At 58.7% G+C, this 90,573-nt stretch carries 81 protein-coding genes and 2 pseudogenes; 36 read left to right on the top strand and 47 right to left on the bottom strand.

Translation table 11 applies throughout. The features are described 5' to 3' along the window. The first annotated feature begins 241 nt into the window (after nt 1-241). The 3 genes from JQ553_RS31890 (at nt 242) to JQ553_RS31880 (ending at nt 4,954) form a co-directional block, all read left to right on the top strand. Nucleotides 242-541 carry a hypothetical protein gene (locus JQ553_RS31890; protein WP_212504035.1) on the top strand — a complete coding sequence of 100 codons (300 nt, stop codon included), beginning with the start codon at nt 242-244 and terminating at the stop codon, nt 539-541. A gap of 108 nt (nt 542-649) precedes the next feature. Continuing rightward, entirely contained in the window at nt 650-4,003 is a 3,354-nt protein-coding gene (locus tag JQ553_RS31885) for an AAA family ATPase (RefSeq protein WP_212504034.1), read from the top strand. Between the two features lie 432 nt (nt 4,004-4,435). Next, nucleotides 4,436-4,954 carry a hypothetical protein gene (locus tag JQ553_RS31880; protein WP_212504033.1) on the top strand — a complete coding sequence of 173 codons (519 nt, stop codon included), beginning with the start codon at nt 4,436-4,438 and terminating at the stop codon, nt 4,952-4,954. Nucleotides 4,955-5,110: 156 nt separating this feature from the next. Here the strand turns inward: JQ553_RS31880 and JQ553_RS31875 are convergent, their stop codons facing one another. After that, complete coding sequence (locus tag JQ553_RS31875; RefSeq protein ID WP_212504032.1) at nt 5,111-5,290, bottom strand: hypothetical protein; 180 nt, start codon at nt 5,288-5,290, stop codon at nt 5,111-5,113. Between the two features lie 329 nt (nt 5,291-5,619). On the opposite strand from JQ553_RS31875, the gene JQ553_RS31870 reads away from it, so the two are divergent. The 3 genes from JQ553_RS31870 (at nt 5,620) to JQ553_RS31860 (ending at nt 8,223) form a co-directional block, all read left to right on the top strand. Beyond that, entirely contained in the window at nt 5,620-6,417 is a 798-nt protein-coding gene (locus tag JQ553_RS31870; protein ID WP_212504031.1) for a transglycosylase SLT domain-containing protein, read from the top strand. A 407-nt stretch (nt 6,418-6,824) separates the two neighbouring features. Continuing rightward, complete coding sequence (locus JQ553_RS31865) at nt 6,825-7,184, top strand: hypothetical protein (protein WP_212504030.1); 360 nt, start codon at nt 6,825-6,827, stop codon at nt 7,182-7,184. Between the two features lie 250 nt (nt 7,185-7,434). Then, nucleotides 7,435-8,223, top strand: coding sequence for a DUF4239 domain-containing protein (locus JQ553_RS31860; RefSeq protein ID WP_212504029.1), 789 nt, complete (start codon nt 7,435-7,437; stop codon nt 8,221-8,223). 247 nt (nt 8,224-8,470) lie between these two features. Here the strand turns inward: JQ553_RS31860 and JQ553_RS31855 are convergent, their stop codons facing one another. After that, complete coding sequence (locus JQ553_RS31855) at nt 8,471-9,391, bottom strand: DMT family transporter (protein WP_312015219.1); 921 nt, start codon at nt 9,389-9,391, stop codon at nt 8,471-8,473. 497 nt (nt 9,392-9,888) lie between these two features. On the opposite strand from JQ553_RS31855, the gene JQ553_RS31850 reads away from it, so the two are divergent. From JQ553_RS31850 to JQ553_RS31840, 3 genes are read left to right on the top strand one after another with little or no spacing between them, the layout of a single operon-like run. Beyond that, nucleotides 9,889-10,698 carry a gluconate 2-dehydrogenase subunit 3 family protein gene (locus JQ553_RS31850; RefSeq protein ID WP_249144727.1) on the top strand — a complete coding sequence of 270 codons (810 nt, stop codon included), beginning with the start codon at nt 9,889-9,891 and terminating at the stop codon, nt 10,696-10,698. A 40-nt stretch (nt 10,699-10,738) separates the two neighbouring features. Continuing rightward, nucleotides 10,739-12,505 carry a GMC family oxidoreductase gene (locus JQ553_RS31845; RefSeq protein ID WP_212504027.1) on the top strand — a complete coding sequence of 589 codons (1,767 nt, stop codon included), beginning with the start codon at nt 10,739-10,741 and terminating at the stop codon, nt 12,503-12,505. Between the two features lie 25 nt (nt 12,506-12,530). Further along, on the top strand, nt 12,531-13,769 hold the full coding sequence (locus tag JQ553_RS31840; RefSeq protein WP_249144726.1) for a cytochrome c: 1,239 nt from the start codon (nt 12,531-12,533) through the stop codon (nt 13,767-13,769). 115 nt (nt 13,770-13,884) lie between these two features. Here JQ553_RS31840 and JQ553_RS31835 read toward each other — a convergent pair whose 3' ends face one another. Together JQ553_RS31835 and JQ553_RS31830 are read right to left on the bottom strand one after the other, a co-directional pair. Then, on the bottom strand, nt 13,885-17,022 hold the full coding sequence (locus JQ553_RS31835) for an AAA family ATPase (RefSeq protein ID WP_212504026.1): 3,138 nt from the start codon (nt 17,020-17,022) through the stop codon (nt 13,885-13,887). 400 nt (nt 17,023-17,422) lie between these two features. After that, nucleotides 17,423-18,622 carry an OpgC domain-containing protein gene (locus tag JQ553_RS31830; RefSeq protein WP_212504025.1) on the bottom strand — a complete coding sequence of 400 codons (1,200 nt, stop codon included), beginning with the start codon at nt 18,620-18,622 and terminating at the stop codon, nt 17,423-17,425. Nucleotides 18,623-19,751: 1,129 nt separating this feature from the next. Between JQ553_RS31830 and JQ553_RS35380 the strand changes: the two are divergent. After that, a pseudogene (locus tag JQ553_RS35380) lies at nt 19,752-19,865 on the top strand (PEPxxWA-CTERM sorting domain-containing protein); the annotation flags it as partial. A 243-nt stretch (nt 19,866-20,108) separates the two neighbouring features. On the opposite strand, the gene JQ553_RS31820 reads toward JQ553_RS35380, so the two are convergent. Beyond that, nucleotides 20,109-20,363, bottom strand: a complete 255-nt coding sequence (locus tag JQ553_RS31820; protein ID WP_212504023.1) for a hypothetical protein — start codon at nt 20,361-20,363, stop codon at nt 20,109-20,111. A gap of 50 nt (nt 20,364-20,413) precedes the next feature. After that, nucleotides 20,414-20,692, bottom strand: a complete 279-nt coding sequence (locus tag JQ553_RS31815) for a hypothetical protein (protein ID WP_212504022.1) — start codon at nt 20,690-20,692, stop codon at nt 20,414-20,416. Nucleotides 20,693-21,233: 541 nt separating this feature from the next. Between JQ553_RS31815 and JQ553_RS31810 the strand changes: the two genes are divergently transcribed. Then, nucleotides 21,234-23,774, top strand: coding sequence for an NfrA family protein (locus tag JQ553_RS31810; protein WP_212504021.1), 2,541 nt, complete (start codon nt 21,234-21,236; stop codon nt 23,772-23,774). A gap of 86 nt (nt 23,775-23,860) precedes the next feature. Here the strand turns inward: JQ553_RS31810 and JQ553_RS31805 are convergent, their stop codons facing one another. The 3 genes from JQ553_RS31805 to JQ553_RS31795 all read right to left on the bottom strand — a co-directional run bounded on the left by JQ553_RS31805 (nt 23,861) and on the right by JQ553_RS31795 (nt 26,151). Then, nucleotides 23,861-24,736 carry a PEP-CTERM sorting domain-containing protein gene (locus JQ553_RS31805; RefSeq protein ID WP_212504020.1) on the bottom strand — a complete coding sequence of 292 codons (876 nt, stop codon included), beginning with the start codon at nt 24,734-24,736 and terminating at the stop codon, nt 23,861-23,863. Between the two features lie 243 nt (nt 24,737-24,979). Beyond that, nucleotides 24,980-25,123, bottom strand: a complete 144-nt coding sequence (locus JQ553_RS31800; RefSeq protein WP_212504019.1) for a hypothetical protein — start codon at nt 25,121-25,123, stop codon at nt 24,980-24,982. A 332-nt stretch (nt 25,124-25,455) separates the two neighbouring features. After that, nucleotides 25,456-26,151, bottom strand: a complete 696-nt coding sequence (locus tag JQ553_RS31795; protein WP_212504040.1) for a choice-of-anchor K domain-containing protein — start codon at nt 26,149-26,151, stop codon at nt 25,456-25,458. A 389-nt stretch (nt 26,152-26,540) separates the two neighbouring features. Between JQ553_RS31795 and JQ553_RS31790 the strand changes: the two genes are divergently transcribed. Continuing rightward, nucleotides 26,541-26,852 (top strand): H-NS family nucleoid-associated regulatory protein, encoded by a 312-nt coding sequence (locus tag JQ553_RS31790; RefSeq protein ID WP_212504018.1) that lies wholly within the window; start codon nt 26,541-26,543, stop codon nt 26,850-26,852. Between the two features lie 107 nt (nt 26,853-26,959). Here JQ553_RS31790 and JQ553_RS31785 read toward each other — a convergent pair whose 3' ends face one another. Beyond that, complete coding sequence (locus JQ553_RS31785) at nt 26,960-27,595, bottom strand: DUF642 domain-containing protein (RefSeq protein ID WP_212504039.1); 636 nt, start codon at nt 27,593-27,595, stop codon at nt 26,960-26,962. A 267-nt stretch (nt 27,596-27,862) separates the two neighbouring features. Here JQ553_RS31785 and JQ553_RS31780 point away from each other — a divergent pair, with 267 nt between their 5' ends. After that, on the top strand, nt 27,863-28,069 hold the full coding sequence (locus JQ553_RS31780; protein WP_212504017.1) for a hypothetical protein: 207 nt from the start codon (nt 27,863-27,865) through the stop codon (nt 28,067-28,069). Between the two features lie 136 nt (nt 28,070-28,205). Here the strand turns inward: JQ553_RS31780 and JQ553_RS31775 are convergent, their stop codons facing one another. After that, entirely contained in the window at nt 28,206-28,886 is a 681-nt protein-coding gene (locus JQ553_RS31775; protein WP_212504016.1) for a PEP-CTERM sorting domain-containing protein, read from the bottom strand. A gap of 295 nt (nt 28,887-29,181) precedes the next feature. Here JQ553_RS31775 and JQ553_RS31770 point away from each other — a divergent pair, with 295 nt between their 5' ends. Then, the gene (locus tag JQ553_RS31770; RefSeq protein WP_212504015.1) at nt 29,182-29,484 is read left to right on the top strand and encodes a hypothetical protein; all 303 of its coding nucleotides are present in this window, start codon (nt 29,182-29,184) and stop codon (nt 29,482-29,484) included. An 85-nt stretch (nt 29,485-29,569) separates the two neighbouring features. On the opposite strand, the gene JQ553_RS31765 is transcribed toward JQ553_RS31770, so the two are convergent. After that, nucleotides 29,570-30,277: a PEPxxWA-CTERM sorting domain-containing protein gene (locus tag JQ553_RS31765; protein WP_212504014.1), complete on the bottom strand. Its 708-nt coding sequence runs from the start codon at nt 30,275-30,277 to the stop codon at nt 29,570-29,572. 360 nt (nt 30,278-30,637) lie between these two features. Between JQ553_RS31765 and JQ553_RS31760 the strand changes: the two genes are divergently transcribed. Continuing rightward, on the top strand, nt 30,638-31,288 hold the full coding sequence (locus JQ553_RS31760) for a PEP-CTERM sorting domain-containing protein (RefSeq protein ID WP_212504013.1): 651 nt from the start codon (nt 30,638-30,640) through the stop codon (nt 31,286-31,288). Between the two features lie 320 nt (nt 31,289-31,608). On the opposite strand, the pseudogene JQ553_RS35375 reads toward JQ553_RS31760, so the two are convergent. Next, nucleotides 31,609-31,731 (bottom strand): annotated as a pseudogene (locus JQ553_RS35375) (PEPxxWA-CTERM sorting domain-containing protein); the annotation flags it as partial. A gap of 1,128 nt (nt 31,732-32,859) precedes the next feature. After that, on the bottom strand, nt 32,860-34,062 hold the full coding sequence (locus JQ553_RS31750; protein WP_212504011.1) for a glycosyltransferase family 2 protein: 1,203 nt from the start codon (nt 34,060-34,062) through the stop codon (nt 32,860-32,862). Nucleotides 34,063-34,082: 20 nt separating this feature from the next. Between JQ553_RS31750 and JQ553_RS31745 the strand changes: the two genes are divergently transcribed. After that, nucleotides 34,083-34,286 (top strand): hypothetical protein, encoded by a 204-nt coding sequence (locus JQ553_RS31745; RefSeq protein ID WP_212504010.1) that lies wholly within the window; start codon nt 34,083-34,085, stop codon nt 34,284-34,286. Between the two features lie 12 nt (nt 34,287-34,298). Next, a complete protein-coding gene (locus JQ553_RS31740; RefSeq protein ID WP_249144725.1) occupies nt 34,299-35,522 on the top strand; it encodes a glycosyltransferase family 4 protein in 1,224 nt (407 codons plus the stop codon). Between the two features lie 51 nt (nt 35,523-35,573). Here JQ553_RS31740 and JQ553_RS35160 read toward each other — a convergent pair whose 3' ends face one another. From JQ553_RS35160 to JQ553_RS31720, 4 genes are all read right to left on the bottom strand, one after another. After that, on the bottom strand, nt 35,574-36,182 hold the full coding sequence (locus JQ553_RS35160; protein WP_212504009.1) for a PEP-CTERM sorting domain-containing protein: 609 nt from the start codon (nt 36,180-36,182) through the stop codon (nt 35,574-35,576). A 197-nt stretch (nt 36,183-36,379) separates the two neighbouring features. Then, nucleotides 36,380-37,294: an exosortase V gene (gene xrtV, locus JQ553_RS31730; protein ID WP_212504008.1), complete on the bottom strand. Its 915-nt coding sequence runs from the start codon at nt 37,292-37,294 to the stop codon at nt 36,380-36,382. Between the two features lie 61 nt (nt 37,295-37,355). After that, entirely contained in the window at nt 37,356-37,580 is a 225-nt protein-coding gene (locus tag JQ553_RS31725; RefSeq protein WP_212504007.1) for an XrtV sorting system accessory protein, read from the bottom strand. Between the two features lie 68 nt (nt 37,581-37,648). Continuing rightward, nucleotides 37,649-38,518 carry a hypothetical protein gene (locus JQ553_RS31720; protein ID WP_212504006.1) on the bottom strand — a complete coding sequence of 290 codons (870 nt, stop codon included), beginning with the start codon at nt 38,516-38,518 and terminating at the stop codon, nt 37,649-37,651. A 248-nt stretch (nt 38,519-38,766) separates the two neighbouring features. Here JQ553_RS31720 and epsI point away from each other — a divergent pair, with 248 nt between their 5' ends. Both epsI and JQ553_RS31710 read left to right on the top strand, forming a co-directional pair. After that, entirely contained in the window at nt 38,767-39,462 is a 696-nt protein-coding gene (epsI, locus tag JQ553_RS31715; RefSeq protein ID WP_212504005.1) for an exosortase-associated protein EpsI, V-type, read from the top strand. Nucleotides 39,463-39,673: 211 nt separating this feature from the next. After that, entirely contained in the window at nt 39,674-40,240 is a 567-nt protein-coding gene (locus tag JQ553_RS31710; RefSeq protein ID WP_212504037.1) for a serine protease, read from the top strand. Between the two features lie 6 nt (nt 40,241-40,246). On the opposite strand, the gene JQ553_RS31705 is transcribed toward JQ553_RS31710, so the two are convergent. Together JQ553_RS31705 and JQ553_RS31700 are read right to left on the bottom strand one after the other, a co-directional pair. Next, nucleotides 40,247-41,053, bottom strand: coding sequence for a CpsD/CapB family tyrosine-protein kinase (locus tag JQ553_RS31705; RefSeq protein WP_212504004.1), 807 nt, complete (start codon nt 41,051-41,053; stop codon nt 40,247-40,249). A gap of 17 nt (nt 41,054-41,070) precedes the next feature. Next, entirely contained in the window at nt 41,071-42,414 is a 1,344-nt protein-coding gene (locus JQ553_RS31700) for a sugar transporter (protein WP_249144724.1), read from the bottom strand. A gap of 251 nt (nt 42,415-42,665) precedes the next feature. Between JQ553_RS31700 and JQ553_RS31695 the strand changes: the two genes are divergently transcribed. The 3 genes from JQ553_RS31695 to JQ553_RS31685 all read left to right on the top strand — a co-directional run bounded on the left by JQ553_RS31695 (nt 42,666) and on the right by JQ553_RS31685 (nt 45,486). Next, on the top strand, nt 42,666-43,502 hold the full coding sequence (locus tag JQ553_RS31695; RefSeq protein ID WP_212504002.1) for an ExeA family protein: 837 nt from the start codon (nt 42,666-42,668) through the stop codon (nt 43,500-43,502). Nucleotides 43,503-43,638: 136 nt separating this feature from the next. Beyond that, nucleotides 43,639-44,211 (top strand): polysaccharide biosynthesis/export family protein, encoded by a 573-nt coding sequence (locus JQ553_RS31690; protein ID WP_249144723.1) that lies wholly within the window; start codon nt 43,639-43,641, stop codon nt 44,209-44,211. Between the two features lie 75 nt (nt 44,212-44,286). After that, nucleotides 44,287-45,486 (top strand): hypothetical protein, encoded by a 1,200-nt coding sequence (locus tag JQ553_RS31685; protein WP_212504000.1) that lies wholly within the window; start codon nt 44,287-44,289, stop codon nt 45,484-45,486. Between the two features lie 5 nt (nt 45,487-45,491). On the opposite strand, the gene JQ553_RS31680 is transcribed toward JQ553_RS31685, so the two are convergent. Together JQ553_RS31680 and JQ553_RS31675 are read right to left on the bottom strand one after the other, a co-directional pair. Next, on the bottom strand, nt 45,492-47,897 hold the full coding sequence (locus JQ553_RS31680) for a tetratricopeptide repeat protein (RefSeq protein WP_249144722.1): 2,406 nt from the start codon (nt 47,895-47,897) through the stop codon (nt 45,492-45,494). Between the two features lie 22 nt (nt 47,898-47,919). Beyond that, entirely contained in the window at nt 47,920-49,107 is a 1,188-nt protein-coding gene (locus tag JQ553_RS31675; protein ID WP_212503999.1) for a WecB/TagA/CpsF family glycosyltransferase, read from the bottom strand. A 332-nt stretch (nt 49,108-49,439) separates the two neighbouring features. Between JQ553_RS31675 and JQ553_RS31670 the strand changes: the two genes are divergently transcribed. The 4 genes from JQ553_RS31670 (at nt 49,440) to JQ553_RS31655 (ending at nt 52,901) form a co-directional block, all read left to right on the top strand. Beyond that, nucleotides 49,440-49,937 carry a serine acetyltransferase gene (locus JQ553_RS31670; RefSeq protein WP_212503998.1) on the top strand — a complete coding sequence of 166 codons (498 nt, stop codon included), beginning with the start codon at nt 49,440-49,442 and terminating at the stop codon, nt 49,935-49,937. Between the two features lie 130 nt (nt 49,938-50,067). After that, nucleotides 50,068-51,084, top strand: a complete 1,017-nt coding sequence (locus tag JQ553_RS31665; protein ID WP_212503997.1) for a glycosyltransferase family 2 protein — start codon at nt 50,068-50,070, stop codon at nt 51,082-51,084. 67 nt (nt 51,085-51,151) lie between these two features. Next, a complete protein-coding gene (locus JQ553_RS31660; protein ID WP_212503996.1) occupies nt 51,152-52,066 on the top strand; it encodes a class I SAM-dependent methyltransferase in 915 nt (304 codons plus the stop codon). Nucleotides 52,067-52,202: 136 nt separating this feature from the next. Further along, entirely contained in the window at nt 52,203-52,901 is a 699-nt protein-coding gene (locus tag JQ553_RS31655; RefSeq protein ID WP_212503995.1) for a glycosyltransferase family 25 protein, read from the top strand. A 98-nt stretch (nt 52,902-52,999) separates the two neighbouring features. Here the strand turns inward: JQ553_RS31655 and JQ553_RS31650 are convergent, their stop codons facing one another. The 7 genes from JQ553_RS31650 to gspG form a co-directional block, all read right to left on the bottom strand. Further along, complete coding sequence (locus tag JQ553_RS31650) at nt 53,000-53,899, bottom strand: hypothetical protein (protein WP_212503994.1); 900 nt, start codon at nt 53,897-53,899, stop codon at nt 53,000-53,002. Nucleotides 53,900-54,117: 218 nt separating this feature from the next. Continuing rightward, nucleotides 54,118-56,088, bottom strand: a complete 1,971-nt coding sequence (locus JQ553_RS31645) for a hypothetical protein (protein ID WP_212503993.1) — start codon at nt 56,086-56,088, stop codon at nt 54,118-54,120. 375 nt (nt 56,089-56,463) lie between these two features. Continuing rightward, entirely contained in the window at nt 56,464-57,870 is a 1,407-nt protein-coding gene (locus tag JQ553_RS31640; RefSeq protein ID WP_212503992.1) for an O-antigen ligase, read from the bottom strand. A 116-nt stretch (nt 57,871-57,986) separates the two neighbouring features. Further along, complete coding sequence (locus JQ553_RS31635; protein WP_212503991.1) at nt 57,987-59,315, bottom strand: glycosyltransferase family 4 protein; 1,329 nt, start codon at nt 59,313-59,315, stop codon at nt 57,987-57,989. Nucleotides 59,316-59,330: 15 nt separating this feature from the next. Beyond that, nucleotides 59,331-60,728: an oligosaccharide flippase family protein gene (locus JQ553_RS31630; RefSeq protein WP_283817306.1), complete on the bottom strand. Its 1,398-nt coding sequence runs from the start codon at nt 60,726-60,728 to the stop codon at nt 59,331-59,333. Nucleotides 60,729-60,942: 214 nt separating this feature from the next. After that, nucleotides 60,943-61,698: a class I SAM-dependent methyltransferase gene (locus JQ553_RS31625; RefSeq protein ID WP_212503989.1), complete on the bottom strand. Its 756-nt coding sequence runs from the start codon at nt 61,696-61,698 to the stop codon at nt 60,943-60,945. 192 nt (nt 61,699-61,890) lie between these two features. Then, a complete protein-coding gene (gene gspG, locus JQ553_RS31620) occupies nt 61,891-62,388 on the bottom strand; it encodes a type II secretion system major pseudopilin GspG (protein WP_212503988.1) in 498 nt (165 codons plus the stop codon). Between the two features lie 471 nt (nt 62,389-62,859). On the opposite strand from gspG, the gene JQ553_RS31615 reads away from it, so the two are divergent. Further along, nucleotides 62,860-63,834 (top strand): glycosyltransferase family 2 protein, encoded by a 975-nt coding sequence (locus JQ553_RS31615; RefSeq protein WP_212503987.1) that lies wholly within the window; start codon nt 62,860-62,862, stop codon nt 63,832-63,834. Nucleotides 63,835-64,173: 339 nt separating this feature from the next. Further along, entirely contained in the window at nt 64,174-64,338 is a 165-nt protein-coding gene (locus JQ553_RS31610) for a hypothetical protein (RefSeq protein ID WP_212503986.1), read from the top strand. Nucleotides 64,339-64,368: 30 nt separating this feature from the next. Here JQ553_RS31610 and JQ553_RS31605 read toward each other — a convergent pair whose 3' ends face one another. Then, entirely contained in the window at nt 64,369-64,668 is a 300-nt protein-coding gene (locus JQ553_RS31605) for a hypothetical protein (protein ID WP_212503985.1), read from the bottom strand. A gap of 246 nt (nt 64,669-64,914) precedes the next feature. Here JQ553_RS31605 and JQ553_RS31600 point away from each other — a divergent pair, with 246 nt between their 5' ends. Then, nucleotides 64,915-65,325, top strand: a complete 411-nt coding sequence (locus JQ553_RS31600) for a VanZ family protein (RefSeq protein ID WP_212503984.1) — start codon at nt 64,915-64,917, stop codon at nt 65,323-65,325. 14 nt (nt 65,326-65,339) lie between these two features. Here JQ553_RS31600 and JQ553_RS31595 read toward each other — a convergent pair whose 3' ends face one another. From JQ553_RS31595 to JQ553_RS31555, 9 genes are all read right to left on the bottom strand, one after another. Further along, on the bottom strand, nt 65,340-65,900 hold the full coding sequence (locus JQ553_RS31595) for an A24 family peptidase (RefSeq protein WP_212503983.1): 561 nt from the start codon (nt 65,898-65,900) through the stop codon (nt 65,340-65,342). Nucleotides 65,901-65,959: 59 nt separating this feature from the next. Further along, the gene (locus JQ553_RS31590; protein ID WP_212503982.1) at nt 65,960-66,577 is read right to left on the bottom strand and encodes a hypothetical protein; all 618 of its coding nucleotides are present in this window, start codon (nt 66,575-66,577) and stop codon (nt 65,960-65,962) included. Between the two features lie 43 nt (nt 66,578-66,620). Beyond that, a complete protein-coding gene (gene gspM / locus JQ553_RS31585) occupies nt 66,621-67,196 on the bottom strand; it encodes a type II secretion system protein GspM (RefSeq protein WP_212503981.1) in 576 nt (191 codons plus the stop codon). Further along, a complete protein-coding gene (locus JQ553_RS31580; protein ID WP_212503980.1) occupies nt 67,193-68,311 on the bottom strand; it encodes a PilN domain-containing protein in 1,119 nt (372 codons plus the stop codon). The genes gspM and JQ553_RS31580 overlap by 4 nt, the downstream gene beginning before the upstream one ends. An 89-nt stretch (nt 68,312-68,400) precedes the next feature. Beyond that, nucleotides 68,401-69,048, bottom strand: a complete 648-nt coding sequence (locus tag JQ553_RS31575; protein ID WP_212503979.1) for a prepilin-type N-terminal cleavage/methylation domain-containing protein — start codon at nt 69,046-69,048, stop codon at nt 68,401-68,403. Continuing rightward, entirely contained in the window at nt 69,045-69,503 is a 459-nt protein-coding gene (locus JQ553_RS31570) for a prepilin-type N-terminal cleavage/methylation domain-containing protein (protein WP_212503978.1), read from the bottom strand. The genes JQ553_RS31575 and JQ553_RS31570 overlap by 4 nt, the downstream gene beginning before the upstream one ends. Continuing rightward, nucleotides 69,500-69,940: a GspH/FimT family pseudopilin gene (locus JQ553_RS31565; protein WP_283817305.1), complete on the bottom strand. Its 441-nt coding sequence runs from the start codon at nt 69,938-69,940 to the stop codon at nt 69,500-69,502. The genes JQ553_RS31570 and JQ553_RS31565 overlap by 4 nt, the downstream gene beginning before the upstream one ends. Further along, nucleotides 69,937-71,199, bottom strand: a complete 1,263-nt coding sequence (locus JQ553_RS31560; protein WP_212503976.1) for a type II secretion system F family protein — start codon at nt 71,197-71,199, stop codon at nt 69,937-69,939. Before JQ553_RS31560 ends, JQ553_RS31565 begins: the two co-directional genes overlap by 4 nt. Before the next feature lie 13 nt (nt 71,200-71,212). Next, complete coding sequence (locus JQ553_RS31555; protein ID WP_212503975.1) at nt 71,213-72,997, bottom strand: GspE/PulE family protein; 1,785 nt, start codon at nt 72,995-72,997, stop codon at nt 71,213-71,215. Between the two features lie 141 nt (nt 72,998-73,138). Here JQ553_RS31555 and JQ553_RS31550 point away from each other — a divergent pair, with 141 nt between their 5' ends. Beyond that, nucleotides 73,139-74,065, top strand: coding sequence for a type II secretion system protein GspK (locus JQ553_RS31550; protein WP_212503974.1), 927 nt, complete (start codon nt 73,139-73,141; stop codon nt 74,063-74,065). 8 nt (nt 74,066-74,073) lie between these two features. Here the strand turns inward: JQ553_RS31550 and JQ553_RS31545 are convergent, their stop codons facing one another. The 4 genes from JQ553_RS31545 to JQ553_RS31530 form a co-directional block, all read right to left on the bottom strand. Beyond that, nucleotides 74,074-74,505 (bottom strand): hypothetical protein, encoded by a 432-nt coding sequence (locus tag JQ553_RS31545; protein WP_212503973.1) that lies wholly within the window; start codon nt 74,503-74,505, stop codon nt 74,074-74,076. After that, the gene (gspD, locus tag JQ553_RS31540; protein WP_212503972.1) at nt 74,502-76,619 is read right to left on the bottom strand and encodes a type II secretion system secretin GspD; all 2,118 of its coding nucleotides are present in this window, start codon (nt 76,617-76,619) and stop codon (nt 74,502-74,504) included. Before gspD ends, JQ553_RS31545 begins: the two co-directional genes overlap by 4 nt. A gap of 717 nt (nt 76,620-77,336) precedes the next feature. Continuing rightward, nucleotides 77,337-77,684, bottom strand: a complete 348-nt coding sequence (locus tag JQ553_RS31535; protein WP_212503971.1) for an H-NS family nucleoid-associated regulatory protein — start codon at nt 77,682-77,684, stop codon at nt 77,337-77,339. 433 nt (nt 77,685-78,117) lie between these two features. After that, nucleotides 78,118-79,581, bottom strand: coding sequence for an undecaprenyl-phosphate glucose phosphotransferase (locus JQ553_RS31530; protein ID WP_212503970.1), 1,464 nt, complete (start codon nt 79,579-79,581; stop codon nt 78,118-78,120). Between the two features lie 167 nt (nt 79,582-79,748). Between JQ553_RS31530 and JQ553_RS31525 the strand changes: the two genes are divergently transcribed. The 5 genes from JQ553_RS31525 (at nt 79,749) to JQ553_RS31505 (ending at nt 86,093) form a co-directional block, all read left to right on the top strand. After that, complete coding sequence (locus tag JQ553_RS31525; protein WP_212503969.1) at nt 79,749-80,015, top strand: hypothetical protein; 267 nt, start codon at nt 79,749-79,751, stop codon at nt 80,013-80,015. Between the two features lie 380 nt (nt 80,016-80,395). Next, on the top strand, nt 80,396-81,409 hold the full coding sequence (locus JQ553_RS35155; protein ID WP_212503968.1) for an adenylate/guanylate cyclase domain-containing protein: 1,014 nt from the start codon (nt 80,396-80,398) through the stop codon (nt 81,407-81,409). 418 nt (nt 81,410-81,827) lie between these two features. After that, nucleotides 81,828-82,487, top strand: coding sequence for a PEPxxWA-CTERM sorting domain-containing protein (locus JQ553_RS31515; RefSeq protein WP_212503967.1), 660 nt, complete (start codon nt 81,828-81,830; stop codon nt 82,485-82,487). Between the two features lie 903 nt (nt 82,488-83,390). After that, nucleotides 83,391-84,578, top strand: coding sequence for a non-hydrolyzing UDP-N-acetylglucosamine 2-epimerase (gene wecB / locus JQ553_RS31510; RefSeq protein ID WP_212503966.1), 1,188 nt, complete (start codon nt 83,391-83,393; stop codon nt 84,576-84,578). Nucleotides 84,579-84,581: 3 nt separating this feature from the next. Beyond that, nucleotides 84,582-86,093: a glycosyl transferase family protein gene (locus JQ553_RS31505; protein ID WP_212503965.1), complete on the top strand. Its 1,512-nt coding sequence runs from the start codon at nt 84,582-84,584 to the stop codon at nt 86,091-86,093. Between the two features lie 123 nt (nt 86,094-86,216). On the opposite strand, the gene JQ553_RS31500 is transcribed toward JQ553_RS31505, so the two are convergent. Further along, complete coding sequence (locus JQ553_RS31500) at nt 86,217-86,543, bottom strand: hypothetical protein (protein WP_212503964.1); 327 nt, start codon at nt 86,541-86,543, stop codon at nt 86,217-86,219. A gap of 226 nt (nt 86,544-86,769) precedes the next feature. Beyond that, nucleotides 86,770-87,645: an ABC transporter substrate-binding protein gene (locus JQ553_RS31495; protein ID WP_212503963.1), complete on the bottom strand. Its 876-nt coding sequence runs from the start codon at nt 87,643-87,645 to the stop codon at nt 86,770-86,772. 118 nt (nt 87,646-87,763) lie between these two features. On the opposite strand from JQ553_RS31495, the gene JQ553_RS31490 reads away from it, so the two are divergent. Next, nucleotides 87,764-88,696: a LysR family transcriptional regulator gene (locus JQ553_RS31490; protein ID WP_212503962.1), complete on the top strand. Its 933-nt coding sequence runs from the start codon at nt 87,764-87,766 to the stop codon at nt 88,694-88,696. A 115-nt stretch (nt 88,697-88,811) separates the two neighbouring features. Here JQ553_RS31490 and JQ553_RS31485 read toward each other — a convergent pair whose 3' ends face one another. Together JQ553_RS31485 and JQ553_RS31480 are read right to left on the bottom strand one after the other, a co-directional pair. Further along, nucleotides 88,812-89,813: a M23 family metallopeptidase gene (locus JQ553_RS31485; RefSeq protein WP_212503961.1), complete on the bottom strand. Its 1,002-nt coding sequence runs from the start codon at nt 89,811-89,813 to the stop codon at nt 88,812-88,814. A gap of 269 nt (nt 89,814-90,082) precedes the next feature. Next, a complete protein-coding gene (locus tag JQ553_RS31480; protein ID WP_212503960.1) occupies nt 90,083-90,277 on the bottom strand; it encodes a hypothetical protein in 195 nt (64 codons plus the stop codon). Nucleotides 90,278-90,573: the final 296 nt, after the last annotated feature.

Raw genomic sequence — 90,573 nt, 5'->3', positions numbered from 1 at the left:
CTTCAGCGCGACTGGACCCGGCATGAGACCTATGACGGGGCGCGAGCGATCGTGGAGGCTCACGGCGGCGGATACGGGATCGGCCTGGCCTATGCACGGGATATGATCAAGCCCGCGTAAGAAACGCGCCGATTATCCATCGGAGTTGTCCCTGCGTCCCGAGCGCTGGCGCGTGGGGCTGACTTCCTTGCGTGGAAATCGTACCGCGAATATTTCATCCTGAAAGCCAAGGAACTCTATGATGACCGATATCAATGCTAATGCTATCGACAGTAGTGCAGGTTCGCGGCTGCTGTTTTCATTGTTCATTGTGGTGCTGCTCTCGTTCGGTGCGTACGCCACTTTCGTCTCCGCTCCCGCGACGCGGGCTAACGTGAAAATCCAACTCGATCGCGAGATTGCGGCTGAAAACCTCGCATTCTGTGAAAGGTTCGGAATACGCGCTGACACCAGCGACTTTGGTGTTTGCAGCCAACAGCTAGCGATTGTTCGACAAAAGCAGGCCGACCGGGACACTGCCGCAGCTGCAGGTCTTCCCTAGCTGTGAGCTTCTCAGCTTGACCCAAACCGGTTATTTCAAAAAACCCTACCCTAGACAGGTTTCTTCCGTTGGGGGATCATGAGGCGCCAAGCGAACTGGGGCGCCATCATGGACGTCGGAGGTTGGCTGCGGAGCCTTGGCCTCGAACAATACGAGGCGGCATTCCGCGACAATAAGATCGACGACGGAGTCCTGCCGAGTTTAACGGCGGAGGACTTGAAGGATCTTGGCGTCGAATTTGTCGGGGATCGCCGTAGGTTGCTCGACGCCATCGCTGCTTTGCGCGTGGAAGCGAGCGCACTTACGCGTCTATCCGACGCTTGTCCTACAAGCGACGATGCCGCTATGGACGGCGCGGAGCGCCGCCAAGTCACGGTGATGTTCTCAGACCTTGTCGGGTCGACAGCACTCTCGTCCCGTATGGACCCTGAAGACCTGCGCGAGGTCATCTCGGCCTACCAGAACTGCGTCGCCAAAACCGTTCGGCGCCTGGGTGGGTTCGTGGCGAAGTACATGGGTGACGGAGTACTGGCGTATTTTGGTTACCCGCAAGCCCATGAAGATGACCCCGAACGGGCGGTACGCGCAGGGCTGGAGTTGATCGCGGCGTTGGCGGAGCTCGAGTCGCGCACACCGCTGCAAGCCCGTGTGGGCATAGCGACCGGACTGGTCGTTGTCGGCGATCTGATCGGATCGGGTGAAGCTCAGGAGCGCGGCATCGTCGGCGAGACGCCAAACCTCGCGGCACGCCTTCAAGGGATTGCAGAGCCGAACACCGTCGTGATCGCCGACGACACACGAAAGCTTCTCGGTTTTCTTTTCGAGTTGAAGGACGTCGGTCCGAGCAATCTCAAGGGTATCGCCGCGCCGGTCCGTGCCTGGACCGCGCTGCGGCCCAGTTCCGTTGAGAGCCGTTTTGATGCACTTCACGCCGGCCGTCTGACTGCTCTCATTGGGCGGGAAGAAGAAGCCGAATTGCTGGTTCGGCGATGGTCGAAGGCGAAGACTTCTGAAGGCCAGGTGGTACTAATCTCTGGTGAACCGGGCATCGGAAAATCGCGGCTCACGGCCGCGCTATTGGAAAGGGTCGCTAGCGAGCCGCACACGCGGTTGCGTTATTTCTGCTCGCCGCAGCACGCGGATAGCGCGTTTTACCCAATCATGAACCACATGGGGCGCGCCGCCGGTTTTGCTCACGACGACACGCCGAAAGCGAGGCTCGATAAGCTCGATACGCTGCTCTCCCGGACCTCGACCTCCCCCGAGGACGCAGCCCTTTTTGCCGAGATGCTGTCGCTCTCCAACGATGGGCGCTTCCCCCCGCTCGACATGAGCCCACAGCAGCGCCGGCAAAGAACGTTGGAATCGCTTATTTCACAAATAGAGGTTCTGACACATTCCCATCCGGTGCTGATGATCTTCGAGGATGTTCATTGGATCGACCCTACGAGCCTGGAAGTGCTCGATCGGGTGGTGCACCGGATTGCCACCCTTCCTGTACTGCTGATCGTGACGTTCCGGTCGGAGTTCGAGCCAGCCTGGATAGGACGTTCTCATGTCACGGCCGTTACGATGAATCGGTTGGGTCAGCGCGAAGTCGATGCCCTGATCGACCAGGTCGTCGGGAACAAGGCACTGCCGGCGAACATTCGGCAAGACATCATCGAGCGCACCGACGGCATCCCCCTGTTCGTAGAGGAGATGACAACCGCAGTTCTGGAGGCGGTCAACCAGGACGTGGCCGAGCACATTGTTGCGGCGGTTCCATCTCCGAACCTCGCGGTCCCGGCGAGCTTGCATGCGTCGCTGATGGCGCGGCTCGACCGACTAGGCCCTGCCAAAGAGGTAGCCCAGATCGGCGCGGCGATCGGGCGCGAGTTTTCGCACGCGCTACTAGCTGCGGTGGGCCGCAAGACGGAGACTGAGTTGGGATCGGCGCTTGACCGCCTCATTCGAGCGGGCTTGTTGTTCCGGCAGGGCTTGCCTCCGCTTGCGACATACCTGTTCAAGCATGCACTCGTGCAGGATGTCGCGTATGGGACATTGTTGCGTACCTCGCGGCAGCAGCTGCATGGGCGGATCGCGAACACCCTCGAAAAAGAGTTTCCTGAGGTGATTGAGGTGCAGCCTGAGCTCCTCGCCAGGCACTGCGCGCAAGCTGGATTGGACGAGCAAGCCAAGAAATACTGGCGCGCGGCCGGAGAGAAGGCAGTTCGGCGGGCGAGCAACCACGAAGCCATCAGGCATTTCCGTCAGGCTTTGACCCTGAACGAAAGACAACGCCCTGAGATCGACCGTTCACTTACCGAGCTTGCGATTCTATCTCAGCTCGGTCCAGCTCTATTGAGTGTTCATGGCTGGTCGGCTCCAGAGGTAGGCGTTGTCTTCGAACGCGCCGAACATTTAGCGCGAGAGCTTGAAAGCTCGGTCGATTTGGCGCCACCCTTATCTGGACTGTGGCTGTTTCATACGGCTCGCGGTCAGTTCACGAGGGCGGAGAAGATCACCAAAGAGTTGTTCCATATCGCACATACGCTTCAGGATCCGGACATCCAGCTCCAAGCACATCACTGTGCTTGGCCAATTTGTTGGTTTCGTGGGGCGCTCTCAGATGCAAAGGCGCATGCCGACGCAGGAATAGCCCTCTATGACGAAGGTCGACACGCTAAACACCGGTACCTATATCTCGGACACGATCCGGTGGTCTGTGCCTTGTCGATTAAGTCAATCTTGCAATGGCTTCTCGGTCATCCGATACAAGGCGAACAGTCGGAACGCGACGCAATTGCGTTGGCGCGGCGTTTGAAGCATGCGCCGTCACTAGCTCATGCGTTATGGTTTGTTTGCCAGGCGCAGGTTGCTCGCGGTGATGCTCCTGCCGTTGTGAACACCGCCAGCGAGTTGCTGGCGTTATCTGAAGAGCATGGTTTGCCGCAGACGCGCGCCACCGCTTTGGCTTACCTCGGATGGGCTATCGGTCAAACCGCCGACGTCAGTCGCGGCATCGGGCTTCTTGAGAATGGCTTCACGATGTACGATCGGCTGGGCCTGCGAAGCAATCTTTGCCTGATTATTTGCCTGTTGGCGGAAACCTACCTAGCAGCGGGTCGATACGAAGAGAGCTTGGAGCAGGCCAGATTGGCGATTGCCGCGTCTTCGGAGATTGGAGACCGTTGGTGTCTACCTCGGATTCATTTGATCCGCGGGCGGGTACTACAGACGACCCGGAAAATCGATGCTGCCGAGGACAGCCTGAGAATAGCAGTCGATGTGGCCGGGAGGCAATCCGCGAAAAGCGCGCAATTGCAGGCCGCCAATTTGTTGGCGCGACTTTGGCTCGACCAGGGAAAGGCGCAGCAGGCTCGGCAGATGCTTGCTCCGGTCTACAGCTGGTTCACGGAAGGGTTCGAGACACGCGATCTAAGGGACGCGAAAGCTCTACTCGACGAGTTGTCGGATTGAACGACTCCCGCTGCGCCTGGGTTCGAGCTTCCACCGACGATGCTTGCGCGCGTGGGGCGGCGGCGCCTCTGCTCGAACTCGATCCCACTTTTACAGTATCCTGGAGGATTGTTCGCGGCGGACAATCAAACTCGAAGCTGATGTTGAAGGGCCCTCGGAAAGCGGGGTGCCCGATTGAACCGCGGGCGGACATCGACAAATTAGAACCCCTTTTTGCCGCGGTGCATGAGCCAGCTAGCTAGTGGCCCATCCCCGCCGATCACCGACGTCAGCTTCGACGGCGAGTTTCGGAGCCGGTGCCAGGTCGGCAACCAATCCCCAAGGTCTGGCCCTGGCGACGGCATGTTTGGGAACTGTTGAACCCGGAGCGCGTTGATCCCTCCCCGCTGGTTGCACTGTCACAGACATCCAAGATGATTCATGGAGGCGACGATGCGAGCGATCATTGCGTTCGCCTGTCTTTTAACCCTCGAAAGCCCTGCATTCGCCCAACAGCCGCCTGAGGCTCAGACGATTGCCGTCGGTCCTTGGACGATAGCGACTACCTATAAGGCCGATCGGTTTGAGAACTGCACCATGACTCGATCCAGCGACGGTCTGGGTATCGTGTTCCTGCGCAACCAGGACGGCCTTTTGCTATCTCTCGATTCGGCAAAATGGAAGCTTGAACGGGGTAAAGCCTATTCCGTTCGCTTGGCTGCGGGTTCGCGCTCGGGCGACGCGAAGGCCTTGGCAGAATCGAAATCCGTCACAATCGCATTGGCCGACGCGGCGTTTAACGAACGACTGCGGATCGCCAACGTTCTTGAGGTCCGAGGCGAAGGGATGACGCTTCGCGTGCCGCTAGATGGAAGCGCGGCAGCGCTCGACCGGCTGGATGCGTGTTTCGATAAGAATCTTCGTCAGAGCCCGGAATCCAACCCGTTCGTCGCCCCCACCCGAAGGCCTTGAACTGCGGCGCTGGGTTATTTGGCTTGCATTTCTCCATTGATCGACGCCGGCGGACGCATCTCCGAAATGATGGAGTTGCGCACCGATCGGAAATCCGGTCCCATGAGGGCGAGCCCAGCGAATTCTCGAGCCCGCTTTAAGTCTTACTTGATTCGACTATCGCTGATGGCCGAGACCTATTCCCAACTGAAACGCCTTTGCGCGAAGCGCGCCAATGGTTCGCTTCAATTCTTTTGAAACCTTTGCGACAGGCGTGCGATCCCTCGAATGTTTCTTCAAGGCGCGTAGATCAGTTGCGGTCCATTCGCGACGAACAGGCTTTTTGCTTTTCTTCAAGTTCCACTCTCCTACTATGCAAAGGGCTTGTGGCTTACCAAAACCGCAGGGAGCCTCAAGCTATTTTTAATGGTGCAAAGTCCCAAGCTTCAGCCCGACCAGAATCCTCCAAACCGTCCCCCTATCTCACTCGGGCCCCTGAAGCGAGGTGGCCGCCGTTGAACGATCTAACCGCTTCCCAAGCGGCTCTCGAAAATTCATTAATCCCTTACTCGCGCTTAACCGTTCCGACATGCCGTCGCTTGCCGACGCACGGGCCAGCCGGCACAACAGGCTAACGATTCCCGTGTCGTCGCCGCGCTGCCCCCATCCCTCCTTTCCCAAGACGCATGCCAAGAAAAAGCAAGGACTTCCTCCGTCGTGTTCGCCGCTGGCGGCGGAGCGTGCGTTGGGCGCAAGGGAAACTCGCGAGAGCACCGCGGGCGGTTCGGATCGTCGGCGTCGTGGCGATCCTGCTTGTGGTCGCCGCGCTGGTAAACCTCGTCTATCACGTGATCCACAAGCCGACCGAGCTTTTTATCTTCGTTGGCAACGGGCGCGACAAGGAGCCGGCCGAGACGTGGCGGCAATACGGTCCGCTCTTCCACGCCTATTCCACCAACACGATCACGCCCGAATTGCTGGCCGCGCTGGCGCAGGTCGAGAGCACCGGCAACCCGGTGGCGCGCACCTATTGGCGCTGGCAATTAAGCTTCAATCCGCTCGCGGTTTACCAGCCTGCCTCCAGCGCCGTGGGCCTCTACCAGATGACGGATGGGGCCTACGCCGAGGCTGCGCGGTCCTGCATCCGAGGCAATACGGTCGTGGATGCCGGCTGCGGGTTCACCAGCCTCTATATACGCGCGATCCCCAGCCATGCCATCGAGCTGGCGTCCGTGTATCTTGACCGCAATGTCGCGGCGGTTCTTGCCCGCGCGAGCGATGTGACGGCAAGCCCGCAACAGAAGCAGGATCTCGCTGCCTTCATCCATCTCTGCGGCGCGGGTCCCGCCACAGCTTTCGCACGCCGTAATTTTCAGCTGATGGCCGGCCAGCGCTGCGGCGATCACCTCGTTGCGGCCTATCTGGCCAAAGTCAATGCGATGAGGCGGCAGTTCCTGCGCCTTGCGGCCGATGGCAAGACCTAACTTGCAGTAGGATTAGTCAGCCGAATGCGTCATCCGCCACTCAAGCAAGGTGCAGCGCCACTTCCTGACCACAGCTGCCGCTCATGACGAATGCCATAGTAACCAATCAGGAGCATCCGGATCATCAGTTCGGGATAGACAGAGGGGCTGACCGATCCCGATCCAAAACGGCTTCAACTGGTGGTGCAATCAGCAGAATCGCCGTCGCAAACACATTGATCCGTCGCAGCAGGTGGTCAGTCGGCATCATCTCGTCGAGGCTAAACTCGTAAAAGAGCTGCCCCCTGATCTCCGTCCTGCCGTCCCATCATCTCCGATTCTCCTGCCGCCTCCTAAGCGGGAATCATCGTTCGTTCGGCTCCTCAAGCCCTTTCTCGATAGCATCGGCCCAAGGCGGACCTCGTCCAATGTCGGCTTCCTTCATCGACGCAGTCAAACTGCTGGTCGGCGAAACCATTCAGATGGCCCGCGAAATTAACCAGAAACAGAACAGGCTCACCCTGTCGATGTTCCGCAGTGGAGCCATTGGAACCTCCACTGCATTCGCAACGAAGGAGCGGTGTATGCGTGCATATTCCATTATCACCCTCGTCGCCGTTATCATTGCCGGTGTCGGCTTGAAACTGGCCCTCTTTGGTGCTTCGCCCGCAGAGGCGGTCCCCTCACTTCAGACTTCAAGCCTCGACGTTTTTCAGATGCAACAGAACGCCAGGGATCTTCCGGAGCTAAAGTTCCGCGACATGACATTCGTTTTTACAAGCGATTGAGATAACCCCCTTTGCCGCACAAGTGCTGAAGCTATGGGCCCGAACTGCCAGGCACTACGGGCCCTCTTTGCTTCGCTGATGGTTTGAGGACCGGTCGGCTGAAGGCAGCAACGGGTCAGCGCCGCGTTCAAGCGCGCAGGAAGGTCCTCGTTCGCTGGCAAGCTTCGTTCGCAAGCCAGACCGGCCTCTTCGAGGCCGAAACGGCTGAGAGGGAATTCGAAGCTGGCTCAGGCCACGAAACGGGGCAACGATGAGCGACTGGTTCCATGAACTGCCAGTGCCGTGGATGGCACTGCTCGTTTTTGGCTTTACCTATCTGCTTGCATTAGCGATCCATGCCGGCATTGCGGCGCTGGCGCGAAGCGGACGCGCCAAATCGTTCAAGGCCGTTTCTCCGGGCATGCTGCCCCCGCTCGGCATAATTTTCGGCCTGTTCGTCGCGTTCACTGCTGCGCAGGTCTGGAGCGACAATGACCGTGCTAGCGCAGCGGTGAGCCACGAGGCCAGCGCGTTGAGAACCGCGCTCGTCCTCGCAGCGAGTTTTCCAGGCGAGCCGGAAGCCAAATTGCACGAGCTGATTAGAACCTACGCCCATGAAACCGCGACCGTGGAATGGCACATGATGGCGCACCGGACCGCATCGCTCAGCGTAACCCCACACCCCATTCAGGAGGCGCTGCAGCTCGTTCTCTCGTTCCCCGTCGTCAACCCGGGGCAGCAAACGGCGCAGCGTGAGATCACAAGCGCGCTCGAGGCCGCGCTCGATGCGCGCAGACAACGGATCATTGTGAGCCGGGCGGAAGTCAACGCCGTGAAATGGTCAAGCCTCTATTTGCAGGCAATCTGCGCCTTGTTGGCGATCGCGCTGGTTCACTGCGATGATCGGCTTGCATCGCTGCTTGCGATCGGGCTGTTTGCGACCGGCGTGTCCGCCTCGGTGTTGCTCATTGCCGCACATGATCGGCCGTTTGTCGGACAGATCGCGGTCACGCCGGAACCGCTGCTGCAGATCATATCGGATCCGGTAACAAAGCGCTGAGCGGAAGAGCGGGTGTAAGGCTGATCCGGCGCTGAGCCGTACTTTCTGTCGCGGCACGACAGGATCGTCACCAGAATGGCCGGAATTTCCACTGCTCGGGGCCATTCAGTTGCGCGAGTTTCCTGCCTCAAGCGGCTTAGCGAGCTACGGCTCCAACCTCGCGGACACGTATCGAAAGTCGGGATCTATGTTAGGCGCGGTCTGAAGGGCGAGAAGCGGCGGGCAGGCAGAAGCGGCACTGCTGCGCCTACGGTTCACCTTCGGCCAGAACTTGGGACTTCCGTTCGCGGGCGGTCTTGGCGGGGATCTCGCGATTGACCAGCCACAGGGCGAGACCGATCGTTACCCCTCCTCCCAGCTGCAGCCAAGTCAGTGTCGACCCCATGATCACGAACGAAAGTATCACCGTGAACAACGGCGCAAGGAAGAGATAGCCACTGGTGCGTGTAGCTCCACCCTTCGAGAGCGCCACGAACCAAAGACCAAACGAGCCCGTAGATGCAGGAATTGACAGCCAAATGAACCAGCTCCACTGGGAGATCGTAACATGAGCTGGCCACCGTTCGCCAAGCGCGTAGGCGACCGCAAGAATGGCGATCGCACCGATAAGCATCTGCCAGAAGCTCAATGCCCATGAGCCGATCGGCAGGTTGGCCTTCTTGTTGATGATGGTCGCCGTCGCCCAGCAAAGTGCCGAAGCGATACCGATGGCCTCACCGCGCACCGTCGCGAAACTGTTGAGCATGTCAGCGCTGGGACCGATCGCCAAAGCTACACCCACTACGCCGAGCACCAACCCCAGGATGCGCGCCCCGCGCAGCGACTCTCCGAGGAACGCGAAGCCCAATACGGCGACCCAGATCGGGTTGGTGAACAGCAGGATCGCCGCCGTCGACGCCGAGATCGTTTTCATTGCAAGAAAGAGCAGCCCCATAACAGCCGCCGTCTGCAACAGCCCGATCAGGGCGATCACGCCAGCATCGCGCGCCGAAAGCGAGGGCGGACACAACGCGCGCAGCGGACGATCGCTGTCGAGGTAGAGCGCTGGAAGAGCTGCCAGTGCCGCAATCAGAAAGCGCCAACCGACGAGGATCATCGGTGAGAACCCGCCTTGCAGCAGGATTTTGCCCGCGACAAAGCTCGATCCCATCAGGAACGTGGATGCCACCAGCGTCCCGATGAAACTGGCTTGCTCGTAGAACCGCGTCCTTTGACGGAGCGTCATGACGTCTTTCCTTCAGTGTCCGACGCGGCAAAGCCGGCGCCGTGCTCTATCGCGTCGAAGATAATAGAGCTACGACGGGGTAGACCTTCTCTCGCATGCTACCAATTTGTCGTTTTTGCTGGTGATAGAGGCTGCAGGTGCGAGTGCAGGAATGATGGCGCGCGCTTGATCGAAAACTTTTCGGCAATTATGCCGCGTAGCTGCGAGCGATGCCGCATGTCGGCGTGTGGGCCGGTCGCCGCCGCATTAGCTCGTAAGCTTGCAACAGATTTGCTTCATTCAAAGCGAGACGCTGTGCTGGAGAAGGTTCAGCAGCGGCCCGACCAGGACCTCCACAGGCACGACCGATGCTGACTCGAGACGACGCTCTATACTCAAAATCCGAGGCGTGCTAACGTCGCAATACGTCAGCGGTGTTTCCTTTGAGATCGAGGAGCCCAATGATCATCAATAAACTCCAGCTCAACTCACCCGATGATGTCGGGAGCGGTATGCCCCGTCCTCCGCAAGCCCGGCCGGGCATTCGCCGCCGTGAGCTAATGCTGACCACTGCTACGACATTGTTATTTTCCACCCACGCCGTCTTGGCACGCGTTGTCCAAGACAGCTTGCCATGGGAGCAAAATGCGGGCAGTCCACCTACTGAAGCGACACCCGGGCCATGGACGTACTTCACTGCGGAAGAGGGCGCTACCGTCGAGGCGCTCGTCGACCGATTGATCCCACCGGACCCGCAGACGCCAGGAGGCAAGGATGCGGGCTGTGCGGTCTTCATTGACAGACAACTTGCGGGACCATATGGCACCGCCGAAGAACTATATATGCGCGGGCCCTTTGCTGACGGAACGCCACAACAAGGCAATCAGTCTCCGTTAACCCCGGCGGTACGATATCGGGAAGCGCTGGCTGCGCTCGACAAGTATTGCCGCGCTACGTACGCGGGAAGGTCCTTCACGCAGATTCCCGACAATGACAAGGACAAACTGCTTTCAGGGCTGGAAAAGGGCCAGGTTCATCTGGAAGGCACAAGTGGCCGCGCGTTCTTCGAGCTGCTGCTGCAGAACACGCAGGAGGGATTTTTCGCGGACCCCGTATACGGTGGTAACCGCAACATGGTCGGCTGGAAGATGATCGGATATCCCGGCGCGCGCTACGACTACCGGGACTGGGTCGACCGGCATAACGAACGCTATCCCCTGCCTCCGGTTGGCATCACTGGCCGACCAGAGTGGGTTCGGAAAGCTCAATGAACTTCGTAACCAAAGGCTAATCGGTAACAAAGGGGCGATCATGGCACGCAAGCTGCCAGCAACCGACGTCCTGATTGTGGGCCTGGGATGGACCGGTTCGATCCTGGCACACGAACTAGCTCGAAGCGGGCTGAATATAGTGGCGATTGAGCGTGGTCCCTGGCGCGACACGGCCACCGATTTCCCGCCCGCGTATGCCCAAGACGAGTTGCGCTACCACATCCGCCACGACCTGTTCCTTCGACCCGCACAGCTAACGATGACGTTCCGCAATAGGGCCAGCGAGACGGCCCTGCCGATCCGCAGCTGGGGATCCTTCATGCCACCGAATGGCGTCGGCGGCGGGGGCGTACACTGGAACGCGGAGACTTGGCGGTTTCTGCCGAGCGATTTCCAGATGAAAACGCATCTCACCGAGCGCTACGGTGAAAAATTCCTGCCCGGGGACATGACGATCCAGGACTGGGGCATCACCTATGACGAACTCGAGCCTTACTACGACAAGTTCGAGTATCTCTGCGGCACATCGGGCAAGGCCGGCAACATCAAGGGCCAGATACAGACGGGCGGCAATCCCTTCGAGGGTGCCCGCGCACGGGAGTATCCGACGCCGCCGCAGAAGCAGCCCTACGGACCTACGCTATTCGCGCAGGCAGCCAAAGACATGGGCTACAAGCCATTCCCGCAGCCATCCGGAAATCTGTCGCAGGCATACACCAATCCGCTCGGAATCACTCTCGGGCCGTGCACTTATTGCGGGTTTTGCGAATGGTTCGGTTGTGGCAACTACTCGAAAGCCAGCCCGCAGACCACGATCCTGCCGGCACTCGTCCGCCAACCCAACTTCGAGGCCCGCACCCAGTGCGAGGTGTTGAAGATCAACCTCGATGGCTCAGGAAAACGCGCCACCGGCGTCACCTATGTCGATACCAGTGGCAATGAGTGGGAGCAGCCGGCCGACCTCGTGCTCCTCTGCGCCTTCCAGCTGTTCAACGTGCATCTGCTTCTGGTCTCCGGAATCGGCAAGCCATACGATCCGCGCGCCAACGAGGGCGTGATTGGTCGCAACTATTCCTATCAGGTCACATCCAGTGTGGACGCCTTTTTCGACGACAAGATCTTCAATCCGTTTATCGCCTCGGGCTCTATCGGGATGTGCATCGATGAGTTCAACGGCGACAATTTCGATCACGGACCGCATGGCTTCGTTGGTGGCGGCTACATGGGCGCGGTGCAGACCAACGGCCGACCGCTCCAGACCACAAGGACACCGAAGGGAACTCCGCGATGGGGTCTCGAGTGGAAGGAGGCGGTGGCGAAGAACTATTTAAGCAATTACGAGGCGGTCACCCATGGCAGCTGCTGCAGTTACCGTGACGTCTACTGTGATCTCGATCCAACTTACACCGACCGGTTTGGCCGCAAGCTCATGCGGATCACGTTCGATTTCCACGAGAATGAACTCAAGATGTCGCAGTACCTGACGGGCCGCCTGGCGGAGGTCGTCCAAAAGATGGGGCCGCGGCAGTTCGAGACGAAGCCACGCAGGGGCCCCTATGACGTTACGGTGTATCAGACGACACATACCTGCGGCGGTGCAATCATGGGCGCTGATCCCAAGAGCAGCGCGTTGAATCGCTATCTGCAGAGCTGGGATGTATCCAACCTTTTCGTAATGGGGGCCACTGCCTTCCCGCAAAACGCCGGGTATAACCCCACTGATACTGTCGGCGCACTCGCCTATTGGGCGGCAGACGCGATCGTAAAGCAGTACCTGAAGAGTCCTGGTCCACTCGTACAGATCTGACAGCCAGTGCCGGCGAGGTATCGGCATGAAAATGCGCAATCTGATGACTCTGGCGCTTGCAGCCTACATGACCGGCACAATCGGTGCGTGGGCTGCGGAAGACGGCCAGTCGTTCGAGAAGATCGAGCGCGGTCGCTACCTCGCTGTGCTGGGTGATTGTGTCAGCTGCCACACCGCGCCGGGAGGCAAGCCATTTGCTGGCGGCGCTGCGCTAGAGACGCCATTCGGAGCGTTAATTGGTCCAAACATCACCCCGGATGTTGCGACCGGTGTCGGCGCCTGGTCGGAGGAGGATTTCCGTCGAGCCATGCATGAGGGCATCGGCAGGGGTGGCGCCCGCCTCTATCCGGCAATGCCCTATCCCGCCTACACCAAGGTCACTCGCGACGATGTGTCGGCGATCTGGGCCTATCTGCGCTCCCTGGATCCGGTGCGCAACGAGGTTCAGCCAAACCAGTTGAGGTTTCCGTTCAACGTTCGCCGGCCGGCTACATCTACCTGGGATCTGATCAATTTCCAGCCCGGTGTGTTTCAACCCAATCCATCAAAGTCGGATGTGTGGAACCGCGGCGCCTATCTGGTTGAAGGTCTCGGTCATTGCGGGACCTGTCATACACCGAAGAACATCACCGGCGGCGACCGCGGCAGCGAAGCCTTGCAAGGCGCGCTGTTACAGGACTGGTACGCGCCCGATCTGACGGAAGATCCCCGTACTGGCATCGGCAGTTGGTCCATCGAAGAGATCGTCCGCTATCTCAAGACCGGCGCCAACTCTTACGATATTGCATCGGGGCCAATGGCCGAAGCTGTCTCGAACTCGACCTCGAAAATGACCGATGCCGATCTTCTTGCGATCGCAACCTATTTGAAAGACCGCGCGCCTCGGAGCGGAAGGGCAGTCACCGCGCTGGCCGCCGCCAATCCGCGCATGGTCGCAGGCCAAGCAATATACGAGGACCGGTGCGCGGCATGCCACAGTCGCAGTGGTGCGGGCGTTCCGAACCTGTTCCCGCGGCTGGCGAGCGCACCGCTGATCCAGTCAGTTGATCCCACATCCCTGATCCGAGCCGTGCTGATCGGCAGTCGCGCCGTCGCCACTTCAGCTGCGCCGACCGCGCCGGCCATGCCCGCCTTCGGTTGGAATCTCAATGACACCGAGGTTGCGGACGTTCTCACATATGTGCGCAATACGTGGGGAAATGCTGCGTCGGCAGTCCAACCCGAGGATGTCAGCAAGCTGCGCGAGCGACTCAGCAGCAGGTGATCTGCTCACGGCGATTCCCGGTTGGCGCGCCGCGCGCTTGATCTCGGGGGCTCAGCGCCGTACCCCCCGATGCTGTTTGCTCGTTGAGGGATTGGCGAGTCCGTTTCTGGCTGGCTCAGCGCGCCCTCGGGACATCGAGAGCAGCAAGCAGCGACGACCGCAATCGGTCATCTGGCTCGAAATTCCCGGCAAGGGTTCGTATGACGTCCTCGAAACGAGCTCTGTACCTGTCCGCCTCGGCCGGCTCGGCGAGGCTCTCGCAGACCTCCGCTCCCGCCCGATAGACCCGCCAAGCGGCGAGCGGCATGTCGGCATCTTCGAGAGTTGAGAGGGCGCGCGAGAGCTCCACCCTTGCCTCCTCCAAATCGCCCGCAGCGAGCGCAACCCGGGTTAGCAGCGCGTGCGCCTGCGCCAGATGATTGCGATCGGGCGCCGGCGCGACGTACTCGTACAGCTTTGTCGCCGATGTCCGCGCCTGTCCGATATCACCGACCTGAAGGCTGTATTCGCAGAGACAATGATGGAGCTGCGCGTAGATCGTGTAATCCATCATGATGCCGTCGGAATTCAGCCGTTGCATGACGTCATCGAACTGCTGGCGCGCATGCTGCGGCTCGTTCAGGCCGACGAAGGCCTTCGCAAGAACGGCTCGCTGAAAGAAGAAAGCGAAGGGGTTTTCTTCAAGCACCGCTTGGTCGACGCACTCGCAGAGGTCGCGGGCACCATGAAAATCCATCGCCTCAACGTGGAGCCACGCCAATGTGAGGCTGCACAGGGCGATCGCCGGGCGGTTTGCGTTTCTTTCCGCCAGCGCCAGCGCGGCGACGGTCTCTCGCTGCAATCGCCGCCATTGGCCGAGATGGATCAGCGCGGTCGACTCCATTACGTTGAACAGCACAAAGATGTAGACGTCGCCGACCTCCTGCGCGAGCTTCTTGCCATCGGTTCCCGAACGACGGCATTCCTCGTAACGCGAACGTAAGCATTCGAGGATTCCCTCGATACCGTATCGCCGGATCAGCGTGCCGTGATCGCGCGCGTCAGCCGTTACGCGCAACGCTTTCTCGCAAAGTGCAGCATCCCGCTCCTGCCAGCCTTTCAGCCAGAGATTGATGCTGGCGCTGCTGCCCTGCACCAAAGCCTTGAAGGCGTCATCCTCAAGCGCTTCACTCTTGGCGAGCGCTTCGCTGGAAGCATGAAGGCACATGCGGCGGTCGGCATGAAGGCAGAACCGGCTCACCGCCAGGAGTCCGTTGACCTCATGGCGAAGCTGTCCCGCGTCCGCGGCGCAAACGATCATCTCCTCGAGATCGCGAACCGAGCCGGCAAGATCCCCCGCCGAGCGCCGCGCCCAGCTGCGCTGTCGCAACAGACTGGTGCGCGGCCCATACTGATCGGTCGTTCCCAGACGATCGAGAATGCCGAGCGCGCGGGACAGATAATCGGTTGCCTGTTCGTGACCGAGGCGTTTCGCGGAATTTTCTGCGGCCAGGCTGAGGTAACGCAGCGCACGCGGCAAATCACGGCTCTGCTCGAAATGCAGCGCGAGCGTAGCCGCAATGTCTTCCGTCCGGCCCGCATATCCCTGCTCGAGGCGCTCACCCATGCGGTGATGGATCTGGAGGCGGCGTGCCGGGGTGAGCCGTTGATAGAGCACGTTCTGATAGAGAATGTGGTGGAACGCGTAGGATCCGGAATAGGTCCCGTCGGGCCATTCAGAAACGCCGGATGACACCAGCGTGTGATCCTTGCGTGCAAGACCTTCCAGGACTTCCTCGGTCTCCACGGTGTCGCGCGACAGTCCGGCGGCCACGAGGGCTGCGGCACAATCGCTCCCCGCTACGCTGGCCGCCTCGAGCAGCAGCTGTTCGTCCTCGCTCAGACGATCGATCCGATGCGTGATCATATTGATCAGATCTTTTGGCACGACGTCCTCGGATAGGGCGGTTCCGGATCCGAGGCGCCAGGCGCCGTCGATCTCTACAATCGACTCGTGATTGACCAGGTAGTCTACCAGCGAGGCGATGAACAACGGCTGCCCCTGGGTGCGCCCGAACATCGGCCCGGAGAGCGCCGAAGCGAGCTTCCCGTCCTGGAAACGCAAGGCGAGGTGGTGCTCCACCTCGGTTCTGGACAATCGATCGAGTTGCAGCTCGCTGCACCTCCCGTGGATCTCCAAATCCTGATGCAGACGGCGAACCGGATGTCCGCCCATGATGCTGTCGCCAACCCGATAGGTCGCAAGAACGAGCACCCGAGCCTTGCGGTCTCCGTGTGCGAAGCGCGACAGGACGTCCACCGTCTGGAAGTCGCTCCAATGCATATCCTCGATAACGAGGACCCACGGGCGAGCCACACTCAACGCTTCGACCAGATCGCAGAATTCGCGCAACATCCGTTCTCGTGTCGCCCCGAATACCTCATTCCGGAATGCGGCGCGGTCCGCCACATCGAGAAAACCGGGCATCTGGAGCAGCCAGGTCGGCGCATGGGCGCGCACGGCCTCCAGGACAGCCGAACCGTCCGGACCGCGACAACGCGTCGCCAGCGAATCGATCAGCGGGAGAAATGCCTCGTTGGTGCCGAAACGCTCGGTGCAGAATCCGCACAGGGTCTCGACGCGATATCGGGAAAGCTGCTCCATCGCCATCGCGATGAACGAGGTCTTGCCGATACCAGCCTCGCCGGTGATGAAGACGACCTGTCTGTCGCCGGCGAGCATTCGCTGCGTGACCTTGTTCAGCGTCGCCAGCGGGCCGTTTCGCCCGACGAGCCAGCGGGACCTGCGGGCGATTGATCCCTCCGGACCTCTGCCGCCGGCTGCACCGGGGGACGGATTGGCGAGCCTAGCTCCCTGGGCAGGGGGCGCCTTCTCTTCATCGATCGCGCTGTCGTGCGAACTCACCGTGGTCGGGCCGATGAACCGATATCCACGGCGCGGCAGGGTTTCGATCCAACTCTCTCCGCCCGGCTCGACTGCAAGCGCTTTGCGCAGCGCCGCAATCTGGACCGACAAATTGCTTTCTTCGACGACCAAGCCTGACCAAGCCGCTTGGATCAATTCGTCTTTGGAAACCACCAAGCCTTGACGTTTCGCCAACGCGCTGAGCAATGCGACGGCGCGGCGGCCGACGGGTAGCGGATCGTTGCCACGATAGAGAGTTGCCGTATCGACATCCAATCGGAACGGTCCGATTGCAAGCGTCGCGCGCGCGCCGCCATCGTCAAGGACAGACCGGGAGTCGTTTAACACGGCGAGCCTCCCGCGATGCCTTGTTGCATCGGCTGAAGGGAATCCCCGTACCGTGCCTGGCTTGCCATTGACGACGGTCCCTTTGGTCGCCGTCTTATAGCACGGAATTCCGTTCTGGCTGTGAGGGAGATCACAGGAGTGGCGAGCATTGCCTTCGCCCCAACGCCCCTGGCAGGCCGCGGTGTGATCGGATGATTGGTGCGGACCGGGGAATATTCCCGCGAGGCCCCGCTGGCCGTTTGGCGGTGCCCCTTGCGCTTACAGCGCCCTTCTGGGCGACCCGGAGCTATAAAAGGCTATCGCCTTTCGCCTTCGTCAGCTGTGCCGTCCCAAACGCGTCTGTTCTTGCCTCTACTCTAGCGCGGCTCATCCGAGCACGTTACCGGACGTCCGCCAGGTCTCAGCCGATGGAGTGGGACATCATAGTTTGCGGCTTTTCACTTGGGAATGTGTCCTCTATTGCTGATTGCTGCCTGGGCTTGATACTGATCAGGTTCAGCAGTGTTGCGGTCGCGATCATCGCTGCGATGCCAACGAGACTCACCGCTATCTGCATCGCAAGCCCGTCCGAAATGTCGAACAGCACCATGTGGCCGGCGAACGCCAGCAGAACGCCGAGGCAATAGATTGGCAGCGAGTTCTGACCACAGCAGATCGCACAGCGCATCACCGGCGTTGTCAGCCCTCGCCAATTGCGAGGCACGAACCATGCTGCCAAAACCGCTATGGCCAAAAAATGCAGCAATCGCAATGGATCGAGATTCGATTTATCCAATTGGTGCGGCTTCTCCAGCATCTGCGGGATCAGTACTTCCAGCGGCTTGATGCGCCAGCTCAATGCGATGACCAGGCTGAAGAGCAGATACAGGACGGCAAGTCCGAGCACCTTGCGTGACGTGACCCACGGCCGGACTCTCTTTTCCTCGAGCATCCACCACGCGCCAAGCACAACCAGCAGCTGCCAGGCCAGCGGATTGAAGGCCCAGTGGCCGTTCGGCCAAGCCGGGACGCTCCAGCCGAAGACCTGCACCAGCGCATAAAGCGCCAGCGACGCGCCAAGCGTCACGTTCGGCAGTCGGAGCAGCAGCCACAGCAACGGCGCGAACAAGAGATGAAGAAGCACGAAGATCGGCAACACGTCGGTATTGACGGGACGGTATTGCAGTATCGCCACGTGCGCGAGCGTCGCGCCCAGATCGTCCAATAAAATGCGCGTATTGCTCTCGTCGGCGAGGCGGCCGCCGCCCGCGAGGTGAACCAAGATGGCGCAGGCGATCGTGAGCAGCAGAAATGCGACGTAGATATCCCAGCTTCGCCGCAGTGTCCGGCGGATCACTGCGGTCCAGCCCTCGCAGCGCCATACCTTGCTGTAGGCCAGCGCGCAGGTTACGCCCGAGACGAACATGAATACTTCCGCTGCATCGCTGAAGCCGTAGTTCCGCAGCGTCAGCCAACTTCCGGCGTTGTTAGGAATATGGTCGAGAAAGATGCACCACAACGCGGTGCCTCGGAAGGCATCTATTCGCAGGTCGCGACCCGTGCCTTTGAGCTCCGCCAGCTCGCCGGCCAATGGCTTAGAGGTGGTTTTTCGGTCCCGCACCTCGTTCCTCCAGTCTGGAAAAATGGACCGGTGTTGGAGCTCTTGGTGGGAGGGGATCACACACCGAGATTTATGATTGCGCTGAAAATTGTGAGCCAGCTTGAATGAGGCATCGCTCGAAGTCCTAAAACGTTGCCGAAAAAGTTACGAAATCAGCCTGCTGTTGCAAAGTGCTGACCCGATCGCATGGACAACGCTTGGCTTAAGCAACGCGCAAATCTGGGCTGGTGCGTCCTCGGTCTGAAAGAGGAATTCAACAGGATCACTGACGACGTATTGCAGAATGAGGGCGGCGTTGATGATATTTCGCCCAGGCAATCTTCAACATGAAATCGATGCGACACGGCCGACTGCCAATAGCGGCCTTGCCGGCGCGATACCCATGACGCCAAAAAGGAGCCGAAGGGAACAATGGCTACCCAATGTCCTGGCGGGCGGAATCTCCCACGCGAATCTCACCTGATCGATGACGGGAATTTCCGGCACGCGACAGGGAGGCTCAGTGCTCCGACATCGGTTGAGCGCCGCGGTCTCTGTCCTAAAGATCACTTCCATTTCCGCGCGGCCTCGCCCCACGAACATTAACATTTGTGGTCAAAATCAGCGCACCGGCGAAATACCGGTCAGTAATTTGTTGCCTGCCGATATAAATAAATCTAAACATCCACGTGAAATGGATTCTTTGGAAATATTGGATCAAATAATGAACGGATTTAAATCGGCGGCCGCGGCGGTCATCGCTTCACTGCTTTGCCTTACCCCTGCCAAAGCGGACATCGTCTACAATCTGTCCTTTGTTGGCGGCGGTACGGGCGTGCTCGACCTGAATCTGTCGACGTTGTCGTCCGCCTACAACTTAAACGGTAATATTGCACCCTATTTTGTCAGCCTCCAGATTAACAATGTGGACGGGCAGAATTTCCTCATCACAACGAGCAATTTGGGTACCGGCGGCTACATCCAGACCGGCACCGCCGGACAAATCTACACGCTCACCGTGAACGAAAAGGCCCCGACGGGCGTGCCGGACGGAACCGATTACATCTCGGTCTACACGAGCAGCGCGAATGTCTATTCGACCCCCTATGGGCACGGTGAGGCCAGCATCAATTTCACGATCAACGGCCCCTTCGTCGCAGCGGTGCCGGAGCCTTCCACCTGGGCCATGCTGATCGCGGGTTTCGCCGCGATCGGGCTGCTTGCTTATCGCCGCCGCAACAACGCTGTGCTGAAGGCCGCTTGATCATGGCAATCATCGGCACTTGCATCAATTGCTTGCCGGCATCGGCCAATGTCACCGTTACGATGGCGTTCGCGATCGCCTTCTTGGCTGTCGCCGTCTATCGAACCGCTTAGGGGGCAATGATTCTCGCGAAGGTCGTCTCATGGACGGCCGTTGAGATCGGCGACGTGACGGCAGGACGTGGTTGGTCCGACTTCGCCGTCATCAAAGCGATCCTTCCAGGCAAGGGGCTCTCGCTGCGCACTACCACCACCGATAACGGCAGGCCCGCTCCACGCAAAGCTGATAGTCGTTGTCGCAATTGCCGATGCAGGTGCCGGAACCGTTGCACTTGATCACGCAGGCGGTGCGCTCATCGCGACACATTGCACAGTGTGATTGAGCGACGATCAGTTTTCCGTTCTTGAAGCGAGCGAGGTTTTCACCCGCCTCAACCGAACTACTGCAGGCTATCGCGACCAACATCAAGCAGATCGCACGCGCAGCACGCATCGCCAACGTCCTCAACTCGTCTGCCCGGCAATTTGCGGCGTGACCGCCAGCAATCGCTACCAGAATGGCCACCACCGATAGCGATATTGCGGGCTGCCGTAATTGCCGGGACCGACATAAGGCCCGACAAAATTGTTGTCACCGTAGACCCATGTCGCAACCGGACGCCGTTTCGGGGGGCGATAACAATTACCGCCCTCGTCACAGACGACCTTCACCTCGGTCACAACTGACGCCGGCGCAATCGAGCTGAGCTGGCCCATCGCCGGGAATGCCTCCGCCCCTGACATCGTCAGGATGGTCGAAACAATCGTAATCGCAAACAGGCCTCGCATGTCGGTTCCTCCGGCCAAACACGGTCAGGCACGCGCCCGACAAGCCAAGAAAATGACCGCCTCGCCCGCGAGGGCCGGGCGGTTGTCCTCAAGGATCGATTCGAGGAAGCCGCAGACGCGTGACGTCGAATCGATGTTATTCGCCGGCTTTGGGGTTGGCTAGTACCATCTCGGCGCAGAATACCCTGTGAAACGTCCGAACGGTGCGGATGCAATCGGCGAGCCGATCGCGGGTGGCAAGATGAGCCCTGTGGATGCTCGCGCATTGCGCGAGCTCGTCGAAGTTGATCAATTTGGTTAATACGCGTGAGCGAATCGCTTGACCGGCGAAGGGCGCAGCAAAAACGTCACAGCGAACGAAAAATTGAGAAATTGAAGAGCATCAGGCCTCGCAATGGCACTCGTTCGGGCAATTGCCGTTCCCCCGATTTGCCGGCTCAGATACATTTGAGCGCTATTAACAGGTTGTGCATATCGCTGGGGCATGGGCGTCTGGAACTTCAAAGAATCAGACTGGTCTGGGGTGCGAGCGGCGCTGGTTGTGCTCTTGCTCGCGGCCGCGCTGTGTCCGCGCGCACTGGCGCAGGCGCCCGACAGCGGTCCACCGCTGGAGGGAGATGCCTATGTTGCGGCGGATACCGCCTACCGGCTATTTGCCCAGGGTGATTACAGGGGTGCGGTCGATCATGCGACCCAGGCGGTCACGCTCCGCCCCGACATCCTTCGCCTGCGCCTGCTTTTGATCGACGGGCTGATCGCCGCCGGCGACCTCACAAAGGCCCAGCAGGTCACGACCACAGCTCTGGCCGATTTCGCCGACAATGACGAGCTGAAATCACGCCAGGCCAGCATCCGCCAACACCTGGCTCAAGCCTCCGCTGGGGAAGGCTACAAGGCTCTGCAACAGGGGGACGCCAAGGCTGCGATACGCGCGGCGCGCGCCGCGATCGAACGCAGGCCCAATGAGCTATCCTACCGCTTGCTGCTCCTGAGTTCTCAGCTCGCCGACGACCGCCTGTCGGATGCGCTGGCCACAGCAACTGACGCAAGCAAGCTTGCCCCCTCCAACTATGTGCCCCTGATCTGGCGTGCCTACATCAATCAAAGGCTTGGCAACCGAGTGCAGGCCGTTCACGATTTCGACGCTGCCCTCGCGCTGCCCAATCTCTCCGAGAGCGAAACGAAGAACATCAGCTTGATCGCGGCGGATGCGGCGCTCGCCTCGGGGGATTTCGTTGCCGCGCAAAAATTGCTCGCGGCCTATCCCAGAACCGATCCGCAGGTGATCATTCGCATCAGTGATGCGGATGCGGCGGCCGCCCATACCGCCACGCTGGCGGGCGATGGAAGAATCATGCCGGCTCCGCTCCAGGATTGCCGGACAGACGCGAGCGGTACCATCTGCAGCCTGCAAGCCCCCATCGTCCGAAGCGTCGCCACGCCAATCGACAAGATCGCTGAAAGCCACAAGGCCGGCGACCTGGCCTATCAGGCGGCCCGCCGCAAGGATTACGAGGTCGCGATCCGGGAGGCGCGTAAGGCAATCGAGAACAACCCGGAGGAGATAGCCAACCATCTTCTTCTCCTCAACGTGCTCGCGGCGGCCGGCAGATCGGCAGAGGTCGAAACGGAGGCGACCCGCCTGATCAACTCCGGTGCTGCCACCCCTGAAGTCTATGCACAGCGAGGCTACGCACGAAAGCAATTGCACCAGGATCGTAAAGCGATGTCCGACTGGGAATTGGCGTTGCAGAAGGGTCTGCCGCGCGAGCAGGCGCGCGGCGTCCGCCTGGCGCTAGCGGACACGGCGTTGACCGCGAAGGAGCCGGCGCGCGCGCTTCGCGCGCTTGATACGCTGCCTGTAAGTTACGACACGGCGATCCGTCGGGCCTATGCGCTACAGGCGCTCGGCCGAAAGCAGCAATCGCTCGTCGCCTTCAGGACGGCGGAAAGATTGGCGCCGACCAATCAGCAGCGCGATGAAGCGCTGCGCGCCGCAATTAGCCTGATGGTCGATCTGGGCAACAAGGCCGAAGCACGTTCGATCTTTGACAACGCGGTCGCTCACGGAAGACTGAACTCGGTCAGGGAGGCCGATCTCGCCTATTTGGCCGCAGCCGTTGGCAACGACGAGATGGCGCTACGCCTGTTCGATCGTGCCTCGGCCAAGGGTGAGTTGCCCCCCCGCGCCGCGATTGACGCGGGCTATACCGCCATGCGCCGTTTCGAAAATGCGAAGGCCATCGCCTATTTGAAACAGGGTATCGACGCCAAGGCGGATGGAAAAATTGACATCGACGATCAGAAACTATTCGAGACCCGAAGAACCGTTGCGAACCTCTCACGTGAATGGGGAATCAACAGTTCAATCATCTATGGCAAGGTTGGATCCGCACCCAATCCATTCTTCATCACCGGCGGCGGCGTGCCGAGCAACTATACCTCGCAACTTGGAACCGAGTTGTACTATCGGCCCGAAGGCTTCGGCTATCGCAATGGTGCGATCTTCGAACTGTTCGGCAGACTGTTCGAGACGCTCTACGATCAAAGTGGCGGGCCGACGGGATCGCAAACCACGCAAGGAATGGTCGGAGCGCGCTGGAAGCCGTTGTCCGATCAAAACCTGGTCTTCGAGGTCGACAAGCTGTTTGCCGGCGGCGACGCTGCGCGCAACGATACGCTCCTCCGCGCGCTCTATTCGTATACGGTCGGCACCGATCTGCGCGTTCTCGAAAGCAGCTGGACAACCTGGTACATTTACTCGGAAGTTGATCGTTACCTGGAACGAGAGCAATGGATCGGAATTTTCGAGGGACGCTTTGGTCGCAGCTTCCGCCTCGACTCCATCAGCAGCAAGCTCGTGTTCTTCCCGCATGTGGTCGTCGCGGCCAACTACGATGATTCGTTTGCCAAGTTTCAGGCGTATTCGGCCGGCGTCGGGGGGTCGTTGCGCTATTGGTTCGGCGAGACGAAATATCTCGCGCCACCCTCCTTCTTGGAAATTACGCTCCAGTATCGCTTCCGCCTCGCCGGCGATGGACGCGCCGAAGGCATTTTCGCCCAGACCTCGCTGAATTACTGAGCGTTTACTCAACAGAACGTGGCAGCAAAAAGCCGCCCGAAGGCGGCTCTTCCCGGATCCATGCGACGACCGATCAAAGCTTGCGATCAGACCGTGCGAAGCGTCGGTTCTTTGCGGCGACGGGAAGCAACAAATCCCAGTCCGGCAAATCCGAGGACGAGCATAATCCACGTCGACGGCTCCGGCACAGCCGCGGTGAATTCGACCTCGCTCAACATGATCCATGGCTCGAGGTTGGGATCATAGGCGCTATGCTTGAAGTCGTTGACGTTGTCGAGAAAACAACCCGAAGCGTCACAACCATTCTGCGCCACGTGGTTGTTGTAGTAGTTGATGCCGTCGAGCTGCAATTTACCTCTGTTGAGGGTGAGACTAAAGACGTCCTCCGAGGACACCGGGGTCGCAAATGTCAGCGTGATGACCTCGGTGTTGGTGTAGGGGTCGTTCAGATAATCCGAGAAGCTCGTCGTATAGGTCGGAGTAAAGATAGAACCATTATTGCTCAGCGACACGCCAACCGAGCTCGGTGCGGCCACGAGACCCCCCATGCCCAGCGACGCAGCAAACGAGCTCGCGACGTAGAGCGAGACCGAACTCACAGACTTTCCGGGCTCCAGGTGAAACACGATCGTTGGATCTTGATACTTCCAGCCCACGTACTGATCGTGGGAGATCGAGAAATTCTGGCTCGCGATGGTCCCGTCGGTGAGCTTACCCGTTCCCCCTGAGAGCAACGACTCCTGGGCAGAGCCATTGGAGGGGACAACCAGCGACGACCCGTTTGCATTGGGGTTGCCGCTGCCGTTGTAAGTCGTATCGAAATAGTTGAAGGCGCCGTTCTGGATGGTGCCGTTGCCGTTGTTCATGTCGTAGCTGTCAACGGCGACTGTAGCGGCGGATGCAGAAGTCAAACCGATACCGAGCGTCAGGCACGAAACAACGAAACAAGATTTCCAAGGCATTTAAAGAAAACTCCAGCAGCCGATTCGCTCGGCATAATGATTTATCCTTAGCAACGTATTACTGAAATCGTCAATTGGTTGCAGTGCATTAACCATGCGAGTGAGTTAAATAATCGATAATTGACCCGCCCAGGTTGCACCCGACGACGCTGCTGTCGTCTTTAGCGGCAGCGGATCCGGCCGTCGCCGAGCGGCGCCAATTAAATGCCCGGCTTGCGCCGGCGCCACGACGGACGGGCCGAGTCAGCGACGCGGCCGCTCCGATCTGATCGGGTTGGGCACGGGTGCAAAAACGCTGGATATGCCGTCAGCGGCAACTCCCAGGAATACAAAATAGCCGCGGTCGGTCACCACGATGTCCCCCTTCTGGAGGAGGCTGTCATTCATGGCCGTATCTGAAGCGATTCGATCGGCCTCGGCCGCGCTGGGCGGTGGACGCCTGATCCGCTCATATTGCTCCGCTGCAAGCCCAGGGCCGGGCACAATGAGACCGAGCACGACGAAAAGACAAATGCGCAAGCGGAGAGTCCTGGGGCATAGGCGGTTGTGACCAAGTATAGCCGAAAAGCCGCTCAACCGTCCCTGCGTCCGAACAATTTCGACGCGCTGCGAGCGCATTCTCCTTTCGGTCGGTTGTCAGTCATTGACCCGCCAAATCTGGAAACGAAAAGACCGCCCGAAGGCGGTCTTTAAGCCTCTCTAGCCAATTACCGCAGGAATCAGACGGCCCTGAAGGCCACACTCTCATTGCGCCGCCGATAGGCGAGGAAACCGACCCCAAGGAAGCCCAGGATCATCATCGCCCAGGTTGACGGCTCGGGAACTGCCGCGGTGAAGTCCGCGTAGATGTTGAGCGTCGAGGTATGGCTTTCGTTGTTGTGCCACGTGGAGCCATCGTAGGAATTGCTCGCAAGGGAAGCCAATCCGAAATGCAGGTCCGAAATCGTGATGCCGTTGAGCGAGAAGCTCAGTCCCTGAAGGGCCGCGTTGCTGATGCTGAAAACGTTGTCGCCCGGCGGGTTGGTGGGCTGAGTGATATTCAGGTTAAAGACCTGGGAGTCGGAAGTCGAGTTCGGGAGCGAGAAGTTCAACGTGAAGGTATAGTTCACATTGAAGTTCTGGTCGGTGAAGAAGCTCCCATTGTTGACCCAGGTCAGGCTGCCAAGCAGGACATCGTTCGCGGTGCCGGTGAAGTTGACTGTCTTGGTGGAACTGATGTCGTTTGCGTGGAGCGAGCTCGCATTGATGCCCGACATGTCCAGGGTATTGCCGCTCCCCGAGATTGAGCAGCCGGAACAGCTCGACAGGCCCGAGAACGCGCCGTCGCTCGTGAAGGCAACCGTCGTCGCATGCGCCGGAGAATATGCAACAGCCGCAAAGAGGCCTGCCGCGGCAAGCTTCATGGATTTATTCATTTAATAAACCTTTATTTAATAAAATTTAATTGACGCCAAATGAGACATCCCATGGATGATTTAAAATGTCAAGATAAAGCAACCGCCATTCACTGATTTCCGCTCACGGCACCGCGCCGCCTTGCCGGGCCGATTGCATCACGCTGACGAAAATCAATTATTTCGATTAATGGCGCCAGATTTACTTCAGGGTTGATCGAGAGAAATCTATACGCCTTATTTGAACTGCGGACCCGGATGCGCAGGCGCCCATTCGGCTGTCATCGGATTAAAATACCGCTTTTCGGAACGATTTAAGCGAAACTAAACGGCCAAATGTCCCATCAGAGTTAACCGAGTCTTTACGGTGCAGGAGCATGCATGGGGCGGATGTGATGCGGGAGCAAGCCATGAAGACGCGCCAATTGGAGACGATGAGCTTGGACGAGCTTTGGGCGCTCCACGATCAGCTCACCGAGGTGCTCGCGGCAAAGGTGGAATCGAAGAAGCTGGCGATTGAACGACAACTTGAGGAATTGGGCCGCAAGTTTGGCGGATCGCCGACGGATATCCCTCAACCGCGCCCCTACCCGCCGGTGCAGCCCAAATTCCGCAATCCGATGGAGGCTACCGAGACCTGGTCGGGCCGCGGAAGGCATCCGCAATGGGTCGTGGAGCTGCTTGCGCGGGGTGGATCGCTGGAGGATTGCCGGATCCAATAGGCCGACCGATCCACGACGGGCCGCCGATCGGTGAGAGAGGCAATTTAGCTAGTTAACAAAAAGGGCCACCCAAAGGGTGGCCCTTGCATGAGCGGAATTTGAGTTCTTCAAGCGGCCGGCGCCACTGCCCGCCGGCGATGCGCGAGATAGCCGACCGAGGCAAAGCCTAGGATCATCATGGCCCAGGTCGACGGCTCTGGGACGGCGGAGATTGCAACGTCGCCGATCACCGGGCCATAGGGATTGGACGAGGGATCATCAAGGCTTGCAAACGTCAGCACCGCGTCGCCGCCAAGCCAGGTGAATGTGAAGGACTCGGTGACGTACTTCATGTCGTTCCGCGTGCCGGCAAGCGGATAGCTGTATGTCTGCGTCGTTCCAGCGACGCCCACCTGCAAACCCTTGGTCGGCGGTTGACCATCCGGATTGCCGGACAGCGCGAACGTCACCGTATAGGTGCCGGCTGCCAGATTCTGGAGGGTCTGGCTGATCGCGCCGACCGAGTTGCCGTCGAGATCGACCGAACCGCCCGAGCCAGGCGACTGCCAGTAATTTCCGATCCAATCGATGCTGCCCGATACCACCGTCCACGCATTGTTCGCGCCGAAGGTCTGGCCGGCCCCGATCGTCTGGTACGGGCTGCCCGCGCCCGCAAAATCACCGTCGACGATCGTCGCGGCACCCGCGGCTCCAGCCACCATTGAAAAGGCGGCTGCAAGGATAATCGGCTTCATTGTTTTCATTATTGTCTCCCGAGCACGGCGCGAGTTGTGAAATCAGATTCGCACTACGATTGCTTGTGAAACCTTGAATAGAGGCGCGTGCTGCGACGCGTCAATAGGGCTTTCCATATATTTAACAGTTCTTGAGAGCGACCCGAGACCGCGTCCGCTCAATTAACAACCAAAGTCGCACGCCTTCGATTTGAATCGTGATTAATTTAACTGGAATATTATTGTTTTTTGAATTTTACTGGACGCGCTTGAATTGTGGGCCTTGGGGAGGGTCATATGAGTACAAAAGGAGATCCGCGCGCCGAATTGCTGCGCCTGCAACGTGCGCTCGAGGCCGTATCTGACGACCTCGATGAGATCGAACGCAGATCGCACTGGTCGCTACGCGCCGCCGCCAAGACCTTGTCCGATAGCCATCCGCCTGACATCGAAACGTTTGTCGGGAATTTCGCATTCGCCGTCAGGCGCGGCGTGTTGGCGTAAGCGGCCGTTCTGCTGCGCTTGAACTGGCGGACGCCATTGCACTGGCCGCGTTGCACTCGATCGCCATTCGCGTTTCGTCCGGACAAGAAAAAGGCCGCCAGTGGCGGCCTTTTCGATTTATGCGTGTGCCCGAAATTCAGGCGATACGGAAGGCGTTGGTCGAGGACTTCGCCGACTTCCGGTAACCAAGGAAGCCAAGTCCGAGGAAGCCCAGGATCATCATCGCCCAGGTCGTGGGCTCCGGCACAGCGGAGATGTTGGTGATTTCGAACGAGTTTGACGACGAGGACATCGAGAACCCGGTGATCTGCTCGCCGGGGTCAGCCGTGAAGGTAAAGTACCGGTTGCAATCGGTCAGGTTCTGGCAGCCATTTGCCTTCACGCCTTCGGCGGCAAACTGGGCCGCGATCGTAGTACCAGTGAAGGTGTAGTTGGCGCCTCCCAAGGTGTGAACGACGAGCGTGTTGAAGTCGTCAATCGAACCCCAGAAGAACGAGAACGAAGACCGCGCCGAAAATGACACATCCTCCGAGCCCGAGCCGAGAACGCTCAGATAGTTGCCGCTCGTCCCAAAGGGCTGAGCTCCGTTACTGCTGCCGTCAACGTTGACTTGCACCGGCTGAGTGCTGTTCGTGAACGTCCAGTCGCCGATGACAATGGGCGACTGAGCATTCGCGTTCGTCGACGCCGGGATGGAGTTGAAATTCATTCCGACATTCGTCCCAATGCCGGCATCGGCCACATCAGCCATAACAGCAGCATTTGCCGCCGGTACGATCGCAAGAGAGCCAAGGATCGTAGCGAGAGCGAAACCCATTCTGCGCATAAATCTACTCCCAATATTCCAATTAACTTGGTGTTAATCTCGTTAATTGGGATTTATTGAAGAGTCAAATGAAACTTGGTGCGGGGCAGCATGATCGTGAATCCAGCCAAAAAATGTGCTAAATCGGTCGCAGAATGCATAGAGCCGAAAAAGGAACGGACGTTAAAGCTGGTTGCATCCGCCCGAAATCGGTGATTTCCAAAGAATCAGTTTCATTTTGCCCGGCGATCTTAACATTTAAATCTCAAGGTGCGCCGGGCGGTGCCGGGATCGGATTGAAGCCGTGATGGAGAAGATCCTGCTGATGGCGGCACTGGCCTGCGCGCCGGGAGAACGCCTCGTCGATCTGCACGGCAAGCTGCCGCCCCACCTCCGATATCTGGATCTGGTGATTTCGGTCGAGCCGTCCTATGCGCGCTTCTATATCTACCAGCTCGGCTTCCCGGATAGCTTCCAGCAATGCTGCAGCAACAAGCCGACTGCCGTACTGAGGGTGCCCGTCGGCGACGGGCGCTTTTGCATCCGGCAAAGTCAGCCTCAGATGAAATGGCAAGCGCGCGCCTTGCTGAGGCCTGACATCGAGATGTAGCAAATGCGCCTGTCCGTTTGGATGTCCATCGCGCAAACGGAAAGGCCGCCTGGAGGGCGGCCTTTTCAAATGCAGACGTTTGTTTTTACGCCAGCGACGGCGATGCTCCCGTTTGCCGCCTGCGGTAGGCAAGGAAACCAACTCCAGCAAAGCCCAGGATCAGCATCGCCCAGGTGGAGGGTTCTGGCACCGCCGCGGTGAAGGTGACATCGTGGAAGGCAAAGTCACCCAAGGGCGCCGAGTCTCCGCCGTTTCCAGCCGCGGTTCGGAAGATGAGGCTATTAAAGGCGAGTGGATCGGTGAATGTGACCGTCCACTGGCCGCCGCCGTTGTTGTTGCCGGGCGAGTCGTTTTGGACCGTGCCCACTGCTCCGATCAAATCTGCAGTCGTGGCACTGGTTACTTGAAGAGTGATAGTGGTCACGACGCCAGTGACAGCGTCCACGACCGAGAATTCATTGACGTTGTCGCCGAACGAACCGTTCGCGTAGAGAAACGCCACCGAAAAGCTTTGGAGCAATTGCGTTGTAGACGCGGCGAACGTGATGCTCTCGTTGTTGTCGATTTCTGCATCGACCACGGAGTTCGCGCCATTCACACCGACGCCGGTAACGCCGTTCAGCGTCTTGTGGCCAAACGTGCCGCCGGTGCTCGCCGAAACAGTAATCCCTCCAACCGAGACGGAATTTGCGCCGTCGGTCAGGTCCGCCTGCGTGATCGTTGCTGCCTGGACTGTGGGGGAAAGCAGAATTCCGGCCAGAAGCAAGGCGCCAGCGCCAGCAGATTTAAACATACGAACCCCTCCAATTAAATTGTATTATTAATAAATTGTTTACAAACAATACCCGTTAACGGGCATATGCGTCAAGTGCCGATCCGCCCTTATTTGTCGCGGCCCCCGGTGAAATAGCGAATTCACGTTTTAGCCCGGGCCGGTATCGAAAAGCCAAAATACCTGGCGACGACAGCAAGAGCTCTGAATTCGATCAGAGGGCTGGCCTGCGCATTCTTACAACTTTAAATCGGATTTTGCAGGATAAAATGCCATGGCAAGAGTTAACTCTTTACAAATTCTTCACCGTGAGTAAAGCTGCAAAAAAAATAGACAACAATTGATTTTCGGTCGTTTCATCCAGTTTTGTGGGAGTGCGAAATGATTAAATCAGGAATTCTGGCGGCCGCGATGATTTCCGCGTCTGCTATCTTGTTCTCTTCAGCCGCTCGCGCTGATTTCATCCTCGATCCGACGCCCGTCGGACAAAGCGTCAACCTCTCCACCGCTGCGTTGGTCTTAGCCAACACCACCTTTACCGGGACCTCCGGAGGGGAAACCATCGACTTCAAGGCTAACGTGGACGTCTCAACTGCGAACGGCACCGCCTCCATCAACGCCGTCACCACGCCAATTACCACCCTGCTGATCACGCCGGAGGACCCAACGGCATTTAATGAATTTTCGTTCCGCGGTGCTGTTTCCACGAATGCCGATCAGGATATCAAGGTCACGATTACGGACCAGAACGATTCCATTTTTACGTTCACCATCACCGACAATGGCGATTTCACTCGAATCGGCTTCCAGGTGAAGCCGGGCACGGGCGAACTCATCAAGACGATCCAGATCGAGGGTCTCGGATTGGGCTTCGATAATTTCAAGCAAATGGGCTTCGGGTTCACCCCCGATGTTGTTACGCCAGTTCCGGAGACAACGACCTGGGCCATGATGCTGATGGGCTTCGCAGGTGTTGGCTTCCTGGCCTATCGCCGCAAGCGCAACAACAATGGCGCGTTCCGTCTCGCATAAGCTCGAGCCGAGCGCTCGTTGACCTGGGAAGGCCGCCGGACACGAGGCGGCCTTCTTCGTCAAGCCCTGAGCTTCGCTATGAGCAGTCGCAGCGGGTTGTCCGAAGCGCCGCCCCATGGCCTATGACAGCGGGCTCGAGGGACAGATCCGCAAACTTGAGGGCCGGTTACGCTAGTTGAAGCCGAAAGCCGCCCTATGTATTCCTTCAATCGTGTTCCAACACAACCTGTCCCCACAGACCCTTGCAACATCGAGAAAGTCCACGCGATACCAAAAAAAAGGCCGCCCAAGGGCGGCCTTTTGCTCAATCGCGGGAGGCTCTACACCAGGCGAAGCTGGGACGCTCCTGTCCCGCGCCGCCGATACGCAAGAAAGCCCAGACCGGCAAAGCCAAGAAGCATCATTGCCCAGGTTGTCGGTTCGGGAACTGCGGGGGTAGCTGTGAAGAGACCGGAAACGTTGGTAGATCCGCCGACCGCCACGTCGAGATCATTGATCACGAGCGAAAACGTACCACCGTTATAGGTGAAAACCGTGGGGACACTCGAGAAATCAACGTGGAGAGATCCAGTGTTTCCGTGGACGCTTCCCGTGATCGCAGCCAGGAAATTGCCAGGATCGGGCGACGTACCCGGAGGCGCAGTGAAGTCAAGAAACAACGTGAACGATGTTCCGTCGTAATCGTTGGTGCCGTTCGCGAGCGAGAAAACGCCGAACGAACTAACCGAGAGAAGATTATTCACGGTCGTTCCACTAAAAGATCCGTCCGTAAAGGTTAAATGTGAAATGCTTTCCGAACTCCCAGCGCCCGCCGAGCAACCCGAGCCGAAGCAGCCGTCAGTGGTGCCAGAGATGACAATTTCCGCCTTGGCGGGCGCTACCGCAAGACAACCAGCGAGGGTAAGCAAACTCGCTGCAACATACCTATTGAAAAAGCGCATTCTAACGGCCCCGTTTTTGAAATGAACTCATGCTTCATACTGGAATATGCAATACGCGTCAATATATGGGAAGGCACGGATTAATTCTATTAAGTAATTACTATTCGCGAATGTTTTTGGCGATCATATTTAATTACAGCCAAAATAAATCCCGACAAACTCGTTGGCTGCCGTGAGCCCTAAGACAACTTGAGGGATTTCAGAAGGCTGGATTCCTGGTTCATCGTAGCCGCAAGGAGCTGACTAAGCGCCTCACCTGACATTTTCAGCTTCCACCAATTGTTTCCGCAGCCGACGAAGCTCCTCGTAGCGACGTGCGATGTCTGACAGGGCAACCTTTTTGGGTGTCCTCTGTGGCTTTTTCAAATGCCGCCGAGCGGACGTGATTATTCGAGATTTCTGCTTCATGGATTCCCCCTATCCGCGCCAATTAAAGCAAAAGCCGAGCCAAAGCACGGCAGCCACCTAGAATTCAGTCGGGTGCCGGCGAGCAAGGTTCGATAACGCCTACGTGAGAGGGCCCAAAGCCAGACTGCGAGCGACGAGCCATGATGGCCGAGCCGAGATGTGGCTAATCAATGAGGAATGGGAACGCCAACCCATCGGCCATGCCGGGCGCCGATGGCGAGACTATTCGGAACGTCCCCGATCAGTTCTGACCCATTTGCCCGCCCTTCGGCCGAGCAGCATCTGCCCGTAGAGAGCAAACTTCCTCGCAATCAGCGGCAGCTTTGACGCAATCGCTCGTGCCGGCAAGACGTCCTTGCCGAACGTGATCCACGCAAACAATAGGGCGAGGACAAACAGGAGCACGTTGGCGAACGCAATGATCGCGGCGGCGGTGGACAACCCACTCAGAGCCGCGAGACAGGACAACAAGAAGGTTGTGGCGACCAGCAGGCCCAAAAGCGAAAGCGGCGGAACAAGAAGATCCAGCGTGAGAAAGAGGAGGTCGATATCCCCTTTGGCGATTGCGCGAACCAGAAGCCGAGGAGCAGTTCGAAGCATTGTCCCGATATGTCCCTGGATCCAGCGTTGGCGTTGGCTGTCGGCGCCCTGCTCCGACACGGGAAATTCGCTCAAGCAAACTGCGGACGGCAGGAACACGGGAGCCTTGCCCTTTGCCGCCAAATCCAAACCAAGCTTCATATCCTCGACCAGGTGGCCGCTGGCCAGCGAGGCGGAGCGGATCAACTCCCACGGGAAAATCATTCCCGTACCCATGAGCTGAACTGGGCCACCGAGGCGGCTCAACCCCAGGGGACGCGCCCAATTCCTGACAATCCAGGCAAACTCCGCGAAACTGTGATCGATCGGAGAGTTCTCAGGTGACCTCATCAGATAGCGCGCCTGGACGGGCCGGTCCACCCTCTCGCAGGCAGCCACCAACCGCGCAATCGCGTCTTTCTCCATTCGACAATCGGCGTCGACGAAGACGACATAGTCCGGCGGATCAGAGCTCAAATGGTTGATGCCCCGAGCAAGGGCGAAGCCCTTGCCAACCTCGGCCAGGTTGTTTCGTGTGACAACCTCAGCACCCGCAAGATCAGCGACCGTGGCGGTGTCGTCAGTGCAATTGTCGGCCACGACGACCAGCTGGTCCATGCTCGACAATTGCGGCTTGATATCCTGAATTGTCGGCACAACTCCGGAACTCTCGTTGTGGGCGGGCACAACGATCGCGACGCGCCCTGTCGACGTGTCCCGTGTTCGCAGTTCGTCGTGCGGCTCCGCCCCTCCGAGCGAGGCGACGACTTCGATGAAGAAGACGACGACGGGGATGCTGATCAGCACCGCAGCGATCACCAAAGTCGCCGATATCAAGGTCAGCATGTGAGACAGGATGGTATGAGATGATCGCCGGCGACGATGAACATGGGAGAGACGTTTCAAAAACGGTACCTGTAACCGGCATTATTCTAGACTCCGCCCCGACGCGCGCAACGGCCATGGCGAGCAAAGCAGGAGCAATCGCCTTGGAGCTTTACGCCGGCGCAGTAAGATTAACCGACGAGATTTATCCACCGCTCCAAACGGGCTTGCCTGCCGCGGGATGAACTGTCACGAGATTGGACCTCACCCAGGTATTTCTGATGCGAGTTGCCTACCTTGTTAACCACTACCCGGCCGTCAGCCACAGTTTCATCAGACGTGAAATTCTTGCGCTCGAACGTCGGGGGATCCGGATCCAACGCATATCCATACGTGGATGGGACGACGTCCATCAGAGCGAGGAAGATCGGCTTGAAAGCAACCGAACCAGTTATGTGCTGAAGGCGGGCTTTGCGCCGCTTTTTATCAGCTTCTTCCGCGTGCTCCTAACCGCTCCGCTACGGATGCTCGGAGCTGCCCGCCTGGTTTGGAAGATCGGGAGGCGCGCCGAGCGACCGCTTCTTGTCCACGTCATTTATCTGTTCGAGGCCTGTCAGGTCCTGAACTGGGTCCGCGCCGAGAAATGCGAGCATCTGCACGCCCATTTCGGAACCAATTCCGCGGAAGTTGCCATGCTGGTTCACGCGCTTGGCGGCCCCACCTGGAGCTTCACGGCCCATGGTCCCGAAGAGTTCGACAAGGCCAAATTCATCGCGCTACCAGAGAAAATCGAGCGCGCCAAATTTGTCGTCGCGATCAGTTCGTTCGGACGAAGTCAGCTGTATCGCCAAGTTTCTCACGAACATTGGGACAAGATAAAAATCGTTCATTGCGGCCTGGAGCCAACCTTCTTTACCGGCGAGGCCTCGCCTGCTGGCACAAGTCGACGCTTGATCTGCGTCGGGCGGCTCACCGAACAAAAAGGACAGATCCTGCTGATCGAAGCGGCGCGACAGTTGCGCGATCAGGGAACGCGATTCGAGCTGGTGCTCGCCGGCGACGGAGAGATGCGTGAAGCGATTGAAGCCCTCATCAGGGAATATGATCTGACGGACATCGTTCGCATCACCGGTTGGATTGGCAGTCGACAGGTACGCGAAGAGCTTCTCGCCGCCCGCGCATTGGTGCTGCCAAGCTTTGCCGAGGGTCTCCCTGTCGTGATCATGGAAGCAATGGCGCTGCGGCGCCCTGTGATCACAACCTATGTCGCGGGCATTCCGGAACTCGTACAACCCAATGAGCATGGCTGGCTGGTTCCGGCCGGAGATATCACCGCCTTGACCGCTGCCATGCAGGCGTGCCTCGCCGCGTCAAAGGAAGAACTCGAAGCGATTGGAGCTGCCGCGTACGATCGTGTTCAACTCAATCACAACGCAGACACGGAAGCAGGCAAGTTGGCTCAACTGGTCCAGCTCACCTGAACGCTCATCGCGCGACGCCGCTTCGAGCAACGCGATCGAATACAGGGAAGACTAGCGCCAACCAACGCTCAGCTTTGGCGAATATTTCCGCCTGTGCGCTACGGCCGCAAGAACAACGAAGCCAAGGATCGTCAGCACCCAAGTCGAGGGCTCAGGGATCGATTGCACTAGTGTTTTGGCGTTAACTAGTGAGACATCAGTCACGTCATTGACTGTGGTGTAAACGGCAATTTGTCCGTCAGATCCTGTGCCGGCCGGGTCCGCTTGCCCCGGCAAAGGTGACACAAAGAATCCAGTGAATCCATCAGTCGCTGCAAGAATTGCGCTCGTCGGCCCGAAATATCCATCGATTGGCGCCGGAACGAATTGGTGTTCGGTGACGTCGTAACCAAAATATACATAGTTCTGGAAACTGGGATCCGTCGGGATCCCGTTAACAAACGCCAGATCGTAGGCCTGCCCAAATGCGTTGAATGTGAACGCGCTCAAATCGGAGAAGCCGATTGTTCCGGTCGCTGCGGATGAGTAACTAAACGAACCGTTTGCTATGACGGTGTTTGAACCATCCAGAAAAGAAAAATTGTCGGTAATCGTAGCTGCATTGGCAGAAGCAGCGCCAAGCACCAAACCTAAGGTCGTCGCAATAATCCAGCTTTTCACTGTCGCCCCCAGCCCTGAGAACCGCCGCCTTTCTCGGCAATAAAATGATTCGCGTCAAGGAACCCGGGAGCGATTTAAATCCGGTGAGAGAAAATTGCCTTGGCGCTTGCTTGAGGGCTATTCAAACCGACGCGCGACGGCCGGGCTACGACCGAGGCTCTTTCAGCAGTACAGCCGTCGCGTCGATGGAAAGCGACCTATGAGACACCGCCATTCGGAGCAGTTTGTCGCCGAAACCGCCCAAAAGCTGCCACGCACAGCCCTAGAGCCGCGTCGAGCAGGAACAGCAGTACAAGCGCGACCACGAACAGGCTGATACCCGTCAAGTCGTGGACGGTGCCCTCGAGCACGTCCGGACCACCGTAGTAGGCGATCAGCACGAGCGCCAGAACGCGAATAAAATTTGCCGCGATCGTGATCGGAATGATGGATGCCAACAGGATGAAGCTGCGGATCTTTTCCGACCAGCGAAATGCGTAGGCATAAAACACACCGATCGCCGAGAGCGCAAAGATCGAGTTCATGCCGGAGCACGCGTCCTTCACCAGCAACTGGTAAGAGCCGATCATGATCATGACGCCGTTCTGTGCGATCGGGTATCCCGCGGCATAGAGAATGCGCGTCACCATGTTCGAGATGAAAACTTTCAATGGCACCGTCGCGGCGTCGACGATCCAATCCGGCATTGGCACGGCGAACAGCAAAAACACGATCGGGAAGGCAAGCACGCGCAAAGCCGGCCAGCCTGCCACGATCAGGATGCAACCGACGATCACCGGAATGATCGAAAATGTCTCGAACGTGACAAGGCCTTGCTGAAGTCGAGCCAAGAACAACAGCGTCAGCCCAAACAAAAGTGCCGCCCAGCCGGACACCGGAGCTGGCGCTATCTTCACCGTTTGCAAGCTTGCGCGCGATTGCCAGACGAGCCAGAGGCAGGCCGCGATAATCAGCGGACCATGGCCTTCCTGCTCAGTCTGCCAAGGGCCATCAATCAAGCCCATGACCGTCGGAATGTAGGCAACGAGAACGCAGGCAATCAGCAGCCCGGGCCACAGTAAGTTTTTCAACGTGTCGGATTTTGCCGGCTGAATTACTTGCGAATAAGTCATCATCATTACCGATTAAATGAAACTGATAATTAGCATTTTGCCAAATGGCCAACAACCGGTTTTATCGACGCCTCACAAGCAAGACCGCGTACGCAATCCCTGCTCCAATTAATACCAGCGCGAGAACAGCCGAACCCGCGTTGCCGGCCTGGTTTGCGACGGCAAATACGACGCCGATCAGGGTGAACTGCATCAGGGTTCGCGTTTCCCTGTCGGTAAACTGAAAGAACGCGATAACCAACCCCGCAAAGCAGGTCACGGTCACGACATCGAAGAATGTTGCCATGGGCTTTGGGCCGCCTAAACACCAAAACGGGAACGTAATCCAGCCGAGAGATTCAATGATCTCTTGAACTAGTTCTTCTTCTCACCCGGCCTCATGATGTTGGCGTAGTCTCCCTCATACTTTGCCTCGATATTGGCCGAATAGGCCGCGATTCCGGCTTCTGCTTTCAAGGCTTCGGCCCGCATCAGCTGGCGCGCGACATTTGCTGCCGCTTCGCCCTCGAGCGGACGCGGCTCCTCGCCTTTCACCTTGAAGAAGATCCCGTTTGGCCCGGCCCGAACAAAAAATACGTCGTCAGCCTTTTTGGCTTGAATTGCGGCGTAAAGATCCTGCGAAATGTCGCTGCTGCTCAATAGTGCCGTTTGGCGCGCATGGGGAATTCCAGCCGACGTCAATTGCTGGTCGACTTCATCGAGTGATTTGGCGCCCTTATTAGCCTCGACGATCGTCTGACCATTCAGGCCGAACGGAAAGCCGATCTGCTCGATGCTAAAGACCTTTCTGTCCGCAAACTTAGCGGGATTGCTTGCAATGTACTTGTCCAAATCCGCCTTGCTCGGCGCTTTCGCGGACACCGTACGGAAGAGGATCGCGTTCTCCAGAACCTGCTCTCGCGCACGCAGGAGATCCAGCAGGACGCCCGGCTCTCGATCCAGCTTGGCGACGAGCGCCTGTTGCAGGAGATACTTACGAACCACAAGATCGCCGAGCACCTTCTTGATAACTTCGGGGTCCTTCTGTTTGTCCGGCGGGACATTGGCGAGGCGCAATTCGTTTTCGAGCTCCTGCGTCGTTACAACCTGATCGCCAACACGGGCGATGACCTGCCCCCGTGAGGCGGCGGCCTGCTCTCCGGATTGTTTCCCGCAAGCAGCGAGAAGGATTGCACAACAGCCCAAGGCTGCGACCATTTGACCGAACTTGGACAGCAAGCCCATGATCTCGAACTCCGTGATTCCATTCGCGCTCGGTCATTGCCCGAACGCACGGGCTCGCGCCCGCCTCTGCTTACGTAGTTATCGCTGAAGCGTCGAGGTCAACGCGCCTAAAGTCGCAAATTTCGATCGTTTATGTTAATGTTCAGGGGCGTTAGATTGCAGCCAATTTAATTGGAGTCCAGCCCATTTCACCTATATGTTCAATCGATATTGACCAACAGAAATTCCATCCCGAACTGAGTTTCAACATGAAGATCAATCGCGTTCAGGTTGTTTTGGCTTGCGTCGCAATTCTGGGCGTGGCTATCCTTGCGGAGGTCATGCAACCTCGAGAGTTGATGGCCAGAACAGCCGCATCGCCGAGCCTTGAAGACGTGATCCCGAAGCAATTTGGCACGTGGACCCTGGTGCCCGAAATCAGTCCGGTCAAACCGAATGAGGAGTATGTTCTCGATCCAACCACCGAGAGAAAGAACTATAGCCAGGAAGTTGGACGGGGGTACTCGGACGGTCGCGGCAATATCGTAATGTTGCTTGTCGCCTATGGCCCGGTGCAGAACTATCGGCTCAAGTCGCATCGCCCTGAAATTTGTTACACTGCGAACGGTTTCCGCATCTCGGAGAAGACCGAGGCAGCGGTCAGCTACAGGGATGGAACTCCACCGATCAGCACGATGCGGCTGATCACACAGCGCGAGTCGCGCTATGAGCCCGTCACATACTGGATGCGGGTCGGCAACGACATTTCGAACGGTGTTGTCGGTCACCAGTTGAGCCGCCTCAAATACGGGCTGCGCGGCGTTATTCCCGACGGCGCGCTCATCCGAATTTCGACGATTGGCCTTCCGCGTGAAGCCTCATTCAAACTCCAGGACCAATTCATTCGCGACCTTCTCGCCGCGGTTCCGGCGAAGGAATTGAAGTTTTTTACGGGCGCATCGTGAAGGGCCGAAAGGAAAGCTGCCGGTTGCTTCTCCGAATCATGCCTTAGAGCCCGAGTGCCTCCGCGAGTCAGAGATGTCCAAGCCAAAGAACGTCGTAGTGACGAGCCGCATTGCGAGGCTCCTGGTCGCTGGCATGTTCGCTTCGACAGCTTTTGTCGGACCCGCCGCCGCGCAGGACTTTAACGACTCGCTACTCGCCTACGCAGTTAACATTCACAGGACGCCACAGCAGTCCTGGCCCGGATACGGTATCTACCTCGGACGCGGTTTCTTCCTCACGGCCGCACATGTCGTCGGCAGAGCCTGGTTGTCCTGGCCCAAGGTCGTCATCGCCGGGCAAGAATACCCGACCCAGGTCGTCAAGGAAGGCAGCTTCGAGGGGACCGATTTGACCCTCCTCGCGGTGGAGCAAAACCTGCTTCCCATACGGCTCAGGCTGCGGCGCAGCAGCCTATGCGACACGCCCCCGCTTCCGGGTCAGCGCGTTGTGACAGTCGTGCCGGAAGGCATCGCACAGTCTCGTATCCTGTCGGCTGATCGGCTTCCCGAGGGAACGCGCAAGTTTCGCACGGTGATCGCCGATGTGGCGTATACCGGTAATTCGGGATCGGGCGTTTTTGACGCCGAGCGCCGCTGCCTGCTCGGCATCATGAGCCGCAAGATCTCGCGATCGAAGGTGGATCCCCTGTCTCGACGGACCGAAACCCAGGATATCGCCAAGTATTTCGTGCCGGCCGCGGAAATTGCGGCGTTTCTGCCGCCGAACTCGCCCTTCTAGCGAGGGTCAATAATAGCCGTAGTAGGAGTCGGTGACCTCGGCGGTCTTGTTCACCACGACGCGAACGACCGGGCTCCGCTGCAAGTGCTTTTGGCACTCCTTGATATCAGACACGGACGTGCTGCCGACGCCAGCGACAAGCAGCGTTGCATCCATCCGCGGCAGGATCGAAATCACGTCGTCGCCGAGCAGCATGGGTGGCAGGTCAAATATGACCAGGCGTGAGCGGAATTCCCGCTTGATGGTTTGCAGCAGCGTCCCCATCGTTTGAGAGGCCATCCATTCCGACGAACTCGAGGACGACACTCCTCCCGAAAGAACCAGGAAGCTCGTTGGACCGACGCTGACCTGGGTCACCGCTGACGACAGCGGGCTGCGCCCCTCCAGCACGCTCATAACGCCGTCCGTAGGCTCCGCGCCGAGATATTTTGCCACCGTCGGCTTGCGGAGATCAAGATCCACCAGCAACACTGATCGTTCCGGCAATCGGGCGATGCTCATCGCGAGATTGCAAGCGGTGACGGTCTTGCCGCAGCCCGCGGTCGGCGACGTGACCGCCAGAAACTGCCAGCTCTTTTTGTCCATCTCCTGCAGCACCTGGGTGCGCAGCATGTCGTAATAGCGCCCCTGCTCCTTCGACGAGGCATGCGCGACGATTCTCGATCGCTCGAGATGAACCGGATCCAGGCGGACCTCGCGCATCTTCGGATCGAGCGCGCCTGGACGAAAGATCTCTCCAGCCGAGGCGTTTGGAGCCGGCCCCGGCGCGTCGCTCGCTCGGGCGAGTTCGACAGCTTGTTTGATTGAATCCACGTTTGCGCTCCCAGACCCTATAACCGAAACAATCCGACCCGCGCCTTTGCAATGACAAGGTCGAGCGGCGGCAGGAAGAAGTAGGCGCCGCCGAGAACAGCGGCGACCAGCACGACCGAAGCGCAAGTAGCCACGATGAGGCGTCGTTTGCGGCGACGAACTTCCGCCGCTGTGATGATATAGGGAATGCACACCACCAATTTGCTGTCGATCACACTGAAAACGTCACCGGTCCGGCGAATGGCCTTGTCGGAGATTTCTCTCAGGAAAGTAAGGCCGACACCGGCCGCGAGAGCTGCCAGAAGCGCCATCGCAGCGACCTTCGGCCGGTTCGGCTTGATCGGCTCCACCGGCACGGTTGGCTGCTCGATGACTTCAAGTTTCTCGGACTGCTGATCCTTCTCGAGATTCTCGCCAAGCCTGGCGGCGGCAAGCTTGGCTGATGCCGCCTCGAGATTCTTCTGAAGCGCTTCCTGCTGCGTGGTCATCGCTTCGATGCTCGCGGCGGCGCCTGCGTCGGTCGCGGCAGTCGGCGGAGCGGCCTTCTCCAGGGCCTCTACCTGCCGTTTCAGCGATTGAATCATGGGATGCCGGTCGGAATAGAGCGCGCTCTTCTGCAGCAATTCCGCCTTCAGCTGATCCAACGTCGAAGGCTGGTCGCTCTTCGTGGTGGCAGATTTGCCCTGCGACAGTTTCAACTGGGCGATCTTGTTATCGAGGGCCGTGTTCTCGGCCTGAAGCCGTTGTACTTCGCGCGACAAGAACTTGGTTGTATCGGTTGCCCGGCTCGTCCGATCGCGCAAATCCTCATTGAGGATGCGCGTCATCAACTCATTGGCGACCCGCGACGCGACCACCGGATCCGGATACTCAAACCCGACCGAGAACACGATCGTTGGATTTTCCAGGGCCGAGCGCGACCGCTGCTTGAAGTCGATCTGAGGATCGACCGCCGAGAACTTGGTGTTCTTCTTCATCAGCTCCACGAGCTCGGTCACCGACATCAGCGTCCGCTTCTCAGGGAAGAGCTGGAACTTGTCGGCGATCGCGATCAGATTGTCCCGCGTCATGGTGCGCTGCTGGATAACCTGGATGCGCTCCTGTGCGGCGCTGGTCACGGTCGGGCGCACCAGCTCCGAGGGAATTTGCTGGGACTGAACGAGGACCTTACCTTCCGATAGATAGGTCGCCGGCCACAGGAACGCGCCGGCAATTCCGACCGACGCGATCAAGAGAAATGGAAATATGAAATAAGGCCAACGCCTCGCAAACACCGCGAAATAGAATGACGGGCGCAAGAGATGACCGCGATCCTGTTGCAAATCCTCGAAATCGTCTTCGAAATCAACTTTTTGAAGCATGGTCATCCAAAATCAGTCTATTCCAACGGCACAGGAGTTCTTACCACGCTCCGTTGTGTGATTATATCACCCAACTGCCCTCAATTTAATGAATTGTTGAACAGGAACTGGATTTGAGCGGTCAGCCTTAACGGTCAGGTTCCCAGCCCCAGCGATTCCAGTTTACGCAAAACGAAGAAACCCAGGCGCGGGTTGCGAAGTGTTTTCCGACTTAAGCTATAAGCAGGCGTCGGTTCGAGTGTAGGAACAGCATGTACGAGGCATTTTACCAGCTGCGGGAGAAGCCATTTTCGATCCTGCCCGACCCCGATCTCATCTACTGGGGTAAGATGCACTCGATGGCGTTCACCATGCTCGAGTTCGGCGTGATGAACAATGCAGGCTTCACGGTGATCACGGGCGAGATCGGATCGGGCAAGACCACCCTGGTTCGACACCTCCTCAAGAAAATCAGTCCGGCAATCACAGTCGGCCTGATCTCCAACTCCCCCCAGGGACGCCAAGAACTCCTGCAATGGATCCTGATGTCGGTCGGACAGCCGTTCGAGGGTAATTATCCCAGTCTTTTCAAGCACTTTCAAGATTTTTTATACGGCCAATACGCCAATGGGCGACGCACCATTCTGATCATCGACGAGGCGCAAAATCTGGAGCCCGAGGCGCTCGAGCACCTTCGCATGCTCTCCAACATCAACGCCGACAAATTCCAGATCCTCCAGCTGATCCTGGTTGGCCAGCCACAGCTGCGGGAGCTATTGCTTGCACCATCGCTGCACCAGTTTGCCCAAAGGATCTCGTCCGATTTTCATCTTCGTCCATTGGATGCGCGCGAGGTCGCCAACTACATCGCCTTCCGCCTGCAGGCGGTCGGCGCCACCCGGCCGCTCTTCACCCAGGAGGCCTGCGCACTGATCGCAACCTCGTCCGGCGGCATCCCACGCATGATCAATGTGCTCTGCGATACCGCACTCGTTTATGGCTTTGCCAACGACAGGAAAGTCATTTCTGATCAGTTGGTTAGGGACGTCATTGCAGACAAGCAACAGTATAGTATTTTTCCGGTCAAACAGGTCTCGCGGGTTCCCTAGGTATCTGCAACCGAATAGGTTCTGCGGAGGAGTCGGCTAGGTCGGCGTCGGCGAATTAACCATTTCACGCGCCGCCCCGCAAAGCCTAGGCGTTGGCCCAAGCTTCGCTGATTAGGGGATAGCAATGCGGGTTCTTTTGGTCGCCTTTTGCGTATTTTTGGGAATTTCGGCGGCGAGCGCCCAAGCCCTCAAGGTAGGAGATAGTCTCAGTATTTCGGTGCTGCAGGACCCCAAGCTCGACCGCAATGTAACGGTAGATCCGTCCGGGGAGATCGCGTTCCCATTGGCCGGCCACATCCGGGCCCGTGGACTGACGCCGCAGGCGATTGAGAACATCCTCAGGCAGAAGCTCAAGGGCAACTACAAGGATGAGAACCTCGATATCACGGTCGCCGTGGTGGCCGCGCCGAAAGAGATTCCCGAAGAGGATCTCAAGCCCAAGATTTTCGTGACCGGAGAAGTCATCCGCCCCGGTTCCTACGTTGTCCGGCAGCCGACGACCTTGATGCAGGCAATTGCACTGGCCGGCGGGATCGGGCCGTTTGCCGCCAAGAAGAAAATCCAGGTGCGGCGGCGCGCCCCTGGCGGCGACGAGACCATCTTCATGTTCAACTACAGCGCGTATGAAGCCGGACTCGACCTGGAGGGCAACATCAAGTTGCGCGCCGGCGACGTGATCCTCGTCCCCGAAAGAGGCTTGTTCGACTAGCCGTCCTAGCCGCGTGCACCCGAGGGGCGTGACACCGTGAAGCGAACTGCCATAGCGGTTTCGGTGAGCTGCGTCATGGCAGCCTCGGACGCTGCCGCGTTCGATTGGTCCCTCAAGACAACCCAAAGCGAAACGGTCGAACTCAATAGCAATCAGTTTTTGAACTCCTTCCCGGCGGGATCGATCGGCTCTTATTCGACGCTGACGGCCAATGCGGAGGCTCGCACGCCGACTTCCAAGTTCAATCTGGATGGCGACGGCTCGTACAAGAAATATTGGGGCCCGGGCGTAGACGGAGTGGCTTCCGAGTATCTCAACTACGGCTTTCGGGCACGATACGAGCAGTACGAGAAGGTCAAGCCCGACCGCGAGTTCGTGGAAGCATTGTGGAGGCAGCAAAGCACGGCGCTGGCCCTGCTCAGCGACATTGGCGCTTCAAGTAACACTAACGGCTTTCTGGATACACTGACCTTCTCGGGCGGTCTGGATCGAACCCTCTCAAGCCGGGATACCCTGTCCCTGTTCGCGACGTCCACCCGAACGAGCTACGAGCCTTCGTCAGGAGGAACGCCGTTCACCGACACGTTGGCCCGAGGTACGTGGCGCCACTCCTTGAGCGCGCTTACAAACGTCAATGTGTCGTCGGAAGCCGAGTTCCTCAATTACGACAACACCTTCGGTACGAGCATCCAGATCTACCGCAACCAGGTCGGGATCGACACAACTTTCTCCCCAGTGCTCAGCTTCCGAGGAAACATTGGAGCGGCCAATCTCGTCACCGAAAATGGCGTCGCCACCTCCGTGATCGGTGGCACCTCCACCACAACGCCGTCGTCGAGTTCGGTGCTCGATTGGATCGGCGATGCGGTTCTCACCTACCGGATGCTCAAGAACACCACGCTGACCATTACGGCGAACCAGACAGTCGGCCCCAGCATCGTCGGCTCGATCTTCAAGCGCGACATGATCGATGCCAGCATTTCTCACATCATCAATTCACGATCGAGCATCACACTTTCCGCGAACGGCAACAGGCAGATCTCCACGAACACCACGGACTTCGCGTCTGCATCAGCCAGCTATAGCTATAACCTGACGCAGAACTGGATTGCCCAGTTCACGTATCGTTACCTTCATCGCTTTGCGAGCTCTGGCACTGCGACTTTCGATCCGATCACGGGCACGCCGACCGTCTCAGGGACCGGCCCCGCCGATTCACACAGCATCATGGTCGTCGTGAGCCACAGCTACACGCTGCTGCCACCAGGAAACTGACCAGCCTATTTCATCGCTGCCTGTATGCTTTCCTTCAGTGCGGTCCCTTCAGGCTCAAGCGACATCGCCTTATTCAACTGCTCGGCCGCCTTGTCCTGCATCCCGGCCGCCGCATAGCTCATCCCAAGGTGATAATGCACGGCAGCAAGGTTGGGGAGCTTTTGCGCCGCCGGCTCCAGCGTAGCGATCGCCTCCTTGAACTGACCCCGGCGGTACTGCGCCCAACCGACCGTATCCAGGAACTGAGGCACGTTCGAATTCTTGAGCGTCTCGGCAAGCGAAAGTGCCCGATCAAGGCTCGGCTTATCCGAGCGATAATCCAGAATGAGGCTGACGAGATTGTTGGTTGCAACCGCATTATTGGGCTGGTCCTTCAAGATCGCATCATATTGAGCGATTGCGGCCTCGTGCTCTCCCTTGAGAATTTGCAACGAGGCCAAGGCCAAACGCAGGCTCAGATCGCCAGGCATTTCCTTCAGGGCTGCCTCGATGACACCCTGCGCGGCGCCAAAGTTCTTCTGGCGAACGTAAAGCTCGTCCAGCGCATTGTAGCCGGCCAGGTCCTTTGGTTGCTGCGCGATCGCGGATTTGAATGCCTGAATGGCGTCATCATCCCTTTTCTGCGAGACCCAGACCTGGCCCAGCAGCACCAATATCTGCGCATTCGCGGGGAATTTCTTGTTGACATCCTGCAACAGGGCAACAGCCTTGTCCGCCTTGCCGGCTTTGACATACGCCGACACGAGCGAGACGATCGGTTGGGCCGCATCCGGCGCCGCGCGGTGCGCGTCCTCCAGAGCGGCGATGCTTTCGTCGACCTTGTTTTGTCCGGCAAATGCCGAAGCGCGTATCTGATCGGCTAGCGAACGACCGTCCTTGACCTTCTCAATGGTGTCGGCAAGCGCCAGCGCACCGGTCCAATTTTGTCGGCTCAGCCTGACCTGCCCCAACGACGAGAGGAGCTGCAGATTGCTGGGATTGCGACTTACAGCCTCCTGCAGAACATCTTCCGCATGGGGCGCCTCGCCCCTGCGCTGCAAGAACGCCACGTAGCGCAGCGTCATCTCGGGGCTTTGGTTCGCTGCCTTCAACGCGTCGGCGTATTGGCGCTCCGCCAGTTCGGGCTTGCCGGCGCGCTCGTAGGCGGTAGCCAGCAGGGTCAGCAGATCCGATGATTTTGGCTGATCGTTTAGGGCTTCGCGCAGATCCGAGATTGCGCTGTCAAACTGGCCTCGATCGATGCTGATCGCGGCCCGAAGCCGCAGTGCCCCGGCGTTGCGGCGGTCCTTGCTCAGGACTTCAGAGATAATCGGCTCGGCTGCTGCGATGTTGACCTTGCCGGCATACACTTCCGCGAGCTTGACCTGCGCTATGGTCTTCTTTTCCGGTGAAGGCGCCGCATTCACGAGTGCCTGCAGCCTCTCTGTCGCCTCCTTGACCTTGCCTTGCGTAACATCGAGTTCGGCGAGCGCGAGCTGATAGTCGAAAACATCCCCACCCGCCTTGATGCGAGCTTCAAGCTCCTTGCGGACGGCGTCGGACCCTCTGACCAGACCGAGGAATCGAACCAGATCGAGGCCGGATTTGCTATCGCCCGAATTGGCGTCGGCCCTTGCCCGAAGCTCCTTCTCCGCTTCGTCGAAGCGGCGCTGTGACACAAGAAGCTGGATCAGCTGCGCTTGGTAGCCCACTTCCTTCGGATTGAGTGCAATCACCTTCCGCAACAGATTTTCGGTCTGCGCAAGATCGCCCTTTCGGGCATAGGCTTGCATCTTCTGCAATGAAATACGCGTTTCGTCCTTTGGATCGACGCTGAGGCTCTCGAGCATCTTCAGAGCACCATCGGCGTCGCCGTCCGCCAGTTTCTTGGACGCAAGCAGGCTGACAGCATCGACGTTCTTCGGATCAATTTCGAACGCACGCTCCGCTTCGCGAACCGCGCCCGCGCTGTCATTCGCCCGCAACAAGATGATTGCCCGCAATGCATGGAGCGGCGCGCTTGGCGTGTCTTCTTTCGCGGCGTCGACGATTCTGAGAGCCGCCTCGGCAGCCCCGCCGCCAATCATAATGCGGGCAAGCCGCAGTCGTGCATCGAGATCGTTCGGATCGAGTTCCACGATACGACGCAGGTCCAGGAAGAGTGAATTGGCCTTCGTTCGCTCGTCAATGCCCGCCAAGGCGCGCCACACCTCGACCTTATCGCTCTTGTACTTGACCGCCTTCAGGAGTTCCAGGCGGGCGTTAAGATCGTCGCCTTTGGCGATCAAGGCCATGCCGCTCTCATAGTAGCCTTGGGCTGTTTGATCCGGAGAGCCACACCCGGCGACGACCATCACAGGCACAGCCATCGCGAGCCTGCCAAGGAAACGGATCGGAAACGGCCGTAGCATCATCGTCGCGACTTTCTTCAAGGGCGTTTTGGCTTTCCGGGCATCAGGATTCGAGGAGATACTCAAATCGATTCAGTTGGAACATCCGCCGCAATCGGGAGGACACCCCCGTGACGACCAGCCTCTTACCCAACCTGGCCAGGCTTTTACGCAGCATAAGAAGCAAGCCGAAAAATCTCGGATCAATGGTAGTGGCGTCTTTCAGGCAAAGCTTGACATGCTTCTCTGCCGCGAGGGCTGCTCGAAAATGGCCGGCAGCCAGATCGACGTAACCTGAAGTAGCCGATCCTGACAACCGCAATGTGACCGACGAAGATTCGTCGTCACGCTGAATCGTCAGGAACCTCGACTCACGTTCGCGGCGGCGGGCCACAACCGCCAGAGGAATGACACTAGTGGCCAGGAGCTTGAGCAAGGCCCTTCCATCGCTCCAGTAGCGGCGCCACAGATGCGGTTCCTCCTTGATCCGCCACAGCCACTCAAACCCCGTGCTCCTGAGAAACGCCGGGGCACGCTTTACCGTACCGGCCTCGAAGTTGATCGTGGCACCGAATTGTGCCCGAACCGGAGGTTTCAGCCGCCAATGGTTGTGCATGAGCCATTGTTGCGCTCTCTCGGCGCTGAAAAATACGGCCAGCAGATCAGCACCGCTCGAATTGATGGCTTCAATGACCGCATCGCCGCTCATTTCCTCGATGGTTCCGAACCCTGGATTCAGCACTCCGACACATTGAAGGCCACACGGTTCCGCATTGAGCCTTTCCGAAACCTTCTCGGCCAGACCTGGCGTGCCACCTAGCAAGAATACTTTGAGGCACCGTCCTGCCGCACCCACCAATTTCAGGCGAACGAACAGGTCGGCTCCGGCAACTCGTTCGTGGATTGGCACGCGTAGAAGCTTGGCCATCCAAATGAGCGGCATTCCGTCGGCCAAGGACAGATCACTCGATAAAACCGATTCCCGAAACGCCTCGTTTGTCAGACTCTTGACGAGGAAGTTGACGTTGGCCGTGGAAATGAGAAATGGGGCAGGATGACGGGTTACCGAATCCATTGACCGGGATAATACGGTGAAATTAACTGCATCAACCGGCAAACCCAGGAGACCGTAGACCGGTCGTGATAAATCGTCGGACTCGACGGTGCATAGCGAAGAGAATGTCCGCGCTTCGTCGAGGAAATTTTCCGCAGATGTCAGGCTGGCGTCGGAAATTCGCGCAATCGATAACATATGAACCTATGCTAAACTTTGAAATATTCATGAGCATTATTTGCCCGACATGAGGCGGACTTACTAGCAATTTTGTCGACAGTAAAACCGATTTAATGTATTTGATTAACTCCCGCCCGCGCCCGATGGAACTTGAATTTGACCGCGGACAGCAATCCTGGTCGTGAAAATTAACGACAGATCTAACAAAGTTACCGCCGAAAACGGGATACCATTATCCTGGCATCGGGAAAATAACCATCCGGATATTCCCCGGTAGTAGAATTTTCAGGTCCGGTTTCCCTTTCCCAGCAGACTTGTTAAATCTCTTGAGTTTCGTCAGAGACCGCCCCTTGAGCCAAATCAGCGCCGAGCATCCAGACTGGACGCGGGAAACGCCGAGGCAATTCTGGGATCCCGGGCGAAAGCTGCTTCTATCGATCCGTCGCTACCAGTATTGGCGCGAGCGGGCGGGCATCTTCGGAAGGTTATTTTGCAAGGTCATTGTTCTCCGACACCGTTTCTGGAGCGTCGTGACCGGCGCCGACATCCCTCTGACGTGCAGCATCGGCGGAGCGCTGTTGATCCCTCACCCGAACGGCATTGTCATCCATCCCGACGCGAAGATCGGGGTTAACTGTCTCATTTTTCAGCAGGTGACCTTGGGGAGCCGCGGCGTCGGCAGCGTACCGGAAGTTGGAGGACACGTTGATATTGGCGCGGGCGCGAAAGTGCTGGAACTGGTCAAGATCGGCGACCACGCGCGGATCGGCGCGAATGCTGTGATTATAACTGACGTCGGCAGCAACGCTGTGGCCGTGGGAGCCGCCAAGATTTACCAAGCGAGCTGATTTACCATTTTATTTCTGAGTGCTATCGGATTGAATGGTTTCATGAGAGTCACTAGCCGCACTGACGTTCCAGACGGTGATCGCTGCACGAATTTGATACCGGCGCGGCCCGGCCAATAGCGAACCTGATATGAACGATCACGACCCCATTGGCGGTGAACGCCGAGACCAGGACAGCTCCCGCCTTGGCATCGTCGTTATTGGGCGTAACGAAGGCGGGCGGCTGATCAGGTGCTTCGAATCGCTGCCGAACTCGGCCAGCATCGTCTACGTCGACTCGGGCTCGACCGACGGCTCCGTAAGAGGGGCGCTCGCGCGGCATATCGACGTGGTCGAACTCGACGTCAGCATGCCGTTCACGGCCGCGCGCGCCCGAAACGCCGGATTTCGCCGTCTGCTGGAAATCGCGCCGGATCGACGCTACGTGCAATTTGTCGACGGCGATTGCGAGGTGGCGGAAGGCTGGCCGCAACGGGCAATTCGACATCTAGATCGTAACGTCAGCGTCTGCGCCGTATTTGGCCGGCTTCGAGAAGCGCAACCCTCCCGATCAATCTACAACAAGCTGTGCGACATGGAGTGGGATATCCCAATCGGCATTGCAAAGACGTTTGGCGGAATTTTCATGATCCGAACCGAGGTGTTCACCGCGGCGGGGGGATTTCGTGATGATCTGATCGCCGGCGAGGAGCCCGAACTTTGTGTACGGCTTCGCTCTCGAGGCTGGACAATTGAACGAATAGAAGGCGAGATGGCCCTGCACGATGCTGCGATGACCAAGTTTAGTCAGTGGTGGCGCCGTCAGCTACGTTGCGGTCTTGCATTTGCGGAGGGTGCTCATATTCATGGATCGCCTCCCGAACGTCACTGGGTACATGAGACTCGTCGCGCCGCAGTATGGGGGCTCGTAACGCCAGCGGTTTGCGCAAGCATCAGCGTGTTGTTCCCACCTTGGGGATTCGCCGCCTGGCTTGTCTATCCAATGCAAATGCTGCGTCTATTCCTGACGAGGCCGGGTCAACCGCGCGAACGGGCCCTGTTGGCCGTGTTTCACGTGTTGTCGCGTTTCCCTGAAGGACAGGGCTATCTTAAGTTTGTTGCACGTAGGTTTTTTGGTCAAAGACTGACGACGATTGAATATAAGTAAGGCAGCGAAGCGACGAGCCGTTCCCCCGCCCGGCCGCAAGACCATTAGAAACTCTAAGAGAAGCATTATGCTTAATCAGTTGCCCCAAGCCGTTTTCGTTGAGCGGACCCACTGCATCAATTGCGGCTCACCCGATGTCATTGAGCTTTCCAGTGGCCATTACACAGATCAACCGCTGCACGGATTTCTCGCTGCTGATCCATGGGGTGAGGATCCGTTGCCATACCTGCAATCTGCTACTTGGTCGCTAGCAAAATGCGCGACGTGCTCGCAAGTATTCCATCGCAGGATATTGAACGAAGAGTGGAACGAACGTCGCTTTACGATGTGGATGAATGCGCAGAGTATCGTTGAGTTTGAGAAGCGCCGCGGGGCCGCGTTTCCACGAGCGTTTGCTGCTGCCACAGGACACCTGGAGCACATCCTGCGCATCGAGGAGATGACCAAAGGGGTGCGGCCAAACGATCAACCTGTTCGTCTCCTGGATTTCGGGTGCGGCTTCGGATCGTTCATCGAAACATGCGTTAATTTCGGGTTTCAGGCCGAAGGCATTGATCGATCGATAGGCCGCAGATCCGAAGCCAAGGTTCATATCACTCCAACGTTGGACAAGATCGACGGCAGGTTTCACGCCGTGACGCTATTTGAAGTTCTCGAACATCTCGACGATCCGTCTGGTGTCCTTGAGGCCCTGTCTACCCGCATCGTTCCCGGCGGTATCTTAGTTCTAGAAACTCCGGACTGCACCGGAGTCACAAATATCGAGACACATAGGGATTACTTGCTCGTTCATCCCCTCGAACACATCAACTGCTTCACCAACCAAACCTTGATTTCGATCGCTAAAAGAACTGGATTTGAACATATCGCTAGAGCGCCCGCTTTCGCGCTCGCCAATTCCATGCGAGCTACTAAGCGTCTTGCAAAATATGCGCTTAGGCAGGATGGCAGATCGACCCAGTTGTATTTCCGCAAGAGCTAGGATGGAAAATCAGGCCGCATGTTCAAGCCATATCGGATCGTTGTCGTTCGATGCGGGATTCTAACAGTGTCGAGCATCTCATAGCTCCTGCGATCATCGACACCGCTGCTGCACTTCGTGGCCATAAGGATCGCCTATGGAAATAGATAAATTCGTTATCAATCTTCCAAGCCGCATGGACCGCAGATGCGAGATGGAGCATCAACTAAGATTGGTGGGGTGGGAAGATGCTCATTTTTTTGCCGCAGTGCGCCGGGACGAACTCTGCGGGTTTCCTTCCGCAGGCGCGCACGGCTGTTTCCTAAGTCATCTCGAAGTTCTTCGACGCGCAAGGGGCAGGCCAATCCTGATCATGGAGGACGATTTGAATTTCTCGAATGACTTCCCGATACGATGGCAAGAAGCTCTGTCCGCGCTCCCAGACGACTGGTCGATCTTTTATCCGGGACACTACAATTCTTTGCCGCAAGGACTTACAGTGCTTGACCCGAACGAGGGTATGCTCTGCGCGCATTTCATGATGATAAACAGGGATGCTGTTCCAGCAATAGTTCAAGGTCTGGAGGCGATCTTGTCTCGCACACCTGGGCACCCAGACGGCGGGCCGCAACATGTTGATGGCGCCTATTCCACCATCCGTAAACAAAACCCTCAGCTAAAGACCTACATACACGGCCCATCATTGGGCTATCAGCGGCGATCCCGATCTGACATCTCTCGATCGAAGTGGTTCGATAGATTTTCGGCGCTCAGTCCTATTGTGGCTACGGCTCGCCGCGCCAAACGATACTTTATCGGGCAAGATATTAAATCAAGCACGTCTCCAAACCGCTAGGCGCACTTAACCTTCTATCCTTTGATCGGGAAGGAAAGGAGGCTTTTGCGCCATCCTTGAAGAGTCTCATGGCAAAGAGCCCGTAGCACGAGATGAATTCAGGACTTCATCCAGCGCTGCTTGACCTCATCATGCATCGGGTGAAAACGGTCATACATATGGATGACTGGGGCTATTGACTTGTCTACATTGCGGCAAATGACACCGTCATTGACGTGGAATTCAGAGGCGATGTCATCGCTGCACAGCGTTACGATAGGCCCTGTAATGTTGGGGAGAATCTGGTACGGGGTCTTGACTTGATTGTTAAGGAGCAGGTGGTTGAAGACCGCCTGCTCAATTCGATTAAACGGCCTCTCGGCAAATTCGGCGCAGAGTTCGCGCACGATCCCAAGAACTGACGCATGGGGGCCCATCATCGTTCCGATACAAAGAGGCGATTTCCCGAGCACCTTATTCAAATTTTCCTGGCCGAATGCGCTGCGATACCATTCTGTATCCCAGTAGGTCTCTCCGTATACCAAGCCCTGATCGCACAGACATACTTTCTCATGGTTCGCGAAGAACGGGGCTTGAAAAACGACGTCCTTTACATCGGACAGCATGACTTGATCATAGTGGCGGTTGAGAGTGAGGAACCGCTCGTAGGCGAACCATCTGACGAAATGCGGATGGTGCCAATTCTCAATCAAGGCCGGATACGATTCCGCAATTTCTGGTGCAACGTTAGTCAGGCTCTTTCTAAGCATCCTCAAAGCGTGCAGGACAGATCGGTTTATTGCTTTGGACACATTTCCTGTTTTTGAATTGTAGTTGTTCGATGTCGGGGCAAACCGAACGCCGGACTTGGCAATGTCGACAAAAAAGGATTCGAACCGATTGGTGATAATAACCAAGTCGCATTCGCTCGGCGAATATACGGCGCGCAGGGATTTGGAAAATACTCTGAGCGAAGCCTCGCTTATGTTGGTTGCGAAGCCCATTACAAGATGGGTCATCATGATTCTACGATAAAGCGATGCATTGTTCCGACGCCCTTCAATGAAGAAATCTTACCAAAATATAGTCACCGCTACTAATCTATCGAGGAGCCTTTTGACTTCCGAGACATAAATCCAAAAGCGTCCTTCCGAGCGCGGCATTCAAGAAATTCTTGCGAAGGAGGTTCAATCGCAAGACCTCACCAATCTTGAGGAGATAGCGTGAGCGGTAACTATCAGTCCAACGCACAAATCGCAGTCCACGACTTATACTTGGTCGCATAGGTATCGCCAGTGCTTAAAGACCATTGATTTGGCCCCGAGACAATCAGCCATGCGGCTGCTTGTGAATGAGGCTGAGCCATAAATTGCGAAACTTGATCTCTCACCAAAACCGCGAATGCATCTGATCGTTTGTAGGCTTCCAGCAAATTGGCAATCTTGCCAGTCGGACCGCCATAAGCCACAGATATACCTAACGAGCTACAAGCCCCCGTTGAAGGATACCAGCTTTCGTGCCCGCCTTCATAGCAGACGATCGGCTTATTGAATGTCTTGGCCACGGCCTCCCAAATCGGATAGATGCCGCCGCCGTTCGCGCCACTGCTCAATGCCAGCAGCGTTTGATCCCCCGCAGCTCCCTTGCTCGTTTTGCCTGCACGAATATCGTTGTCAAGAAAAGCCAGAGCTGAAGCCATCTTGGACGGCACCGCAGTTGCATAATCGTCAGCGGCACTGAGAAGGCCCGCAATCGCAGAGGCACCCAGATTCAAGTAGTTGGCGTCAAAGTTGGTGCACTGTGCGCCGGAATAGTAAGTCGCGTAGGAAAGGACATCACAGAAGTCTATCGGCCTGTTCGGTGCCGCCTTGTAGTTCGCAAAGCCTTTCCCCGCATAATTAGGATAGGTCGATCCATCAAGATCAGCGCCCTGCATTCTAAAACTGCTCGTGGCGGATGCCGGGCCAAAAGCCTGGAAGGCCATGGCACGCTTGAGCTGCGCTATTTGACGGGGCGCCCATGTCGAAGTGACTTGCCCCATAATTTGTCGAGTTCGCAAAGCGTACCATCCATAATGCCTCCGATTGTTGTCGCTCGGAAATCCGAGTGCTGCGCCTTTGGCATCAGCCCATGAGGTGACAGGGAATCCATAATTCCACACTTCATTTCCATACTCAAAATAGCCGTTCAGATTGCTGTTGAGCTTGTCCCGAACCAGTTTCGTGATCGAGACCACCGATGCATCGTCCATATAGGAAGGAAAGTTGCACCAATAGTCGGCGTTGACCCGATTGGCGAACGCAATTTGGAGCTCATACGGAAGGCATGGGGTTTGGCCATCCGGCTGCCATAGAAACGCTCCCAAAAGCGCATCGTAGGTCAGCGTCGCGAGGCTATTGGCGGTGATTTGACCGACGTTCAAAGCTCCCCCTGAACCTGTGAGAATCGGCACTTGCCCCCGCCCCCCCGAGTTGACGGTCACATTCCTCGAAATGTTTGCAGTGCCAAATTGGAGCTGAATCATCTCTCCGTCGACATACGTCGATGTAGCATCCTTCTGAGCCGCGCAGTTGTAAGCATCTGTTCCTGTCGTGGTGCCCACCCACGCACCGGGTGCCCAACGCTGGTCGATCAGGTTGATCGCCGTGCGCCAAGGCGCGATGTACCTCGATTGCGAAACGTTACCCGAGTTCGGGTTCGTCCACCCCATTGGACGGAAGATGCCGGGGTTGAGAGTCCTGTAGACGTCAACGTAATTGTCGTCGAACATCTCCTCGGGAGTGGTTGCCTTGTCGATCGACGCTTCATCCGAAAGTCTGCAAAGCACGACATTCGACAAATTTGAAAACTTGCCGCCGGCAACAAAACTGAACGACACCGAGCTGGGAACGGAAGTTCGAAAATTGAAGACCACTCTTACATTGGTGCCAACCACGTTTAAATTGAAGTCAGTTCCACCAGACAGAAAGTTGGAGCCTGAAGTAATGGAGAAGCCGGGCGCACCACGACCGAGTGTGATTGATCCGGTGCCGGTCCACTTCAAGAGCATTGGCGTAGCTGGCGTTAGATTGCTCGCGAACTGGATTTCACCAAAGACGTTCGCCGCAGGCGTCGATTTCGGGTACCCGTTCTCATCCAAAATGCCGGGGTAAGCATAGCCCGTGGCTGACTGCAAACTTATCAAGGATAGAGCAAGATTCTTAAACATCCCCCGTTCGAGCGAAGTGCCAATTACGGTGGGGCGCATTTTCTTGGCTGCGGTCGGAGTGGCGGCAGTAGCGAGAGAACGCGGCGGAGGCGCGGCTGCACGCAAGAGATTAGGACTTCCTACGGCGACGGCCGATGCAGACGTGGCAACCAAAAATTGTCGGCGGGAGAATTGCATTTATCGTCCCCGATATGACTCGCGATAATAGGTCTATACAGTCAAGTTCCTAAAGCCTTCCTCGTGCCGCCTATTACTCTTTCGTTGATACAATAACTCCGCATTCACAATGCCTTGCTTAATTTTGCTTTCATGACCCGATTTTATCGTCCTCGGTTTGCTGGTCGGCGGACCAGGAATTCTCCTTCAGCTGACCAGCTACACCCTATGCGGGGACCCGGTTGGTTCAGCCAGTCGCCGCGAAGATGAAGACTTGAATGACTTGACCCCAGCGGGCTCCCGCACGTCTTCCGCACGCCCGAGCAAGGCTCCCGCCAAGAGCCAGGTTATGGGCAACAAGCTCGCATTGGGCAGCGAATCGACGACGTTCGTCGCGAGGATGAGAGAGAGCGCGACGAGATTGCTTTTCTCTCGAAATGACACAGCGAGGGAATATGCCCTTGCGGCTCTGATCACGCAGAGCGCCAAAAGCCCGAATTCGGCTAGGAAGCCAACCAGGCCAAATTGCCCGAGGGTAATAATCCAGCGTCCGTCCGTAACAGTAATATCTCGGCCATCCTCATCGTAGACGCGGCTTCTTCCATATCTTCCCCATCCCCAAAGCGGGCGTTGAAAGGCATGCTCTAGTAACCTGTCTTCATTTTCAAACCGTAGTCCCAGAGACGATGCCCGATCAACGCTGACGGTCTGAACGGTGTTCAAGATGAAGTCAGTTGGAACAAGTCCCGAAAAGCGCAGCAAGGGATAAGAAAGAGCCACAACGGCCATCGCGATTGCCACATAGCTTTGCACCTTCAGCCGTCCGAAACCGATCAGCGGAACGATCAAAGCGGCAAGGACGGCGGCCCCTGCGCTCTTGCAAAGCACCAAGACAATGCCGAGGTATGCAACGATACCTGCCGAGGGCAAGCGTAGAACTCGTGTTTTCGTTCGCCAAAGGGCCGCGGACGCGGCGAGGGTCATACAGAGGAAAATTGCAGCAATCAATCCATGACCCATAAATACCATCGGGCGAAAGCCGCCATCTCTCATCTGCTGTATGAAGTCAGAAGGGTAGTAACCGTAGACCCATTCATGCAATTGAGGACTAAATCGTATCTCAAAAAGCATCGGTATTGAATATAGCAAGCCCGCAACGACAAGAGCGTTTAGGACTTGCTGGTTTGCATCAACTCCTCGCAACAAGCCTCGACCGACAAAGAATGGCATGAGGGTGAGTATGGCGATGCCGATTGCAGATCCGGCATCGTAGATACCGACGCCGGGGATCACGCGATCTCCTATAAAGACGGGATCGTTATTCAGCGTCGATGTCGCAACAGGCCCCAACAGGAACATCAATACAAGAATCTCTGCCAATCCGAACCTCGGCCTCCAGGCGCGGCGTACTGTGACAAGATATGCGACGAAAATACAAAGGCTCGGAATGGTCGCCTTGTCGAGCTGAGGGACCATTTCAAACTTGATCATCTCCCCGACCGGAAGAAGCAGCTGAGCTCCAAGGATGACCCATATGGTCGCCCGAGTGGCCGGCAACGCCATGAAACACGCCACGGCGACCAGAGGCCAAAGCAGCAGGGCCGAAGTTGCGACGAGACTATTCATGATGACAGGGCTCAACTACCACGCGTTCGTGCCGACTGCGGACATATCGCACTCTCGATCCATTTGCGTAAGAGCGGTATCTTGCCCGAGGAGTCACTGCATTGTGGACCTTATCGCTACCTGGGAAAACCCAGAGCAGGAAGATCCCCATCGCTCGACATCACCGAATGATAGATTCGAAGCATTTGCTGCGCCTTGGCTTCCCAGGTAAGGGTGCGAAGCACTCTCGCCCGCGCTGCGCTCCCAAGGCGGTTCAACAATTGCGGATTCTGTATGGCGTTTGCGATCGCCGATCTAAATCCGCGAACCAGGCTCTCTTCATCGCCGAATGGCACGCGGATGCCCGTCTCGTCGTTCACCAGATCAGCAGGGCCGCCATAGTCCGCGACAATCGGCGTGACACCGACCGCCATCGCTTCGACGACGACACCGCCACCAAATTCTCTGATGCTTGGAAATCCGAGGAAGTCGCACGCAATCAGCCTTTCCTGGATTTTCGAATGGGGCACCCAACCATGGAATAACACGCTTTGTTCCAGTCCCAGCGAATTGACCATTTGCCTCAGCGCCTCACCTTGAGGTCCGTCACCGATGATGTGCAGTTTTAGAACCCCATCTTTCAGAAACGGCTCCGCGGCCCTGATCAAAAGGTCGGCGCCCTTGTAAGGCACCAGACGGCCAACGAACGCCCCCTGCAGCACTGAAGATGTGCTCGAACTTCTACTCAGGCAGAACAACTCGCCATCCACACCGTTTTCTGGAATGAAAACGCTCTTTTGGCGGGCCCAATCGGGAATCTCATCTTGCGTAAAGGTCGAACCACAGATGATGGCCGAGCTACTTCGCCGCATTGATCGATAGGCAGGCATGAGTTGATAGAGCCGCCTGATGTTCGAGAGAAACTCTCTCTCGGCATGTTGGCGATGGCGAAAGCCCTTGGGCCAGGGCACGCCTCCGTTCAGCGGTCCGACCACGAAGGGAACGCCGATCCTCGCGAGCCGGGATGCAATGAGGCTCTGTATCGTTGGGCTCACGGGAGTAACGCGGTGCACCAGGTCAAAGTCATGGGCGATCAACTGTTGACGAAATCGCCGCCATACCTGCCATTCGAACGAATAGTATGCAAAAGCCATCACAGCCATGACGGTTGTCCAGCCTTGATTGTCCCCTCCTCGTATTCGAGTTGCTATCCGGTGGAGTGGGGCAACCACCTTTTCATTATCTATCGCGGTAAAATCTTGGCCCTCGATCCATCCTTTCCGCAGAAAGGCGTCCCTGTTCCGGATCTGGGTAACGACGTGAACGTTGGCGACCTTCGACAGCGCATTTGCCAGATTCCAACCGACAAGGGGCACGCTCGTCCACTCGGGATTGGCAGATTCAGCCAGAACCAGGACGCGCAACTTTCTCATGCCACCCACGGCCTTTCCATGCGTGATCGGCATCAAAGCAACCCTACGTCAAATGAACTTGACAGCATAAGATTGGATCGCTGAGCAGCCCACGCCAACAAGCCACCCAAATATCCAGGTCGCGAGAACGCAGATCTCCAGGCGAAGGCTATTCAAGCCGTGCTTGCGATTGAAATAGAAAGTACAAAGCGAAGTAGGCAGCATATGAAAGGCGACTCCCAGGACGGCGCCCTTCACACCAAAAAGATAGAAGAATATGGACGCAAACGAAAACAGCGAAATCAGCTTGGCGAGGCTTAGGATACTTACATAGTCAGGTCGCCCCAGCGCCAGATAAGCATTCTGCGACAAACCATATCGAACGAAGATGAGACCAAATGAGAGGTACTCGAGCATCCACCCGGCTTCGGTGTAGCGTGCGTCATAGATGATGCTCACAATCATCGACCCAGCCGAAAACAGGAAGCCCGCCAGAAACAAGAGCGCAGAATCCGTGATCCAGCGCATGCGGAAGTAAATCTCCGGGAAACGTCGTGGCTGGACACGAGCTGCCTCGCTTAGCGCTGGAAACGAGACAGTTCCAAATACGCGATTGACCAGCCCCTCAGGTACGGTCGCAAGGTTATAGGCAATTGAATAAAGGCCGAGCAGCTGCGGTGTGAACCACACGCCGAACAATAGTCGGTCTCCATTGGCTGCAAACGCACTAAGGAACGAGGAAAGGAACGTCCATCGACCAAATTGAAATAGCTCCTTCGCGGCGTCGCGACTCCAGCCAGGCCGATCCGGGTGGCCGTTTAGTACTACGTGACTCAAGAACACCGCTATGGCAGCAGAGAGCAGCATCCCAAAAATATATGACCACAATGATTCCGTGATCCGGGCAATAGAGATAATAAAGACCAGCCCTAACAGCTGGGTGACCAACTCAATAACTAGCAATCTGCCGAGCTGCAAATTCCGGCCCGCAGTGATAGCCTTCATGGATTGAAAGCCTGAAATGGCCGCGGATAGAGACACAACTCCAAGGTAGAGGGGCAATTGCGGGTTGGAATAGACCGAATGTCCGGGAACCAGCTCGTACTTTATTGCGACGGATAATCCGCCGGCAAGGCCTAGGGTGAGCAGCCAGATAAAAAAACCTCTTCCAATTTGCAGCGTGAAAGCGGTGTTCAGTAGCGCAGGATCGCTACCATTCTTGCTCTGGATGACGGCCTGATGCAGGCCGATATCGGTCAACAGTGCGATGACCACTTGAACAGACATAATAACGGCAAGAATTCCGAACGCATCGGGAGAAAATATTCGCGTCAGTATCACGGTCGCGATGAAGCGCAGCATGAGGTTGGAAAAGTGTCCAACAAGCGCCAAGCTACCTGCCCGAAAAGCACGAGACCGCAACGATGTCGGGCCAGCCGGCCACGACGCTTCTCCTCCTACCCTCATTCGCCAACGAGCCTACGAATCATCATGAACCGGTCTGTGGTGCCTGCTAGCAAGCTAACTCGATGCCGCATTTAGCTTGCCATCCCTATCGATGCGCAAAGATCGCCGCGTGTCATGAGCAACCAGCGTCCACGATGCGATGCGCCTCCGCTCCGCAGACTATCCGGCCGCCAACGGTCAGATAAGCTACAATTTTGGATTGTAGCAGAGGACGCTACTCCTCGTGACAACGGCCGATTGCAACGAGCCCATCTCGCCACATGGGTCGCAACCTTAACGGTGCGAGCAACGTACGCGCCAGTCTCGCCTTGGGACTGTGTCCCACCCTTCCTAGCTCATCGTGCTGTAACAGAACCACCCTCATACCGGCCTGTTCAAACTGCCACTGCAAATGCTCTGCCGAATATTCAAGCTGATGTCCGAGTCCCTGTTCAGGCTGAGGCAGCATAAAGCGATCAAGAAACTCAATTCCAAGGAACATTCGGATCAAGTTCCTAAGCCTGAAAAGATTAGGAGTTGTTACGAAGAGAATCCCGTCCTTACGGAGCAGCTTCTTTAAATTGGCAAAGATCGTATATGCGGGTTTCGGAATATGTTCGATCACTTCCAGCAAAATGATGACATCAAACAGCTCCCCAGCTTCAGGCTCGGTCTGCTCCAATAGATTGTAGTGAAGAAATTCAACATTTGCACGCTTGAGGGGCGCAACATACTTTTCGCTTATATCGCCAACAACGCAGCTATCATTAAAAAGCAGCTTGCGTAAGATGGCCAACTGCCCGCCACCTATTTCCAAAATCCTCGCAGGACGTGGAAGATCCTGGCTCGACAAGATTTCAAGCGAACGCCAGTAGCGCTCTTTGTCACGTCGATAGTAATCGTCCGACTCAAAAAAACCAGCACCGATGACATGGGTCCGGTAGATTTCTTCGAAGGCTGGGCGCAGATCCGAAAGGGACTTGTTGGTCATGGGGGCCTCGAAACACTCAAAAATCTCAAGCACAGGGAAGTGTCCGGGGCAATACATTGCCCAACAATTAGCGCGAAATACTAGTATAATTCCGGAAACAGTTAAGGTAATCAAACAACCCAATAATCTCGAATTCTCTTACTTTAAATGTGCTGGCTGCCAGGGGCCGTCTCGGAGAGCATCCTTGACAAGTTATGACCTGCTCTCGATTGGGGACTGAGTTCCATTGAAGCGGCCTTGATTCGATACCGCTGCTGCCTTCCCCGATGCCCCCAATGAATACACCTCGTACTCGCCGGTCGCCGTTGGATAGTTGTACTGATATGGCCGTCCCCAGGGGTCCACGAGGTTCTTTGCCTTCTTCAAATAAGGCCCGTTCCATCGTGGCGCCTCCGGCGTCGGCTCGACCAGGGCTTTGAGGCCGACGCTCGTGCTCGGATAGACTCCGTTCTCCATGTAGTACATCTCGAGCGCCGTATTGATGTTCTCGATCTGGAGTTGCACCGACTGGACCTTGGCCTTGCCGAAATATCCCATCAGCTGCGGGGTTGCGACAGCGGTCAGGATTGCGATGACTCCCATCACGACCAAAAGCTCGAGCAGCGTGTACCCGGCATCCGCTCGCCCGCGGATCCGCCTTGCCGCGCTCCGATCTGACCGCGATCCTCCATTCCATGCCGTCGCCACCATCACCCCGCCTCCGGAATTCATCTTCGTGAATTTCGGCTCGATCGTGACGGCGAGTTCTCTCCAAAGCGTTGATATGATGGAACCGCTGCCAAGGCGGTGAATCTCAAGTAACCGAATTAATAAAACACGGTTTGATCCAAAAAATCAGGGAACCTGGCCGGTTATTTCGGCCTCGTCTGTCCAGTTCGCCTTTGAGTAATATTGCCGAAGCCTTATCGCGGATCAATAACCTGAACGTAGCCCCGTATTTTTATGGGTGGCGGCCCACCTCGCAGTTCTGGATCGGCGGCCCTGGTGCCGCTTTCGGTCCTTCTTTCAGGCTATTGCCGCCTCGCAAGCGAAATTAACTGTCGGGTGCACCAGGCAATTGACGAGCGGCCGAAAATGGCCGAGTAGACGCGCTGCATTGCTGACCTGTCTCGATTTTTCGCGCTACAGCTAAGCTGACCCTATTTGAGTTCGGCCGGTCCCGTGAAATTGCTCGTCGCTATCGTCAACTACCGGGTCGCACAGCTTGTGATCGACTGCTTGCATTCGATCGCGCCGGAAATTGACACTGTGCCCGGAATGCGGGTCGCTGTTTGCGAGAATGGCACGGGAGACGATTCCGCCGAGCGCATTCAGCAGGCCATCGACGACAACGGCTGGGGATCCTGGTGCGGTTTGACGGCGCTCTCCGACAACCTCGGGTTCACGGGCGGCAACAATGCGATCATCGCTCCGGCCATGGCTTTGCCGGCCCCGCCGCACTACGTGTTGCTGCTTAATCCCGACACCATCGTACGACCGAATGCCTTCAAGGCGCTCGTCGATTTCATGGACCAGAACCCGAAAGTCGGCATCGCCGGCAGCAGGCTGGAAGATCCGGATGGCACACCCCAACGATCGGCGTTTCGATTTCATTCTCCGTTCGGCGAGTTCGAGGCCGGTCTGAAGCTTGGTCTCGTGACGCGGCTGCTGCGGCGCTGGGTCGTAGCGCCACCGGTACGCGACCACGCCTTCGAGACCGATTGGGTGTCCGGCGCGAGCATGATCATTCGCCGCGAGACGATCGATGCAACCGGCCTGCTGGATGAAGGCTATTTCACCTACTTCGACGACATCGACTATTGCTTCAATGCGAGAAGGCATGGTTGGCCGACGTGGTACGTGCCGGCAAGCCGCATAGTCCACCTCATTGGCCAATCGAGCGGAGTCAATGCTCAGGCCAAACGGCTTCCTGCCTACCTGCTCGAGGCCCGCCGACGTTATTTTCTGAAGAATCATGGCGCGATCTACGCCGCCACGGCTGATGCCTGCATGATTGTGGGGCAGTCATTGTGGCGTTTGCGCGTGCTGCTGACCGGCCGCAAGGACACGTCACCTCCCCACCTGCTTGCGGACTCCATTCGTCACAGTGTTTTCCTGAGAGGCTTCAAGCTCTCTGACGTCAGAGCACGTCCTTAAGCAACGACACTGCGGCGCGGTGGTTGCCTGCGTGTCTGTTCATCGCATCTGCTGAAGCTCCGCGCCATCGATGCTTGCAGGCATCGATGGTACCGTCATCGTTTGGTTCCAGAATTAACCTCTCGCGCCGGCGTCAAGCTTAATATCAACGTCAGGTTGCGAGTGTGAGCAGAGTGGCTATTTTGGCCGCGGCGCCAGTTGTTTCTCGCGCATTCTTGTTTCGAAGAGCGAACGAGACCTCCTCAGGTCAGGCAACGAGCTTTGGCACGGCGATGATTGATCCGTCATCGCCGCGCTGGGGTGAATTTTGAAATACGCATATTTTCGGCGGAGACCATCGTGAAGCGCAGGCGCGTGAAGAGCTTGAAGGTCCAGGGCGCTACACCAACGAAGCAGTCGCTGAATGCCCGCTACGCCGAGATCGTCAGGCTGCGGCGAGCCATTCTGCTGATGCAGGCGAGGATCGACATGGCTTCGCGCCAAGATCGGACCGCGTCGAAGTGACCCTCGCGTTGCCGCGGCTCTTCGCGCGGCCTACCTGCAGGTCCGGACGATGACGTTGTTCCAGCCGTAGGGAGTGAGAACCCGCCCCGCGACCGTGCGACAGCCCGCGCGGTTGGGATTTGCCCACGGCCCATACTCGGCATATTCACCGTAGCCGACGGGCTCGTCGAAACTGTCGTCGAGCCGATAGCCGAGAAAGTCGCGCGCGCTAAGGAAGCCTGGATAGACCCCCGGATAGGGGTAGGTAACGTATCCCCAGCCGCCGGCCTGCGCGACATCAGGCAGCACGGTCAGCGCCGCCACAAGCAGACCGAGTGACCTCTTGTCCATCATCTTCATGGCTCCCGACCGATCCGGTCCTGCCGCCTCCCAAGACGATCATCGCCGTCTTGAGCTAACCTTATCGAGAATTTGTTGGAGTCCGGCTAAGTCAACCGCGGGCAATCTATTGTGTTCTTTGCAAAATTGTTTACCGAAGTCGCCACGATGGCTCGCGGTGGTGCCGTGGTGTCGGCCCGGGGTCGACGCGGATCGACGCTCGCCCGTGCAGGCAATTCAGACCGGACGCCGATATCGATGACCAGCAACGGCAGGACGATCGCAAGGCTGGTCGCCGCCTTGGCGTGGGTCGTTGTCGCCGCGATCGCCTTTGCCACGCTCACGAATGTCGGCTTCGTCTACTGGCTCTACTTCAAGCTTTCGCCATTCCTGCTGCGGCCGGACGTCAAGACCTATGTCTATATCGAGCATGTTGCCGCATTCGCCGTTCTCGGTATCCTGTTCACGATCGCCTATCCGCGCCGGACATTGCTTGTTTGCGTCATCGTGATCGGCGGCGCCGCGGTTCTCGAGGTCCTTCAGACGCTGACACCGGATCGCCATGGCACGTTGGTCGACGCGCTCCAAAAGATGGCAGGCGGGGGGGCGGGAATTCTGCTGACCAAAGGGACTATGCGGCTGTTCTCCGCTGCGCGGCGAAAGTCCTGACGCGAGCCGCGGCGCTATTGAAGCACGCCGATGGTCCACATCCACCACAGGCCGATTGCGAGATGAGGGCCGAACGAGATCGCCTGCCTGCCGTGGAGTTGGTGTCCTTGCAGTCTCAAGATCAAGAGGCTGGCAAAGGCGGAGAGAACCGCGACCAGGAGCAGTCCAGGGACGCCAGCGATCCCGATCCAGAACACGCTTGCGCCCAGGAACTTGACGTCGCCCAGCCCAAGGCCGTCATGGCCGCGGAGCCATCGATAGCCGGACCGCAACAGATAGACCACCACCAGGACGAACGACGCCTCCGCCGCGCGCTGCCAAAACGCTTCGATTGGCTCAATCAGCGCGAGCTGAATGACGCCGCCAGCCGCCAGCGCGAGCACCATGCTATCCGGGATGATGCCATAGCGCGCATCGATCGCACAGATCGCGGCAAGCAGGCCGACCAGATACAGGCTCGCGGCCGCGGTTGTGGTCGCCCAGCGGTCGTCCATCGAAAGGCTGACTGCAATCCAGACGGCGCCGGCAACGAGCCCCCATCCCACCAGCGCGTATTCGCGACCTGTCGCCCGCAATGCCAGGGACTCCTGCAGGAAGCGTCTGGTTCGATCACCGGTCTTCCGCAATATCCGGATCATCGGCCGCCGGTCAAGGTGAGCGGCACCGCGAGCCGCTGATTTGCCCTGTCCAGCACGACCTGATCGGACTGAATCCCGACCAGGCGCCAGCCGTCGATCTCACCGTCCGCCTGAACCCAGGTCCCGGTCGGGTTCTGCGCCGTGAGCAGAAAGGCTTTGGCCACGCCTTCGTTCATGAAGATCCCCTTCAGGATGAAGCCTGGATCGACCGGCGCGGGCGGTGGCGGCGCCGGCGCGACCACCGGCACAACGACGCTTGTTGCCTGGCGGCTGCGCGAAAACAATGGACGTTGCACGATATTGTCAAATCCCGGCATTGCGGCGGCCTGTGCCGTTCGTGCCGCCGATCCCCGCACGCCGAGCCACGCCGGAGTGCTGTAGCGCGAGAGCTGAACCGACGCCACGGCAAAGATCGCAACAATCAGAACGAGCCCGATCCAGGCCGACAAGGCGACGATCAAGACCCGCGTCGCAGGCCGGAGCGCATGGAAGTCCGCCGGTCCAGGCAGATCGGCACGACCAAGCAGCGCTGCGATCCGTACAGTCGCGGCGCGCCGTGGCGTAACGGCAAGTTCAGCGAGACGCAGCTGAACACCTCGCATCAGCCCGGTCACGACACGCTCCCCAGCGCCACAGACTTACCGGTTTGGTCCGCGGTCATTGGGAACTCGCTTCTCCAGCACGGACCTTCGATGCGATTTGCATCGCTCCCTGAACGGTCAATTCCGCCCTGATCGGCCCCTCCTCACCGTCGGTCACACTCCGTAGCGAAGCGGAGTTGATGAGCAACAGCGGCCGCTGAGCTTCGATGGCCCGCATCATGTCACGAATCGACGCAAGCGCGCCTTCGACTTCCACACTGACCGAGATCAACCGCAGATGTTGCGACGTGCTGCCGGCGAGGCCCCGTATTCCGAGCAGGCTGACGCCCGCATTGTTGGCAAGCGATTTCAGGCTCGCCTGCATGTCGGCACTGACAATACGTTCCTCGCCTGCCGGAAAAAATGCTCCCCCGGTGGTCGCTGTCGTTGTCGATGCGGCCCTGGCCTGACGCATGATGTCTTCGAAATGTTGGAGCCGGGCGGCGTTCTCCGAAATCTGTTCGCTGCGTTCGGAAAAATGCGTCAGAACCGGCGCAATCACGAACATGACGATCAGCATGACCGCTGCGACATTGACGGCCAGGAACAGTGCCGTGTCGGGTAGTTTTGCGCGCATCCGGCCGAAGATCACGGCGCGCTCCTGACGGCCACTGGCGATTTTGTTGTCCGCGCCCCGCGACTGCGGAAGGTGATCGTGAAGCGCTCCTTGTGTTCGTTCGCATCTGGCGTGATCGCCGAAATGAGCGCGGCTCCGGAAAATTTCGGCGACTGGTCGATGGTGCGGACCAGCAGGGCCGCATTGGCCGAGAACCCGGTTATGGTCGTCTTCCCGTCGGCAATGCGCACTTCGCTCAGGAAAGTGTGGTCGGGCAGAACGCGCGAGAGTTCATCAAGCGTCTCGAGCACACCGGTCTCCGACCGCATCGCGTAGAGCCGCGCAACCGGATCGACGCCCTGCCCGTTGTGGACACTCTGACGGGCCTCCGCAAGCGCGTCTTCGATCGCGGCCGCGACGCCGGCCTGACTCCATTCAAAGGCGAGCAGTGCAAGGACAACGGCAGCGATCGCCGCCGCCGCCAACAGCCTGATCATCCTGATCGCCCAGACCGGATCGTCGCCGCGCTTCGCCTGAAACTCGATGACCGGGATTGCCGTGCCGTGTTCGGCCGAGGCCGCGGTCGCCAGACTGTCGATGTCGTCCAATGTCAGGCCAAGTTGCGTGAGCGCCGAGGCGGCGCGGTCCTTTCGAATGATCCAGTGCCAGATCGAAGCCACTCCGTCCGCCTCGGTGCGGACCACGGTGGCCGCATGCCAGACGTCGATGGGCTGAAAAGGGGTTCGACGAAGCAACTCCTGATCGAGGATCTTCGGCAACGCCGCCAATGCCGCCTGGGGTACGCTCATGTCGCGCACGAAGAAAAGATCGCGGGGGATGACCGCTTGCACGACGACCTGCTCCCGCGTCAGTTCCCTGTCCGAGAGCCAGCCGCGGAAGACGTCGGAATTGAAGCTCGTTGCCGGAAATCGTGCCTCGACCGGCGCGAGGTCCGCCATGCTGCAAGTGATGCCGTCTCCATCGCGCCGAATGACGACGATTGGCGGAACCCCGCCATCCGCCCACTCGACCCAGTGCCGCGGGACGGCCTTGCGCAATCCGTGCAGCCACCACCGCGCTAAGCGTCCTGCCCAATTCGCGGCGACCGTGAAGCCGCCGGCGCGGGAGACCGATAGGTCGGCTACAGGCATGGCGCCCCTTGCAAGAACGAAATCGAATCGAGGCCGAGCGTAATTTACTAAAACTTTACGAAGGGTAACGAAATGCCCGGTCCGACCGATTAGCCTTGCCGAAGGGCGACGATCGTCGCGGGTTCGTTTCGACGCTCATCCTCAAATTCGATCTTGATCGACACCAGGTCCGGCAACTGCTCAGCCTGAGCCCAGCCGTCGTACCACCCGGCCGGTCCGGTCGGCGCCGGACTGCCGAAATAGCTGAGGCGAACGGACCTGATACCCCTGAGCACGGCAACCCTGTTTGGCTGCGCGTCGCGGTCGGCCTTGCCCGCCGACGCGGCAGGCCATGCACGGAAACCGGCGACGAATTCATTTCCGTCCTGCCGGAGGTCGATCCTGTGCGGGCCGCCGGGCAGCGCGCGGCCTTCGCTCAGGCCGACGAACGCCAGCGCATCCCGCCGCCCCTCGAACATGATCGCGCCCTTCTGGGCAGTCTCACTCCCGTGAACCGGCAGCGCCGAGCCGATCAAATTCGACAGAGTCTGGATCGCAGCGTAAGCCTCGCCGTCGGTTGCGCTGGTTCGATCGGCGTCGAAGGCGCGTCTGCCCATCGAGAGGCCGCCGGCGAGAAATCCGGTCAAGATGGCCAGCAGCGCAATCGACAGCAGTAACTCGATCAGCGTGAGGCCGAGTTCTTCGCGGCGCCGTCGCGCCAAAGGCGAGCCGCGAACGTCTCGTGCACGAGTTCTCATGGCTTTGGCTCTGGCGCAACCTTGAGCGCCGCAAGCTGGACCGTCGTGCCGCTGCCGGCGTTCACGACAACAGTCACCCAAAACGTCCGTATGGCCGCTGACTGCCGCGACGGCTCGGCGTCTTGCTTGCGGACCGCAAGGGTCGATGGCAATGCCTCGACCGTGGTCTGGCGCCATCGGTATCTGCGACCGACCCTGCCCTCGCGCTGCCCCGGCACCAGGGCCTCGGAAACGCCTGCCGCTTCGAGCCGCGATTGGGCTACGCGCAATGCCCCCTGGCCGACATGCGTCCGCAAATCGGATCGCATGGCCAACGCGACGCCCATCGTCATCGCGCCGAGACCGATCGCCAACACGACGAAGGCAATCAGCACCTCGAGCAACGAGAAGCCCCGTTCGCTGCATCGCCCGTCGACGGGAGCGACAGGACGATTGCCGAGCCGGCGTTGCTTCATTTGACGAGCCGCGGTTCGCCGGTCAGCCAATTCACGGCAACACCGGCCGAACTCTTGTCGAGCGTGAGGGCGATCACACCGCCCGACGATTGCCCGTCGGGATAGAAGCGGATGCCGCCGGTGTCGCCGGCGCGTTCCGCGTCGGCTACGGTCAGCGCGATCTGCATTCCACGCGGCAGGGAATGCATCGATCCGGGCGGGCCAAATCGTCCCGACCGGGTGTCGATCCGGACCACCGTCTCCATGTTGCTTGCCATGGCGTTGGCCCTGGCCAGTTGCATTGTGGCGGCAATGGCGCGGGCCGCCACGGCGACCCGGGTTGCCGCGGCTTTCGGCCGTGCGGCGATGGCGGCTGCCAGAATGAGACCCACGACGCCCATCACGACCAGCAACTCGGCCAATGAAAACCCGGCTGACGATCTCGCGGGCAGCTTCATCGGAACGCCAGATCGTTGATTGAGAGTACCGCGCTCATGACATGCATGATCAGCGCGCCGATGCTGCCGCCGATCGCCAGCGTCAGGAGCGGCGTGAGCAGGCCGACCATCCGTTCGATGTTTCGCTGCAAATCCGCTTCGATGGCACCAGCGACCTGAAGCAGCATCGGACCAAGCCGGCCCGATTCCTCGCCCACCGCGATCATTCGAAGCGACGCCGGCGGCAACAACCCGGCATGCTCGAAGGCCCGATGCAACGGCGTACCTTCCGGAATGCGTTCGATCGCGTGTTCATAGAGCTCGTTGAGATGTCGATTGGTCACCAGTGCGCTCGCCGTGCGCATCGCCGACATCAGCGGGACTCTCGCGACGAGCAACGTCCCGAGCGCGCGCGCGAACCGTCCCGCCTCGCGGGCATCAACCAGCTTCCCGACGACCGGCATCATGCGTTTCGCACGATCGAGGCCGCGCATCACCTTGTCGTTTCGCCGCGCGCGGCTCCAGATCAGCGCGGCCGCCAGCGCCCCGACCGCCAGCATCGACAGCACGATCGGCCAGTTCTCCTGCAATTCCGACAGCCTGCCCAGAATGCCGGGAAGCGGCAGGTCGGCATCGACGAAGATCGGCGCAATGCTCGGAATCAGGACAAAGATGATGACAATCACCGACACCATCGACATCAGCACGAGAACCGCCGGATAGACCAGCGCGGTCAGAATCTTGTTGCGGATCTCGATCCGCCGCGCCAGCAGTTCGGCGATCTGCGTCAGCACCTGCCCGGTCGCGCCCCCGGCCTCGCCGGCCGCGAGAATGGCGCGGTAATCCGACGGAAAAATATCCGGACGCCGAGCCATCGCTTCCGACAGCTGCAGGCCCGCCATCACGTCCTTGAGCAGCCCATTCGCGAGGCGCACAGTCCTCGGACTTGCGCCAGCACCGGCGACAACGCGAAACGCCGCATCGAGCGTCAACCCGGAGTTGACGAGCGTGGCGAGCTCGGTCGTGAACGACGCAAGCTCCTTCAGGCTCAGGCGGTCGGATTTACCGAACTCGCGCCTCCAGATCGACTGCCTCGCGTTGCTGCCGGAAGACGCATCGTGCGCGCGGCCGCTGCCGCTATCGGACAGACGGTGCGTCTCGAACGGAGTGAGGCCCGCGCCATAGAGGGCGTCGATCGCCGCATCGAGGCCATCGGCCGAGATCGTCCCGATGTTGACGGTGCCTTGTGCCGTGTAGGCCTTGTATTGAAAAGTTGCCAAGGCCGCCGCTCCTTCAGGCAGCCCGCGTCACGCGCAGGACTTCTTCAAGCGAGGTCTCACCGGCCTCGACCTTGACGAGCCCGTCTTCGTAGAGCGAACGAAAGCCCGCACCGCGCGCCAGCTGTTCCATCGCCCTCTGATCTTCGCTGCGCCGGCCGACCGAATGGCGCATGTCGTCATCGATCACCAGCAGTTCGGAGATCGTGGTGCGGCCAAGATAGCCGGTGTGGCCGCAGGCCGCGCAGCCGACAGCTATCCGCCTGTTCGACGCAGCCGATCGTGACCCGCCCGGCGGCGGCACGGTCAGTTCGAACGGGTGCTGCGTTCGATCGGCGCGGTCGAACGGCCTTGAACATGCGGGACAGAGCCTGCGCACCAGCCGTTGCGCCATGACCCCTACGATCGTCGACGCGAGAAGGTAGCGTTCCAGGCCGATGTCGATCAGCCGTGTGATTGCGGCGATGGCGCTGTTGGTGTGCAAGGTAGAGAATACGAGATGGCCCGTGAGTGCGGCCTGGATCGCGATCCGCGCCGTCTCGAGATCGCGGATTTCGCCGATCATCACGATATCAGGGTCCTGTCGCAGGATCGAGCGCAGCGCGACCGGGAAGTCGAAGCCGATCTGTGGCTGGACCTGGATCTGGTTGATACCGGATAGCTGGTATTCGATCGGATCTTCCACCGTGAACAGCTTGAGCTCGGGCCGGTTCAGATCTTTCAGCGCCGTGTACAGCGTCGTCGTCTTGCCGCTGCCGGTCGGCCCGGTGACCAGAATGATCCCGTTGGGAAGCGCCATCAGCCGGCGCAGCCCCGCCTCGGTCGTTTCGTTCAGTCCGAGCCTGGCGAAATCGAGCTCGACGCGCGTGCGGTCGAGAATCCTCAGCACGACGCTTTCGCCGAACGCCGTCGGAATCGTGGAGACACGAATATCGATCTCGACCCCGCGGACGGCAGTCTTGATCCGGCCGTCCTGTGGCAAGCGTCGCTCGGCGATGTCGAGCTTTGCCATGATCTTGATGCGGGTGGTCAACGCGGCCCTCGACGTCGGGGCGACGGTTCGTTCCTGCTGCAGAAATCCGTCGATCCGATAGCGGACCGCCACCGCATCGCGCCCCGGCTCGACGTGGACGTCGGATGCACCGCGTTCGACGGCGCGCGCGATGATCTGATTGACGAGCCGGATGATCGGCGCCTCGTTCGCGATGTCGCGCAAGCGCTCGATGTCGAACTCGCTGCCGTCACCCGCCACCTGCACGGCGACGCCAGCTTCGTCGGAATGCGCCTCGGCCACGCCATCCTGGTAGAGCGAGCGCAGGGCTCGCTCGATTTCCGCTGGCGCGATCAGCACAGGTTCGACCTCGAGATCGAGCATGTAGCCGATCGCGCTGATCATCTCGTCGATGAACGGGTCCGCGCTCGCGATCAAAATCCGGCCGCCGTCGTGAGAGATCGGCAAGATGCGGTTGGTTTTGAGGAATGCGTGGCGCAAGCGATCGGCAAGCACCGGCTGCGATGGAATCTCGGCGGCGCCGATCAGGCGGAGCCCGCTGTAGGCGGCGTAGACCTCGCAAAGATCGGCTTCCGAAATCAGGCCAAGCTTGACGAGGACGAGGTCGAAACGCTCGCCAGCGGCCTCGGCCGCGCGCCGGGCCCGGGCGATCGCCGCACCGTCGAGATATTCCTCCGCAGCCAGCAGATCAGAGAACGCCTGAGCAAAGCCGACATCGGCGGGACCAGGACATCCGGGCCGGCGAGCGATCGGGACCGGCCGGAGCAATTGTTGAAATTCGATGGACATGCTCGCTCGGAAACCCTCGGAGACCTGCTTTCCGCGCGAGTCTAGGGAATTTTGATTAACACAAGCTGTTTGACGGTTTGTTTGCCATTCTTGTCTAGAAAGCTTCGGTCAATCGATGAACGATTCAGTGGGGCTCTTGGCATGCCGGAACGGCTGACGGCCCAATCCGATCCCTCCCCCGACGCCAACGGCCCGGCCAGCGCCTTCCGGTCGCGCAGCGGTACGCGCGAGGGTTTCGCGCTGATTGCGGTGATCTGGAGCCTTGGCCTGATTACCCTGCTCAGCCTTGCTTTGATCGTGGGCGCCCGTTATCGCGCCAGGGTTTCGTCCAGCTATGCGTCGGCGCTGGCAACCGAGCTTGCCGCTCAGAGTGCGATCCATCTTGCCGTTGCGACGGCATTGACCGGGCCGGCCGCAGAGAAAGATATTTTTCCGTTGACCTGCCGGATGCCGGGTGGCGAGCGCGCGACAATCACCGTGGAGGAGGAGACCGGCAAGGTCGACCTCAATGCGGCGTCTCTCGCCACGCTTTCGCGCTTGTTTACGGCGCTGGCTCGCGATCAGTCGCTTGGAACCAGGATTGCCGCGCGGGTGGTCGAATTCCGCGACCTTGCGCGCATGAAGACAGCGAGCGCCGCGCCGACGGCCCCTGGGACGCAGGGCTTCACCACGATCATGCAGTTGGACGCGATCAAGGAGGTTTCACCGTCGCTGTTTCGGAGCGCGCTGCGCTTCATCACTGTCCGCTCGGGACGCCCGGAGCCGGACCCGGAGGCCGCGACGCCCGCCTTGCTCCGACTGCTCAACGCATCGGCGCCCCAATCAGCGACGTCAAGCCGGGGCTTTCCCACCGGCGGCAGCGTCACGATCCGCGCTGACGTAAGCGGGCCTGACGGCGGTCGCTTCATTCGCGAAGCGCTGGTGTTGCTCGGATCGGAGAACGGCCGCCCATTCGTGATCCGCGAATGGCGGCATGGAGACATTGGATCGGAGGTGCTTGCTCCCCTTGGCGACGGCGCTCGCAATCCGAAAGACTGTCTCAGGATCCTCGGCCATCCGAGCAGTTGACGAGGGCATCAACCGCGCGAGTTCAAGACAACGGGCGGCGTCGGCGGCCGCACCGAGCGCTCGAGTTTCAGGCGCTCCTCCACGACTGCGGGTCCGGGCTCCATGACGGTGCAGCCCTTGAAGCGTTGCAGATCGGTCAACGCATCCAGCCGCCGGCGCTCGTCGATCAGTTGCTTGGGCGCATCCATCGGGAAGCGCTCGTTGCCGTATCCCGCCAGCGGTCCGACCGCCAGCCAATATTCGAGGCGCGCCGCTCTGCGTGCCGAATAGCGGAACGACGCCGCAATGCCAGTACAAGTCATCGATTCATCGACCGGCAGCACGGGATATGGCGGCGGATCGAGCGGGTAATAGGCGTAGCTTGCGCAGCCGGCCAGCGGACCCGTCAGGATCGACAGCAGCAGCAAGCTCGGCAGGACGGGGGCGCGTCGTCGGGTCACTGTGACGTCATCCGTTGCCAGGTGTTGGCCGGTGTACGCTCACGCGTCGTGAAGTGTGGCATGTACACGTGCATCTTGCGGCGATACTCCTCCGTCACAAGTCGGCTTTCCGTGCCGTCGCGCACGACGCGAGGCGTGATCAGGATCACCAGTTCGGTCTTCTGGACGTTGTCCTTCCGGCTGGAGAACACCGCGCCGATTCCCGGAATGTCGCCGAGCAGCGGCACTTGATTGCTGCCCTTGTCTCGTTGCTCCTGGATCATGCCTCCGAGAGCCAGCACCTCGCCGTCGTTGACGACCACGGTGGTCTTGACCCTGCGCTGCTGGATCGTGGGCGAATCGATGTTCGACGTGGTCGTCTTGGTGACGGCACTGACTTCCTGCTCGATTTCGAGCTGAACGCGTCCACTCTCGTTGACGCGCGGCGTCACCGACAGGATCACGCCGGTGTCCTGCATCGTGATCGAGTTGACGATGGCGGTTTGCGCCGTAACCGTGCTGGTTGCGGTTTGGGTGGTGATCGGCACCTGGTCGCCGATCTGCAGACGCGCAGTCTTGTTGTCCAGCACCATCAACGACGGCGTCGATATCACGTTGACATGTGTCAGGGCGTTCAGCGCGCTGAGTGTCGACGCGATGTTTGCCGCGTTCACCGCATAGTTGAATCCGGGAAATGCCGCGGCGACGCCGCCGGTCAGCGAATTCGAGAACGTCGCGGTCGGAGTTCCGCCCTTCGACAATTGCCATTGCACCCCATACTGCAATTGATCGGTCAGGGTGACTTCGGCGATCACGGCCTCGATCAGCACCTGGCTTGCGACCACGTCCAATCCCTGGATCACCCGGAGTACGCGCTGATAGTCGCGATCGTTGGCCATGATGAGGAGCGAATTCTTGGTCTCGTCGGCGACGATCTTCAGAGGCGGCTCCGCTGCTGGGGACGATCCGTCCGGTGAATCCGGTGCGGGCGCGTCCGGATCGTTGTTCAGGGCACGTGCCAGACCATCGAGATCGTTGTTCTGACTGCCGCCACGGGTCGCACCGGCCGGCTGATTTTGATCGGCGTCCGCCATTGCGCCGCCCGGCCCCGGCGATCTCGTTGTCGTGTTGCTGAAGCTCACCTGCTTCGACTTGGGCGAGACATTCCGGGCCGGCGGCCGGACCACCTTCATCTCGTTCGAGAACATCGACTGCAGCACGGTTGCAAGCTCAGCCACCGGCCGGTTCTGCACCTGATAGACGTGAAGCTGCCGTTCGGAGCCGGCCGCCCTGGCATCAAGCCGTCGGATCCAGGTCTGCGCGCGCGGCAAATAGCTCGGCTGCGACGTCACGACCAGAATAGCTCCGAGCCGACTGTTGGCGATGAATCTGACACGTCCCTTCATCGGACCTTCCTTGTCCGACGAAAAAACCGCCTTCAGCTCGTCGACCATCTTGTCCGGCTGCGAGGTCTTGACCGGCACGACCGCGAACGACATGCCGCGCATGACGTCGACGTCGAACACCGAGATGGTATCGAGCATGCTCTCGATCTCGGCCGGAGATCCCTTCAGCGCGACAATGCTGCGGGCGTCATCCGCCTGCACGATCGCCCCTCTCGGAACCATCGGCTCGAGCACGCGGGCGAGTTCGGAGGCGGAAACATATTTTAGCGACACGACGCGGACGCCACTGCCGCCAACCGCATTGTCGGCTGGTGCGGTGCCGGTCGTGATGGCTCCAGTTGCGACCTGGTCGGCTGGAACGATCCGATAGATACCGCGGCTCTGGACCAGACTGGCCCCGATCGGAGCCAAGGCCGTCTGGAACAGCTCGATGGCCTCGGCCTTGCTGACCGGCTGCGTCGTCTGCACCGACACGACGCCATCGACGCGGGGATCAACCACATAGTTGACCCCGATCATATCGCCCAGCACGGTCTTGGCGGCCTGCTGCAGCGGGACACTCACGAGATTGAGGACCACCGGTCCCCCGTTTCCGCCCCTCGCCTTGGGTGGAGCTGCGCCGATCAGGCTTCCGTTGCCGCTATCAATGACCGCGACCGCGCGGGATGAGGGAGATGGCAGGGGTACGGCGGCCGATGGGCCTCCCTCATAGGCGAACGCTTCATCCAACGATACCGGTTGTCCGCCGGCGAGTTTGGGCGGTGAGTTCGGGGTGGGCGCGACTGCGAGCTGGGTGCTGCAACCCGAAACTGCGACAAGGAGCAGCCAGCAGGCCGCGAACCTCATCGCTAGGCTTCGGATGGGTAACAAGGCTGGGTCCCCCGGTGCGGCGCCGGCTGTTAATGTTTTCGCGCGTAAACATTTGGTAAAACATTATAGTTAATCGAGCGTAAACCAGTTCCCTCGGAGTAACCTCCGATTTGAAACGGAATTAACCGGACAGCGATTCGGTTTTTAACGGTATCGAGGCTCGGCCCTGCCCAATCCGACACCGGTGGCGGCCGTCAATTCAGAAGCGATTGTCGAGCGGACACGCAGCTTAAAGGCGCAAGCTGACACTTGAACCGACCTCAAACAGGTTGAACGCCAACGGGTGACCAATCAGGCGCTCGGGGCGGTCGCCCCGATACTACCTGCGTTGGCAATTTTCCCTGCAGGTTTGCGCCTGAACCTGGCAGTTATTAATGCAGGGAGTGGCCAGCGTCGTCGGGCAGACACGCTGACATGACGCGTTTTGAGTGGCGCAATTGGCCAGGCAAGCGTCCGATGCCGCGTCCGCAATCCGCAATTTTACTGGAGAAAAGCTGTCACCGGCGAGAGCCGCGGCCGAGGTCAACGACAGGAGCAGAACGACGCTCAGCGCCCGCTTCATTATGGCCTCCCGGATCAAACTCGCCGCCGGGCCGGCGAATGATCGGGTTCAGCCTTGTGAATTACGAACTCTTCGATGGTATGCCCGGTCTTCAGGGCCGCGGTCAGCCAGCGCGGCTGCTTGCCGCGACCGGACCAGGTCTCCGAGGGTTCGTTCGGATTCTGGTATTTTGGGAATACGCGCGGATATTTGCGTCGTTCGCGCGGCGCAGGATTGATCTCGCTGGATTCGGAGACGCGCAGTTCCTTTTCACGGCGCAATTGCGCTAGCCGCTTCTCCAATTCCCGTTTCTCTGACGTCAGACGGATCGACAAAACCTGACTGAGCCTCTCGTGAAGCTGCCAGAGCTCATCGACTGTCATTGCGTCAAAATCATACTTCCGGTTGGTCCCCACCATTGTCCACCTTCGACGATTCGCCCAGATTATATAAATGCGACGGGAATTGTTACCAGCGCAAATTTAACTATTTGGGGTTACATCGACTGTGCTGCGGTCTAGACCAATCAGCAAAAAGAACTAAGCTATTGAAAGTATAGATACATTAACGCACGTTTAGATAGCAAAGCCAATCACGCTTTCGTTATAGGCTCAAAAATAGGTACACACTCCGGCATTTTGATGATCCGCCATAAAGGCCTGAACGTTCTTCATTTTAGGAACTTCTCTACTGAACATCGGCTCCTGCTGGCACAATAGCTCACCAGCTTCTATACACAGCCAAATGCCGATGCGGCGCCGACGGAGCGCTGATTAAGCCGGTCGCGGGGCGGGTTTGCCTCCGGGGGATCGGCCTTCAATACGCGTTGCGCTTACGCAGCACTTCGAAAAAGGTCTTGATCAAGATCTGAATATCGAGCCAAAGGCTCCAATTATTGATGTACCAGAGGTCGAGCTTTACGCGCTCCGCAATGTGCTCGATTGTGGGCGTGGCTCCGCGCGCGCCATTGCATTGGGCCCAACCGGTCATGCCCGGTTTTACGTGATGGCGATAGGCGTAGTCGCTCAGGACTTTCTCAAAGTAGTTATCATGGGCCAGCGCGTGGGGGCGAGGACCGATCAGCGACATATCGCCCATCAAGACGTTCACCAACTGAGGCAGTTCATCGATGCTCGCCGAACGCAGCAACTTTCCGATCCAGGTCACCCTCGGATCGTCCCGTGTCGCCTGAACGACGGTGTCCCCGTTCTCCTCGACCGTCATGGTCCTGAACTTGAGCATCACGAAATGCTTGCCGTTGAAGCCCTTTCGCTTCTGCCTGAAAATAACTGGGCCGGGACTGTCGAGCTTGATGGCGATCGCCGTCAGCAACATGACCGAAGCGAAGAAGATCAGCGCAAGCGAGGCAAGCACGACGTCCATCACGCGCTTGACGAAACGCTCTCCGCCGCTGAGCGGGGCCCGCTGGATTTCAATCGCGAGGACCCGCTGGCGCGCGGATGAAGCGTAGTTGGTCAGCGTCCGAACGCGGGCGTCCGGCAGCAGCCGCGCGGCGACCGGAAGCGTCTTGATCTGGTCACGCACCAGCTCGATCCGGGCGGTATCTTCCCATGGCAGGGCCAACGCGACTTCCCGGCAATTATTGCGCCGGACAAAGCCGGCGACCGAATTGAAAACATCCAGGTCGGAGGCGACGCGCGTGGACAGATCCTGTTCGCGGCTCAACGGAAAGCACTTGATTTCGGCGGCACCGAAGAAGGCCACGAAGTCACGGGGTTCGAAGGCTTCGATCTCGTCGAAGTCACCGATCAGTACGATGTCGTTGCGGCCGACGGCGCCCTGCGAGACCGCCTTGGCAAGCCCGAGCTTGGTCGCCTTGCGAACCGTCAGCAGGCCGACGGGGGCAACGAAATAGAACAATACGAACGCGCCGCGGGAATATTCGATGCCGACCTTCAGGAGGAAGGCGAAAAAAGCCAGCATCAGGCCCGTCGAGAACCAGCAGATCAGGATCTCGCTCGATTCAACCCGCGGCTTCGCGCTGTCAGGGAAATCGTAATAGCCCCCGCCGCTCATGCGCAGGATATAGATGAAGCTCGCAAGCAGGCCGACCGCGCAATGCGAGAGGAGGCTCGGAACAGGGTTCCCGACCGCAACGTGATAGGCGATCCCCGCCATGATGCTGGACAGCAGGATGACAAGGGCGTCGGCCGTCGACAGCAGGTAAGGCACCGCGTTGCTTGAAAACCAAGCGTGGTGAGCGCCAGGCAAAGTGTCGAGCTCGCGCAATTTGCCGCCAGTATCAGACCCGATGGACATTTAAACGATTCTGGTTGCTTCAGCCGACGCTCTGATCACGCAATAAAAACGGATCGGTCCACTGATCGGCATTAAAATAACTCTTCGTTAAGATCTCGACGATAAGCTCCTTCGCCGTGCGGCGCAACATTAATTTGCGATGTGCTTCGGTAACCCGGACTGGAGCGATGATCTTAACCTTACTCGCATGCGGCGCCGGCCTTTATCTGGGTTTGCATTTCAATATTCTGGCCCTGCTTCCGTTCTCCGTCCTAGGAGCGGGAGCATTTATCGTCTCCTCGTGGTCTGCCGGCGAAACCCCAATGCACAGTGCCGGCCTGATTATCCTGCCGCTGATCGGGGTCCAGGCTGGATATTTTCTGGGCCTCATCGCACGCGAGACATACGGAAATCTGATCGTTCGACTTAAGCTTTGGCAATCCAGGCAAGCCTAAAGCGCGATGAGATCAGGACGAATCATCGTCGCGCTTTAGTTTGTTGTTTGCTGATGATCTCCGCGCAAACGCTTCGCGTTTGTCGCGACGGAAAACCGCTACACACTTTTCCGGATCATGCCTGAGCTGCTCTCGCTCAGATAGACGCCCCGGTTCCACCACCGGCACATCGTCTCGACATTCCGGGCCAAGCTTACCCATCGACGCTCAAGATCGCGACAGACCGCAGCCATTAATTTCGGCTTTCCGCTCGGGACGATCAATCGCGCTTTGTTGGCGTGGGCAATTTGAGTAAGCAATTTGCGTAAACAGGCCGGGAAGTTATAAGGCAGTTGCGTGGCGTTCGTTTATTTCCGTCTGGCCTCGTTGGGGACAATCTCGTGGTTCATCGTGAAGTTCCGATCTCTGCGCTCACGCGCATTCTCTTCGCAATCCGGAAGCTTCTCGGCCTTGCGACGGTCGTCCTCGTCATTGTGCTGTTCGGCTCGAAACTGTTCGTCTTCTTCGATAATCCGAAGCATGCGGCGGTTCCCGCCACGCTGTCCGCGGCTAGGGACTCGGTGCTTAAGACGGCCGCGCCGGTCCTCAATCGCTATGTTCCGACCAACATCGCCGGCAGCGACCGTTCGGACTGGATCCTGATTGGCCTTGCAATCGTCATCACCATCCTCTCCGGATCGATCGCACAGCACTCGCAGACCGCTGACAACAGGCGCGCGTTGCGAATGTCTGCGCAAGCCTGGCGGAAAAAACAGGGCGTAAAACCCGGCTCCAAGCTCGACGCGGAGCTGGAAACAACCTTGCGGATGGCCGAAACCGGCAAGACGATCAACCGGCAGGAATTGCTGAAGGTGTTTGCCGAGACCAAGAAGAAGCTCGATAGTTTCGGTCGAGAGGTGGCTTTCCTGGCTATCGATGTGGTCGGCTCGACCGCAATGAAAGCCGGCGAAGACCCTGCGGCCATCCAGTATGATTTCGAAGAGTATCGCAAGCTGGTCGAACGCATCTTTCGCGCCAGGGGCGTCCTCAAGAGCGCCTGGACTCCCGACGGGGTGATGGCCTGCTTCGCGCATGTCGAGGACGCCTGTCAGTCCGGCAAGGACGTCATCAAGAGCCTCAAGGTCTTCAACCGCGAGGTGAAGATTTCAAAGGCGGATTTTTCGGTTCGCTGCGGAGTCAATGCCGGACTGGTCTATTTCGACGACGCGACCCCGCTCGAGACGATTTCGGACCGCGTCATCGACGTCGCCGGTCACATGCAGAAGCATGCCGAACCAAACACCGTGCTGGTCGCCCGCAAGATCATCGAGCCGTTACGCCAAGTCGACGAGTTCATGCACACCACGCGAGTGGTCGACGGCTACGAAGCCAGCATTTGGCGGGAAGCGGTCTAGCTCATCCCTTTGTCTAGCGTAATCTCCGCGCAAAGCGCGCGCGCTTGTCACGAGGGAAAACCGCTCCGCACTTTTCCGGATCATGCTCCAGGACCTCGTTCTTCGAGCGCCGGCCAATTCCACTCCCAGGGCCGAACCCGCATCGGGCGATATCTGCCGGCTCGGGCGGCCAGCACCAGCGGTGTAATAGACTGGCCCGCATCGATGGCTTGGCTCAAATGTTTAATTTGTTCCCGACATTATGGCACAAGGATATGCTTCAGCGGAAACGTCGGAACAACAACCCATTGCCAAACCTGGATATTTCCGTCAGGTGATAACACCGCAGAATTTGAATTATTTTTCTTGAGTAAACTACACCTCTCCGTTTAAATTCCGACGGCCTTTAACTGGCTGGAATTCAGTGCGGAGTTAATTCATGAGACACGGTATCATCGTCGCACTTGCTGCGCTGGTCTTGAGCAGCAGCAGCGCAGCAGCGGCGACCGTCAATGTCACGGTCGACAGTCAAACCGGTCCATGGTCACAAAGCGCCAACCCGGCATATTACTATGGTGCTCCCTCCCCAGCCGCTCCCGACAATCTGGATCCCGTCAGGATTGCGGTTTCCGGCAACGAACTCGTGCAGATCAAGTGGATCGGAGGGTTGACCGACGAATTCGGTAACACGCCGAGCGTCGACGGCAGGGGATATGCGTCCCTTGGCCTCTTCCCGAGCAATAACCCCGGCAGCACGGGTGGCCACTTCCCCGGGTTCTACACCTCGGGTCCCGGTAGCGCCTATCTCGGCGAGCTCGTCGGCGCTTTCTCCGACGCAAGCGGCAAGATTGTCGGCGGCCCGTTCATCATCGGCAATGGGCTGGACACGACGAGCCCGGGCGATGCCGTATTTCTACTGCTTGGCATCAATGACGATCTCTTCAGTGACAATGTCGGCGCGCTCCAGGTGTCTGTCACGGCGGATTCGGTCGCCGCGGTTCCTGAGCCGTCAACCTGGGCCATGTTGATCATTGGCTTCGCAGGCATCGGCTTCGTCGCTCTCCGGAATCGTAACAGGTCCATGACGCCGGCGGTTTAGCGGCGAGGTCCTGCGCCCCGAATGATGTGATCAGCGGCCTGCACGCGCCCGGCGCAAAGCGGCTTCTTTCGCCATATAGATATTGTCTCGCGCTACAGCGGAACTAATTAAAACGGCGCGCGATGTGAACGCAGCAGGCATGCCTGACAAATCACGGCGGTCGGTCTGGACAACTTCGCATTGAACCAACGTTGCTATTTCGCCGGAGACTGATGTGCGTTAAATGTCGTTGCCACGCTCTCGGAATCTCCAATAAGACTCTTCTCGCTGTGTCCCCGGTGATACGGTGGCGTGCCTTTAGCTTGAGACACCGGATTCCGCTGTGACATTCGGACCGGATTCTAGTAACGTGATTTGGTTAGCTCGACCTGCCTATTTCCAGTGTTAATCGTAGGATTGCCATGCCTCTCAATATTGCGAAGAGCTATTTTGAGCTGAAGCGCCTTCGACAAAAAGTACGTGATGCCGAGCGCGAATGCGCGCGAACCGCGCGCGAGCTTGCCCTGTGGCGGCCCCTGCCGCGCGACGAATCCCTATCCCATGAGGTCGGGCCGCTGATGCTGGTCGCTGACGCCTCCATTTCGAAGGAAAGACCAAACTAAATCCTGCGGCATCGATTGCTTTTTCCGGATGCGGCCAGCGGAGTTTATTTCTCCCACTCAAGGCCGCGTCGGTTTCCAATTAGCCAAAGCTCGCCACGATATCAGGGGATCGCCTGCATCCAGCCCATTTACCATGGGCGCAAAACATCCCGGCTTTTGCTTGCATAATCCTGGAAGAATTAAGTCAATCAATTGTCCCGCGTGGTTTGAAACATTATTGTCCGAAAAAATCCATTGTTTAATTTGAGCCCCGTGCCGGGGCTTGCGCGTCGCGGCAAGCGACGCGCTCCTGGAGCATAGAATGCATTATCACCGCAAAGAGCATTTCGCGCACGCCATTCCCGTGCGCAGTTTTGTTTTTGTCATTGGAACCCGACCCGAGGTCATCAAGCTTGCGCCAATCGTTCACCGTCTGCGCGAGACCAACTGGGCCAGCGTCCGTATCGTCACCTCCGGTCAGCAGAGCGATCTGTTGGAGCGCGCGCTAGGCGAGTTCAATCTCCGCCCCGACCTTGCGATCCGCCATCGACGTCACTGTCACACGCCTTCGGCTCTGGTCAGCCATCTCGTGAGCCGGCTCGACAGATATTTCGAATTGATCAGGCCCGATTGCGTGCTCGCCCAGGGCGACACCACGACCGCCTTCGCCGCGTCGATCGCCGCCTTCTATCGTAAGGTCGCCTTTGTGCATGTGGAAGCAGGCCTGCGAACGTCGAGTCTCGACGCGCCTTTCCCCGAGGAATTCCACCGTCGTGCCATCGCGGTATCGACGGCGCTGCATTGCGCGCCCACCTCGGCGGCGGCCGCCAACCTCGCCAGGGAAAACATCGCCAGACACAAGATCCTCGTCTCCGGCAACACGGTGATCGACTCGCTGCTCGAGGTCGCCGCCACGAGGCCGGCGCCCCCCGCCGATTTTCCCAGGCTGAAGACCGTCCTGTTGACCGCCCATCGGCGCGAGAATTTCGGCGCTCCGCTGCAGGATGCATTCGCGGCCATCAGGGCATTCGTCGACCTGACGCCGGACGCCGCCGTCTACTTTCCGATGCATCCAAATCCGAGCGCGCGAGAGGCCGCCCTGGACATGCTTTCCGGCCATCCGCGGATCAGGCTGGTTGAGCCGCTCGGCTACCGGGACGTCGTCGCTTCCATTCAGAATGCCTGGTGCGTGGTCACCGACAGCGGCGGGTTGCAGGAAGAAGCTCCCGCGCTCGGCAAACCGGTTCTTGTACTGCGGGATGTCACCGAAAGGCCCGAGGCCGTGGCTTCCGGCGTCGTCGACCTGATCGGGACGTCGCGCCGCGGTGTGTTCGGCGCGTTGCTGGAACTCCACAATAGTCCGGCAAAATATGCGCGGATGGCGCGTCCGGTATTCCCGTATGGCGATGGACATGCCAGTAAGAGGATCGTCGCTGCCCTTCATCGCCAGTTCGTAACGCAGGACGAGCTGCGGTCGGCCGAGATCAATCAGCTTCGCTACGTATCGTGAGACATGACTGAGTTTCAGCCGTTTCTGGCCAGCTACCTGTACTTCGTAGAAATCGTTCTGCTGATTGCGGCGGTGATCATCACCATCTCCAGCTTCGACGATCTTTTCGTCGACCTTGCGTACTGGAGCAGCCGGCTGCTGGGGACCGCGGAAGGCAAATCCAAGTCGCTGCCGCCCGTCGACGCCCTGGAGCAACTGCCCGAACGACCGATTGCGATCATGGTCCCGTGCTGGAAGGAGCATGAGGTCATCTTCTCCATGTTGTCCTCGAATTCCAGGCTGATGCGCTACAGCCATGCGCACTACTTCGTCGGCGTCTACATCAACGATCCGCTGACCCAGGATGAAGTGCGCAAGGCGCAGGCGCTCTACAAGAACATCCACATGGTGCTGGTCCCGCACGACGGGCCGACGAGCAAGGCCGACTGTCTCAACCAGACACTGTCCGAGATATTCCTGTTCGAAGCCGAACAGAAGCTGCAATTCGCCGGGATCGTGATGCACGATTCCGAGGATCTCATACATCCGCTGGAACTGAAGCTTTTCAACAAGGTCGTCGACCTCTACGACTTCGTTCAACTGCCCGTCTACTCGTTCTCCCGACCGGTCACTTCGCTGATTGCGGGTCTCTACATGGACGAGTTCGCCGAAATGCATACCAAGGACCTCGAGGTCCGGCAGCGTCTCAGCGGCGTCATCCCGTGTGCCGGCGTGTCGGCCTGTTTCAGCCGAGAGGCGATCCAGCACCTCATGGACAGGAACCAGGGCGAAGCCTTCCGTACCTCCTCATTCACGGAAGACTACGACATCGCTTTCCGCGTCGCGGAGCTCGGATTCAAGTCGGCGTTCATCGCCTATCCGGTGAGCTACGCAATCGACATCAACATCGACAACGGTCAGCCCGGCATCATCTACCGGTCGTTGCCGCTGGCAACGCGCGAGTTCTTTCCATCGGGCCTCGAGGCGGCATATCGTCAAAGGGCGCGGTGGCTTCTCGGCATCGTATTCCAGGGCTCGCGCGAACATGGTTGGCGCGGCTCGCTCGGCACCAAATACTTCCTGGTGCGCGATCGAAAGGGCGTAATGACCAACCCGGCGGTCATGCTCGGCTACTTTGCCCTGGCAAACCTGACGGCGTTCGAGTTCTACCGCTCGCTGCTCGATCCGGAGCGGCAGTTCACCTACACATTGCTATCGACGGATTGGGCGGTCTGGCTGTTTTTTGTGAACTTCGCGTTCCTGATCTGGCGGCTCGCCAATCGCATGATCTTCACCGGCATGATCTATGATCTGCGCCACGCCCTGATGTCAGCGCCGCGGCTCGTGGTCGGCAATTTCGTCAACTTCTTCGCGACCTGGCGTGCGGTGCGCGTCTATCTCAGCCATCGGATATCCGGCAAGCCGCTCGTCTGGGACAAAACCTCGCACTCCTACCCGGTCCACGTGGGCGAGCTCGCCCTGCCGCTGGCACCCGCGAGCATCGGCGGCCCGGGAGGCCAGACCGAAACAGAATAGGACGTGATTTCCCGGTGCCCATCCGCGATCGGAAGGCTAGGCACTATCGGTTCTGATTGAATCAGAACCGAAGCTTCAGATTCCTGTTTTGACGCGTTTTCTTTACGCGAACCGGCGTCCACTTCATCGCGCCGGCAGCAATTGACTGCTGCTCGAGGGGAACGCTGCGAGATCGTGCTGGCCGCGACCTTCGGACCCGAAGATCAATCGGCTGAATGACCGGATCGAGAGGAGCGCAACGCCGAGCGCAATCGCAGCAAGCTGCAGCCCCGGATGGAAAACGACAGTAACCAGGGCAAGCCAACCGAACCCGATCGCGAACGCGTCGCGCAGTCGGGTGCCGGCATGGCAATCGGCCTCCAGTCCCTGGTCGAGCGCGGTGGCAATGGCGTCGAACCCGCTGATCGCATCCGCGCGCCCGTAGCGCTCGAGCCCGTCGGTTGAATACATCGGATGCCCCCTCCAGCAATCTCTGGGGGCATTTGACCGAGCGGCTGTTTCCTGCGGCTCAAGCCGACCGCTACAATTTTAGCGACCGCTGCATTTCGCTCCAGCCTGCGCATCCGGCGCCCGGACACGCATAATGATGTCTTAACGGCACGGGTAAGATTGCTGATGCAATGCACGGCGCGGCGCGAGCGCGCGCCATGCATTGCAGCTTGACGACGTGGCCGCCTCAGTGCGGCGCAAGCGACAAGGTCGCCTGCTCATAATTGCCGGAGCCCATGCTGCCGGGCGCGAAGATCTCGTGACTTGCGATCCATTCGAACGACTGCTCGAACACGTCGCGGCTGTAGGGCTCGAACACGATGCGCTCTCCCGGCCCCCAGCGCCGCGTATCCATCGCGGCGTGGAAACGCTCGGGAAATTCCATCTTGTAGTAGTGAGTGTAGAGTTCGGGCCGTAAGTCGATGTCGCGTTGCGCCCGCCGCAACGCCTGAAAATACCGTTTCACATCTTCCATGTCGGGATCGCCATTGATCATGGCGCCGATCATGAACGTGGTATCGATGATCTTGCGAAAGCCGAGTTGCTCGGCAAAGTAATACGGCCCGCCAAACAGCGTGGCCGCCTCCGCCTTTCCGTCGAAGAACGCTTCCATGCGGCTGAACAGCATGCCCTCGCCGAACGACAGCTTTATCTGATCGCGGGTCAAATAGGATTCCAGCGCCTGGATCGTGGCGTAGTGGCTGCCGGACTGGAAGCCGACCGACACTGGAACGCCGGCAAGGTCGGCTGGTGACGAAATCGCCGAGTCGGCGCGGACGAAGATGCCCGAGGGCGCCACGGAATAGGCATCAGCGAACAATTTGGTGTGCCCGCGCGATGCCGCCACGTTCACCGTCCAGTGGCAGGCGCAGGTGACATTGGACTCTCTACCCTTTTCGATGCTCTGGAACGCGCCACGCGTCCCGGTCGCGTGGTGGACGCCGTCGCTCGAGCGAATGAATTCCTTGAACTCATAGTCGAGACCTTCGGCGCGGAAATGGCCCTTCTCTTCCGCAACCCACTCCTGCAGCCTGAAATGCGGTTCGATCTTGAATTTTGCCATGGTGTTCTCCGTGGACGGCGTCGTGTTTTGCAGCCGGCGTCGTCGAGCATCGATCTGCCTTGACCGAAGGCTAGGCCGGGGCTCACTCTCTGGCGATGCCGCCGCGGGAATGATGGTCATGCCGAGAGCGAATGATGTGGAACTGCAATTGCGCGACCTGCGTCTCCTGCAGGTCATGCTCAGCGAAGGCAGCCTGACGCGGGCGGCGAACCTGCTCGACACCAGCCAGCCGACGCTGAGCAAATCGCTGGCGCGGTTGCGCGCCCATTTTGGCGATCCGCTGCTGGTGCGCCACGGCCAGGCGATGAGGCCGACGCCCAGGGGGTCGGAGATCCTGGCGCCGCTGCGTGATCTGCTCAGCGCGGCCGACGGCCTGGCGCATCCGGTGACGACGCCGTTCGATCCGCGCGGCTCGGACCGTCGATTCAGGATTCTGGTCAGCGACGTCGGCATGGTGCGCTTCCTGCCGCCGCTGACGGCACATCTCACCGAGGCAGGGCCCGGACTGAAACTCGAGGCCCAGACGCTGGACTCGCGCAATATGGAGACCAAGCTCGCAAGCGGCGAGGCAGACCTGGCGCTCGGCGCCTATGCCAAGGCACCGCGCGATCTGCGCCGCCAGTTGCTCTACACCGACAGCTATTCAAGCGTGGTTCGCCGCGACCACCCGAAGCGGCAGCGGCTCGCGCGGCTCGCCGAGTTTTGCGCAGCCCGGCACATCCTCGTAGTCGCGTCGGACATTGGACACAGCGCACATCAGGTCGCACAGCAGACGATCGAATCCACCATAGCCGCAGACCACATGCTGTTGCAGCTTCCGAGCTTCACCGCCGCCGCGCTGGTCGCAGCCGAGACCGATGGCGTGGCGACCGTGCCGACAAATCTCGCTCGCCTGCTCAAGGATCGGCTGCAACTTGCGACCTTCCGGCCGCCGGTCGCAATGCCGCCGATCGCAGTGGCGCAATACTGGCACGAACGCTATCATCGCGATCCCGGGCACCGCTGGCTGCGGCAGGCGTGCTTTGGTCTATTCGCACGGAGGACGCCATGATCTCCGCGAAAGCGCGTCGCGTTTGTCGCGAGAGAAAGGCGCTGCGTATCATGCTAAGGCATGATCCGGAAAAGTGTGTAGCGGTTTTCCGAAAAGATCATGCTCAGACAAGGACCTAAAGCGTGAGTTCGAGGTCCTTCGCGAGGACGACCTGCCCGTCGCGCTCGACGACGTAGCTGGCCTTGTAGCTGCCGCGGAGCCAACCTTCCGGCGGACGTTTCCGTCCGGTAAAGAGCAGGTATTGCGCCTTGTTGCCTTGCAACGGGCCGGCGCGATTTTCCGCGATCACGGTTCCATGCGGGTCTTTCAGCTCGAGTCGTTGCACATCCCCGGTCTTCAGGCCGATGGCGCGGACAAAGACCACGATGCTGTCCGAGCTCGCGGACGGCGATTGCCGCTCAGCACTTCCGTCCTCGACCAGCTCCATTGTCACGGGTTCGCCGGCGAATCCGGCGTTCAGGACGACACGCGCGTGGTAGGCGAGCTGCGGCCGGAACTCGGAGGCCCATAGCGACTGTCCGCCTCCGCATTTCTCGGGAGGAGCGCCGAAGCCGAACGGATCGACGACGGCGTCGTCATGCCTCACGGTAAAGTGCAGATGAGGGTATTCCGAGAGGCCCGACAGCCCCACCCGACCGATCGGTTGCCCAGGCTTGACGGCGTCGCCGGGTTTCACCAGCAGACTGCCCTTCGCCATGTGACAATACTGGGTTTGCCAATTTCCGGCATGCTCGATCACGGCGCCATTGCCGCATTCGATATCGCGGACCGCCTCACGGTCAGGTTTTCCGCCGGTGCCGTCGGCCAACCCATCACGCGTGCGAAGAACCCGGCCGGCGGCCGCCGCGAGGACTTCCACACCGGCTCGCTGGGCCGCCTTGGAAGGCAAGCGAAAGTCGGTCCCGTTGTGGTCGTCGTAGCTCAGCGTGCCGCACATGTAATCTCGCGCCGCCGGCGACGGATCCAGATCGGTATAGTTCTGGATATGGCAGGTGCGGCCGACTTCGCAGGCGATCGGAAGCATGAGCTGGATGGTTTGCGCGACAGCAGGGCTGCGATATCCGGCCACAACCGCGGCAATAAAAACTGGAAATAACGGGCCGATGCGGCAGGCCATGTTGCGTGCGGCTGCCGCCGAACGCGATGTCAACCGGAAAGGCCCTTGGGGTCTGCACATAGCCTCATTCCATGGTCACTGCCCGGGCGCGAAGCGCACGCCGAGTGACTCACCGTTCGCGCCTCGACGCACCAAAAGGTGATTATGTGAACAATGGGCAGAATGAACTCGACTGGCGGTCGATCCCAATTTGAGCATGAATCCTCTTGGTGTAGGTCCGGACTGTGGCCTCAGTCAGTCCCAGATCGCTGCCGAGGCTGCGCAGGCATTCAATTCAAATTGCAGTTTCCGGTGAAGGTTCGCAACTCGCGAACCTTCACGAGTTCTTGCAGCCTGCTGTCGTGCCTTGCGTCGTTTGCGACGGCGCCTTCGAGGACGATCGGCGCGATATGCCGCTTGAGCTGGATGGCAAAGCGGCTCAGCAGGCGGTTGCGAAAAACATCGGCGGACGAATTGTCCCGCATGCAGGTGGGTGCCGGCGTGCAACCTGCGACAAAACAACCCGGCGGGCAAATCACCCAAAACCTGTCCAGTCCTCGCGCGAAAAATATTCCACTTCCGTCGTCGGGCAAATCAGTTGTTCAATTCCGCCCGTCTCACCCGATCGAGGGGCGCTTCGCGATCGTCACGAGTGTTGGGTCGAGATGCGGTGGACGCCGAACGCGTGACTGACGAGCACGTGTGAGGCGGACGGCGAAGTCGTGTGGTCCTGACGCCCCAGTGGCTGGTGTTAAGTCCTTCAGAAGCTCACGCTTCTCTG

It is taken from the genome of Bradyrhizobium lablabi, from assembly GCF_018131005.1.
Classification (GTDB): Bacteria; Pseudomonadota; Alphaproteobacteria; order Rhizobiales; family Xanthobacteraceae; genus Bradyrhizobium; species Bradyrhizobium lablabi_D.
This window is presented reverse-complemented; position numbering and strand designations above follow the sequence as displayed.

Bases quoted from the DNA above. Each gene is read 5' to 3' on its own strand.
- JQ553_RS31890 (WP_212504035.1), top strand. From the start codon at position 242: ATGACCGATATCAATGCTAATGCTATCGACAGTAGTGCAGGTTCGCGG.
- JQ553_RS31885 (WP_212504034.1), top strand. From the start codon at position 650: ATGGACGTCGGAGGTTGGCTGCGGAGCCTTGGCCTCGAACAATACGAG.
- JQ553_RS31880 (WP_212504033.1), top strand. From the start codon at position 4,436: ATGCGAGCGATCATTGCGTTCGCCTGTCTTTTAACCCTCGAAAGCCCT.
- JQ553_RS31870 (WP_212504031.1), top strand. From the start codon at position 5,620: ATGCCAAGAAAAAGCAAGGACTTCCTCCGTCGTGTTCGCCGCTGGCGG.
- JQ553_RS31865 (WP_212504030.1), top strand. From the start codon at position 6,825: ATGTCGGCTTCCTTCATCGACGCAGTCAAACTGCTGGTCGGCGAAACC.
- JQ553_RS31860 (WP_212504029.1), top strand. From the start codon at position 7,435: ATGAGCGACTGGTTCCATGAACTGCCAGTGCCGTGGATGGCACTGCTC.
- JQ553_RS31850 (WP_249144727.1), top strand. From the start codon at position 9,889: ATGATCATCAATAAACTCCAGCTCAACTCACCCGATGATGTCGGGAGC.
- JQ553_RS31845 (WP_212504027.1), top strand. From the start codon at position 10,739: ATGGCACGCAAGCTGCCAGCAACCGACGTCCTGATTGTGGGCCTGGGA.
- JQ553_RS31840 (WP_249144726.1), top strand. From the start codon at position 12,531: ATGAAAATGCGCAATCTGATGACTCTGGCGCTTGCAGCCTACATGACC.
- JQ553_RS31815 (WP_212504022.1), bottom strand. From the start codon at position 20,692: ATGCGAGGCCTGTTTGCGATTACGATTGTTTCGACCATCCTGACGATG.
- JQ553_RS31805 (WP_212504020.1), bottom strand. From the start codon at position 24,736: ATGCCTTGGAAATCTTGTTTCGTTGTTTCGTGCCTGACGCTCGGTATC.
- JQ553_RS31800 (WP_212504019.1), bottom strand. From the start codon at position 25,123: ATGAATGACAGCCTCCTCCAGAAGGGGGACATCGTGGTGACCGACCGC.
- JQ553_RS31795 (WP_212504040.1), bottom strand. From the start codon at position 26,151: ATGAATAAATCCATGAAGCTTGCCGCGGCAGGCCTCTTTGCGGCTGTT.
- JQ553_RS31790 (WP_212504018.1), top strand. From the start codon at position 26,541: ATGAAGACGCGCCAATTGGAGACGATGAGCTTGGACGAGCTTTGGGCG.
- JQ553_RS31785 (WP_212504039.1), bottom strand. From the start codon at position 27,595: ATGAAAACAATGAAGCCGATTATCCTTGCAGCCGCCTTTTCAATGGTG.
- JQ553_RS31780 (WP_212504017.1), top strand. From the start codon at position 27,863: ATGAGTACAAAAGGAGATCCGCGCGCCGAATTGCTGCGCCTGCAACGT.
- JQ553_RS31775 (WP_212504016.1), bottom strand. From the start codon at position 28,886: ATGGGTTTCGCTCTCGCTACGATCCTTGGCTCTCTTGCGATCGTACCG.
- JQ553_RS31770 (WP_212504015.1), top strand. From the start codon at position 29,182: ATGGAGAAGATCCTGCTGATGGCGGCACTGGCCTGCGCGCCGGGAGAA.
- JQ553_RS31765 (WP_212504014.1), bottom strand. From the start codon at position 30,277: ATGTTTAAATCTGCTGGCGCTGGCGCCTTGCTTCTGGCCGGAATTCTG.
- JQ553_RS31760 (WP_212504013.1), top strand. From the start codon at position 30,638: ATGATTAAATCAGGAATTCTGGCGGCCGCGATGATTTCCGCGTCTGCT.
- JQ553_RS31750 (WP_212504011.1), bottom strand. From the start codon at position 34,062: ATGCTGACCTTGATATCGGCGACTTTGGTGATCGCTGCGGTGCTGATC.
- JQ553_RS31745 (WP_212504010.1), top strand. From the start codon at position 34,083: ATGATCGCCGGCGACGATGAACATGGGAGAGACGTTTCAAAAACGGTA.
- xrtV (WP_212504008.1), bottom strand. From the start codon at position 37,294: ATGACTTATTCGCAAGTAATTCAGCCGGCAAAATCCGACACGTTGAAA.
- JQ553_RS31725 (WP_212504007.1), bottom strand. From the start codon at position 37,580: ATGGCAACATTCTTCGATGTCGTGACCGTGACCTGCTTTGCGGGGTTG.
- JQ553_RS31720 (WP_212504006.1), bottom strand. From the start codon at position 38,518: ATGGGCTTGCTGTCCAAGTTCGGTCAAATGGTCGCAGCCTTGGGCTGT.
- epsI (WP_212504005.1), top strand. From the start codon at position 38,767: ATGAAGATCAATCGCGTTCAGGTTGTTTTGGCTTGCGTCGCAATTCTG.
- JQ553_RS31700 (WP_249144724.1), bottom strand. From the start codon at position 42,414: ATGCTTCAAAAAGTTGATTTCGAAGACGATTTCGAGGATTTGCAACAG.
- JQ553_RS31695 (WP_212504002.1), top strand. From the start codon at position 42,666: ATGTACGAGGCATTTTACCAGCTGCGGGAGAAGCCATTTTCGATCCTG.
- JQ553_RS31685 (WP_212504000.1), top strand. From the start codon at position 44,287: ATGGCAGCCTCGGACGCTGCCGCGTTCGATTGGTCCCTCAAGACAACC.
- JQ553_RS31675 (WP_212503999.1), bottom strand. From the start codon at position 49,107: ATGTTATCGATTGCGCGAATTTCCGACGCCAGCCTGACATCTGCGGAA.
- JQ553_RS31665 (WP_212503997.1), top strand. From the start codon at position 50,068: ATGAACGATCACGACCCCATTGGCGGTGAACGCCGAGACCAGGACAGC.
- JQ553_RS31660 (WP_212503996.1), top strand. From the start codon at position 51,152: ATGCTTAATCAGTTGCCCCAAGCCGTTTTCGTTGAGCGGACCCACTGC.
- JQ553_RS31655 (WP_212503995.1), top strand. From the start codon at position 52,203: ATGGAAATAGATAAATTCGTTATCAATCTTCCAAGCCGCATGGACCGC.
- JQ553_RS31650 (WP_212503994.1), bottom strand. From the start codon at position 53,899: ATGACCCATCTTGTAATGGGCTTCGCAACCAACATAAGCGAGGCTTCG.
- JQ553_RS31645 (WP_212503993.1), bottom strand. From the start codon at position 56,088: ATGTTTAAGAATCTTGCTCTATCCTTGATAAGTTTGCAGTCAGCCACG.
- JQ553_RS31640 (WP_212503992.1), bottom strand. From the start codon at position 57,870: ATGAATAGTCTCGTCGCAACTTCGGCCCTGCTGCTTTGGCCTCTGGTC.
- JQ553_RS31635 (WP_212503991.1), bottom strand. From the start codon at position 59,315: ATGCCGATCACGCATGGAAAGGCCGTGGGTGGCATGAGAAAGTTGCGC.
- JQ553_RS31630 (WP_283817306.1), bottom strand. From the start codon at position 60,728: ATGAGGGTAGGAGGAGAAGCGTCGTGGCCGGCTGGCCCGACATCGTTG.
- JQ553_RS31625 (WP_212503989.1), bottom strand. From the start codon at position 61,698: ATGACCAACAAGTCCCTTTCGGATCTGCGCCCAGCCTTCGAAGAAATC.
- gspG (WP_212503988.1), bottom strand. From the start codon at position 62,388: ATGGTGGCGACGGCATGGAATGGAGGATCGCGGTCAGATCGGAGCGCG.
- JQ553_RS31605 (WP_212503985.1), bottom strand. From the start codon at position 64,668: ATGGACAAGAGGTCACTCGGTCTGCTTGTGGCGGCGCTGACCGTGCTG.
- JQ553_RS31600 (WP_212503984.1), top strand. From the start codon at position 64,915: ATGACCAGCAACGGCAGGACGATCGCAAGGCTGGTCGCCGCCTTGGCG.
- JQ553_RS31580 (WP_212503980.1), bottom strand. From the start codon at position 68,311: ATGCCTGTAGCCGACCTATCGGTCTCCCGCGCCGGCGGCTTCACGGTC.
- JQ553_RS31575 (WP_212503979.1), bottom strand. From the start codon at position 69,048: ATGAGAACTCGTGCACGAGACGTTCGCGGCTCGCCTTTGGCGCGACGG.
- JQ553_RS31570 (WP_212503978.1), bottom strand. From the start codon at position 69,503: ATGAAGCAACGCCGGCTCGGCAATCGTCCTGTCGCTCCCGTCGACGGG.
- JQ553_RS31565 (WP_283817305.1), bottom strand. From the start codon at position 69,940: ATGAAGCTGCCCGCGAGATCGTCAGCCGGGTTTTCATTGGCCGAGTTG.
- JQ553_RS31555 (WP_212503975.1), bottom strand. From the start codon at position 72,997: ATGTCCATCGAATTTCAACAATTGCTCCGGCCGGTCCCGATCGCTCGC.
- JQ553_RS31550 (WP_212503974.1), top strand. From the start codon at position 73,139: ATGCCGGAACGGCTGACGGCCCAATCCGATCCCTCCCCCGACGCCAAC.
- JQ553_RS31535 (WP_212503971.1), bottom strand. From the start codon at position 77,684: ATGACAGTCGATGAGCTCTGGCAGCTTCACGAGAGGCTCAGTCAGGTT.
- JQ553_RS31530 (WP_212503970.1), bottom strand. From the start codon at position 79,581: ATGTCCATCGGGTCTGATACTGGCGGCAAATTGCGCGAGCTCGACACT.
- JQ553_RS31525 (WP_212503969.1), top strand. From the start codon at position 79,749: ATGATCTTAACCTTACTCGCATGCGGCGCCGGCCTTTATCTGGGTTTG.
- JQ553_RS31515 (WP_212503967.1), top strand. From the start codon at position 81,828: ATGAGACACGGTATCATCGTCGCACTTGCTGCGCTGGTCTTGAGCAGC.
- wecB (WP_212503966.1), top strand. From the start codon at position 83,391: ATGCATTATCACCGCAAAGAGCATTTCGCGCACGCCATTCCCGTGCGC.
- JQ553_RS31505 (WP_212503965.1), top strand. From the start codon at position 84,582: ATGACTGAGTTTCAGCCGTTTCTGGCCAGCTACCTGTACTTCGTAGAA.
- JQ553_RS31500 (WP_212503964.1), bottom strand. From the start codon at position 86,543: ATGTATTCAACCGACGGGCTCGAGCGCTACGGGCGCGCGGATGCGATC.
- JQ553_RS31495 (WP_212503963.1), bottom strand. From the start codon at position 87,645: ATGGCAAAATTCAAGATCGAACCGCATTTCAGGCTGCAGGAGTGGGTT.
- JQ553_RS31490 (WP_212503962.1), top strand. From the start codon at position 87,764: ATGCCGAGAGCGAATGATGTGGAACTGCAATTGCGCGACCTGCGTCTC.
- JQ553_RS31485 (WP_212503961.1), bottom strand. From the start codon at position 89,813: ATGGCCTGCCGCATCGGCCCGTTATTTCCAGTTTTTATTGCCGCGGTT.
- JQ553_RS31480 (WP_212503960.1), bottom strand. From the start codon at position 90,277: ATGCGGGACAATTCGTCCGCCGATGTTTTTCGCAACCGCCTGCTGAGC.